The 115,343-nt window shown below is 64.2% G+C and carries 110 protein-coding genes and 1 riboswitch (2 of these 111 only partly in view); of the genes, 59 read left to right on the top strand and 51 right to left on the bottom strand.

The window, feature by feature from the left end; translation table 11 throughout:
• From BBA01S_RS25190 to BBA01S_RS25175, 4 genes are all read left to right on the top strand, one after another.
• Positions 1-60, top strand: the final stretch of a protein-coding gene (locus BBA01S_RS25190; protein WP_042297858.1) for an AAA family ATPase. It extends 585 nt beyond the left edge of the window; 60 of the gene's 645 nt are visible here — the last part of the coding sequence; its start codon lies beyond the left edge, outside the window; its stop codon occupies positions 58-60.
• 79 nt (positions 61-139) lie between these two features.
• Positions 140-382 (top strand): hypothetical protein, encoded by a 243-nt coding sequence (locus BBA01S_RS25185; protein WP_027818862.1) that lies wholly within the window; start codon positions 140-142, stop codon positions 380-382.
• Between the two features lie 129 nt (positions 383-511).
• On the top strand, positions 512-1,102 hold the full coding sequence (locus tag BBA01S_RS42710) for a class I SAM-dependent methyltransferase (RefSeq protein ID WP_084162527.1): 591 nt from the start codon (positions 512-514) through the stop codon (positions 1,100-1,102).
• A gap of 135 nt (positions 1,103-1,237) precedes the next feature.
• A complete protein-coding gene (locus BBA01S_RS25175; RefSeq protein ID WP_027818861.1) occupies positions 1,238-1,897 on the top strand; it encodes a hypothetical protein in 660 nt (219 codons plus the stop codon).
• A gap of 104 nt (positions 1,898-2,001) precedes the next feature.
• Here BBA01S_RS25175 and BBA01S_RS25170 read toward each other — a convergent pair whose 3' ends face one another.
• The 3 genes from BBA01S_RS25170 to BBA01S_RS25160 form a co-directional block, all read right to left on the bottom strand.
• Positions 2,002-2,361: a type II toxin-antitoxin system HicB family antitoxin gene (locus tag BBA01S_RS25170; protein WP_027818860.1), complete on the bottom strand. Its 360-nt coding sequence runs from the start codon at positions 2,359-2,361 to the stop codon at positions 2,002-2,004.
• A complete protein-coding gene (locus tag BBA01S_RS25165) occupies positions 2,358-2,612 on the bottom strand; it encodes a type II toxin-antitoxin system HicA family toxin (RefSeq protein ID WP_027818859.1) in 255 nt (84 codons plus the stop codon). Before BBA01S_RS25165 ends, BBA01S_RS25170 begins: the two co-directional genes overlap by 4 nt.
• A 63-nt stretch (positions 2,613-2,675) precedes the next feature.
• The gene (locus BBA01S_RS25160; RefSeq protein WP_027818858.1) at positions 2,676-2,909 is read right to left on the bottom strand and encodes a hypothetical protein; all 234 of its coding nucleotides are present in this window, start codon (positions 2,907-2,909) and stop codon (positions 2,676-2,678) included.
• 531 nt (positions 2,910-3,440) lie between these two features.
• Between BBA01S_RS25160 and BBA01S_RS47020 the strand changes: the two genes are divergently transcribed.
• Positions 3,441-4,154: a DUF6680 family protein gene (locus BBA01S_RS47020; RefSeq protein ID WP_156966071.1), complete on the top strand. Its 714-nt coding sequence runs from the start codon at positions 3,441-3,443 to the stop codon at positions 4,152-4,154.
• A gap of 47 nt (positions 4,155-4,201) precedes the next feature.
• Positions 4,202-5,881: an ApeA N-terminal domain 1-containing protein gene (locus BBA01S_RS47015; protein WP_156966070.1), complete on the top strand. Its 1,680-nt coding sequence runs from the start codon at positions 4,202-4,204 to the stop codon at positions 5,879-5,881.
• A 103-nt stretch (positions 5,882-5,984) separates the two neighbouring features.
• Here the strand turns inward: BBA01S_RS47015 and BBA01S_RS25150 are convergent, their stop codons facing one another.
• On the bottom strand, positions 5,985-7,037 hold the full coding sequence (locus BBA01S_RS25150) for a phage portal protein (RefSeq protein WP_027818856.1): 1,053 nt from the start codon (positions 7,035-7,037) through the stop codon (positions 5,985-5,987).
• On the bottom strand, positions 7,034-8,800 hold the full coding sequence (locus BBA01S_RS25145) for a terminase ATPase subunit family protein (RefSeq protein WP_027818855.1): 1,767 nt from the start codon (positions 8,798-8,800) through the stop codon (positions 7,034-7,036). The genes BBA01S_RS25150 and BBA01S_RS25145 overlap by 4 nt, the downstream gene beginning before the upstream one ends.
• Positions 8,801-8,960: 160 nt before the next feature.
• Between BBA01S_RS25145 and BBA01S_RS25140 the strand changes: the two genes are divergently transcribed.
• The 26 genes from BBA01S_RS25140 to BBA01S_RS25015 all read left to right on the top strand — a co-directional run bounded on the left by BBA01S_RS25140 (position 8,961) and on the right by BBA01S_RS25015 (position 29,186).
• Positions 8,961-10,046, top strand: a complete 1,086-nt coding sequence (locus tag BBA01S_RS25140; RefSeq protein ID WP_245641579.1) for a GPO family capsid scaffolding protein — start codon at positions 8,961-8,963, stop codon at positions 10,044-10,046.
• A gap of 45 nt (positions 10,047-10,091) precedes the next feature.
• Positions 10,092-11,108 carry a phage major capsid protein, P2 family gene (locus BBA01S_RS25135; RefSeq protein WP_027818853.1) on the top strand — a complete coding sequence of 339 codons (1,017 nt, stop codon included), beginning with the start codon at positions 10,092-10,094 and terminating at the stop codon, positions 11,106-11,108.
• Entirely contained in the window at positions 11,105-11,824 is a 720-nt protein-coding gene (gene gpM / locus BBA01S_RS25130; RefSeq protein ID WP_027818852.1) for a phage terminase small subunit, read from the top strand. Before BBA01S_RS25135 ends, gpM begins: the two co-directional genes overlap by 4 nt.
• Positions 11,825-11,923: 99 nt before the next feature.
• Positions 11,924-12,403, top strand: a complete 480-nt coding sequence (locus BBA01S_RS25125; protein WP_027818851.1) for a head completion/stabilization protein — start codon at positions 11,924-11,926, stop codon at positions 12,401-12,403.
• The gene (locus BBA01S_RS25120) at positions 12,403-12,609 is read left to right on the top strand and encodes a tail protein X (RefSeq protein WP_027818850.1); all 207 of its coding nucleotides are present in this window, start codon (positions 12,403-12,405) and stop codon (positions 12,607-12,609) included. Before BBA01S_RS25125 ends, BBA01S_RS25120 begins: the two co-directional genes overlap by 1 nt.
• Before the next feature lie 16 nt (positions 12,610-12,625).
• A complete protein-coding gene (locus BBA01S_RS25115) occupies positions 12,626-12,970 on the top strand; it encodes a putative holin (protein WP_027818849.1) in 345 nt (114 codons plus the stop codon).
• A 2-nt stretch (positions 12,971-12,972) separates the two neighbouring features.
• Entirely contained in the window at positions 12,973-13,245 is a 273-nt protein-coding gene (locus BBA01S_RS25110) for a phage holin family protein (RefSeq protein ID WP_027818848.1), read from the top strand.
• Complete coding sequence (locus tag BBA01S_RS25105) at positions 13,242-14,045, top strand: N-acetylmuramidase domain-containing protein (protein WP_027818847.1); 804 nt, start codon at positions 13,242-13,244, stop codon at positions 14,043-14,045. The genes BBA01S_RS25110 and BBA01S_RS25105 overlap by 4 nt, the downstream gene beginning before the upstream one ends.
• A complete protein-coding gene (gene lysB, locus BBA01S_RS48165; RefSeq protein WP_027818846.1) occupies positions 14,042-14,476 on the top strand; it encodes an Rz-like lysis system protein LysB in 435 nt (144 codons plus the stop codon). Before BBA01S_RS25105 ends, lysB begins: the two co-directional genes overlap by 4 nt.
• Positions 14,370-14,618: an Rz1-like lysis system protein LysC gene (gene lysC, locus BBA01S_RS47895; protein WP_245641578.1), complete on the top strand. Its 249-nt coding sequence runs from the start codon at positions 14,370-14,372 to the stop codon at positions 14,616-14,618. Before lysB ends, lysC begins: the two co-directional genes overlap by 107 nt.
• On the top strand, positions 14,615-15,121 hold the full coding sequence (locus tag BBA01S_RS42705; RefSeq protein WP_063750567.1) for a phage tail protein: 507 nt from the start codon (positions 14,615-14,617) through the stop codon (positions 15,119-15,121). The genes lysC and BBA01S_RS42705 overlap by 4 nt, the downstream gene beginning before the upstream one ends.
• Positions 15,118-15,597, top strand: coding sequence for a phage virion morphogenesis protein (locus BBA01S_RS25085; RefSeq protein ID WP_027818844.1), 480 nt, complete (start codon positions 15,118-15,120; stop codon positions 15,595-15,597). The genes BBA01S_RS42705 and BBA01S_RS25085 overlap by 4 nt, the downstream gene beginning before the upstream one ends.
• An 80-nt stretch (positions 15,598-15,677) precedes the next feature.
• The gene (locus tag BBA01S_RS25080) at positions 15,678-16,364 is read left to right on the top strand and encodes a phage baseplate assembly protein V (protein ID WP_027818843.1); all 687 of its coding nucleotides are present in this window, start codon (positions 15,678-15,680) and stop codon (positions 16,362-16,364) included.
• Positions 16,361-16,723, top strand: coding sequence for a GPW/gp25 family protein (locus BBA01S_RS25075; protein WP_027818842.1), 363 nt, complete (start codon positions 16,361-16,363; stop codon positions 16,721-16,723). The genes BBA01S_RS25080 and BBA01S_RS25075 overlap by 4 nt, the downstream gene beginning before the upstream one ends.
• Positions 16,720-17,640: a baseplate J/gp47 family protein gene (locus BBA01S_RS25070; protein ID WP_027818841.1), complete on the top strand. Its 921-nt coding sequence runs from the start codon at positions 16,720-16,722 to the stop codon at positions 17,638-17,640. The genes BBA01S_RS25075 and BBA01S_RS25070 overlap by 4 nt, the downstream gene beginning before the upstream one ends.
• Entirely contained in the window at positions 17,633-18,175 is a 543-nt protein-coding gene (locus tag BBA01S_RS25065) for a phage tail protein I (RefSeq protein WP_027818840.1), read from the top strand. Before BBA01S_RS25070 ends, BBA01S_RS25065 begins: the two co-directional genes overlap by 8 nt.
• Position 18,176: 1 nt before the next feature.
• Positions 18,177-21,338, top strand: coding sequence for a phage tail protein (locus BBA01S_RS45285; protein ID WP_052391880.1), 3,162 nt, complete (start codon positions 18,177-18,179; stop codon positions 21,336-21,338).
• A gap of 11 nt (positions 21,339-21,349) precedes the next feature.
• Positions 21,350-22,030, top strand: a complete 681-nt coding sequence (locus BBA01S_RS42690; RefSeq protein WP_042297856.1) for a tail fiber assembly protein — start codon at positions 21,350-21,352, stop codon at positions 22,028-22,030.
• A gap of 38 nt (positions 22,031-22,068) precedes the next feature.
• The gene (locus BBA01S_RS25050; protein ID WP_027818839.1) at positions 22,069-22,401 is read left to right on the top strand and encodes a hypothetical protein; all 333 of its coding nucleotides are present in this window, start codon (positions 22,069-22,071) and stop codon (positions 22,399-22,401) included.
• 85 nt (positions 22,402-22,486) lie between these two features.
• Positions 22,487-23,659 carry a phage tail sheath protein gene (locus BBA01S_RS25045; RefSeq protein ID WP_027818838.1) on the top strand — a complete coding sequence of 391 codons (1,173 nt, stop codon included), beginning with the start codon at positions 22,487-22,489 and terminating at the stop codon, positions 23,657-23,659.
• Between the two features lie 27 nt (positions 23,660-23,686).
• Positions 23,687-24,196, top strand: coding sequence for a phage major tail tube protein (locus BBA01S_RS25040; RefSeq protein ID WP_027818837.1), 510 nt, complete (start codon positions 23,687-23,689; stop codon positions 24,194-24,196).
• A gap of 185 nt (positions 24,197-24,381) precedes the next feature.
• Entirely contained in the window at positions 24,382-24,741 is a 360-nt protein-coding gene (locus BBA01S_RS25035) for a phage tail assembly protein (protein ID WP_027818836.1), read from the top strand.
• A gap of 8 nt (positions 24,742-24,749) precedes the next feature.
• Positions 24,750-24,890 carry a GpE family phage tail protein gene (locus BBA01S_RS46090; protein ID WP_042297855.1) on the top strand — a complete coding sequence of 47 codons (141 nt, stop codon included), beginning with the start codon at positions 24,750-24,752 and terminating at the stop codon, positions 24,888-24,890.
• On the top strand, positions 24,883-27,672 hold the full coding sequence (locus tag BBA01S_RS25025) for a phage tail tape measure protein (protein WP_027818835.1): 2,790 nt from the start codon (positions 24,883-24,885) through the stop codon (positions 27,670-27,672). The genes BBA01S_RS46090 and BBA01S_RS25025 overlap by 8 nt, the downstream gene beginning before the upstream one ends.
• Positions 27,673-27,687: 15 nt before the next feature.
• Complete coding sequence (locus BBA01S_RS25020) at positions 27,688-28,116, top strand: phage tail protein (protein WP_027818834.1); 429 nt, start codon at positions 27,688-27,690, stop codon at positions 28,114-28,116.
• Positions 28,113-29,186 carry a phage late control D family protein gene (locus tag BBA01S_RS25015; RefSeq protein ID WP_027818833.1) on the top strand — a complete coding sequence of 358 codons (1,074 nt, stop codon included), beginning with the start codon at positions 28,113-28,115 and terminating at the stop codon, positions 29,184-29,186. Before BBA01S_RS25020 ends, BBA01S_RS25015 begins: the two co-directional genes overlap by 4 nt.
• Positions 29,187-29,273: 87 nt before the next feature.
• Here the strand turns inward: BBA01S_RS25015 and BBA01S_RS25010 are convergent, their stop codons facing one another.
• The 10 genes from BBA01S_RS25010 to BBA01S_RS24965 form a co-directional block, all read right to left on the bottom strand.
• Positions 29,274-29,786, bottom strand: a complete 513-nt coding sequence (locus BBA01S_RS25010; protein WP_027818832.1) for a hypothetical protein — start codon at positions 29,784-29,786, stop codon at positions 29,274-29,276.
• Between the two features lie 179 nt (positions 29,787-29,965).
• Complete coding sequence (locus tag BBA01S_RS25005; protein ID WP_245641577.1) at positions 29,966-30,190, bottom strand: helix-turn-helix domain-containing protein; 225 nt, start codon at positions 30,188-30,190, stop codon at positions 29,966-29,968.
• A 52-nt stretch (positions 30,191-30,242) separates the two neighbouring features.
• Complete coding sequence (locus BBA01S_RS42680) at positions 30,243-31,568, bottom strand: type II toxin-antitoxin system HipA family toxin (RefSeq protein WP_245641576.1); 1,326 nt, start codon at positions 31,566-31,568, stop codon at positions 30,243-30,245.
• A 191-nt stretch (positions 31,569-31,759) separates the two neighbouring features.
• Entirely contained in the window at positions 31,760-33,118 is a 1,359-nt protein-coding gene (locus BBA01S_RS42675) for a c-type cytochrome (protein ID WP_218004254.1), read from the bottom strand.
• On the bottom strand, positions 33,111-34,715 hold the full coding sequence (locus BBA01S_RS24990) for a GMC family oxidoreductase (RefSeq protein ID WP_027818830.1): 1,605 nt from the start codon (positions 34,713-34,715) through the stop codon (positions 33,111-33,113). Before BBA01S_RS24990 ends, BBA01S_RS42675 begins: the two co-directional genes overlap by 8 nt.
• Positions 34,716-34,728: 13 nt before the next feature.
• On the bottom strand, positions 34,729-35,277 hold the full coding sequence (locus BBA01S_RS24985; RefSeq protein ID WP_027818829.1) for a sugar dehydrogenase complex small subunit: 549 nt from the start codon (positions 35,275-35,277) through the stop codon (positions 34,729-34,731).
• 183 nt (positions 35,278-35,460) lie between these two features.
• On the bottom strand, positions 35,461-36,294 hold the full coding sequence (locus BBA01S_RS24980) for an amidohydrolase family protein (protein WP_027818828.1): 834 nt from the start codon (positions 36,292-36,294) through the stop codon (positions 35,461-35,463).
• Between the two features lie 16 nt (positions 36,295-36,310).
• Positions 36,311-37,156 carry a sugar phosphate isomerase/epimerase family protein gene (locus BBA01S_RS42670; RefSeq protein ID WP_042297854.1) on the bottom strand — a complete coding sequence of 282 codons (846 nt, stop codon included), beginning with the start codon at positions 37,154-37,156 and terminating at the stop codon, positions 36,311-36,313.
• Positions 37,150-37,890: an SDR family NAD(P)-dependent oxidoreductase gene (locus tag BBA01S_RS24970; RefSeq protein ID WP_027818827.1), complete on the bottom strand. Its 741-nt coding sequence runs from the start codon at positions 37,888-37,890 to the stop codon at positions 37,150-37,152. Before BBA01S_RS24970 ends, BBA01S_RS42670 begins: the two co-directional genes overlap by 7 nt.
• 30 nt (positions 37,891-37,920) lie before the next feature.
• Positions 37,921-39,306, bottom strand: coding sequence for an MFS transporter (locus tag BBA01S_RS24965; protein WP_084162524.1), 1,386 nt, complete (start codon positions 39,304-39,306; stop codon positions 37,921-37,923).
• A 172-nt stretch (positions 39,307-39,478) separates the two neighbouring features.
• Here BBA01S_RS24965 and BBA01S_RS42665 point away from each other — a divergent pair, with 172 nt between their 5' ends.
• The 9 genes from BBA01S_RS42665 (at position 39,479) to speB (ending at position 47,396) form a co-directional block, all read left to right on the top strand.
• Positions 39,479-40,423, top strand: a complete 945-nt coding sequence (locus tag BBA01S_RS42665; RefSeq protein ID WP_052391879.1) for a LysR family transcriptional regulator — start codon at positions 39,479-39,481, stop codon at positions 40,421-40,423.
• Between the two features lie 241 nt (positions 40,424-40,664).
• Entirely contained in the window at positions 40,665-41,522 is an 858-nt protein-coding gene (locus BBA01S_RS24955; protein WP_027818825.1) for a transporter substrate-binding domain-containing protein, read from the top strand.
• Positions 41,523-41,536: 14 nt separating this feature from the next.
• Entirely contained in the window at positions 41,537-42,199 is a 663-nt protein-coding gene (locus BBA01S_RS24950) for an amino acid ABC transporter permease (RefSeq protein ID WP_027818824.1), read from the top strand.
• Positions 42,200-42,221: 22 nt separating this feature from the next.
• Positions 42,222-42,884, top strand: coding sequence for an amino acid ABC transporter permease (locus BBA01S_RS24945; RefSeq protein WP_027818823.1), 663 nt, complete (start codon positions 42,222-42,224; stop codon positions 42,882-42,884).
• Complete coding sequence (locus BBA01S_RS24940) at positions 42,881-43,711, top strand: amino acid ABC transporter ATP-binding protein (RefSeq protein WP_027818822.1); 831 nt, start codon at positions 42,881-42,883, stop codon at positions 43,709-43,711. The genes BBA01S_RS24945 and BBA01S_RS24940 overlap by 4 nt, the downstream gene beginning before the upstream one ends.
• A complete protein-coding gene (locus BBA01S_RS24935) occupies positions 43,708-44,979 on the top strand; it encodes a M20 family metallo-hydrolase (protein ID WP_027818821.1) in 1,272 nt (423 codons plus the stop codon). The genes BBA01S_RS24940 and BBA01S_RS24935 overlap by 4 nt, the downstream gene beginning before the upstream one ends.
• A gap of 13 nt (positions 44,980-44,992) precedes the next feature.
• Positions 44,993-45,718: a DUF1989 domain-containing protein gene (locus BBA01S_RS24930; protein ID WP_027818820.1), complete on the top strand. Its 726-nt coding sequence runs from the start codon at positions 44,993-44,995 to the stop codon at positions 45,716-45,718.
• Between the two features lie 40 nt (positions 45,719-45,758).
• Entirely contained in the window at positions 45,759-46,415 is a 657-nt protein-coding gene (locus BBA01S_RS24925; RefSeq protein ID WP_245641575.1) for a cupin domain-containing protein, read from the top strand.
• A 33-nt stretch (positions 46,416-46,448) separates the two neighbouring features.
• Entirely contained in the window at positions 46,449-47,396 is a 948-nt protein-coding gene (gene speB / locus BBA01S_RS24920; RefSeq protein WP_407668336.1) for an agmatinase, read from the top strand.
• Here the strand turns inward: speB and BBA01S_RS42660 are convergent.
• The 4 genes from BBA01S_RS42660 to BBA01S_RS24900 all read right to left on the bottom strand — a co-directional run bounded on the left by BBA01S_RS42660 (position 47,378) and on the right by BBA01S_RS24900 (position 52,563).
• Positions 47,378-48,325, bottom strand: a complete 948-nt coding sequence (locus BBA01S_RS42660; protein ID WP_027818817.1) for a LysR family transcriptional regulator — start codon at positions 48,323-48,325, stop codon at positions 47,378-47,380. The two genes, speB and BBA01S_RS42660, sit on opposite strands and share 19 nt — an antisense overlap.
• A 60-nt stretch (positions 48,326-48,385) precedes the next feature.
• Positions 48,386-49,810 (bottom strand): M20 family metallopeptidase, encoded by a 1,425-nt coding sequence (locus BBA01S_RS24910; protein WP_027818816.1) that lies wholly within the window; start codon positions 49,808-49,810, stop codon positions 48,386-48,388.
• A gap of 50 nt (positions 49,811-49,860) precedes the next feature.
• Positions 49,861-51,078 (bottom strand): porin, encoded by a 1,218-nt coding sequence (locus BBA01S_RS24905; RefSeq protein ID WP_027818815.1) that lies wholly within the window; start codon positions 51,076-51,078, stop codon positions 49,861-49,863.
• A gap of 183 nt (positions 51,079-51,261) precedes the next feature.
• On the bottom strand, positions 51,262-52,563 hold the full coding sequence (locus tag BBA01S_RS24900) for an MFS transporter (RefSeq protein WP_027818814.1): 1,302 nt from the start codon (positions 52,561-52,563) through the stop codon (positions 51,262-51,264).
• Between the two features lie 267 nt (positions 52,564-52,830).
• Between BBA01S_RS24900 and BBA01S_RS24895 the strand changes: the two genes are divergently transcribed.
• From BBA01S_RS24895 to arsH, 9 genes are all read left to right on the top strand, one after another.
• A complete protein-coding gene (locus BBA01S_RS24895; protein ID WP_027818813.1) occupies positions 52,831-53,748 on the top strand; it encodes a LysR family transcriptional regulator in 918 nt (305 codons plus the stop codon).
• 199 nt (positions 53,749-53,947) lie between these two features.
• Positions 53,948-55,087 (top strand): porin, encoded by a 1,140-nt coding sequence (locus tag BBA01S_RS24890; protein WP_156966069.1) that lies wholly within the window; start codon positions 53,948-53,950, stop codon positions 55,085-55,087.
• A 36-nt stretch (positions 55,088-55,123) separates the two neighbouring features.
• Entirely contained in the window at positions 55,124-56,518 is a 1,395-nt protein-coding gene (locus BBA01S_RS24885) for an MFS transporter (RefSeq protein ID WP_245641574.1), read from the top strand.
• 28 nt (positions 56,519-56,546) lie between these two features.
• Entirely contained in the window at positions 56,547-57,281 is a 735-nt protein-coding gene (locus tag BBA01S_RS45280; RefSeq protein ID WP_052391878.1) for a DUF4286 family protein, read from the top strand.
• A gap of 2 nt (positions 57,282-57,283) precedes the next feature.
• Positions 57,284-58,312, top strand: coding sequence for a zinc-dependent alcohol dehydrogenase (locus BBA01S_RS24875; protein ID WP_027818810.1), 1,029 nt, complete (start codon positions 57,284-57,286; stop codon positions 58,310-58,312).
• A gap of 113 nt (positions 58,313-58,425) precedes the next feature.
• On the top strand, positions 58,426-58,749 hold the full coding sequence (locus tag BBA01S_RS24870) for an ArsR/SmtB family transcription factor (RefSeq protein ID WP_027818809.1): 324 nt from the start codon (positions 58,426-58,428) through the stop codon (positions 58,747-58,749).
• Positions 58,750-58,808: 59 nt separating this feature from the next.
• Positions 58,809-59,303: an arsenate reductase ArsC gene (locus BBA01S_RS24865; RefSeq protein WP_027818808.1), complete on the top strand. Its 495-nt coding sequence runs from the start codon at positions 58,809-58,811 to the stop codon at positions 59,301-59,303.
• A gap of 21 nt (positions 59,304-59,324) precedes the next feature.
• Positions 59,325-60,395: an ACR3 family arsenite efflux transporter gene (gene arsB, locus BBA01S_RS24860; protein ID WP_027818807.1), complete on the top strand. Its 1,071-nt coding sequence runs from the start codon at positions 59,325-59,327 to the stop codon at positions 60,393-60,395.
• A 109-nt stretch (positions 60,396-60,504) separates the two neighbouring features.
• Positions 60,505-61,239: an arsenical resistance protein ArsH gene (gene arsH, locus BBA01S_RS24855; protein ID WP_407668335.1), complete on the top strand. Its 735-nt coding sequence runs from the start codon at positions 60,505-60,507 to the stop codon at positions 61,237-61,239.
• A 20-nt stretch (positions 61,240-61,259) separates the two neighbouring features.
• Here the strand turns inward: arsH and glmS are convergent, their stop codons facing one another.
• The 6 genes from glmS to BBA01S_RS42640 all read right to left on the bottom strand — a co-directional run bounded on the left by glmS (position 61,260) and on the right by BBA01S_RS42640 (position 71,050).
• The gene (gene glmS, locus BBA01S_RS24850) at positions 61,260-63,077 is read right to left on the bottom strand and encodes a glutamine--fructose-6-phosphate transaminase (isomerizing) (protein ID WP_027818805.1); all 1,818 of its coding nucleotides are present in this window, start codon (positions 63,075-63,077) and stop codon (positions 61,260-61,262) included.
• Between the two features lie 100 nt (positions 63,078-63,177).
• Positions 63,178-64,500: a hypothetical protein gene (locus tag BBA01S_RS24845; protein WP_027818804.1), complete on the bottom strand. Its 1,323-nt coding sequence runs from the start codon at positions 64,498-64,500 to the stop codon at positions 63,178-63,180.
• Positions 64,501-64,546: 46 nt separating this feature from the next.
• Entirely contained in the window at positions 64,547-65,131 is a 585-nt protein-coding gene (locus tag BBA01S_RS42645) for a hypothetical protein (RefSeq protein WP_052391877.1), read from the bottom strand.
• Positions 65,106-66,377 (bottom strand): poly-beta-1,6-N-acetyl-D-glucosamine synthase, encoded by a 1,272-nt coding sequence (pgaC, locus tag BBA01S_RS24835; RefSeq protein WP_027818803.1) that lies wholly within the window; start codon positions 66,375-66,377, stop codon positions 65,106-65,108. Before pgaC ends, BBA01S_RS42645 begins: the two co-directional genes overlap by 26 nt.
• Positions 66,374-68,461, bottom strand: coding sequence for a poly-beta-1,6-N-acetyl-D-glucosamine N-deacetylase PgaB (gene pgaB / locus BBA01S_RS24830; RefSeq protein WP_027818802.1), 2,088 nt, complete (start codon positions 68,459-68,461; stop codon positions 66,374-66,376). The genes pgaC and pgaB overlap by 4 nt, the downstream gene beginning before the upstream one ends.
• A 27-nt stretch (positions 68,462-68,488) precedes the next feature.
• A complete protein-coding gene (locus tag BBA01S_RS42640) occupies positions 68,489-71,050 on the bottom strand; it encodes a tetratricopeptide repeat protein (protein ID WP_052391876.1) in 2,562 nt (853 codons plus the stop codon).
• An 854-nt stretch (positions 71,051-71,904) separates the two neighbouring features.
• Between BBA01S_RS42640 and BBA01S_RS48160 the strand changes: the two genes are divergently transcribed.
• Both BBA01S_RS48160 and BBA01S_RS24815 read left to right on the top strand, forming a co-directional pair.
• Positions 71,905-72,375, top strand: a complete 471-nt coding sequence (locus tag BBA01S_RS48160; protein ID WP_245641573.1) for a hypothetical protein — start codon at positions 71,905-71,907, stop codon at positions 72,373-72,375.
• A gap of 55 nt (positions 72,376-72,430) precedes the next feature.
• Positions 72,431-73,075: a hypothetical protein gene (locus BBA01S_RS24815; protein WP_027818800.1), complete on the top strand. Its 645-nt coding sequence runs from the start codon at positions 72,431-72,433 to the stop codon at positions 73,073-73,075.
• 47 nt (positions 73,076-73,122) lie between these two features.
• Here BBA01S_RS24815 and BBA01S_RS24810 read toward each other — a convergent pair whose 3' ends face one another.
• The 16 genes from BBA01S_RS24810 to BBA01S_RS24735 all read right to left on the bottom strand — a co-directional run bounded on the left by BBA01S_RS24810 (position 73,123) and on the right by BBA01S_RS24735 (position 94,772).
• Positions 73,123-73,461 carry a hypothetical protein gene (locus BBA01S_RS24810; RefSeq protein WP_027818799.1) on the bottom strand — a complete coding sequence of 113 codons (339 nt, stop codon included), beginning with the start codon at positions 73,459-73,461 and terminating at the stop codon, positions 73,123-73,125.
• A gap of 168 nt (positions 73,462-73,629) precedes the next feature.
• Positions 73,630-74,868, bottom strand: a complete 1,239-nt coding sequence (locus tag BBA01S_RS24805) for a PDZ domain-containing protein (RefSeq protein ID WP_027818798.1) — start codon at positions 74,866-74,868, stop codon at positions 73,630-73,632.
• A gap of 194 nt (positions 74,869-75,062) precedes the next feature.
• Positions 75,063-75,872, bottom strand: a complete 810-nt coding sequence (locus BBA01S_RS24800) for a class I SAM-dependent methyltransferase (protein ID WP_027818797.1) — start codon at positions 75,870-75,872, stop codon at positions 75,063-75,065.
• Positions 75,873-75,924: 52 nt separating this feature from the next.
• A complete protein-coding gene (locus BBA01S_RS42635; RefSeq protein WP_042297848.1) occupies positions 75,925-77,076 on the bottom strand; it encodes an alginate O-acetyltransferase AlgX-related protein in 1,152 nt (383 codons plus the stop codon).
• A gap of 4 nt (positions 77,077-77,080) precedes the next feature.
• Complete coding sequence (locus BBA01S_RS24790; RefSeq protein ID WP_027818796.1) at positions 77,081-78,490, bottom strand: MBOAT family O-acyltransferase; 1,410 nt, start codon at positions 78,488-78,490, stop codon at positions 77,081-77,083.
• 107 nt (positions 78,491-78,597) lie between these two features.
• On the bottom strand, positions 78,598-79,272 hold the full coding sequence (locus tag BBA01S_RS24785; RefSeq protein ID WP_084162520.1) for an alginate O-acetyltransferase AlgF: 675 nt from the start codon (positions 79,270-79,272) through the stop codon (positions 78,598-78,600).
• Positions 79,269-79,934, bottom strand: a complete 666-nt coding sequence (locus tag BBA01S_RS24780; RefSeq protein WP_027818794.1) for an SGNH/GDSL hydrolase family protein — start codon at positions 79,932-79,934, stop codon at positions 79,269-79,271. Before BBA01S_RS24780 ends, BBA01S_RS24785 begins: the two co-directional genes overlap by 4 nt.
• A gap of 81 nt (positions 79,935-80,015) precedes the next feature.
• A complete protein-coding gene (locus tag BBA01S_RS24775) occupies positions 80,016-80,669 on the bottom strand; it encodes an SGNH/GDSL hydrolase family protein (protein WP_027818793.1) in 654 nt (217 codons plus the stop codon).
• A gap of 51 nt (positions 80,670-80,720) precedes the next feature.
• Positions 80,721-84,764 carry a cellulose synthase subunit BcsC-related outer membrane protein gene (locus BBA01S_RS24770; protein ID WP_042297847.1) on the bottom strand — a complete coding sequence of 1,348 codons (4,044 nt, stop codon included), beginning with the start codon at positions 84,762-84,764 and terminating at the stop codon, positions 80,721-80,723.
• 27 nt (positions 84,765-84,791) lie between these two features.
• A complete protein-coding gene (gene bcsB, locus BBA01S_RS42630; RefSeq protein ID WP_042297846.1) occupies positions 84,792-87,215 on the bottom strand; it encodes a cellulose biosynthesis cyclic di-GMP-binding regulatory protein BcsB in 2,424 nt (807 codons plus the stop codon).
• A gap of 40 nt (positions 87,216-87,255) precedes the next feature.
• Positions 87,256-89,706 carry a cellulose biosynthesis cyclic di-GMP-binding regulatory protein BcsB gene (locus BBA01S_RS42625; RefSeq protein WP_052391874.1) on the bottom strand — a complete coding sequence of 817 codons (2,451 nt, stop codon included), beginning with the start codon at positions 89,704-89,706 and terminating at the stop codon, positions 87,256-87,258.
• Positions 89,703-91,973: a UDP-forming cellulose synthase catalytic subunit gene (gene bcsA / locus BBA01S_RS42620; protein ID WP_245641572.1), complete on the bottom strand. Its 2,271-nt coding sequence runs from the start codon at positions 91,971-91,973 to the stop codon at positions 89,703-89,705. Before bcsA ends, BBA01S_RS42625 begins: the two co-directional genes overlap by 4 nt.
• A gap of 11 nt (positions 91,974-91,984) precedes the next feature.
• Positions 91,985-92,962, bottom strand: coding sequence for a cellulose biosynthesis protein BcsQ (gene bcsQ / locus BBA01S_RS42615; RefSeq protein WP_063750566.1), 978 nt, complete (start codon positions 92,960-92,962; stop codon positions 91,985-91,987).
• A complete protein-coding gene (gene bcsR, locus BBA01S_RS24745; RefSeq protein WP_027818791.1) occupies positions 92,959-93,438 on the bottom strand; it encodes a BcsR/BcsP family cellulose biosynthesis protein in 480 nt (159 codons plus the stop codon). Before bcsR ends, bcsQ begins: the two co-directional genes overlap by 4 nt.
• Positions 93,439-93,522: 84 nt before the next feature.
• Complete coding sequence (gene bcsD, locus BBA01S_RS24740) at positions 93,523-93,951, bottom strand: cellulose biosynthesis protein BcsD (RefSeq protein ID WP_042297844.1); 429 nt, start codon at positions 93,949-93,951, stop codon at positions 93,523-93,525.
• A 371-nt stretch (positions 93,952-94,322) separates the two neighbouring features.
• Positions 94,323-94,772: a hypothetical protein gene (locus tag BBA01S_RS24735; protein ID WP_027818789.1), complete on the bottom strand. Its 450-nt coding sequence runs from the start codon at positions 94,770-94,772 to the stop codon at positions 94,323-94,325.
• Between the two features lie 684 nt (positions 94,773-95,456).
• Between BBA01S_RS24735 and BBA01S_RS42610 the strand changes: the two genes are divergently transcribed.
• Together BBA01S_RS42610 and BBA01S_RS24725 are read left to right on the top strand one after the other, a co-directional pair.
• Entirely contained in the window at positions 95,457-96,485 is a 1,029-nt protein-coding gene (locus BBA01S_RS42610; RefSeq protein WP_156966067.1) for a zinc ribbon domain-containing protein, read from the top strand.
• Positions 96,486-96,543: 58 nt separating this feature from the next.
• The gene (locus tag BBA01S_RS24725; RefSeq protein ID WP_027818787.1) at positions 96,544-97,647 is read left to right on the top strand and encodes a TAXI family TRAP transporter solute-binding subunit; all 1,104 of its coding nucleotides are present in this window, start codon (positions 96,544-96,546) and stop codon (positions 97,645-97,647) included.
• Here the strand turns inward: BBA01S_RS24725 and BBA01S_RS24720 are convergent.
• Both BBA01S_RS24720 and BBA01S_RS42605 read right to left on the bottom strand, forming a co-directional pair.
• The gene (locus BBA01S_RS24720) at positions 97,624-98,049 is read right to left on the bottom strand and encodes a surface-adhesin E family protein (protein WP_156966066.1); all 426 of its coding nucleotides are present in this window, start codon (positions 98,047-98,049) and stop codon (positions 97,624-97,626) included. The two genes, BBA01S_RS24725 and BBA01S_RS24720, sit on opposite strands and share 24 nt — an antisense overlap.
• Positions 98,042-98,683 carry a trimeric intracellular cation channel family protein gene (locus BBA01S_RS42605; protein ID WP_042297841.1) on the bottom strand — a complete coding sequence of 214 codons (642 nt, stop codon included), beginning with the start codon at positions 98,681-98,683 and terminating at the stop codon, positions 98,042-98,044. Before BBA01S_RS42605 ends, BBA01S_RS24720 begins: the two co-directional genes overlap by 8 nt.
• A 243-nt stretch (positions 98,684-98,926) precedes the next feature.
• Positions 98,927-99,015: riboswitch (glycine riboswitch) on the bottom strand.
• 193 nt (positions 99,016-99,208) lie between these two features.
• On the opposite strand from BBA01S_RS42605, the gene BBA01S_RS24710 reads away from it, so the two are divergent.
• The gene (locus BBA01S_RS24710) at positions 99,209-100,993 is read left to right on the top strand and encodes an ABC transporter transmembrane domain-containing protein (RefSeq protein ID WP_027818785.1); all 1,785 of its coding nucleotides are present in this window, start codon (positions 99,209-99,211) and stop codon (positions 100,991-100,993) included.
• Positions 100,994-101,046: 53 nt separating this feature from the next.
• Here BBA01S_RS24710 and BBA01S_RS24705 read toward each other — a convergent pair whose 3' ends face one another.
• Positions 101,047-102,078, bottom strand: a complete 1,032-nt coding sequence (locus BBA01S_RS24705) for a sensor domain-containing diguanylate cyclase (protein WP_245641571.1) — start codon at positions 102,076-102,078, stop codon at positions 101,047-101,049.
• Between the two features lie 177 nt (positions 102,079-102,255).
• On the bottom strand, positions 102,256-102,378 hold the full coding sequence (locus tag BBA01S_RS46085; protein WP_281176990.1) for a nuclear transport factor 2 family protein: 123 nt from the start codon (positions 102,376-102,378) through the stop codon (positions 102,256-102,258).
• A 182-nt stretch (positions 102,379-102,560) separates the two neighbouring features.
• Between BBA01S_RS46085 and BBA01S_RS24700 the strand changes: the two genes are divergently transcribed.
• Positions 102,561-103,949, top strand: a complete 1,389-nt coding sequence (locus BBA01S_RS24700; protein WP_027818783.1) for a uracil-xanthine permease family protein — start codon at positions 102,561-102,563, stop codon at positions 103,947-103,949.
• 49 nt (positions 103,950-103,998) lie between these two features.
• Here the strand turns inward: BBA01S_RS24700 and BBA01S_RS42600 are convergent, their stop codons facing one another.
• The 3 genes from BBA01S_RS42600 to BBA01S_RS42595 all read right to left on the bottom strand — a co-directional run bounded on the left by BBA01S_RS42600 (position 103,999) and on the right by BBA01S_RS42595 (position 107,108).
• A complete protein-coding gene (locus tag BBA01S_RS42600; RefSeq protein WP_084162518.1) occupies positions 103,999-105,402 on the bottom strand; it encodes a sensor domain-containing diguanylate cyclase in 1,404 nt (467 codons plus the stop codon).
• A 151-nt stretch (positions 105,403-105,553) separates the two neighbouring features.
• A complete protein-coding gene (locus BBA01S_RS24690) occupies positions 105,554-106,576 on the bottom strand; it encodes an alcohol dehydrogenase (RefSeq protein ID WP_027818782.1) in 1,023 nt (340 codons plus the stop codon).
• 193 nt (positions 106,577-106,769) lie between these two features.
• Positions 106,770-107,108: a hypothetical protein gene (locus BBA01S_RS42595; RefSeq protein WP_042297840.1), complete on the bottom strand. Its 339-nt coding sequence runs from the start codon at positions 107,106-107,108 to the stop codon at positions 106,770-106,772.
• A gap of 130 nt (positions 107,109-107,238) precedes the next feature.
• On the opposite strand from BBA01S_RS42595, the gene BBA01S_RS24675 reads away from it, so the two are divergent.
• Positions 107,239-107,799: a cytochrome b gene (locus tag BBA01S_RS24675; protein ID WP_027818781.1), complete on the top strand. Its 561-nt coding sequence runs from the start codon at positions 107,239-107,241 to the stop codon at positions 107,797-107,799.
• Positions 107,800-107,803: 4 nt separating this feature from the next.
• On the opposite strand, the gene BBA01S_RS42590 is transcribed toward BBA01S_RS24675, so the two are convergent.
• Positions 107,804-109,042, bottom strand: a complete 1,239-nt coding sequence (locus tag BBA01S_RS42590) for an ROK family transcriptional regulator (protein ID WP_042297839.1) — start codon at positions 109,040-109,042, stop codon at positions 107,804-107,806.
• 280 nt (positions 109,043-109,322) lie between these two features.
• On the opposite strand from BBA01S_RS42590, the gene BBA01S_RS42585 reads away from it, so the two are divergent.
• Positions 109,323-110,786, top strand: a complete 1,464-nt coding sequence (locus tag BBA01S_RS42585; RefSeq protein ID WP_042297838.1) for an APC family permease — start codon at positions 109,323-109,325, stop codon at positions 110,784-110,786.
• A gap of 21 nt (positions 110,787-110,807) precedes the next feature.
• Positions 110,808-111,743 (top strand): ROK family protein, encoded by a 936-nt coding sequence (locus tag BBA01S_RS24660; RefSeq protein WP_042297837.1) that lies wholly within the window; start codon positions 110,808-110,810, stop codon positions 111,741-111,743.
• A 55-nt stretch (positions 111,744-111,798) separates the two neighbouring features.
• Here BBA01S_RS24660 and BBA01S_RS24655 read toward each other — a convergent pair whose 3' ends face one another.
• Positions 111,799-113,124 carry a cytochrome c gene (locus BBA01S_RS24655; RefSeq protein WP_027818779.1) on the bottom strand — a complete coding sequence of 442 codons (1,326 nt, stop codon included), beginning with the start codon at positions 113,122-113,124 and terminating at the stop codon, positions 111,799-111,801.
• A gap of 45 nt (positions 113,125-113,169) precedes the next feature.
• Positions 113,170-115,343, bottom strand: partial view of a xanthine dehydrogenase family protein molybdopterin-binding subunit gene (locus BBA01S_RS24650; protein ID WP_027818778.1) — the 3' portion only. Its footprint extends 64 nt past the window's final position; 2,174 of the gene's 2,238 nt are visible here — the last part of the coding sequence; the start codon falls outside the window, past its right edge; its stop codon occupies positions 113,170-113,172.

The raw sequence follows: 115,343 nt of genomic DNA, 5'->3' as shown, positions 1-115,343 counted from the left end.
CGAGACCTGATCGCATGTGCGGAAATGGATCGTCTGACGGCGGCGATTTTCGGCGTTTAAGGGCATATCAATTTGCCATCGAAACGATATCGAACAGATGGCAAGTTGATATCAAACTGATATCAACCTGGGGGAAAGTATGGCAATCACGAAACGGCCCGGTGCCTCGAAACAGGCGAGCGACGCAGAGAAATTCATCGCTGGCGCGCCTGACGCCGCGCACGCGCCGGCCGCGTCACCAGCCCGCCGGCGGAAAGAGGTGATAAGCCCGAGCATCGACGTGGATCTGTTAAAGCGATTCGACGTGCGCGCCGCCCAGCTTGGTCTATCCCGTGCTGCTGCAATCAACCTCGCGATGGCGAGGTTCATCGCCTCGGAGTGAGTCAACTGCCCGCGTCATGCGGGCATGCCGACATTTGTCTGATGTTTACGTTACGATTCGCTTCCAAATCTTTCTGCGCATTACAAGGTGCCAGATCAAACAAGAATCGTGACGTTAGACCGGGGTTAGATGATCGTGAAAGAGGGGCGACACTTGGATTTGGGTTGCGGGATGCAACCTCGCAATCCGTACGGGTTTACGGGGCTGGCCGGCATCGACGTGCACGGCGGCTTTATGGACGAAAGCCCGTTCGAATACCGAAGGGCAAATCTCGCGCTGGAGTCGATTCCGTTTGAAGCGGATTCATTCGACTCCGTTTCGGCATTCGATTTCATTGAACACGTTCCGCGCCAGCTCGCGGTTGACGGGCAGATTCGTTTGCCGTTTGTGGAGCTGATGAATGAGGTTCATCGCGTACTGAAGCCGGGTGGCAAGTTCTATGCGATGACGCCAGCTTTCCCGTCTCCGAAAGCGCTCGTCGATCCGACGCATGTGAACATCATCACTGACGAGACGCACCAATACTTTTGCGGCGCCACTGCGTACGGTCGAAACTACGGCTTTCGCGGGGACTTTAAACCACTGCGCATTGAGTGGGTTGCGGAGAAGAACGCACACATCGCCGACCGTTCATTCCGAAAGACCATGCGGAATCTGCACCGCCGTTTTCTAAAAGGTGGCCTTTCTCATCTTCTGTGGGAACTGGAAGCAGTCAAGTAGCAGGCAAGAGGCGAAGAAACGGGGCCGCCGCGTGAGGACACGCAGCGGCCCCGTTTCATCTTCCACGCCCTGAGAACAATACACAGCGTAACCGCGCCAGGCTAAAGTGCTGCCAAAGACCACGGGGAACCAACAATGAAATTAGACCAATGGCAAGCGCCGCTCTTTGCACTGTTCGTAGTGATCTGCGGCGCTGCGTTCTTCCACTGGCCCATAGAGCATTCGTCCGATGTCGCCGCATGGGTTCAAGCAGTCGGCTCTGTCGGGGCCATCATCATCGCTGTCTGGGTTTTTCACCGTCAGTATCTCGACGCTGAACGACGCAGCCAGGACGAAGTTCACGCATTCGTTCAGGCTATCCGAGAGGAAGTTAGCGCCGTTTGGGAGGGGTACAGCACTGGCGCGCGGAACAGGTTATTGGCCGTGCAAGAGAACCAATTTTTCAATGCTCTGTTTCCGGTTACCACGGAGGCATTCACGGTCTACAACCGAACTTCTTCGCAAGTCGGAAAGGTTGACGATGAGGAGCTTCGCCGCCTAATTATCGTTACCTACGCCAAGGCCAAAGGCCTGATTTATTCCTTTCAATTGAACAATCACCTCGTAACGGATTTGATAAATTTCGAGGCGAGCTACCATGGCCAAGATCGAGAGATTCGCTTTCAACATAAGGTGAATGAACTAGTTCGATATGCCGGTGAGTTGAAGAACCGCGATACGCTTGTTCATGAATCTCTCAATGCGCTGTTGCATCGGGCCGATGAATGGCTACGGGCGAATCGAACGCACAGATAAGACCGCAGGGGGCAATATCGACGCCCATTTCGACATATGCTATCTCGCAAAAGAGCCGCCCACATGGATACACGAGGCGGCGTTTTTCTTTTGCAAACGCGATATCAGGCGTGAGCTGCGCGCTCCAACACTTCGCGCGCCGCGCGGCCCAACACTTCCTCTGACCACTGATTCACGCTCTCGCCCAACACCGCAGCAGCGATGCCGACGCGTGCATGAATGTCGGGGTCAATGCGGAGCATCAGCTTGCCCGAAGCCGGCTTCTGCGGCTTGCGACCGCTTTCCTCGCAGTCAGAAAGGTAGTGATCGACGGCCGCATGAAAATCGGTCATCAGTTCGTCGACGGTCGAACCGTGGAAACTGATCTTGTCGTCAACGCCGAGCACATGCCCGACGAAAATGTTGTCGCGCCCGTCGAAGTCAATGCGGGCGAAATATCCCTTGTAGGTCATGGCGTTGCTCATGGCTTGATTCCCATATCGTTGAACCAGTCGCGCATGTCTTCGACCTGATAGCGCTTTGCTTCCTTGCCCGGATGCGGACGATGAAGGTAGCGGCGCTGGCCGTTCAGCTCGAAGGCGATGCGCGACCCGGCGCCTTCGTGGATTTCGCCGCCCAGGGCGACGACGAGCGATTCGATATCCGAAAACACGATGCCTCCCAAAGTCGGTTTCGTGTAGATCGCGGCGAGGGTGCGGGCGTGTTTCGTTTTCATGCAAGAATGATAGCAAAAAGTGCTATCAACGTGCAATCAAAAAATGATATCACCTAGCCGATTCTAGGCTTTTTTCTTCCTCTCGGCCTCACGTCTCGCAACCATTCCGTCGACGATCGCACGCTGCCTCGGCGTCGGCGGGTCGGTCAAGCAAGGCTCGGCGGCAAGCTCGCGCTCGAAACATTCCCAAACCGAATAGGGCACTCCACCGTGATGCTCGCCAATGAAGTGCCGCACCTGATTGGCGCGCCTGATCGTCGAGCGCAGCCGGTGAATCTCCCAAAGCAGTTCAAGCACGAGCGGTGTCGGGCTTTCGTCCCAAATTTCGGCAAGGCGAGAGGCGGGTAGAGGTGGCCGGTGAGGCATGCTAGATTCAGAAAACACTGTATGGATATACAGTATAACTACCGTTGGTGAAACCAGTAAAGCTGGATGCGAACCGATAGGAGGCGCTAGGAGCCGATGCGCCGTGCGATATGGGCGCACGACCTCTGACCGCTGGCAGGCGCGTGGCGAGCCGGGGAAGCGACGAGGCGGGGCGTTTGAGCGTGACTTTCGCAGTTTCGGACGGGATAGGGCGCGATCACCCCACCCTGAACGCCAAAAAACGCAGTCCCCCTCCCCGCCTGCGGTCTTCTAAACACGCGAGATCTGTTGCGGCAACGAATCGTTGATGACGGCCGTGGGTGCTATTGCGAAAAGTCCTCTGACCATCGTGTCGGTTAACGCAATTTGATGCAAAATTCAGACGATTGCACTGATCTTGTTAGCGCTATAAAAAATGATCATCAGTAGTTAACGTTAATCAATCGCCATGGGGAAGCGACAATGATTCAATTAGCATCAACCGACTACGTAATGGTCGGAGCGACATTGCTCGGGCCAGTTCTTGCCGTTCAAGCGCAGAAGTGGGTGGAAAGGGCGCGCGAAGCCACAAACCGTCGGCAAACCGTCTTCACCGTTTTGATGGCAACGCGGCAGACTCGCGTATCCGTCGATCATGTGCGTGCCTTGAATTCGATCGACTTAGCGTTCTACGGGCGGCGGATACTCGGAGTTCCCTTGCGTAGCGCAAAGCTACAGGCAGTGCTCGATGCTTGGCACAATTACCACGCTCATCTTTCAGTGCCGCTCGAACAGCGCCCCAAAACGGACAATGAACAAAAAGTTTGGAATGGGAAAGGCGACGAATTATTTACAAGCTTGCTAGAGCGCATGGCGATCGCGACAAACTACAAGTTTGAACGGCAGCAACTTAAGTCTGGCAGTTACTCCCCAGAAGCGCATGGAACAGTCGAACTTGAACAGAACATGCTTCGGCGCTTGTCGCTTGAACTATTAGCCGGTGATCGAAGCTTGCCGTTAGATGTTCGTGCCATCCACTTCCCAGCGGATGCCGCGGCGCAACAGAGGGACTTACAAGAACGGTTAATTTCGAATCAGGCAGAGCTATCAACCAGATTAACCGAAATCTTGGATCGTCTTGTGCCAGCCAACAACAACAGTACAGCGCGACTCCATCGAAATAATGAAATTGGGTGACGCGGGTTAATCGAACACCATCCTACATTTCCTTAAATTTTACAGCAATGAAATACATAGATTTCGATACAAACTATAATTCGACGGTCGATGTTAGTCACAAGGATCTTGGGGAGTTAGGTAAGGCAAATTTAGATTTTGGCCCATCAAAACTCATATCTTTGAAATTCGGGTTTAATGTAACAAAAAAACTCGTTGATGGCGGAAAATGCGACAAGATAATTGCTCGCGCGGATGATAATTTAATATTTACACTTTTTGACTGCGAGTTTTCATCCAATGCAATATATGCAAAATTTATTGTTTTGGGCGAAACGGACAATGAGTTCGATTGCGCAGAAATTGAGTTTTCAGATATCTCAAGCTGGTATTTCCAAAATAGATTTATAAAAGGGGAACCAGGAAAAAATCTCAACTGGTTGCATCATCCTGATTCTGTTCGCGCAGACGTAAAACATGATGCACTGGAGTTTTCTATTGAAATTGAACCTCGAACTGAAACAGAGGAAACGGAAAACGGTGTCTTACTCAAGGAATCAACACGTTTTGTGATTGAAAAAAAACTCGAATATCTGAAAATAGGCGATATTTTTGATATTGCTTTCGGTGTGGGCGTGCTTTTCACAATTTTACTTGCGCACCCAATTTCGTTGAAAAATGTATACGTACGAAATAAGCAACGTCAGACTCGTTCTGTATTTTTCCAATATTACTCAAAACCCGAGGTTGTAGACTCGAAGTCAAAAAAATTCGGGTTGAATTACTTCATAAAACCTGATTTATTGATTGGGAAATGGCAAACGGTAGTTCAGCGATATTTCTCGTCCGCGCTGAAAGATCCAGGCTGGGTGCGTCTGGCAGCAATGAAACGATATCGAGATTTCTGGGAATATAAGGTTCTTGCGTACATGACATTGCTTGACTCCTATGTCGACCTTCACTCCTCCGATTTAAAGAAGTCAATTAAAACAACTACCAAAAAAATTCAACGTTTCACGCGAGATGTTAAGCGAATTTCCGGAATTCCGTCGAGCAAGCAAACTAAATTGATTGAACTCGCAACCGCCATTTTTGGGACGGACGATAAAAACTTTAAGGATAAATTCAATCACGTAACATCCAAAATGAATGCGGATATTCTTAAAATAATAGACATCGATGAAGATGACTTTCTTATTTTGAAGAAATTTCGAGATGCAATGGCGCACGGGAACTCGATAGATCATGAAAAAACTGTGGAAGACGAAATTCCCGCCCTCACGGAAAAGATCGCGTTGCTCTTAACGTATTTTGCATTTTATGATTTTGGTTTCGATGAAAAAGATTTCATTTCTTGCGTCGATCGTACGCATTGCAATTTAGTTTGGAGTGCAAAAATAAATCGGACGCATCTAGAGCGCGTAACTGGAGCGGCTAAATTCATCTCTTTAGGAAAGGAGAATTTCGATAAAATTCGAAATGAGGCGAAGCCAAAAATGAAGATGTTTGCCTGTTTTGATATCGAAAAAGATGGAGCGATTAAATATCTTTCCGACTTTACTGAAAAATATCAAGAAAATCTTTTCAAAGAAAAGAAGCAATCCTCCGAAAGTCAAGACTTGGCCAAATTTTTCGATGTTACTGACAGAACAGTCAAAATGATTTCGAGAATGTATATTGAGAGTGGGAGCGAGATAATTGATTTTATAAATCCCATTCTGTTCGAGGCCCACACCTCATCTGACTGATTCGGATATAAAGTGGGTCGAGTTACATTAACTCAGCCTTCCGCATTGATGCTGGCGAGCCTAGTATTTGGAGCGCCAGCACTCCATTGCCGACGGGCGGGTGTTAAGACAAAGGATCAATACTGTATGGCATGAATTTCACGACTTCATCACCAACCCATTCGTTAAACGCTAGAAATTGTGACTGTAGCGGCGTGATCTCATTGCGCCCGAATACCTTCGCCGCCGTATCGGCCGCACCGAAGCCACCCGTATTGCTCGGCACGATGCCGAGCAATTGGGGCGGCACACGATGCGCCGCGAGCAGGTCGTCGCGCGTGATGTTCTTGATGTTGAAAAACTCGTCCTTCGCCGCGACCTCGGAAACCGGGATAAGCTGAAGCCCGTCCTTTTTGCCGTTCGGAGCGTAGTAGAACAGGTTCCGGAAGTTACCCGGCCCCTTGGCGCTTTTGAGGGCGTCGCGCAGTGCGTCGACATCATCCTGACTTTGCGCGGCGTCCGTCAAATACAGGATGAAGCCCGCATGGCTGCCGTTCTCGTAGTAGCGCCGGCGGAAAAGCGTCGATGACTCGTTCAGCCAGGCAGCGTGCAGGGCACCCAGGTATTCGGGCATCCCGTAGACCTCCTGATTAACGTCGGGCTCAATCAGGTGATGGACAGTGCCAGCCTCGAATTCGTGCACCACTTTCCAGCCGTCGGTTTGCGCGTAGCTCACCATATCGACCCGGCGGCGCATGTACTTGCCGGGTGCCGCCTCAAATCGCAACGTGCCGCCAAGCCGGTTTTTCTGGCGCTCCATGTAGCCATTGCCGAACATCAGGAAGTCGAGCGCCCAACGCCGGAACGTATCGCGCGAGAGCAGTGGGTGCGGGATAAACGTCGACGCGAGCACGTTTCGCTTGAAGTAGAGCGCTGACGCGTGGTGTGTGCCCGCCCTGAACGACTTCGCGAGACCTGCAAGACTGATCGGCGGTTCATACCAGCCGTTGTAGCTCACCAGCTCGGCGTAATCGAGCAGCTCGGCGCGGTTCATGACCGGCATCGGATCGCCGAACGTGAACGCGCTGGCGCCCGCCGGGGCACTACTTGCGGTAAGTGGGGCTGCTACCTGTTCAGTCTGTGCGCGCTGCTGCGCGCGTCGGTTTCTCGCTTTCATGAGGAAATCTCCATAAATCCAGATGTGCGGGCCGCCATGCCTTCCAGCGGCTCGTTTGAAATTGCGTGCAGGACGGCCCAGGCAAGGTCGGCGTGGCCGACTTCTTCGCTCCGGCCAGCCTCGTAGGTGACATGCCGGCCGCTCGCGGTGACGGTCTTTTTGATCGCCATGAAAGCAGCGGCCATATCCGTCCAGCCAGCATCGAACTGAAGGCGCGCGCCGTTCACCACCGACAAGCCTTTGAGCACAAGACGGCCTTTGACCTCGGGCGAGTAGTTGAACGCCACGGCGGCCGGGTAGAACTGGCGCACGAGCTGATAGACGCCCTGGCCAATGCCGGTCGTGTCGATCGCCATGTAGGCGACGTTGTAGCGCTGCGTGATTTCCTTAATTCTCTCGGCCTGCGCCTCGAAATCCATGCCGCGAAATTGATGCTTTTCCAGCACGCGCAGCGGGCCACCGGGAACCACGGGCGGCGCGATGACGACGAGTGCCGCGGAGTCGCCCGTTAGCGCCGGGTCATAGCCGACCCACACTGAACGGAAACCAAACGGGCGAAGCATCAGCGGCTCAACGTCGTCCCACACCTCCCACGAATCGACCATGCAGCGCTGTAGGTTCGCCAGCGTGAAAATCGACGCCGTGTCGTCGATAAACTGGCACATCAGCAGATTGGCGAAATCCTCTGGGCTGTACTTGCGCCGCAACTCCTCAAGGTCGAACAACGTGCAGCCGCCGCGCACGGCATCCTCAACCGTGACGATCTGGCGCCACTGGCCGTCCTCGCAAAGCCGACCGCGCGCAAGCGCTTCGTGCGTTATGTCGAAGTGAACGTGGTCGGCCTTCGCACGGCCGCGATTGATGTGCTCGCCGTTCCAGAACGTGTAGGCCTGATGCGCAAGGCTCGATGGCGTCGAAAAATACGTTTCGCGCCATTTCTTGTGCATCGCCATGCCAGAAGCGACTTTCTGAAGCTCCTTGAAACGGCCGATCCAGAAATATTCGTCGACGTACAGATTGCCGTGATAGCTCTGCGCCGTACGGGCATTCGTGCCGAGAAAATAAAGCGTCGCCTCGTTCGGTAAAACGATTGGATCGCCCGTCAAATCTACGTCGGCGGCCTCGCGCGCAAACTGCGCAATGTACTGCTTGAAAACGTGCGCCTGCGCCTTGCTCGCAGATAGAAAAATCTGGTTCCGGCCGGTTTGCAAGGCGTCGTCGAGCGCTTCGCGCGCGAAATAGAACGTCGCACCGATCTGCCGCGATTTAAGGATATTTCGTGTGCGTTGATGGCCGTTCCGATACCAGACTTTCTGGTAGTCAAACTGGCAATCAAGAAATGCCTCGTGCAAGCGTGCAACCTGCTCGTCGCTGAATTCGTTGCGCGTCTGCTTTTTCTTCGGCGCTGCGTTGCGCGCCTCAATGTTCGGGTTGAGATCCGATTCCTTGCCCGTTTCGCTGTACTTGCGCACGCGTGCGACGCGTTCGAGCTGGCGCATCAGCAGGTCGATTTCCTTGTAATCGCCTGGATCTTTCTTCTCTTTCGCGATCAACGCATTGACGCGCATTTCTGTCGTCAGCTCGATCGTGTCAATGGGCGACGTCTTATCCCAATTTTCGCGCTGCTTCCACGTCTCGACGGTCGAGCGGTTCAGGTTCAGATGACGCGCGATCGACGACACGCGCCACCCTTGCCAGTAGAGCGCGCGTGCAGCCTTTCGCGGGTCTGCGGTCGTAGTTGGGTTGTCCGTGATGTCGAGCATGGCAGAAGCGTACCCGCCCAACGCGCGCGCGCGCAGCAGTTCAATTTGTACCCGGCCGCGCCACGTTTTCAACTGATTGCCGTCGCCCGTCATCACCGGCAACATTCACTTACACGATTTACGAACCCAACACATAAGCCCCTTGTTCGGAGTGCAAACGATGCAAAAGCGAAGCCTGTCGATGCGAAAGCGCAACCTGTCTTTCATCGCTGCCGCCATCGGTTCGATCGCTGCGGTGTTCGCAGTCGACGCACATGCGGCGTCGAGCATGATTGCGACCGGCGCGCACAGTGCCGACGTGCTCGGCGTCGCTGGCTCCGCTGCGGCTGGCGTGCTCGGCGTTGGACAGATTGCGGCGGCGAGCGGTAACCACGCGATCACATCGAAAAAATTCCGCGTCGCAGTCGAAGGCGCGACGACGGACGGCCGTAGCATTGAGCGCGACTGGATTCAGCAGATGGCTGGCCAGTACGACCCTGAACTCTACGGCGCACGCGTCAACTGCGAGCACATTCGCGGCATGGCGCCCATGACGGGCGACGCGAATTCGAGTCCTTTCGGCGCCTATGGCGACGTGATCGGACTTTCGGCCGAGCAAATCGCTGACGGCCCGCTCAAGGGCAAGCTCGCACTGTTCGCGCAGGTGGCGCCGACGCAGGAGCTGATCGACCTATCGAACGCCCGCCAAAAGGTGTACACGTCGATCGAGATTAATCCCTCATTCGCGGACACCAAGCAGGCATATCTGATCGGTCTGGCAATCACCGACAGCCCCGCAAGTCTCGGCACCCAAATGCTGACCTTTGCCGCGACGCAGGGCGAAAACAATCCGCTCGCACACCGCAAGCAATCGCCCGGCAACCTGTTCACTGCCTGCGAAGAAACTACGCTCGAATTCGAAGCCACGACCCAGACGCCAATCGCCGCCGGCGCGGCACTCTTCAAGCGCGTGGGCGAAATCCTTGGCTTCGTGAAAGAGAAGGGCGCCAACGACGACAAGCGATTCAGCGACATGACGCAGGCCGTCGAAATGCTCGCTACCTTTTCCCGCGAGCAGGCCACGCGCGCCGACACCTTCGCCGACCAGCTCACGAAGCTGGAAGTCGAATTGAAGACCGAACGCGAGGCGCACACCGCGACGGCGAAGAAGCTCGCCGAGCTGACGCAGACGCTATCGACGCAACCGGCGGGCGCAGTGCGGCCGACTGCAACCGGCACGCACGACGGCCACAAGACCGACTGCTAAGCGAATCCCGTCCGCAACCCCTCAACGAATCGGAGATTTACCCTTATGCGCAACGAAACCCGCGCGAAGTTCGACGCCTACCTTGGCGATATCGCGAAGCTCAACGGCGTGCCGAATGCCGCCGTGAAGTTCACGGTCGACCCGTCCGTGCAGCAAACGCTCGAAGGTCGCATTCAGGCGTCGAGCGAATTCCTGAAGCGCATCAACATGATCGGCGTCGACGCACAGGCCGGCCAGAAAATCGGCCTCGGTATCGGCGGCCCGATCGCCAGCACGACCGACACGAGCGCGAAAGATCGCACGCCCGTTGATCCGGCAACGCTCGACGACAGCGGCTATTTCTGCACGCAGACGAATTTCGACACGGCGCTGTCGTATGGCCGTCTCGACGCCTGGGCGCACAAGCCGGAATTCCAGACGCTGATTCGCGATGCGATCCTGACGCGTACCGCGCTCGATCGCATCTGCATCGGCTTCAACGGCACGAGCCGCGCTGCGACGTCCGACCGCACGAAAAACCCGCTCTTGCAGGACGTGAACAAGGGCTGGCTCCAGAAGTTCCGCGACAACGCGGGCGATCGTGTGCTGCACGAAGTCGTCAAGGATTCGGGCAAGGTCAAGATCGGCAAGGGCGCCGATTATGAAAATCTCGATGCGCTCGTGCTCGACGCGCTGCAACTGCTCGACGAGTGGTATCGCGACGATCCGTCCGTCGTCGTGGTGCTCGGCAGCGCGCTGCTGCACGACAAGTATTTCCCGATCGTGAGCAACGCCAACGTCGCGACCGAACAGGCTGCGCTCGATCTGGTTGTGAGTAGCAAGCGCATCGGCGGCAAGCAGGCTGTGAGCGCGCCGTTCATCCCGGCCGACAAGATGCTCATTACGCGCCTCGACAACCTGTCGATCTACTACCAGAACGGCGGCCGCCGTCGCTCGGTCATCGACAACCCGCGCCGCGATCAGGTGGAGAACTTCGAATCGAGCAACGAGGCGTACGTCGTCGAAGACTACGGTTGCGGCGCAGTGGTGGAAAACATCGAAATCGAGAAGGCAGCGGCCTGACCATGACCACACCCGCACGTCGACATCAGGCACGCGTGCGCGCCGAGCGCGCGGCCGCCTCCGCGGCCGCTGGCGAATCGCTCGCTGGCGCCAGTCATTACGAGCTGATGCTTGCGAAGCTGCTCACCGACATTCGTCGCTTGCACGAGATTCAGTCTGTTGCGCGCAAGATCGAAGTCAAGCGCGAAGTGCTGCCGGAGTACGCCGACTATGTGTCAGGCGCACTCAAGGGCGGGCGCGGCGCACAAGACGACGTTCTCACCACGGTCATGATCTGGCGCATCGACGCGGGCGAATTCACTGGCGCGCTCGAAATCGCGCGCTACGCGCTGCGGCATGGCCTCACGCTGCCCGCACGATACGAGCGATCGACGGCCGCTGCTGTCGCCGAAGAATTCGCCGACGCCGCGCTCACGGCGCTGCGCGATGGCGGTATGTTCGACGCCGACCAGCTAAACGAAGTGCGCGAGCTGACTGAGCGCACCGACATGCACGACCAGATTCGCGCGAAGCTGAACAAGGCGATCGGCCTCGCGTACATCGGCCGGCTAGACAGCGACGGTCTTGTCGGTCTTGATCTCGGTTACGCGCGATCGGCGCTGCACTACCTTCAAGCGGCGCTCCAGCTCGACGCGCGCGCCGGCGTGAAACAGAACATTACTCGGCTCGAAAAGATGCTGAGTGATGCGGTCGGCCACCAGGCCGCCCGCACGTAAAGAGCCCCCCCGGCAATGGCGGCACCGGCGTTCACTCCCAACACCTGACGGCAACGGGATTCGAACGCCGGTTCACCGCCACCTATTCCACGCCCTGACATGAGTAGCTTTCTCGCCACCGCTGAGCCGACGCAAGCGACTTCCGTAACGACCGCGAAGCTCACCAATGACGGATGGTTTCCGGATATTGGCCTTGTAGAGCTGCGCGAAGAAACGCGCCTTGACGGCACGGTAACGGACACGCGCCTGCGCTCGGCGGCGCTCGATGCAATGGCGAGCTGCAATGCAGAGCTGCAAACGTGGCAGGGCGGCCAGCTCGCGCGCGGCTATGCAGACCTTGCGAGTGTGCCCGCACCACAGCTCGGCGGCGTCAGTACGCATGTGCTGCGCTATCGCCGCGCCATCTACAACCATGTTCGCGCCGATCTGACGGAGCAATATCGCGGCCTCGACACCACAAAGACCGGCGGCCAGAAGGCTGAAGCGCTCGACGAAACGATTTGCGAGGCGCGGCGCAATGTCCGCATCGCGCTCGCGGACATTCGCGGGCTTAGGCATTCAACGATCGAGCTGATCTGATGAAAGTCATCGCGCAGCAGGGCGAAACCGTCGATGCGCTGTGCTGGCGTTACTACGGCCGCACCGATGGCACGGTTGAAGCAGTACTGGAAGCGAATAACGGCCTGGCCGATCACGGCCCCGTGCTGCCCCTCGGCCTCTCTGTTGAGATGCCCGACCTCGGCACCGTGCAGACCACCAAGCCGCTGATTCAACTGTTTGATTGACACAGGAGCCGCACGTATGGCCGAACCGAACACCACTAGCGCAGTCGTGATTTCCGCCGCGCTCGGCGCCGCCGGCGCCGTGCCAGGAATCGACGGTAACGCGCTGATCGGCGCATTCACGGGCGCTGCGCTCGTCGTTGTCACATCGAAGAACATCGGCATTTTCACGCGCTTTGCGTACCTGCTGATTTCGCTCGTGATGGGCTATCTCGCGGCCCCTGAAATCGTGCGCGAAACTCCGATCCAGTCGACCGGCCTCGCTGCGTTCTTCGCGGCCTCGCTCGTGATTACCGTCACGCTGCAACTGATCGAGCGCGTGAAAAACACCGATCTGCTCGCTTTCCTCAAGAAAGGGGAGTGACCATGCACACGACCCTTGCCATCCTCGCGATCGCTGCGCAGCTCGCGGCCGTGCTGCGCCTGCTGACTTACCAGCGCAACGGCGCGCGCCATCGCCACCACGTTTCATGGGTCGCATGGCTGCTCGTCGTAACTCTCGGCTGCTCGTCGATCGAGCTGGCGATGCACGCGCAGCGCACCGGCCTTTTCGAAGCCGGCAAATCGTTCCTGCTGGCTTTTTTCGTGTTCGCTACGCGCGGCAATGTCGCGCGTCTGCTTCGGAGTGAACCCCAATGAAAACTCACCGCCTCGGCGATCGCGGCAACGATATCGGCGTGTTTCAAACGCGCCTGAAACGCGCCGGCTACACCGTCGACGTGACGAACGCATTCGACGCCGCGACCGAAGCGGCCGTGATGGCGCTCCAGACGAAAACCGGCCTCGTCGTCGACGGCATCGCCGGCCCGAAAACGTACTCTGCGCTGATGACGGGCCGCCGCGATCCGAAGCACCTCGCCGACGCCGACCTCGTGCGCGCGGCCGAAACGCTCGACGTGCCGCTCGCCAGCGTGCGCGCCGTGAACGAAGTCGAATCGCACGGCTCGGGCTATCTGCTCGACGGCCGCCCCGTGATCCTTTTCGAGCGCCATGTTTTCTATCGCCGCCTGAAGGCCATCGGCATCGACCCCGACCCGATCGCGCAGAAAACCCCGAACATCGTCTATCCGACCTATGGCGGGTATTCAGGCGGCGCGGCCGAATACACGCGCCTGGGCTCGGCCGAGCTGATCGACCCCACGGCCGCCTATGAATCGGCGAGCTGGGGCGCGTTTCAGGTGATGGGCGAAAACTGGAAGCGCCTTGGCTATTCAAGCATCGTCGATTTCGTGAGCCGGATGGAAAACAGCGAAGCCGACCAGCTCGACGCGTTTGTGCGCTACGTGGCGGCAGATAGCGCCCTCGTGGCGGCGCTCAAGGCCCGGAAGTGGGCGGCATTCGCCAAGGGCTACAACGGACCGGATTTCGCGCGCAACCTGTACGACGTGAAGCTCGCCCGCGCGTATGACAAATACGCACCTGCGAAGGCGGCCGCATGAACGCGATCGCCGCGAAGCTGATCGCCGGCGCAATCGCACTCGCGCTGCTCGTCGCCGGCGTGCTGTACGTTCGCGCGCTGCGCGCCGAGCTGGCCGACGCGAATCACCAGCTCGAAGGCGCGCGCGCCGATATCGAAGGGCGCGACAAGACAATCGACGGCCTGCGCGCGAATGCGCACGAGAAGGTCGACCAGCAAAAGCAACTCGACGCGTCGACGGACAAGGTATCGACCAAGCTCGCCGCCGCGCGTGAGGACATTCGAAAGGTCATTCATGAAAATCCGATCGTGCGCTCGTGGGCTGACACTGCTTTGCCTGACGACGTTGTGCGCCTGTCAAACACGCCCGCCGCAACCGGCGCCGACGCTTACCGTCCAGGAATGCCAAGTGATATCACGCTGCACGCTGCCGGCAATGGCGCCGACGACTAACGGCGAGCTGCACGACGCGTTCGAAAACGCCAAGGGCGCATGGGCTATGTGTGCGGCTAGGGTCGACATGATCGTCGACTGTCAGGCGAAGGCACAGGCGAAGATCGACGCCGAGACAGCAGCCGCGAAAGCCTTGCCATGAAAAAGCCCGCAAGCCTGCGCGCGGCGATCACCGCCGCGCTGCCCGAGCTGGCCACCGACCCCGACAAGCTCAGCGTGCATATCGACGCGGGCGTGATTGAGGCATCCGGCGGCCTGTCGGCATCGTTCGAATACCGGTACACCTGCAATGTGATCCTGCTCGATTTCGCGGGCGACGCCGATCTGCTTTTCATCGCCATCAATGAATGGGCTCGTCGCTATCAGGTGGATTTGCTCAACGATCCCGAAGCGCGCGCCAACGGCATTACGTTCGAAGTTGACATCCTCGCAAACGAACTCGCGGACGTGTCGATCAAGCTCCAGCTCACCGAATGCGTTGTCGTAGGCGTCGACGCAGACGGCGGACGCACGATCACCCACATCGACGATTCGTTCGAACCGCCGTACACGATCACGAACGTTGCCGAGCCGAATCCCGACCCCGAATCAATATTCGTGCGCAGCGAGCGCGATGGCATGGAGTCGCAGGTATGGCCGAAGTGAGCGACGATCTGCGCGCCGTAGAGCGCTGGGCGTCGACGCTGCTCGCGCAGCTCACGCCAGCCGGCCAGCGCAAGGCCTTGCTCGATGTGTCGCGCGATCTGCGCCGCAGCCAGCAATCACGCATCGCGGCACAGAAGAACCCGGACGGCTCGCGCTACAAGCCACGCAAACCGAAAACCCAGCGCGGCGCGAAGAACCTGCGCGGCAAGGCCGGCCGCATCAAGCGGCAAAAGATGTTCGCGAAGCTGCGCACGTCGCGATACATGCAGGTCGAAGCGACGGGCGAAGGCCTCGCGATCGGATTCGCCGGCCGCGTCGCGCGCATCGCTCGGATTCACCAGCTCGGCGAGCTGGCGCCCGTGGCACCGAAAGGGCCGATGGCGCTTTATCCTGCCCGCGTGCTGCTCGGATTTTCCGACGCCGATCGCGAACTGATACGTGATCGACTGTTGCATCACATCACAAAAGACCCCTGAAAGCAGGGGCTTTTTTGTATCCAGACGCGTCACACGCGCATCTACTCGCCTCGCGCGAGCGGCGTCGGCAACATGGCTGCATGGACGCCAACGAATCCCGCCGCCAACTCGTGAACATGATCCGCAAAGGATCTGTTTTCGACATCAACCTCGAAAGCGTACCGCCGACGTGTCGCGTTTCCGTGGGCGATCCTGACGACGCCGACAATCCCGGCCTCACGACCAACTGGATTCCCTTTTTCACCGTTCGCGCCGGCACCACCCGCGAATGGAACCCGATCACGAAGGGCGAAAAGGTTGTTCTTTTCTGCCCGATGGGCGACCCCGCGCAGGGCGTCGCGCTGGCCGGCCTGAACGACGAGAACACGCCGCAGCCGAGCACCAGCCCCGACAAGCACATGCGCGTCTATCCCGACGGCGCCGCGATCGAGTATGACCACGCCAAGCACGCGCTGGCCGTGACGCTGCCCGCCGGCGCAACCGTGCTGATCGTCGCACCGGGCGCCGTGAACGTGCAGACCAAAACCGCAACCGTGCAGGCCGACACCATCACGCTCGATGGCGATGCAACCGTCACGAAATCGCTCACCGTGAAAGGCCCGCTTTCTTTCGAAGCCGGCATGACAGGGAAGGGCGGCACCGGCGCCGTCATGAAGATCGACGGCTCGGCCGAACTCACCGGCGACGTGAAGGCCGGAAACATCAGCCTGATCGGCCACACGCACCGCGAACAGGGCGACGGCAATCTCGTGAGCAAGCCGCAATGAAAGGCATGAACGCCATCACGGGCCGCACCATCAGCGGGCTCGATCACCTCTATCAGTCAATCGGGCAAATCCTCTCGACCGCGCTCGCGTCGCGCCTCAAGCGCCGCACGTTCGGTTCGGATATTCCCGACCTCATCGACGCTCCGACGAACAATGAAACGCGCACGCGTCTCTATGCCGCGACTGCGACCGCACTCATGCGCTGGGAACCGCGGCTAACGCTCACGCGCGTCCAGTTTGCGATGGACACGAACGACGCCGGCCAACCCGTGCAATACCTCGATATCGAAGGCTATACGACGGAAGCCGGCGAGCCGGTCAACACGAGCATTAATCTTTCCACGGGGGCCGCATCGTGAGCGCCACGCCGATCGACCTTTCCCAGCTCGCCGCGCCCGATATCGTCGAAACCATCGACTATGAAACGATCCTGGCCACCCGCAAGGCGCGCTTTGTGTCGCTCTATCCGGCCGACGACCAGGCCGAAGTCGCTGCAACGCTAGAACTCGAATCCGAGCCCATTACCAAGACGTTGCAGGAAAACGCCTATCGTGAAGTCGTGCTGCGCCAGCGCGTGAACGACGCGGCGCGCGCGGTCATGCTCGCGTATGCCGGCGGCGGCGATCTGGAACAGCTCGCGGCTTTCTTCGAAATCGAACGCCTGACGATCACGCCGGCCAACCCGGCGACCAACACGCCGGCCGTAATGGAAGAAGACACCGATCTGCGCTATCGCACGCAGCTCGCGCCGCAAAGTATGTCCGTCGCCGGCCCCGAAGGCGCCTACGTCTCGCACGCCCGCAACGCGCACGGCCTCGTGCTCGATGCGTCGGCGACGAGCCCCACGCCGTGTCAGGTTGTCGTGACCGTGCTTTCGCGCAGCGGCAACGGGTCGATCCAGAACGGCGACGGCATTCTCGACGCCGTGCGCGCCGCCCTGACGGCCGACGATGTTCGCCCGCTCACCGACGAAGTGATCGTGCAGGGCGCCCAAATCAACGAATGGAAGGTAGACGCCACGCTCATTTTCTTCGCCGGCCCCGATCGCTCCGTCGCACTCGCGGCCGCACAGAAAGCGATGGCCAAGTACGCGGCCGACATGCACCGGCTCGGCATGGAAATTACGCTTGATGGCGTTTATGCGGCCGCGCGTCAGGCGGGCGTGCAGAAGGTCATTCTTCGCAGTCCGCTCGCGAATATGCCGTCGACGAAGCTCCAGGCGCCGTACTGCACGAGCGTCAACCTGATCGACGGCGGGGTATACACGAATGAGTGACCTTCTCCCGCCGAACGCGACCACGCTAGAGCGCAACCTCGCGACGACGAACGCGGCCATCAGCGATATCGACGTGCCCCTGCGCACGCTCATGAACCCGGACACGATCCGCGCCGATCTGCTGCCGTGGCTCGCATGGCACCTCGGCGTCGATACGTGGAAAGACTACTGGCCCGAGAGCGTCAAGCGTGCCCGCGTCAAGCAGGCCATTCCGATCGCTCGCAAGAAGGGCACAGCGGCGGCCGTGCGTGAAGTCGTCGCGACGTTCGGCGCCAATCTCGTGCTTCGCACATGGTTCGAAAAGACGCCTCGCGGCACGCCTGGCACGTTCGACGTTGTGATGACCGTATCGGGCCGCGACGGCGAGCCGGCGACGGCCGAATACGTCGCCGACATCATCGCGGAAATCGAGCGCACGAAGTCCGTGCGCGATCACTACACATTCACGCAGGGCTATGCCATGCAGGCCCGCGTCGGCGTCGCCTGCGCGGCGCAACCGGCGATCTATCGCCGCCTGACCCTCTCGGATATCTGACATGGCCGGAACCCTCATTACCATATCGGACGCGTTTCGCGCGGCGCTCGTCGCCGCCGGCAACACCGGCACGAACGCGCACAAGGTTGTTTCGATCGGCCTCGCGACGGCCGCTTTCGACGCGACAAACAAGAAGCTCACGAAACTGCCGAACGAGCTGAAGCGCATCACCACGTTCGGCGGCCAGAACATCGCCGCCGATACGATTCATGTGACGCTGCTCGACGACTCGGCCGACCAGTTCAGTCTGTTCGGTTTCGGCTTCTATCTGGAAGACGGCACGCTTGCCGCGTATTACAGCCAGGCGGCCGCGATCATGGAAAAGTCGCCGGCGGCGCAACTGCTGCTGTCCGTCGACACGCAATTCGCCTCGATCGACGCCGCCACGCTTTCTTTCCCGGCCGCCTCTTTCCTCAACCCGCCGGCCAGTGAAACCGTGCAGGGCGTGATCGAGCTGGCCACGCAGGCGGAAACCAACGCTGGCACCGATGACGCTCGCGCCATCACGCCGAAAAAGGCGGCCGCGCGTTTCGCGCCGCAAGTCGCGCCCACGTTTTCCGGCCCCGTGATCGTCAACGGCGATACGACCATCACCGGCATCGCGAAGATCGGCACCCGCGCCCTGTTCGGGCCGATCGCTGACGATAGTTCAACGCGTGTGCAGGTTGATGGAAGCGTGCGCGCGGCGAACTATTTCATCAACGGCCAGGCGGCCGCCGATGCTGGCGTGTTCGGGTTCGGCAACGCGAACGGCCCCGCTGTCGCCGCGTATGGCTCCGCGACGTCAGGCGCTGGCGCGCTCGTGTTGAGGACGGCGGGCAATGAACGCGCTCGCATAAGCGGCGCCGGCCGCGCGCTCTTTGGCACCACCAATGACGATGGTGTAAATCAGGTTCAAATCGCGGGCAACTCCCGAACGTATGGCACACACGTTGCCGGCGCCGCCGGCACAGCGACCGCGTGGGTGTCGTCCGATTCGTCTTTCGGATATTTCCGCACGGCAGGACACGCGACGATCGGCTCGGAAAACGTGAACGGTTTCACCGACATCCTTGCGGGCGGCGCCGCACGCGTGCGCGTGCTGCCCTCGGGGCGCGTGGCGATGGGGCAAACGGCAAACGACGACGGATCAAGCACGCTCCAGGTTGCGGGCAACGGCCGCTTTTCCGGCGAAGTGCAATCCACGGCATCTGTCGCCCAGTTCCGCGCCGTGTTCGGCAACTACGGCACCATGCTGCGCAACGACGGCACGAACGTCTATCTGCTGCAAACAGCAAGCGGCGACCCTTACGGAACATGGAACGCTTACCGGCCGCTCTCGTGGGGGCTGTCGGATGGGGCTGTACGGATTGACCAGACTGGCGCCAGCACGACGTTCGGCGGCGCGGTCATTTTGAGTAATGTCGACGGCTCGGCCAAGCCGCTCGCGATTCGGGCCAATGCGGGGCAACAACGCAACCTCCAATTCCAGACTGGCGACAAGAACCGCTGGCAGCTTATGACCGATTCGCTCGCTGAATCGGGGTCTAACAACGGGTCGGATTTTTATATTCAGGCGTTCACCGATGCCGGCGCATGGTCGTTTAATCCGTTCGTCATCAAGCGCAGCAATGGCCGCGTGATTATCAATAACGGCGTGGACGTCATTGATAAGCTCTCGATCAACCGTTCGAATGGCGAAGGCGAAATTCTGCTCGGCCAGAACGACGGCTATTTCTTCGGCAACGCTAACGAAGCTGGCTGGTACTCGCCCACGAAAGGCAAATGGGCGTGGAATTTCGCTCAAAGCAATCTCATCGTCGGCACCTATCCGGTTTGGCATTCGGGCAACCTGCCGAGCCCGGTACAGACCTCGGGCGCAAATTTCACCGGCAACATTAAAGCCCCGGTCGTCACTGTCGACAATGCCGCAGCCTGGGGCACGCTCTGGTTCAATAACAACGGTAAAGGCCGCTGGACAATCAGCAAGAACGGCGATACCGAACAGGGCGGCAACGCAGGCAGCAACCTGGAAATAAGGGCAATCGCTGACGACGGCACCGGTCAAACGACCGCGCTGTCGATCAACCGTTCGAACGCTATTACGACGTTCGCCAAGCGCCCGATTTTCGGCACCGCGACGCCGTGGGATACCGCGAACCTGTCGCCGCTCGATGTGAACAACGGCGGCACGATGAAGGGCGATGTCTGGTTCGACCCTGGCAAACGGATTTTGCTGAGCGAAGGCAGCCAGGGCGCACCCTCTCTGACGTTCACGAACGACGGCGCACCCGATACCGGCATTTATCACATCGGCGACGGCTCGTTCGGCATTACCTGCAACTCGAATGGGCAAGTGCGGTTCACGCCCGGTCAGACGTATTTCGACACTGCTGTAGCGGGGCCGACGCCGAACGCTGGCGACAATTCGAGCCAGCTTTCGACGACGGCTTTCGTCACGGCCGCGATGCTGAATGCGACTGTCGGGCAAATCGTGTTTGAGCCGCGCACGGCGGCCCGAGCTGGCTATCTGAAGCTGAATGGCGCGGTCGTGAAGCGAACCGATTACCCGGCCTTGTGGGCGTATGCACAGGCAAGCGGCGCACTCGTATCTGATGCGACCTGGGGCAGTGGCAGCCAGGGCTGCTTCTCAAGTGGGGACGGCGCAACCACGTTTCGCATTCCCGAGCTGCGCGGCGAGTTTCTGCGTTGCTGGGATGACAGCCGAGGCGTTGACGGCGGCCGCACGCTTGGATCGTTTCAGGACAGCCAGAACCGTTCTCATGCACACGGCGCCTCGTCGGCAGCCGTGGGCGATCACGCGCACAGCGCATGGACGGACGCGCAGGGCGCGCACGGCCACGGCGGCGGAACCGGCGGCGTCGGCGATCACCAGCACGGCAGCCCATACGCGCAAAACACAGGGATTGGCTCGCCGTGGGGTTTCTGGGATACGTCCAACAACCACGTCGGCATGAAAGACACCGACGGCGACAACTCCTATTACCTCACCAGCCCGGCGGGCGGCCATAACCACTCGATCGCGACTGACGGCTCGCACGGCCATAACGTCGGCGTCGGCAACGCGGGCAGCCACGCCCACACGATCACCGTCAACGCAGACGGCGGCAACGAAACCCGCGTGCGTAACGTCGCCATGCTGGCGATGATCCGCGCGTTCTAAAAGGAAGCACCGTGTATATCCATAACTACGACAACACGACGGGCCAGTACATCAGCACCAATCTGGCCGACGCTGATCCGAAAAATCAGGATCGCTGGCTAGTTCCGGCTTTCTGTACGGATATCCAGCCGCCCGAGCGTGTGCGCAACGAATGGCCGTTCTTTGTCGACGGCGCATGGACGCTCAAGCCCGACTATCGCGGCCAGATGCTTTACCGCACCGAGAACGGCGAACCGGCCGAAATCCTGATGGCTGGCATTGCGCCGGCCGACGCAGGCCTCACCACCATGCCGCGCCCGTCCGATCAATACGTCTGGAGCAATGACGCCTGGGCGCTCGATCCGGTCATTGTCGCAGCGCAGAAGCGTGCGGCGGCCATGAAGGAATTCGAAGCGCTGATCGAAGCGGCACGCGCGGCGAACACGGGCAAATCCGACGCCTACCTCGCTGGGCTGCTCTCGCCGGCGCAAGTCGCTCTATTCAAGGCCTGGGCGAAATACCAGACCGATCTGGTCGACGTGATCGCCTCGGCCAGTTTTCCCGACGATTTCGCCTGGCCGGCGAAGCCTGACGCCGACGCAATCGCGGCACAGGTCGAAGCCGATGCCCGCGCGAAGGCACAGGCAGACGCAGACGCACAGGCAGCGCTGGAAGCCGCGCGCGCACCGCAAGACACCGCCGCCGGCGAGTGATCGAACCAACAAACCAACCTCTGTAAAGGATCTGAAAAATGGCACTGAAAAAAGAAGTCCTCATCGCAGCATGTGGCGCACCGGCAACGATTCACCGCGTCGATTCCGTCACGCTCAACAAGCAGGCCAATAGCACCGTCGCAACCGTTTCGAGCTTCTACAACACGGCCGCGCTATCGCAAGGCCTGCAACCGCTCGCGCAGATGGCGATTCAGCTCGACGGCCTGCCGGCCAAGGGGCAGGACGCCTGGGAATTCGCCGAGACGGCGCTCGTCGCAGCCGCACCGGATGGCACGACCGTTGATGCAGTGATCCAGCAGTACGGCGTCGACCGTCACGTATTCGCCGGCGCCGAAATCCTCGACGTGTAATCGCACGCGCCGGCGCACTGCCGGCGCACCACACAAACACTGATCGGGCGCACTCCCGATTTAACTCACCACTGGAGTTCACCACATGGCGCAGGACTATCACCACGGGGTACGCGTTGACGAAATCAACGAAGGCACGCGCCCGATCCGTTCGGTTTCGACCGCCATCATCGGCGTGGTTTGCACGGCCGAAGATGCCGACGCGGCAACCTTCCCGCTCGACACGCCCGTGCTCATCACGAACGTTGTCGCCGCGCTCGGCAAGGCCGGCACCAAGGGCACGCTTTACAAGACGCTCGACGCCATCGGCAAGCAGACGAAGCCGATCACCGTAGTCGTGCGCGTCGCCGAAGGCGCCGACGCGGCCGCGACCTCGACGAATGTAATCGGCACTGTCACGGTTGATGGCAAATACACCGGCATGAAAGCGCTGCTTACGGCGCAGGCGAAGCTGTCCGTTAAGCCGCGAATCATCGGCGCCCCGTTCCTCGATACGCAGGCCGTCGCCGTGGAGCTGGCCGCGCTCGCGCAATCGCTGCGCGGCTTTACCTATGTGTACGCGAACGGCTGCAAGACGAAGGAAGAAGCGACCACGTACCGCAAGCAATTCAGCCAGCGCGAAGTCATGGTGATCTGGCCGAATTTCCTCGCGTGGGACGAAACGAAGAATGCGAATGTCGAAGTCCCGGCCACGGCCTATGCGCTTGGCCTGCGCGCGAAGATCGACAACGATACGGGCTGGCACAAGACGCTTTCGAACGTCGCCGTGAATGGCGTTGTCGGCATCAGCCAGGACGTTTTCTGGGATTTGCAGAACCCGGCAACCGATGCGGGCTATCTGAATGAAAACGACGTGACGACGCTCATCAACCGCAATGGCTATCGTTTCTGGGGCTCGCGCACCTGCTCGGATGATCCTTTGTTCGCGTTCGAGAACTACACGCGCACCGCGCAGGTGATCGCGGATTCGATCGCCGAGGCGCAAATGCCCGTCGTCGACGGCCCGCTCAATCCGTCGCTGCCGAAAGACATCATCGAAAGCATTAACGGATGGTTCCGCTCGATGACCTCGCAGGGCTATCTGATCGGCGGCGGCTCGTGGTTCGACCCGGAACCCAACGACACCGACACGCTGAAGTCGGGCGAGGCCTATATCGACTATGACTATACGCCCGTGCCCCCGCTCGAAAATCTGATGCTGCGCCAGCGCATCACCGATCGTTACCTGGCTGATTTCGCGTCGCGCGTGAACGCGTAACGCCGGCCATCACAGGAGATAGAACGCATGGCACTGCCGCGCAAACTCAAGAATTTCAACCTGTTCAACAACGGCGAAAGCTATGCCGGCGTCGTTCCCGAACTCACGCTGCCGAAGCTCTCGCGCAAGATGGAGGACTATCAAGCCGGCGGCATGAGTGGCCCGGTCAAGATCGACCAGGGGCAGGAGGCTATCCAGTTCGAATGGACGGCCGGCGGCTTTCTCAAGACGGCGCTCCAGCAGTACGGCGCACTGAAGCATGACGCCGTGATGCTGCGTTTCGCCGGCGCCTATCGCGCCGAAGATGCGACGACGCACGACTCAATCGAAGTCATCGTGCGCGGCCGCCATCAGGAAATTGACATGGGCTCGGCGAAGCTGAAAGACGACACCGCGCACAAGTTCACGACCGTCGCGAGCTATTACAAGCTGTCCGTGAACAACTCGGCGATTATCGAACTCGATTTCGTGAACATGATCGAGATTGTGAACGGCGTCGACCTGCTGCAAGACCTTCGCACGGCCATCGGCCTGTAACCCGGATGCGGCCCCATAGCGGGCCGCCAACGGGCTCGCCCATCCTCACCTATATCCAGACCATGAAAACGAACAACCAAGCCAGCAGCGCCCCGCAATCCGGCTCGCACGCACACAGCATCACCGAAGACGGCGGCCACCGCCACACCGCATGGACGGAAGTGCAGGGCACGCACAGCCACGGCATCACCGACTCCGGCCACGCTCACCAGCTCGAAGCCGCCGGCGCAGCGCAGACCGAAGCGCCGAAAGACCCGAACACGCACACGCTCGATACCCCGATCACGCGCGGCGGCCAGACGATCGACAAGCTCACGCTGCGCAAGCCAAGCGCCGGCGAGCTGCGCGGCGTGTCGCTCGCCGACCTCGTGAATCTCGACGTTTCCGCGCTCTCGAAAGTGCTGCCGCGCATCACCACGCCGACGCTTACCGAATTCGATGTCGCGCAGCTCGACCCTGCCGACCTCGTGCAGCTCGGGGGGATGTTCGCGGGTTTTTTGATGCCGAAGGCCGCGAAAGCGCGCATGGAATCCCTGACCGCGTAGAAGACGCAATGGCCGATATCGCGACTGTTTTCGGGGGATGGACACCCGAACTCATGGGCGAATGGGGCCTGGCTGAATTGATGGACTGGCGCGAGCGGGCGCGCGTGCGCTCGCCATACAGCAACGGAAGCGATAACGACGATGGATAACGCCCTGAAACTTCGCGTGATGTTCGACATGATCGACAACATCACGAAGCCCCTGAAAACAATTCTCGCGGGTAACAAGGGGCTTGCCAGCTCGCTCAAGGAAACGCGGGCCGAGCTGGCCGATATGGGCAAGTCGCAGAAGACCGTCGCCATGTTCCGCGAGCTGCGCGCCGGCGCAGAAACCACCTCGACCAAACTCACCGCGGCGACCGCGCGCGTGCGCGAGCTTACCGGCTCGCTGCGCGCGTTCGGGCCGCCGTCGCAGCAGATGACCGCCGAGCTGGCGAAGGCGAAACAGGCCGCGTCAAACCTGCGAGCCGAACAGAAGCAGCAAAACACCACGCTCGACGAGCTGCGCACGCGCCTGTCGGCCGCCGGCATCGACACGCGCAACCTGTCGCAGCACGAACGCGAGCTGCGCACCAACATCGCCGCCACCACGGCAACGATGAACGCTCAGATGCAACGCCTCGATGCGATCGCCGATCGCGAGAAGCGCGTCGCGAGCGCGCGCAAGAGTATGCAGACCATGCAGGGCGTCGCCGGTAGCATGGCCGTGGCGGGCTATGCCGCGAAATCAACCGGCCAGCATGTTTTTGCTGATCTGCACGAATCCATCGACCAGGCGAAGAAAGTACAGAACGAGCGCGGCCGCATCGGCGCGCTCGGCCTCGGCGACGAAGCCACCAAGGACGCCGAGAAATACGCACGCGCCATGAAGATGATGGGCGTCAGTACGTCCGACAACATGACGTTGATGCGCGATTCAATGTCGATCTTTGCCGACGAGCATCACGCACAAATGGCGATGCCCGTACTCGCAAAAATGAAGTTCGCCAACGAAGCGATGTTCGGCGCCGAGGAAGGGCACGAGAACGAAGAAAAGTTCATGAACATGCTCAAGGTGATCGAGCTGCGCGGCGGCACCAAGGACGAAGGCACGTTCAAGAGCGAAGCGGACAAGGTTCAAAAAGTGCTGTCGGCCACCGGCGGCCGGGTCGGCGGAGACGAGTGGAAAAACTTTATCCAGACCGGCAAGACGGCCGCGAAGCAGATGCGGCAAGACGCGTTCTATTACCAGATGGAACCGCTCATTCAGGAAATGGGCGGCCACGCGGCCGGCACCGGCGTTGCTGCCGCATACAGCAATCTCATGCAGGGCAAGACAACCGTGCGAGCTGCAAAGCGCATGGTCGAACTCGGCCTTGTCGACAAAAAGAACGTGGAGTTCAACAAGATCGGCAACGTGAGCCGCATCAAACCGGGCGCGCTCATCGAAGGCGATCTGTACAAGGCCTCACCGTTCGAATGGATGGAAAAGGTTTTGCTTCCCAAGCTCAAGGCGAAGGGCATCACCGACCAGAGCAAGATTCTCGACGAGTTCGGCACCATCATGACGAACGGCAACGGGGCTAACCTGTTCGCCACCATGTACATGCAGCGCGCCCAGATTCACAAGAGCGAAAAGCTCAATCAGGGCGCGTATGGTATCGACCAGTTGCACTCACTCGCGAGCAAGCAGACCGAAGGCCGCGAGCTGGATGCGATGGCGAAGATGCGCGACTTGCAGCTCGAAATCGGCGAACACGTCGCGCCGCTCTATAACGCCGCGCTCGACAAAATCCGCCTGACGCTCGGCGCGATTATCGACCTCGCGCACAAGCACAGCACGACCGCGAAAATCGTGCTGTCGTTCGTCGCCGCGATCGCCGCCGTGCTCGTGATTCTCGGCACGCTGACGATCGTACTGGCTGGCGTTCTAGGCCCGATGGCCGTCGTCAAATTCAGTATGCAAACGCTCGGGATGAAGGGCGGCTATCTCGCGCGCGGGCTCGGGCTGGCGTCCAGTGCAATGCGCCTGTTCGGCACGGCCGCCATGTGGGCGGGCCGCGCGCTGCTCACTACGCCGATCGGCTGGATCACGCTCGGCATTGCGGCGATCGCGGGCGCGGCTTACCTGATCTATCAGAACTGGCAACCCATCAGCGCTTTCTTTATCGGCGTCTGGAACGAAGTTCGAAGCGCGTTCGATAGTGGCATCAGCGCGATCGGCGCGCTCTTTGTGAACTGGAGCCCGTTCGGGCTGCTGTATCGCGGCGTCGTCGCGGGCCTTGGAATGCTCGGCATCGACCTGCCGGCGCAATTCTCCGACCTCGGCGGCCACCTGATTTCGGGCCTCGTGAACGGCATCACAACCGGCCTGGGCGCCGTGAAGGATGCGATCACGAACGTGGCCAGCTCAACGGTTGGATGGTTCAAGGAAAAGCTCGGCATTCACAGCCCGAGCCGCGTATTCGCCGAGCTGGGCGGGTTCGTTGCGCAAGGCGCAGCGCTAGGCATGGAAGGGGAACAGGGCCGAATCTCGAAAGCGGCCGTCGCAATGGCCACTGTCGCGACGACGGCTTTCGGCGCACCCGACTTCGCGAAGGGCGCGAGCGCGGCAACCGTGCCGCTCATGGCCCCGCGCGCGGCCGCGCCGATGCTCGACCGTTCGGCCCTGCCGCAGAACGAGCGGCCGGCCGTCGTTCCGTTCGTGGGCGATGCGACCAGGGCGCCGGCGCCGCTCGTGCGCCCCAGCACGCCGATCGACACGCGGCCGCCGATCGCCGCAGCGCCAGGCGCCGGCGTGAGCGCGGCCCCGGCCGGCCCGTCGCCAATCATCATCAACATTTACCCGCAGGCCGGCGACGATCCGAAGGCGATCGGCCGCGCCGTCGCCGCCGAGCTGGATCGCCGCGAGCGCTCGAAGCGGGCGCGCGCCGGTTCAAACCTGTCCGACTAAGGAGGAACGCAGATCATGATGATGGCGCTCGATCAATTCGTTTTCAGTCTCCAGACCGCGCCGTATCGCGAGCTGCAACGGCGTCTGAGCTGGAAGCACCGCAAGACCTCGCGCGTCGGCGCGCGCGACGCGAGCCAGTACACCGGCCCCGGCGACGACACGATCACGCTCACGGGGGCGCTCGCGCCCGCCGAGTCGTTCGGCAAAATCTCCGCGATGAAACAGCTATCGGATATGGGCGACCAGGGCGACGCGTACGTACTCGTCGACGGGCTGGGCCAGGTGTACGGCGCCTATGTGATTGAAGGCCTCGACGAGACGCGCCGCAATTTCACGAGCGCGCTGGGCCTGCCGCGTAGCATCGAATTCACGTTGACGCTTTCCCGTGTCGAAGATTCAGCACTGCAAACGCAGGCCTCGAATGAAAAGGTCGTGAAACGATGACCGCATCAGCACTCAACGCCTCGCGGCTCCAGCGCCTGCAACCGCAGGCCGACTATCGTGTGACGCTCGACGGGCGCGACCTCTCGCGCACGATCGCGCCCGACCTCATCAGCATGACGCTTTCGGAGTCGCGCGCCGACCAGGCCGACCAGCTCGACATTACGATCGACGACACGAAGGGCACCTATGCGATACCGAAGCGCGGCGCGCAAATCAAGGTTGCGCTCGGATGGGTCGGCGAAACACTCGTCGACAAGGGGACATTTACCGTTGACGAAGTGGAACACAGCGGGGCGCCTGACATCATCACGATCCGCGCGCGATCGGCCTCGATGACGGAAGCCATGCACGAGCGGCGTGAAGTGAGCTGGCACGCGCAAACCATCGGCGCGATCGTTCGCACCATCGCCGGCCGCCACTCGCTCAAGCCGGCGATCGGCGCCGCGCTGGAAGCTGTCGCGATCGCCCACATCGACCAGACGCACGAAAGCGATATGTCGTTTCTCACGCGGCTCGCGAAGCGATACGACGCCGTGATGAACGTCAAGGATCTGAACCTGCTATTCATGCCAATCGGCACCGGCAAGAGCGCGAGCGGCAAGAACCTTGCGTCGCTCTCGATCACGCGCAGCGATGGCGACCAGCACCGCTACCACGTATCGCAGCGCGAGAGCTATGCGGCCGTGCGCGCGCACTATCATTCGAACGGCAAAGGCAAGCGCAAGTCGATCATCGTGGGCGGCGAGAACAATCACAACGTCAAGGTCTTACCAGAGGACTACGCGACCGAAGCCGAGGCGCGCGCGGCGGCCGAAGCGGAATTCGCGCGCACGCAGCGCAGCCAGGCGACGATGGATTACACACTGGCGCGCGGCCGTGCCGAGATTTTCCCCGAGCTGCCCGTTACGTTTTCCGGCTTCAAACCGGACATTGACGAAATGTCGTGGATCGTCAAAACCGCGAAACATACGCTTGCCGATGGTGGATTCGAAACCGTGCTGGAACTGGAAGTGTTCGACGATCCGACGACCGACAAGCACCGATCACATTTCCGAAAGGGCGGTCAGTAGCGAATCGCGGGTGTTCAGACGAGTTCCCCCAAAAGGCCGCCAATCGCGGCCTTTTTTATTTTCGAATCTAGGAAGCGTTGCGAACGGCTAGTAGTATGCGGGCGGCCCGGTATCGCTCCAGATTCGGCCGGAGCGCCAAGATTTTGGCAGCTCGACGGCCAGCTCGCGCCAGCGAGCCAGCACGGCGGCAAACGTGCCTTCCGTTTTGGCACGGCGAATTTTGTCGACTACGTTCCAGCCGCGAACGTAGTGCGCAAAGCTGCGCTGGCTCGAAAGAAAGTGAGGAGCATGGACGCCGACCCACGCCAGCATTTCAGCTGGAGGAACGTCAGGAGCGTTCGGGTCGGGGTCGATGTTCGCCGTCACAGCCGCGGCGCCAGAATCAGCCTGTTGGATAACCGGCACCGGCTCGGCCGGCGGCTTGGTGAGTAGCCGAAGCAGCTCAATGCGATGCCAGGGGATCGGCGTGCGACCGGCGGCGTAGTTACGGACGGTTCGGGTGCAACAACGAAGAATATCGGCGATACGCGCAATGGAAAGCCCGTCGGAAAGCGCGAGGAAGTCGGAAAGCTCGCCGTGACGGGTTGAAACAGAAGGCATGGGGATTACGGCATGTAAGGCGATGTAAGGAATTGTAATTAATATTACAATTCGTCATACCAATGGCCGGCAACCCAGCTTCAACTAGCTTTTCCGATTTTACATAAGATAAATTATCGCAGTTTTGAAACTGTGCTAAATAGAGATGTCGTACCTGGGCAAAGTACAGATGTCGCGTTTCAGACCTCTGGCACGCTGGTCGGCTCACTGCGCCGCAACCTCACAAACCCAACCTGCAAACCAAACAGCTTCCCAATACTATTCAGCGATTCCACCGTCGGATTACCCGTGCCGCGCTCGATGTCCTGGATCACGCGGCGGCTCACGCCACGATGCGCCGCGAACTCCGCCTGCGTCAGCCCAGTCATTTTGCGCATCGCCTTCATCGCTTCGGCAATGCTCATGTCGCCGCGTTCGATGCGCTCGTAGAATTCCCGGCGTCGGGCATTCTGTTCGTCACGGCTTAGGGGTGCGCGTCGCGGCATGATGAGTCTCAGTATCTTGCGGGAAACCGGTATGCAAAGCCCTAAGCTGCCGGACTTGCGTATCGATGGAAGGCATGAGGAACTGCACGATATCGTGATCGACGCCCTGTGCCGCCATGATGTCGGGCAGGCGTTCGACCTGCGTGGCGAACCTGCCCAGCGCCTCGCCAAGCTGTTGCCGCTCGCCCGCGTTCACCGGCAGCGCGGCCAGCACATCGCCCCATTCGGTCAATTCGACCCGCGTCGCGTCCGGCCGATACCACCTGAGCGTGCGCGGCACCAGTTCAGGATCGAGATACATCGGCGCGAAATCGAACAGCGGCGTGAGCTGCACCCGGCCATCGACCAGCTGCACCGCCGTGTTGCGCGCGTGATTGTCGGTGTTGCGCATGGCCAGGTTGAGCACGTCGCGTTTGATGAATTCGAGCGTTTCGGCGGCCGGGTCGCTCGCCACGCTGCGAATCGCCGCCACGACCTCGAATAGACTCGGGCGCTGATCGAAGCCGCTGAGTCCAAGCAGCGATGCCACGCTTTCCTGATGGAGCCGCTCGATGCGCCCGTCCCGCACGCGCCGGTCAAAGCGCGGAATTAGCAGCACGTCGCCATGCAGGCTGGGCAGTTGCTCGTGAGTGCGAATGCCGATCGCGTCCGCCACCCGCATATAGGCCGCTTCGTTGTGCAGCACCTTGAGATCGGCGGCAGCGCTCCCGCGCGGCAGTTTCGCGATCAGGTGCAGGGTCGCCTGCGCATCCGGCAAGACCGCATCGCCGTGCAGCAATCCGGCGTGGTCGCGCGTGAGCAGATATTTCGGCGCTGCGCCCTGCACGCCTGTCGTGCCGGTGCCCAGCATGCCGTGCAGGTACATCCGCTCCTTGAAATCGACGCTGCGCTCGACCACATCGTCGATCGACATGCCTGGCAGGCCGCGCGCGTCCGGATGCCGACGCACGTGGGCTTCAAAGTAATCGACGGCGTGCGCGACACGGATGCGCCCGATGGGATTGAACGCGCCTGCGCAGAGCAGCGGAAAATCCGCGTCCGGGCCGTCCTGCAGCTTGAGTTCGCCGAGCAGGAAGCGCCGGCCGGCGCCCTGCGGCACGAGGTCGTAGAGGAACGCTGGGAGCGTACGCCCTACCCGGAACTCCGTGTCCACGGGCTCGACGAGCGACAGCGGGTCGTTCGTGTGCTCGACTGCGTACATGACCTGGAAGTCCCACTGGCAGCGACCGTCGCGCACGTCGATCTGGGCGCAGTCGATCCATCGGTCATGCAGGAATATCTGTAGGGTGCATTCCACCGCTCACCTCCTATATGCTTCATAAATGTAGCACATAGAAAGCAACCTTGTCCTATTTGCCTCTTATAAGAGGCATTTCGACATCAAGCGCCAACAATCGTCACTGGCTATCGAAGCCCTTCAAGCCGGCCCAGGAAGCAAAAAAGGGGGCTTTCGCCCCCCTGCTTTAGCCCTTCGCAAACTTGCGGCAATCACCGCATTTTCGCGACCTTTTCCGGCGTGACCGTCGCCGACGGATTACCAAATTGCGTCGTGACAAAATTGACGAGCGTCGCAACTTCGCTGTCGCTCAACTCGCCGGCAAAAGCGGGCATCGACATATGACCGTTGTTGGTCTGGCGGCTCACGCCGTGCAGCACGACCATGGTGAGATTGTCGGCGTTCGATGCGCCCACGCTGGTGTTATGCAGCAGCGAAGGATACGCACCCGCGTCCTTGCCGCCTACGCCATTGCCCTGCCAGCCGTGGCAGCTTGCGCAATTGGCGTTGAACAGCGTGCGGCCATCGGCGGCCCCGCCTGCCCCCAGCACGGTCAGCGGCTGGTTGCGCAGCGCCGTGACCGTTTCGATCGGCGAACCCCAACCGAAGCGCGGCTTGTCCGCGCCGTTCGCACCATTGTCCTGGGCAGGCACCGTGCGCAGGTACGTCGCCATCGCCCTCAGGTCTTGATCCGAGAGAAAGCGCGTGCTGTTCTCCACCACTTCGGCCATCGGGCCTGCCGCGTTCGCCACACCCGGCGCGGCGCCGTCGCGCAGGTAGGCAATCAGTTCGGCCTCGCTCCAGCCGCCGATGCCCGCGACCGGATCGGGCGTGATGTTATAGGCACTCCAGTTGCCGAGTTGCGCGCCCGCGAGCGACTTGCTCGACAGGCCCTGCATGAAGTTACGCGGCGTATGGCACTCCTGGCAGTGCGCGAGCGCACCGACGAGATACGCGCCGCGATTCCATTCCGCGCTTTTCGCCGGATCAGGCTGGAAGCGGCCCGAATCGAAATTGAAGAGATTCCAGAACACCATCGCCCAGCGCTGGTTGAACGGGAAACCCAGCGTATTCGCAGGCGCCGCCTTCGCCACCGGCGCAATCGTGCGCAGGTACGCTCGAATCGCGAGGATGTCGTCGTCGGTGAGTTGCGTATAGGACGTATAGGGCATGGCCGGATAAAGACGCTTGCCGTCCTTCGACTTGCCTTCACGCACCGCGCCGATAAAGTCCGCGTCGCTCAGGTTGCCGATGCCATAGGTTTTATCGGGCGTAATGTTGGTCGAATAGATCGTGCCGAAAGGCAGGTTGAACGGCACGCCGCCCGCGTAAGGCTGTGCTTTATTCGACGTATGGCAGGCAATGCAGTCCGCCGCGCGCGCGAGATATTCGCCGCGTTTGACGAGCGCGGCTGCGTCGGCGGATTGGGTCACGTTGGCAGCATGTGCGAACGTGCCGGAGAAAATCGCGCTCAACACCAGCGCGCTTGCAGGCAGCCATTTTCGCAGCGCGCCCAGACGCTGATGGGTGGTGTTCTTGTTTGCAGGGATCATCGCGGCTGCCTCAAGCATGTTTCATTTCGTCGATCAGCTTGTCGGCAAGACGCATCGACAGCGCGCACAGCGTGAGCGTGCAATTGACCGTGCCCGCACTCGCCATCGTGCCGCTCGACGCGATGAAGAGGTTCTCGTGATCGTGCGAACGCAAGTCCTTGTCGACGACCGAATCGCGCGGGTCGTCGCCCATGATGAGCGTGCCCATGATGTGATTGTTATTGAAGTACGAATCGTCGAAACGCACTTCGGTGCCGCCAAACAGGTTCGCGATATGGGCGTAATGGCCGCGCGCGACCTTCGCCGCCCGGTTGATGTAATCGTCGATGCGGTAATGCACTTCGGGACGCGCGATGCCCAGTTTGTCCTTGAATTCCGTGCTCGCCGTAATGCGGTTTTCCGGGTCGGGCAGGATATCGAAGAAGCTGTTCACCACGACCCAGCGCGACGCGTATTCACGAATCTTTTCGTCGAGTTCCGCGCCGTACACGCCCTTCGAAATCAGGTAATCGGTCACGGCGCGCATCGGCGAATAATTGCCGACGTTGAGTTTCATCGCCGAATATTCCGAGCGGAATGCGCCGTCGCGCAGGTTGTTGATGCACGAAAGACGCATCGGGCCACGGCCCGGCCACATCGGTTCGGCGGACAGGAACGTGACCGTCGTGCCCGGATGATCCATCAGGTTGCGGCCCACCTGGTCCGAGCTGTTGCCAATCCCGTTCTGGAACTTGTCGCTCTTCGAGATCAGCATGAGCTTGGGCGTCTCGATGGCGTTCGAGGCCAGCACGAAGATCTTGCCGGTCACGCGATGCGAGTTGCCGTCTGGATCCTTGTAGTGAACGGCGACGATGCGTGCGTGCTCGTCATGCTCGATGCGATAGACCACGGCGTTGGGCAGCAGCCGCGCCTTCGCGGCCTCGGCTTTGCGGATCGCGGTTTCGCCCGTGTATTGCGCTTCGATCGGGCAGATCGGCATGCAATTACTGTTGCCGCAGCACGCCGGGCGGCCATCGAACGGCGCGGTATTGCGCGCGGCCGGTTCGGTCACGTGCTTGTAGCCCGCTTTTTCCACGACGTCCTTGAACTTCTGGTCGAAGTCCGAGAGCGGCAGCGGCGGATGCGGATAAGGTTTCGAGCGCGGCGAGCCGAGGTCTTCGGGGCCACCCACGCCCATTTCGACTTCGGCCTCGTAGTAGTAAGGCTCAAGATCGTCATAGCTGATGGGCCAGTCGCGGCCCACGCCATACAGCGTCTTCAGCTTCATGTCGTTGGGCAGCAGGCGCCACGATTGCGCAGACCAGTGCCACGTCGTGCCGCCCACCATGCGCAGATAACCCGCCTTGTACTGCTCCGGCCCGCGCTGCACGAGATAGTCGTTGCTGGTGGGCGAATACTGCGGATGCGGCGCGTGCTCCGTGGGCGGATACGGCGACTGGAAATCCGACTTAAATGGACTATTCCGGTAATTTTCGACGATGCGCCAGCGCTCGATGCGCGGGCCTGCTTCGAGCATGAGGACGTCGATGCCCGCCTTGGCGAGCTTCTGCGCGATCTGGCCGGACGCGATACCGGCGCCGACGATCACGACGTCGGCGGATTGATTCGTTGCCATGGAAATACGGGGATCAGGAGTGGGACAGCACTGGGGGCTTGGCCCAGTAACCAGGCACGCCGCGCGCGTAGCTCGGCATCACGATGACGTCCGAGATCGGCGGATACATGAGCGCCTGTTCGTATGCGACGGTGCGGGCGTTCTTGCCCGTGCCGACCACGCCCAGGTACCACGCCGTCACGACTTTCTTCGGGAGCTTCGCCAGCGCCGGCTGCGAGGCGTCCAGCACCGATTGCAGCGTATTTACAGGGGTATTCGTGCGCGCGACGAAGTCATTGAGCTGCGCGACCGTGGCGACTGCGCTGGCGTCGTCGCCGCGCAGCCCGGCAAGAATCGCCCGGCCGATTTCGACGTCGAGCGACGTCTTTCCGGTCAGGTACTGCGAAAGCTTCATGAAAGCGGAGAAGTCCGCATCGGCACTCGCGGCCGCGGCCTGCGCATGCGCGCGACCGAGTGCGCCGAGGCCCGTCACGCTGAGCGTCGCGAGCACCGAAGTACCGATGAGGAACTGCCGCCGCGAGGGCGCGAACGGCGAAGACGGTGGTTGTTGTGAGGACGTCATGTCGTTTCCAGTTTCGTCCCACCGGGCGCGCTGCGAGACGGCCGCCGGATCGGCAAACTGTGTACTAACTGGTTAAAAACCACGCGAGTGTACTCGATGCGACGAATCGGCGCAGCACCGCGCTCAAGAAGAGATTAGTTCACAACTGGAAAAGTGCCAAAGCACGTCCCGCGACGTGTCACATCACGCCGGATCGAAGCCGAACAGCCGGCGCGGCGTGTCCCATTGAATCTGCCGCCGAATAGCCGGATCCGGCACGATCGCTTCGAACAGCGTCAGCAGTGGGCCGTAGTCGAGCCGCTCCGGTGCGCGCAGGAACGGCCAGTCCGAACCCCAGACGCACTGCTGCGGCCCAAATGCCCGCAGCAGCGCGTGCGCGTAAGGCCAGGTGTCCTCATAAGGATGCGCGTTACGCGAATACTTCTGCCAGCCCGACAGCTTCACGCTCGCCCGGCCACTTTCCGCGAGCCGCAGCAGCGCGTCGAAACCGGCCTGGCCGATCCCGGCCTCGCTGTGCGGACGCCCGCAATGGTCGATCACAAGTTGCCCCGGCTGCTGCGCGAGCCACGGCCCCAGCGCGCCCATCTGGTCGCCCTCCACCTGCACCTGGGCGATCATGCCCAGATCGGCCAGCAAGGCAAACAGCGGCGCGGCGCGCGTCACGAGATCGAGGCCCTCCATCGCGGGATTGAACGCGACGCCGACCACACCCGCGCGGCGCAACGCAGCGAGTTCGCCGCGCGAGATATCGCTTTCCACCACGGCGATGCCGCGAAAGCGCCCCTCCCACGATTCGAGCGTGTCGATCAGGCAGCGATTGTCGGTGCGGTAGCCGCTCGTCGGGCCAACGAGCAGCGCGTGGCGCACGCCATAGGCGTCCATGACGCGCACGAATTGCGCCGGTGTGCCGACCTCCTGTTGCGCGGGCCGATACGCCGTATCGTCGCGATACGGGAAGCGCACGGGATCGAACACATGGCAATGGCAGTCGATCTTGTCGTCGTCGAATACGGACATGTTGCGGGGTTCCTTTTCAGACATGTGCAGTGGCTGCAGTGAGGCATGCGCGCTCCACGACGCGTCGCGCGCCGCGATACGCGAGTTCCATACGCGCCTGCACCGGCAGCGATGGCATCGGCATCTCCACGCTCAGCGCAGCTTCGCGCGGCAACGCCCGCAGCAGCGCGTCAAGCGGCAACGCGCCGTCGCCTGGCGCGAGCCGCGCCGTACGCGCTTCGTGAATTGCTTCCTCGTCACTGACGGGCAAGCACGCAGGCGCGTCGCAAAGCTGGACGAGACCAATCGCGCCCGGCGGCAACGCGGCGACATCGTCGGGCGTACTGCCCGCGCGCGACAGATGCAACGCATCGATCACCAGCGCAAGATTCAGCTGCGCCGCGCGCCCGATCGCCGCGCGCGCCTGCGCGAGCGTGCCCACGTGCCGCCAGCGCATGAACTCCAGGTCGATGCGCAGGCCGAACGGAGTAGCGAGCATAGCGAGCGCGGCGAGGTTGGCGGCGAGCCGCGCTTCGTCGGGATCGTCACCCGACACGCTCACGCTCGCGGCCCCCAGCGCCGCCGCCGTTTCGAACAGCGGCAACACGCTATGCGGGTCGAGATCGGGCACGATGGGCACGAATTCGACGTCGAGCAGCGCAACGCCTTCTCCGCCGAGCACGTCGCGCAACTCCCGTTGCGCCGCGCTGCCCGCAGCGACCGGATAAGCGACGCCGCCGGGCGTGGCCGGATGCAGCCGCAGCCCCACACCGTTGAAACCGGCCTTCGCCGCAAGCCGCACCCACTCCACGGGCGCACATTCGAGCGCAGTCAGATGCGCAACGGCAAGCGAACGCGCAACGCCATCATGTGGCTTTACCACGTGGCTCTCCCGCCCGTGAGGTCGAAGGTAAAGCCGGTGGTGAAGCTGCATGCGGGACTCACGACCCAGCTCACCATGCGCCCTACTTCCTCGATCTGCAGGAATCGGCCCATCGGAATCTTGGCCTTGCTCGCCACGATGTGCTCGTCCGACATTTCTCGAAACAGTTCGGTTTCGACCATCGCGGGCGCGACGCAATTGATCAGCACGTTGTCCTTCGCAAGCTCCTTCGCTGCGGACTTCGTGAACGCGATCACCCCCGCCTTCGCCGCCGAATAGGCGGAAATGAACTGCACGCCTTCCTTGCCCGCAATCGACGCCACGTTCAGGATGCGTCCGCCGCCGCGCTCGCGCATATGCGGGACGGCCACGCGGCAGGTATAGAACACGCTGTTCAGGTCGACCGCCAGCACCTGCTGCCAGGTGTCGACGGGATATTCCCAGCTCGGCATGACCGGCCCGTTGATGCCGGCATTGTTGACGAGAATATCGACGTGCCCCAGCGCTGCGATGGTCGATTCGAAGGCGCGTTCAACTGCCTGGTAGTTCGAAACATCGACGGATTCCAGGTGGTCGGGCTTGAATCCCAGATGCTTCTCATCGCAGGCGGCGGTGTCGAGATCCCAGACCACGACGCGTGCGCCGTCCGCTTTGAGCTGCCGTGCGATGCCGAGGCCAATGCCGCGTGCGGCGCCGGTGACAATGGCGATCTGGCCGTCGAGAGTGTGGCTCATGACAAACTTTTCCTTTGAATTTCAGGGGTTTCAGCTAAGGGAAGAATCGGCATTCGCGAGGACGATGCGCCTGATATCGCCGACCACGAACAGATAAGAGAGCGCGCCCATCAGCGTGACCGCCGAAATGAAGGCCAGCGCATACACGAACGAACCGGTCGCGTTGACGATCAGCCCGATCACGAGCGGCGTAACGATCCCGGCGGCGTTCGCGAACAGGTTGAAGATGCCGCCGCTCAAGCCGAGCAGGCCCTTGGGCGCGATATCGGAAACAATCCCCCACGCCAGCGCCGACATGCCTTGTGCGAAGTACGCGACACACAGAATGGCGATCACGGCGGCAATCGAATCGACATAGTTCGCGAGCGCAATGGTCGCCGCCATCAGCAGCCCGGCAATCACTGGCAGCTTGCGCGCCCAGTTCAGCGAGACGCCGCGGCGCAGCATGGCGTCGGAGATCCAGCCGCCCGAGAGCGTGCCCACGGATGCCGCGATAAACGGCAGCACAGCGACGATGCCCACCTTGAGCCACGGCATATGGCGCTCGGTCACGAGATAGGTCGGGAACCACGTCAGGAAAAACACGTTGGTCGAATTGCAGGCGAACTGGCCGATGCAGATGCCGAACATGCTGCGGTGACGCAGCAGCGCGCCGACATCCGACCAGCGAAAGCGCGTGGCCTGCTGGCTGCCGTCGACCACGCCGCCACCGCTCGCGATATGGTCGAGCTCGGCGCGATTGGCGCGCTTCGACTCGTGCGGCTCGTGAAAGCGCATCAGCCACACGACGCCGAAGGCCACGCCCACGGCGCCCACCATGCCGAACAGCGCGCGCCATCCGTAGCGCTGCTCCAGCCAGAACAGCAACGGGCTGAGGAACGCCAGGCCTACGTATTCGGCGAAGGTGTAGACGCCCGTGGCGCGCGCACGCTCGCTCTGCGGGAACCAGATCGCCACGACGCGGCTGTTGGTCGGGAAGCACGGCGCTTCGGCCGCGCCGATCAGCAGGCGCATGACGAGCAACGAAACAAAGCCCGTCGCCAGTCCTTGCAGTCCTGTGAAGAACGACCACAAGGTCAGCGCGAAGAAATACGTCCAGCGCGTGCCCACGCGGTCGAGCAGCAGGCCGCCCGGAATCTGCGAAGCGGTGTACGTCCACGAAAAGGCCGAGAAAATCACGCCCATCAGCGCGGGCGTCAGCCCCAGGTCGTGGCTCATCGCAGGCGCGGCGATGCCGGCGACGCTGCGGTCGAGATAGTTGATCATGGTGCCGCCCGCGAGCAGCGCGAGAATGCCGAATCGCGCGCGGGTGCGTGCCGTGGCCGTTGCGCCCGCATCGATAGGGCCAATGCCGTGGCCGACACTTTGGCCGGCACTTTGGGCAACTGCCGCCCGGGAAGTCTGGACTGGGTTCATCGCGTCTCCATCGTTGTTTTGCGCGCGCCGCCGGGTTCAAAGCCCCTTTATGACTGGCGCATGCCTCGATGGAAATACTAGGGAAGTGCCGCAAGGCTGTCGTATGCCGAGTTTCAGCTATCCTATAACTTTTGGTTAATCGCCCGGCCAGCGGGCGCTCCAGGGGGAAAACGTGCGTTTCAAGCTTCGGCAAATGGAGGTGTTTCGCGCAGTCATGCTCACGGGCTCGATCAACGCAGCGGCGAAAATGCTCTACGTTTCGCAGCCCGCCGTCAGCAAGCTCGTTTCGCATACGGAAACCACGCTGGGGCTGCGCCTGTTCGAGCGCACCAAAGGACGCCTCGTGCCCACGGCGGAAGGCCAGGCGCTGTTTCGCGAAGTCGAACAGGTCTATCAGTCGGCGTTGCGCGTCGACGAATTTGCCCGTGCGCTGGCGCTCGGCCCGGCCAGCCTGCTGCGCGTGGCGTGCAGCCCGTCGCTTGCGACCACGATCGTTGCGCCCGCAATCGTCGAACTCAAGCGCAGGCTGCCGGGACTGCGGGTCGACTGGCACACGACGCTCATGGCCGAAATGCCCATGGAGGTCTTGAGCAAGACCGTAGACGTCGCGGTGACGTCCATGCCGATCGAGCATGAACATCTCGAAGTCGTGCCGTTCATGCGCGGGCGCATGGTCTGCGTGCTGCCGCCCGGTCATTCGCTCGCGGCGCAGGCAAGCATTGCGCTGGCCGACCTCCAGTCGGAGCCCATGATCCTGTTCCGGCGCGACATTCCTTTTGGCACGGTGATCGTGCAGGCCTGCCAGCAGGCCGACGTCGAACTCACATCGGTCGTCGACGTCACGCACGCCGACCAGGCGCTCGCGCTGGTGCGAGGCGGCCTGGGCCTTGCCATCGTTGACGAATTCGCTGCGGTCGGCGTCGATGGCACCGGCCGCAGCGAACGTGCGGACTGCATCGTCCGTCCGCTGGTCGAGTCGCTGGAGATGACCTCGACTTTCGTCTATTCGAAGTTTTCGGCCCCGCCCGCGAGCGCCAGCTTGCTGATGGAAGCGATTCACCGACGCGCCGCGCAGTTGGGACGGGAGGTAGGCAACCCTCCCAGCGGCATAGCCTGACCCGTAGTTTTCCGCTTCTCCCCTCTTACACTCCCCCATCTCTGTGCGCGCGGCACCACCCGGGTGCGCCGCACATCCCAAGTCCCATCGACGGTGCAAGACGGTGCACTCGCGCGCCGCGTCTCCCACGAAAAACCGGCCCTCAGCGGCTGGCATGCTTCATGCATAGTGAACACCATTCAAGTCACTTGAATTTTGTTCATGGTCATTTCACAACTGCATCGAACCGCACGGGAGCCACATGAATAAGCCTTTTCGCACTCTGGTACTGTCGTTGACGGGCGCGCTCGCATTCTGCGCGTCGGTTTCGGGCTGGGCGCAGGACACCGACCTCCTGAATCGCATCAAGAGCAACAAGGAAATCACGATCGCCACCGAGGCGCGTTACGCGCCGTTCGAATACGTCGACAACGGCAAGATCGTCGGCTATGACGCCGACCTGATGCAGTACGTGCTGAAGTCGCTGCCCGACGTCAAGGTCAAGCAACTCGACCTGCCGTTTCAAGGCTTGCTGCCGGGCCTCGACGCCAAGCGCTTCGACATCGTCGTGACCGCCGTGACGGTCAACAAGGATCGCGCCAGCCACTTCGCCTTCACGCTGCCCGTTGCGGACGCAACCACCGGCGTCCTGCTGCGCACCAATGAGACCGCCATCAAGACGCCCGAAGACCTGAACGGCAAGATCGTCGGCTCGCAGACCGGCTCGGCGCAGCTCCAGGCGCTCATCGCGCTCGACAAGAAGCTCAAGGACGCAGGCGGCCCGGGCATCAAGCAGATCAAGCAATACGTCGCATTCGACGAGGCGTATGCCGATCTCGCGGTGGGCCGTCTCGACGCTGTCGCGCAATCGGTGGCCAATCTCGGGCCGCTCATGAAGGCGCGTCCCGGCGTATTCATGGTGATGCCGCAGACCATTGGCCCGAAGAGCTATTTCGCCTGGGTGGCGCGCAAGGACGCGGACAGCGCCGCGCTCGTCAAGCTGTTCAGCGACGGCATTGCCCGCGCCCAGCAGGACGGCACGATGAAGAAGCTCCAGCAGAAGTGGTTCGGCACCACGATGGACGTCCCCGCCGACGCGCTGCCCCAGCCGACGATCTAAGCCATCGAGACGCCATGAACACGCCTGACCTCCTGACCCGCTGCCTCGGCTACCTGCCGCAGTTGCTGGACGGTGCGCTCACCACGCTGTGGCTGTCCGCGGTGGCCGTGCTGTGCGGTTTCTTCGCCGGTATTTTCATCTACATGATGTCGGCGAGCGACAGCCGCCTGTTGTCGCGCGCCGCGCGGGTCTACGTCAGCGTGTTCCGCGGCACGCCGGTGCTCGCGCAGTTGCTGGTGTTTTATTACGTGCCCTCGGCGTTCGGCCTGACGCTGCCCGGCGTGGTTGCGGCGGCGATTGGCCTGTCGCTGAACACGGCCGCGTATCAGTCGCAGGTTCTGGGCGCGGGTTTTCGCGCCATTCCGCGCGGCCAGATCGAAGCGGCGCGCACCTTCAATCTCACGCGACGGCAGACGCTGTGGCACATCGAAGTCCCGCAGGTGGTGGCCATCACGCTGCCCGCGCTGGTGTCCGAAATGATCGACATCGTGAAGGCGTCAGCGGTGATTTCGGTGATTGCCGTGACGGACTTGATGCGCGTGGGCCAGCAACTCGCGTCGTCGACCTATCGCCCGCTCGAAGTCTATACGCTCGCCGCCGTCTTCTATCTGGCGATCACCTCGTTGCTGTCGCTCGCCGCACACGGCTACGAGCGACGCCTCGCCAGGCGCACCTGATGCCGCTACCGGGCCGATATTCATGAACGCGCTACTTTCACTCTTCACGCTTTTCCCGCGCTTCTTCGACGCCATGCTGGTGACGCTCGAAGTGAGCCTGCTTGCCGCCTTGCTCGGCATGATCGGCGGATTTGCGCTCAACACCGTGCGCCTGTGCTTTCCTAAAGCGCTGGCCGTGCCATACAAGATCTACGTATGGCTCGTGCGCGGCATGCCATACCTGTCGCAACTGGTGATCGTCTATTTTGGCCTGCCGGTGCTGGGCCTCACGTTGACCGCGGTGCAAGCCACCATCGTGTCGCTGTCGATCTACGCGGCTGCGTATTTCGCGGAGATCTTTCGTGCGGGCTGGGCCAGCATCCCGCGTGGCCAGATCGAAGCCGCGCGCGCATTCGGCATCGGCCGCTGGGCGGCGTTTCGTGCCATCGAGCTGCCCCAGGTGCTGGCGTTCGCGGTGCCGCTGCTCGCCAACCAGGTCATCCTGGTCATCAAGGAAAGCGCCGTTGCATCGATCATTACGGTGCCCGAACTCACCATGACGGCGAGCGACATCGTCGCCTCGACTTATACGTACATCGGCCCCTACGCAATGCTGATTGTCTGCTACTGGCTGCTGACCCAGGCCGTCGCGCTGGTCGCCTCGCGCGCCGCCGCATCGATTCCCTTTTTGCAGAAGACGTCATGAGCGCACTCCCTATTCTCCAACTCAAGGCGGTCGGCAAGTCCTACGGCCCGACGCGCGTGCTCAAGGGCATCGACCTCGACGTGATGCGCGGCGAGATCGTTTCGCTGATCGGGCCGTCCGGTTCCGGCAAGACGACGGCGCTGCGCTGCATGAACTTTCTCGAAGCCTACGACGAGGGCGAGGTCTGGATCAAAGGCCAGTTGCTCGGCTATCGCTCGGCGGGCCGCAGCGAACGCGATCGCGACAGCGACGCGAGCATCGCCGAAGTCCGCCGCCCGGTGGCGATGGTGTTCCAGCAGTTCAACCTGTGGCCGCATATGACGGTGCTCGCGAACGTCGCCGCGCCGCTCGTGCTGTCCAAGAAGATCGGCAAGGCCGAGGCGCAGCGCAAGGCCCTGGCCGCGCTCCAGCGCGTAGGCCTCGAACACAAGGCCGACGTCTATCCCGCGCGCCTGAGCGGCGGCCAGCAGCAGCGCGTGGGCATTGCGCGCGCGCTCGCCATCGAGCCTGAAGTGATGCTGCTCGACGAGCCGACTTCGGCGCTCGACCCGGAACTCGTCGAAGAAGTGCTCAGCGTGATCCGCTCGCTCGCGCAGGACGGCATGACGATGGTGATGGTCACGCACGAGATGAGCTTCGCCGCGAAGATCTCCGACAAGGTGGTGTTCATGGAGGCGGGCCAGATCGTCGAATCCGGGGCGCCCGCGCAGTTGTTCGGCAATACGCGCACGCCGCGTCTGCAACAGTTCCTGAAGCCGTGGTTCGATCGCAGCCTGTCGCCTTCGCCTGCGCAACTCACCCCTGAAGCCGATCGGAGCCACGCATGATGACGACCGATCTTTACAGCGACAACGCCCGCGCCGTCGCCGCGCATGTCGATGCCGAACGCCTGCTGGAAGCGGTGAAAGCCCTCGCAAGCTTTGGCGCACGCGACGACGGCGGCGTCGACCGCCCTGCGCTTTCGCAGCGCGACCTCGACGCGCGGCGCTATCTGATCGAGCGCGCCACGGCGCTCGGCTGCACCGTCACCACCGATCATTGCGCGAACCTGTTTATCCGGCGTCCGGGCACGGAGCCTCTCGCGCCCGTGATGACCGGCAGCCACGCCGATACGCAACCGAGCGGCGGCAAGCTCGACGGCTGCTACGGCGTGCTAGCGGGTCTCGAATGTATCGAAGCGATGAACGCCGCCGGCATCCAGACGCGCCGGCCGCTGGACGTCGCGATCTGGACAAACGAAGAAGGCACGCGCTTCCAGCCAGGCGCGATGGGATCGAGCGCGTTCGTCGATCCGGCCTTGATGCAGCGCTACCTTAAGGTTGCGGACGCAACCGGTACGACGCTCGCGCAGGCGCTGGAACAGCACGCGCAGACCTTCCCTGCGCTGCCAGCCCGCAGCGAAGCGCAAGCCGCACACGCCTTCATCGAATTGCATATCGAACAAGGCCCGCAGCTCGAAAACGCCGCGTTGCCGCTGGGCATCGTCAGCGGCATCCAGGGCGTGCGCTGGTATGCGGTGACGTGCACGGGCGTGGCCGCTCATGCGGGCACCACGCCCATGCCGGTGCGGCGCGATGCGATGACACTCGCCATCGACGTGCGCGCGCAGATCGATGCGTTCGCGCGCGAACTGGGTCAGGCCGATACCCGCGTGACATTCGGGCGCTGGAGCGTCGCGCCGAATTCGATCAATACGATTCCCGCGTCGGTCACGTTCACGGTCGATTTCCGCCATCCCGACGCGGCCGTCCTCGCGGCATTCGACCAGCGCATTGCGCAATGCACTCAAGGCATGCAACACAGCGACATCACGCTCGAAGCCCTGTTCTCGCACGCGCCCGTCGCTTTCGACAGCGCATTGCTCAAGCGCCTGGGCGAAGCCGCCGCCGCGCTCGAAGCGCCGACGATGACGCTGACCTCGGGCGCATTCCACGACGCCATGTATCTGGCGCGGCACTGTCCGACTGCGATGCTGTTCGTGCCTAGCCGCGACGGTATCAGCCACAACCCGCTCGAACACACCGACGACGATCACCTCGTGCTGGGCACGCGCGCGCTTGCGCACTGCCTGGCCACGCTTTGCAACGAACCTTGACGAAGGAGTCACGATGAGCACCACCCTGATCCACGAACACGCACACGAACACGACCATAGCCACGGCGCGACGCAGGACAACGGCGCCGAAACCGGCATCAACGCCACGCTGACCGAGCCGATCTCCGCCGACGGCACGCCCGAACTGGGCAAGACCTACACGGTGCCCGCGCGCTGCGGCCGCGCCGTGCGCGTGAAGGCCGGCCAGACGATCCGCATTGCGAATCCGCACGGCACCCAGGTCTGCGACACGTGGATTTTCAATGCCGCGCATCTGAACGAATTCCTGTCGTTCGAGCACACGCGCGCGTTCATCGACAAGGTGATTCCGCAGCCGGGCGACCCGCTCGTGACCAATCATCGCCGCCCGATTGCGGAACTGGTCGTCGATACCTCGCCGGGCGTGCACGACACGCTGATCGCCGCCTGCGACCTGTATCGCTACAAGAACCTTGGCGTCGAGGGCTACCACGACAATTGCGCGGACAACATGCGCCTCGCGCTGAAGGCCATCGGCCTGCGCGCGCGCGAAGTGCCGCAACCGTTCAACCTGTGGATGAACATTCCCGTCAAGCCCGATTACACGATCGACTGGCTGCCGCCGGTGTCGAAGGCCGGCGATCACGTCGATATCAAGGCCGTCATGGATTGCGTCGTGGTGATGTCCGCGTGCCCGCAAGATATCATTCCGATCAACGCACTGAACCCGCTCGAAGTCGAGTTCACCGTGCTGGCGTAACTGCCTGACCTTTCCCTTCAACCTGACCGAACGCGCTCCGGTGGCAACCAGAAAAACGTCCTCCTCCACGGGCAGCGGCAAGAGCCGCGCCCCTTCCGGCCCTGCCGCCGCAGCCGCCCAGGCCGCGCCGGGCGCGCCGGCCGATTCGCTCGGCGTGCGCCTGAAGCACGCGCGCATGGTGCACCAGTTGACGCTCAAGGCGCTCGCCGAACAGGCGGGCTGCTCCGAAAGCCTGCTCTCGAAAGTCGAGAGCGGCCGCGCCACGCCGTCGCTCGCGACCTTGCACCGGCTGGCGCTGGCGCTCTCGACCAATATCGCCGCGCTGGTCTCCGGGCCGGACGTCAATACGTCCGCCATCCAGCGCGCCAACGAACGTCCTTCCGTGAGTTTTCCGACCGCGGGCAAGCGCGGCTCGATCAAGCTCGAACGCGTGGTCGTGCCCGCGCCCGGCCAGCTGTTGCAAGGCGATATCCATGTGATCGAGCCGCATACCAGCAGCGACGAGCAGATTTCGCACCTCGGCGAGGAACTGGGCTATGTGATCGAAGGCGAGCTGGAACTGACGCTCGACCAGGAGCGCCACCTGTTGCAGCCCGGCGACTCGTTCTACTTTCCCAGCAACGTGCCGCACAGTTACCGCAATCCGGGCAAGGTCGTCACGCGGGTGTTCTGGGTCAACACGCCGCCCACATTCTAGGAATCCAACGTGTCAGGCACCGACGTCACACAGATGCAGTTGCCGCGCTTTAGCGGCATCCCGACTTTCATGCGCGTGCCTTTCTCCAGCAATCTTGACGCGCTCGACATCGTGCTGGCGGGCGTGCCGTTCGACGGCGGCGTCACCGCGCGTCCCGGCGCGCGCTTTGGCCCGCGCGAGATCCGCAACATGTCGACGATGACGCGCACGACGCATCACGTGACGCGTTTCAATCCCTTCGAAGCGTGCCGGATCGGCGATATCGGCGATGTGCCGTTCACCGACCTCTATCACCTGGAGCGCGCGCACGACGATATCCGGCGCTTCTTCGAGCCGGTCTTCGCGGCGGGCAAGATCGCGTTGAGCGCGGGCGGCGATCACTCGATCACCTATCCGATCTTTCAGGCGCTCGCGCCAAAAGAACCCATCGCGCTGGTGCATATCGACGCGCACACGGATACGTGGGACAGCTTCAAGGGCTCGAAATTCACGCATGGCGCGCCGTTCAGGCGTGCGGTGGAAGCAGGCCTGCTCGACCCGAAGCGCACGATCCAGATTGGCATTCGCGGCGCGCAGAATTCCGACGAAGGCTGGCGCTATTCGATCGAGAGCGGCATGCGCGTGGTGTTCATCGAGGAATTCGATGAGCGCGGCGCGGCGGCGATTGCCGAAGAAGCGCGGCGCGTCGTGGGCGATGCGCCGGTCTATCTGTCGCTCGACGTCGATGGGCTCGATCCCGTTTTCACGCCGGGCACGGGCACGCCGGAAATCGGCGGCCTGTCCACGCGCGAAACGCTTGCGCTGCTACGCGGGCTCGACGGCCTGAACTGGATCGGCGGCGATGTCGTGGAAGTCTCGCCGCCCTACGATCCGAGCGGCAACACGGCGCTCGTCGCCGCCACACTGATGTATGAAATGCTGTGCCTGTTCGCGAAGCGCGCCGGTCATGGCACGCCTGGCGCTCATTCCACGTCGCTATAAACCAGTCCCGCAGGCGCACGTTCGCGTGCGCCATTCGCCAGCTTCTCGCTCAGGCGGCCGATAAAGTCCTGCGCCGTCGCCGTCAACAGGTCTTCGCTGGCGTACGCCAGATACATGCCCGCACGCGGCAGCGCCTCGTCCACCTCAAGCAATCGCACGCGCCCCGCGCGCTCGCGCTCCAGCAGGAATGGCCGCGCGAGCGACGTCCACACGGCGACCGCCTCCATGCGCATGGCCAGGTCGAGATACAGGTTCATCGACGTGCAACGCAGCACCTGTTTCGGCAGCGGCAGGCCGTGGCTCGCGAAAAAGGTCGCGACGAATCCCGCGTCGTCGTCGGGCGCGTCGAGCACGATCCAGGGCAGCGCATGGATTTCGGCGACGCTTAACGTGGTCTTGCCGCCGTACGTGGCGGGAATCGACAGCACCACGTCCAGTTCGTAGAGCCGCACCCATTCAAACGCCGTGGTGCGCGGTTCGCGATACTGCGTGAAGAGGCCGACGTCGATCGTGCCGTCGGCCAGACCATCGGCGATATTTTCCGCGCGCCACTCGATGATTTCAGGCCGCACGCCCGGACGCGCCGCCACCAGTTCCAGCAGCGAATCCGCCAGCGCCCGCGTCGCGGCGGGCGGCGTGACGGCCACGGCCAGGCGGCCCGCCAGCTCGCCACGCGCGGCAGCGGCGTCTTCCAGGATGCGCCCGACTTCGCGCTGTACGACCTGCGTGCGCTTGAGCACCTGATGCGCAAACGGCGTGAGACTCGCGCCGCGCGCCGAGCGCGTCAGCAACGGCACGCCCAGTTCGATCTCCAGCTCGCGAATCGACCGGCTGATGGCGGGCTGGGTCAGGAACAGGCGGCGCGCCGCTTCGTGCACGCTCTTCGCCTCGGCGATGGCGCGCAATGCTTCGAGTTGTCTCAGCTTCACCCGATACCCCGCTCGATGTTCGCTCACGGGGCAGCATAGCAAGCCATAAAACGCGTGAGTTCAGCTATGGCCCGGCAGCGGCGGCTCGACGCCGTCTGGAATCGGGCACACGTACGGCTCCTGCGCGAGACGCTCGTGCAATTCCGTGCGTGCGGCCGCCAGCAGCAGCGGATTCGTGAACAGTTCGAGCGCCGTCGCGGCCATGGTCTTCGACGCGAGCACCATGCCCTTGTGCGCAACTTCGCTCTTGCCCTGCGAGACCCACTGCCACGAATGCGGCGACGTGCCGAATGCAAAGCACGCAGTCATGCACTGCACCGTCGGCGTCACCCAGCTCACGTCGCCCACGTCCGTCGAACCATGCATCTGCGAGGGCCGGTCGTTGTCGAGACCATCGACGCGATCGAACAGCGCCTTCGGCTCGCGCCACGCGGACTGCAACATGCGGCCCGCCATTTCGATCTCTTCGGGGCGCGTGGTGCGATGCATCGCCTCCGCGAACTCCAGTTCGTCGCGCGTATAGGACGGCGCGCCCATTTCGACGAGCTTCGCCTGCATCAACTCGTTGAGCGTGTGATTGCGCAGCAGGTTCGAACAGGCGGAGTGCACCTCGATTTCCAGCTGGCAATCGGTCATCAACGCCGCGCCGCGCGCGATGTTGCAGACGCGCTCGTACAGCTCCTTGACATCGCGGTTGCGCGGCGCGCGGATCATATAGAGCGCGCTCGCATTGGGCTGCACGACGTTGGGCGCGACGCCGCCCGTATCGGTGATCGCATAGTGCACGCGCGCGTCGGGAATCATGTGCTCGCGCAGGAAGTTCGTGCCGATGTTCATGAGTTCGAGCGCATCGAGCGCACTGCGCCCGAGATGCGGCGACGCCCCCGCGTGCGCCGCGACGCCCTTGAAGCGGAAATACGCCTGCTTCACCGCGAGGCTTTCAAGATTCATGACCGTATTGGCGACGCCCGGATGCCACGTGATCGCCGCCGACACATCGTCGAACAGGCCCGCGCGCGTCATGTACGTCTTGCCCCAGCCGCCTTCTTCCGCAGGACAGCCGTAGAAGCGCACGGTGCCTTCGATGCCCGCGCGCTCCAGCGCGTCCTTGACCGCGACCGCCGCGAAATGCGCGGCAGTGCCCAGCAAATGATGGCCGCAGCCGTGGCCGTTGCCGTTGGCGATTTCGCTCGACGGACAGCACGACAGCGCGAGACTCTCCTGGCTCAGCCCGGAGAGCGCGTCGAACTCGCCGAGAATGGCAATCACCGGGCCGCCCGATCCCGCCTCGGCGACAAATGCGGTCGGGATACCGGCCACGCCTTCGCGCACCGAGAAGCCTTCCGATTTGAGCAGCGCAATATGCGCGGCCGCCGACTGCTTCTCGGTATAACCGAGTTCCGCGTATTGCCAGATCGCGTCGGACAGCGTGACGTAACGTTGCTTGCTGCTTTCGATGAAATCGTCGACAAGCTCGATCGACATGGTGTGCTCCTGATTGGAATGACCAGCGTGGTTTTGATGGAATCCGGGCTTCAGAACGTGTGCGTGATGCCCAGCGTGATGCTCGTGAACGTGCGGCCTGGCGCCGTGGAAGGCGAGCCGCTGTCGTAGTTGTAAGTGACGCTCGAATGCGGCCCGTTGCGCATCACGCCCAGACGGCCGTAAAGCGAGGTGCGCTTCGACAGGAAATGGTCGATGCCGAGCGTGCCGCCATAGGCGTAGTCGCCGGAAATCGTCGTATCGCGCATCGCCGCCGAGGCGCGCACGAGATCGACGCCCCACCATTTCTGGATGCCGACCAGATAGAGATTGGCGATTGCGCTGGTCGCGGCCTGCGGCACATAGCGGATATACGCACCCTGCGCGATGAAGGGGCCGACGTCGTAGAGCACGCTGGCGAGATACGTGTCGGTGCGCTTGCCGGGTGCGTCGTTGGCCGTGCTGCTACAGTCGCCGCTCATGCCCGGATCGCACCAGCCCTGCCCGAACGCCGCCGAAATCACGACGCGCCGTCCCGCATACGAAATCATCGCCGAGCGCTGATGCACCGCGGGCCCCGTGTCCTGGTTCTGCTTGAACGAGTAGCTCAGGTCGATGCCGAAGTGGCCAAAGCGCGGCGAGATATAGCGGATCGTGTTGGGCAGTCGGCCGAGCGCGTCGCTGTTCGCGCCAGTGCCCAGATCGGAGGTGCTGAGCAGATAGGTGTACGCCGACTCGTGCGCCGGGCCCAGGAACGGATCGGCGCCAAGCGCCGCCGCACCGCCCGAGGTGTACTGGCGTCCGAACGTCATCTGCCCATAAAACGGATTCTGGACGCCGACATACGACGCGCGGTTGAACATCGACGTCGAATCCTGCATCGATCCCGTGTTGCCCATGAAGCCGCTTTCGAGGCGAAACAGCGTCGTCCAGTTGTCGCCCAGATATTCCTGCCCGTAGAGCCCAAACTTCGACGTCAGCGCGCCGCCCGATTGCAGCCGTGTCACGCCTTGAGAGCCGCCGCGCGTGTAGTTCAGGCCTTCGTCGACGGTGCCGTAGAGCGTGACGAAGGTGCGCTGCGCAGCGACGCCCAACGTCTGCGGGCCAAGCCCCGCGCCCCAGAAAGCGAAGGTCGATTGCATCTGCGAGGCGCTGGCGAAGGCGGTCGTGGACGCGGCGTCGGAAGGTGCGCCCGGTGAGACTTCGGCGAACGCGTGCAGGCAGGTGCCCGTGGAAAGCGCGGCAAACAGCGCGCGCAAAGTGCATTTCATTCAGGAACTCCGCTGGCGTGTGGTCGAAAAGGAAATGCAGATGAACAAAAAGCAGGACGAGCAGCGCCCCGCCGCTCGATTGAGCGAGCGCGCGACAGGACTACGTGTCTGGATTCGACGAGTGAGCCGGGACTGCGGGTTTCAGCGCCCCATCAGGGCCCCATCAGCGCCCGGCGCGCAATGTCATGAGATGCGCCGCCGTTGCTCGGGCAGGCTGGAGATCGCGCAGACGGTGACGACGCCGCACACCATCATGTAAAGCGCGAGCGACATGGGATTGCCGGTTTTCGCGAGCAGCCAGGTGACGACAAGCTGCGCCGTGCCGCCGAACAAGGCCACGCCGATGCTGTAGATCACCGAGAGGCCGCTTGCACGCACGCGCGCCGGAAACATCTCCATGAGCAACAGCAGCAGATGCGCGCCGCCCAGGCTGCTGATCGCCGTGAGCGCGGCGACGATGGCCAGCGCCAGCGGCACGCCCGGATGCGACGTCATGAGCGCAATCGCGGGATAGATCAGCAAGGTCGTGAGCACGACCGACGTCAGCGCGAGCGGCTTGCGCGAGGCCATGCGATCCGCGAGCAGGCCCGAGACAATGCACATCACCGTCATCGTCGCGCCCGACACGCAACCCGCCATCAGCGACAGCGAAGCGGGCAGATGCAGCACGCGCACGAGGAAGGTCGGCATGAAGAACACGATGAGGTACATGCCCACCGTCGCCGCGACGATCGACAGCACGCCGCGCACGATCTTGCTCTTGTGCTCGCCGAAGAGTTCGCCGAGCGGTGCCTGCGCGCCTTGCTCAGGCTCCAGCGTTTCATCCAGATGCGCGCGGATATACAAGCCGACCGGCGCGATCAGCAGCCCCAGCAGGAACGGGATACGCCAGCCCCACGATTCGAGCGACGCCGTATCGAGCGTCGCGTACAGCACGGCCCCGCTGAGCGCGCCCAGCACCGCCGCGCAGCCCTGGCTCGCGCCTTGCCAGCCGATGCGAAAGCCCCGGCTGCCGATGCCGCCCGACTCCATGAGCATGGAGGTCGATGCGCCAATCTCGCCGCCCAGCGAAAAGCCCTGCACCATGCGTGCCCCGACCACCACGAGCGTGCCCCAGGTGCCCGCGCTCGCATAGGTCGGCGCGAACGCGAGACCGAGCGTGCCCACCACCATCAGCGCGATGGTGAGCGTCATCGCCGCCTTGCGGCCGCGCCGGTCGGCAAAGCTGCCGATCACGAGCGCGCCAAGCGGGCGCATGACGAAGCCGATCCCGAAGGTGCCCACCGCCAGCAGCAACGACCCATAGGCGCTATCGGCGGGAAAGAAGAGCTTGCCGATCAGCATGGCGAAGAAGCTGTAGACCGTGAAGTCGTACATCTCCAGCGCATTGCCGATCGAACAGGCAGCGATGGTGCGCACATGCCGGGGTGCCGGCGTCGCGAGTGGGGTGGCGTTCGTCGTAGCCGGCAGGATCAAAGGATTCATAAGAGCGCTCGGGCGTAGGCGTGGGATGAATGAATGTGAGATCGAGTATTCGGTCGTCAAAAACTTCCGCCAAATCACTTTTTATTAGCTCGATAACTTTTATGCATCACTCTGGAAAACGCGCATTGCGCGAGCGCTGGTACGAGACCCTCACCGGGATGGGCTATGCCGTATGGGAAAATAGCCGCCTGACAGCGCTGGACTCGCAGGCCGAATCCGATCGGCAAGCGCGGCTCAGTGCATCAGCAACACAGGAAGGGAGACAGGATGGATAGCGTCGAAAACGCCCGCGCGTTCCTCGCGGTGGCGGAGGTCGGCAGTTTCGCGGGCGCGGCGTTGCGCCTCAATCTCGCGCCGTCGGCGGTGACCAAGCGCGTGAGCGCGCTCGAAAAGGAACTCGGCCTGCTGCTGTTCCAGCGCACCACGCGCAGCCTGCACTTGACCGCTGGCGGGCGCGAGACGATCGTGCGCGCGCGCGAGTTTCTCGCCGCTTACGAGCGCATGATGCGCGGCCCCGACGAAGACGACGGCTCGCGCCTGACCGGGCGTCTGCGCATCAAGGCGCCCTCGTCGTTCACGAATCATTTCCTGGGCGCGATGTTCAACGATTTTTTCCGCGAGCATCCCAAGGTCGATGTCGAGTTGCAGCTGACCAACCGGCCCGTCGATCCCGTGGTCGAGGGCTTCGACTTCGTGATTTCCGGCCTGCCGGTCGCGTACGACGGCGTCGAGGACTTTCCGCTGTTCCCCTTCAAGCGCCTCGTCTACGCGTCGCCCGCGTACCTGGCCCGCCACGGCGAGCCCGCGCATCCGTCCGAACTCGCCACGCACCGCTGCCTGCGCTATTCGTATCTGAATCCGGCCGGCACCTGGAGCTTCGTCGAACCGGGCTCGGGCGGCGTGATCGACGTGGCCGTCAACGGCGCGTTCGCGACCAACGATATCGATGCGATGCACCGCGCGGGCGTCGATGGCCTGGGCATCGCCGTGCTGCCGCGTTACCGTGCGCGCGCCAGCGTCCAGGCGGGCGACCTCGTGCAGATCCTCACGGGCTTCGAGCTGCCGGACTTCTGGGTCAAGGTGCTGCGCCCCGCCGGGCACAGCAATCCGAAGGTGTTCCACGCCCTGCTCGACCATCTGAAGCGCGGCCTGGCCACGCTCGTCGAAGGCGACGGCTACCTGTAGATCCGAGGCATTCCCACGCCTTGCGCCCCCACAGCCCGCGATCCTTTCCGAAAAACACGTTCTGAAGTTCCCGATCGCGGCTGTTTCCGTTTCGCCATTTCACCGACCATCTCGCCGACGGACGCGTTTGGGGCCATGCCCCGCGCGCCGGACACAAAACGGGCGCGCGCCGCGCGACCTGGAACGAGAGGAGACAGCCTTGAGACAGTGGATGGCCTATGTGCCGCTGGCCGTGTGCGCCGCGGCAGCGCACGCGCAGAGCAGCGTGACCTTGTACGGCGCGGTGGACAGCGCGCTCACGTACAGCAGCAACCAGGGCGGCAAGGCCGCGTGGCAGACCTATAGCGGCGGGCGCGCGGGCGACAAGTGGGGCCTGCGCGGCGTCGAGGATCTGGGCGACGACCTCAAGGCGATCTTCGTGCTCGAATCGGGTTTCAGCATCGAAACGGGCGCCGCGCAGCCGGCCAACACGCTGTTCGGACGGCAGGCCTACGTGGGCCTGAGCGGCAGGCTCGGCAATATCTGGCTGGGCCGCCAGTATTCGATGACGAACGATTATTTCGTGCCGCTGAGCACCAGCGTGATGTTCGCGGGCGGGCTGGGCGCGCCGCTCGGCGACATCGACGGCTCGTGGAACTACAACAAGATCAGCAACGTCATCAAGTACGAAACGCCGGTGTGGCACGGCTTGAACGGCAGCGCGATGTTCAGCCTGGGCGGCACGCCCGGCGATTTTTCGCAGAACCGCGTGTACGGCTTTGGCGCACAGTATGCCAACGCGGGCCTGACGATCGCGGCGGCGTACATGAACATGCGCACGCCCGCCACGTCGATCTACGGCGCGACCTCGGCTCCGGTCGCTGGCGCGGCGTTCTCGAACCCGGTGTCCAACCCGATCTTCTCGAACTACGTGAGCGCGGCCAGCCAGCAGGTTGCGGGCGGCGGCGCGCGCTATGTGTGGGGCCGTTCGCAGATCGCGTTTTTGTACGACAACATCCGCTTTCTCGACATCGCGCGCACCGCGTCGAACCCGCACGCGCCCGCCAACGCCGCCTTCAACGACTATCAGCTGACCTACGGCTTCAACCTCACGCCCGCCGTGATGCTGGGTGCGGCGTACCAGTACAGCGTCGCGCCGGGCAGCCGCTATCGCACGGCATCGGTCGGCGGCGCGTACCTGCTGTCGAAAGCGACCTACCTTTATGGCATGGGGATCTGGCAGCACGCTAGCGGCGTCGATTCGACCGGCAAACAGGCAGTCGCCGACCTGTTCGGCCTCTCGCCGTCGAGCACCGCGAACCAGAGCGCGGTGCGCATCGGTTTGCGGCACCTGTTCTAGACAACAAATATCGACCCTGAATCGAGGAGACATTCTGTGAATCCCACCCAGTTCGCGGGCGGCGCACGTCAGATCGGCCAGATCGGCCAGATCGACGTGCAGACCTTCATCGACGAGCGGCCGCTGAGCCGCTTCCAGATCCTCGTGATCGTGCTGTGCTTCCTGACGGTCGCCATCGACGGCATCGATATCGGCCTCGCCGCCTATATCGCGCCCTCGGTGCGCGCCGAATGGGGCCTCACCGTCACGCAGCTCGCGCCGATCTTTCTCTCCGGCCTGGTCGGCATGATGGTCGGCTCGCTGGTGTTTGGCCCGCTCGCCGACCGCTATGGCCGCCGTCCGGTCATGCTGGCTTCGGTGGCGTGCTTCGGCGTGGCGACGCTGGCGAGCCTCGTGGCGACCAACGTCGCGGAGCTATCGGCGCTGCGCGTGCTCGCGGGCATCGGCATTGGCGGCGCGACGCCCACGGCCGTCACGCTGACCGCCGAATTCGTACCCGCGCGCCGCCGCCTCACGCTCATCACGGTGATGCTGTGCGGCAACTCGCTAGGCTCGGCGTTCGGCGGCGTGATCGCGTCGCAGGTGATTCCGCGCTTTGGCTGGCACGCGATGCTGGTGATCGGCGGCGGCGTGCCCTTGCTGCTGCTCGTGGCGCTGTGGGCGCTGCTGCCCGAGTCGATGCGCTACCTCGCGCTGCGCCGCCCCGAGCGTGCAGACGCGCTGTTCGCCCTCGGACAGCGCATCGCGGGCAGTGCGGGCATCGCGGGGGGCGCGCTCGACGCCGCCACGCGCTTCGTCGCGCTCGAATCGCGGCCAGGCCGCGCAGCCGTGCGCGAGTTGCTCGCGCTGCCGTACCGGCGCGGCACGCTGCTCGTCTGGACGACGTTTTTCATGGGCCTTTCCGTGCTGTTCCTGATGGCCAGCTGGTTGCCGACGATCATCACGCACTCGGGCGGATCGATGCGCGCGGCCGCGCTCACCACGGCGCTGTGGTCGGTCGGCGGCACGACGGGCGGCCTGATCATCGGCCGCATCATGGACGGCAGCCAGCCCAGCCGCGTGCTTGGCACGGCGTATCTGTTTGCGTGCGTGGCCATCTGCGTCGTCGGCCAGGCGTATGCCACGCCGCTGGTGGCCGCGCCGTTCGTGTTCGCCGCGGGCATGTGCATCAGCGGCACCCAGGTCGGCATAAACGGCCTCGCCGCGACGCTCTATCCGACGGCGATGCGCGCCACCGGCGTCGCATGGGCGACCGGGATCGGGCGCTTCGGGTCGATGCTGGGGTCGGCCGTGGGCGGCTATCTGCTGTCGTCAGGCTTGAGCTACAGCGTGCTCTTTGCGATTGTCGCGATGCCCGCCGTAGTCGCCGCCGCCTGCATGTTCGCGATGCCGCGCCGCGCGGCGCCTGCGCTCGCCGCACCCGCCGTGTAAAGATTTTTCGATAAACGGAGTGACTCTTATGCCCCTTTCCAGCACCGCGTTCCTTGCGCTCTGGAATGACGTCGATGCCGATGTCGAGGCCGAATACGACCGCTGGCACACGGTCGAGCACGTGCCGGAGCGCGTCGGCATTCCCGGCTTTCTCGCGGGCCGTCGATACCGCTCCGATGCAGCAGAACAGCCGCGCTATTTCACGCTGTATGAAGTGAAGGACGCCGCAGTGTTCGAGTCGGCCGCGTATCGGGACGTGATCGAGCATCCAACGCCGTGGTCGGCCACCATGCGCCCGCGTCTGCGCAATGTGGTGCGCGCGACCTGCGAGACGGTGCAGTCGATGAGCGGCGCGGCGGCGACAGCCGCGATTGCCGCGATTGCGGCGATTGCCTGTGCGCGTTTCTCTTGCGCAGCGGATACGCCGCCGGACGACGCAGCGCTCATCGATGCCTGCCAGCGTATAGCGGGCGTGCGCGCCGTCCATCTGGGCCGCGCGCTGGACTCCGTTCCGCAGGCGTTCCAGCAATGGTCGCAGCACGCCGCGCCCAGCCATGTGCTGCTGATCGAAGGCGACGACGAAGTTTCGTTGCGCGCCTCATTCGCAGCGCTTGAAGCCGCAATCGAGGCGCACGGCCACGCAAGCGAAGCCGCGACGCTCGACGCCTACACGCTCGCCTTCCAGGTCGCCCACGCGCAGGTCGACGACGCGCTGCGGCGCGCGAGCGCCCCACTTTCTCTCGACGCACATTCAGGACATTGAAGATGCAGGCACTGCAAAAAACCACCGCTGCGTTCGGACTCGAACTGCGCGACGTCCCGGCGCCACACGCGCCCGCCAACGGCGAAGTCATCGTCGAAGTCGCCGCCGCGGGCATCTGCGGCAGCGACGTGCATATCTACGACTGGTCGGGTGGCTACGACTTCCTGAAGTCGGCGTTTCCGGTCACCATCGGCCATGAATTTGCGGGCCGCGTGGTCGAGACCGGCGACGGCGTCGGCGCGCTGGCCATCGGCCAGCCGGTGGTCGTGATTCCGTCCGTCGAATGCGGCGTGTGCGAGGCGTGCCGCTCAGGCAGCGTGGACGCCTGCCGCGACCGGCGCGGTATTGGCATGCTGCGCGACGGCGGCTTCGCGCGCACGGTGCGGGTGCCCGCCGCAAACTGCCTGACGCTGCCCGACGACATCGACCTGGGCATTGCGGCCCTGGGCGAGCCGCTCTCGATTGCGATGAGCGCCGTCAAGACCGCCGAAGTCGCAGCGGGCGACCGCGTGCTGGTGATGGGGCCCGGCACGATTGGCCAGGGCATCGCGCTGCTGGCGAGCGTGCGCGGCGCAAACGTCGTGGTGGTGGGTTACGACGATGCGGGCCGCCTCGAAACCGTGCGTGCGCTGGGCATCGAGCACACGTTCGATCTGCGCGAGCACGCACTCGCGGACGTGAAGACGCGCACTGGCATCGACGAATTCGACATCGTCATCGAGGCGACGGGCGTGCCGTCCACGGTGCAGGCCGGACTCGACTGCCTGAAGCCTTCGGGCGTGTTCGTGATATGCGGGATTCACGGCAAGCCGGTCAGCTTCGACGCGGCCAGGCTCGTGCGCAATCGTCACCAGATTCGCGGCACGTATCGCGCGACCCGCGCAACGTGGGCCGAGGTGCGCGACTTCGTGGTCGCGCAACAAGCCCGGTTAGCGCCGATGGTGACGCACCGCCTGCCGCTTGCCGATGCCATCGACGGCTTTGAAATGGCGCGCAACAAGATTGGGTCGAAGATCCTGTTGTTGCCGTAACGGCGGTTTAAAGCCGTTTTAAAGTCGATTTAAACGCACTTCAACACGCTGGCGGTGGAAGGACTTTCCCCGCCAGCCTTGCTTCTCTTCCATATTTCGAATATATTGGAAATATGGAAGAGAAAGATATCGTTCGCGCCCTGGCGGCGCTTGCCCACGAAATGCGCCTGCGCGTGTTCCGCATGCTGGTTGTGGCGGGCCCGGAAGGCCTGACGCCCGGCACGATCGCGGCGCAGCTCGACGTGCCCAACGCCACGCTCTCGTTTCACCTGAAGGAACTGATGGCCGCTGGGCTGGTATCGCAGGAGCGCGACGGGCGAAGCTTGATCTATCGGGCGGCGTACGACCAGATGAACGCGGTGCTCGGTTTCCTGACCGAGAACTGTTGCCAGGGACAGGCTTGCCTTCCACCTGGTACGGACTCCTGCCAATGCTGATCGGGAAGATCGCCTAAGTGCACCAAGTGCACGAGGCGCACCCAGTGAAACTGCCAACCATGACCACCAACGTACTCATTCTCTGCACCCACAATTCGGCGCGCAGCGTACTCGCCGAAGGCATGCTGAACCACTGGGCGAAGAAACTGGGCAAGGACGTGCGCGCGTTCAGCGCAGGCAGCGCGCCGAGTGGCCGCCTCAATCCGTTCGCACTCGAAGCGCTGACCAATGCCGGCGTCGATACGCAAGGTTATGCGAGCAAGAGCTGGGACGCATTCGCCCAGGACGGCGCACCGCCCATGCGCATCGTCATTACGGTGTGCGACAGCGCGGCCGCCGAAGCGTGTCCGTTCTGGCCCGGCAGCCCGGTCAAGGTGCACTGGGGCTACGCCGATCCGTCGAACGCCCCGGGCGGCGACGCAGGCAAGCGCCAGGTATTCGAACTCACTCGCCAGGCCATCGGCTATCGCATGCTGCAACTGCTTGCGCTGCCGCTCGACCGGCTAGAGAACGCTGAGCTTCAGCAGGCGCTCGACGGCATCCTGCAAAGCTGATTTCATTCATCGAGTCGCCGCATGAACACCCCCAACATGGCTGCTGCACGCAAGGCAGCGTCGAAACCGGCCATGAGCTTCTTCGAGCGTTACCTGAGCGTCTGGGTCGCGCTGTGCATCGTCGTCGGCATCGTGCTCGGCCAGTTGCTGCCTGGCGTCTTTCAGGCGATCGGCCGCATGGAGTACGCCCAGGTCAACCTGCCGGTCGGGCTGCTGATCTGGGTGATGATCGTCCCCATGCTGGTCAAGGTCGATTTCCGCGCGTTGCATGAAGTGCGCCGGCACGTCAGGGGAATCGGCGTCACGCTGTTCGTCAACTGGCTCGTCAAGCCCTTCACGATGGCGTTGCTGGCGTGGCTCTTCGTCAAGCACCTGTTTGCGCCGATGCTGCCCGCCGCGCAGCTCGACAGCTATGTGGCCGGGCTGATCCTGCTGGCCGCCGCGCCCTGCACGGCGATGGTGTTCGTCTGGAGCCGCCTGACCGGTGGCGACCCGCTCTTCACGCTCTCGCAGGTCGCGCTCAACGACAGCATCATGATCATTGCGTTCGCGCCGCTCGTCGGCCTGCTGCTCGGCATGTCCGCGATCAGCGTGCCGTGGGCGACGCTGCTCACTTCGGTCGCGCTCTACATCGTGATTCCGGTCGTGCTCGCCCAGCTCCTGCGCAAGGCGCTGCTCGCACGCGGCGAGGCGGCGTTCGAAGCCGCGATGGCAAAGACCGGCCCGTGGTCGATCGCCGCGCTGCTCGCAACCCTGGTGCTCCTGTTCGCCTTCCAGGGCGAGGCCATCCTGAAGCAGCCGCTGGTCATCGCGCTCCTTGCGGTGCCCATCCTGATCCAGGTGTTCTTCAATTCGGCGCTGGCGTACTGGCTCAATCGCGCGGTCGGCGAAAAGCACAGCATTGCCTGCCCCTCTGCGCTGATCGGCGCGTCGAACTTCTTCGAGCTGGCCGTCGCCACGGCCATCGGCCTGTTCGGTTTCAACTCGGGGGCGGCGCTGGCCACGGTCGTCGGCGTGCTGGTCGAAGTGCCGGTCATGCTGCTCGTGGTGCGTCTCGTGAACCGGTCGAAGGACTGGTACGAATGCACCTGAACGTTACGGAAGCCATGCAATGAGCGAAGCCATCAGCCGCCCCCATCCTCACCATCATCACCGTCCGGACGACGCAACGTCGCGCGATACCCATCTCATGCCCGATCCCATGGCCAACCTCATACCCGACCTCATGGCCGACCTTCCGCAGGTCGATCCGGCGCTGTTCGATGTGCCCGCCCAGCAACGCCTGCAGGCAACGCCCGCCTCGTCGCATCCGGTCAGGATCCTGCTGCTCTATGGTTCGCTGCGCGAGCGTTCGTTCAGCCGCCTGCTGAGCGAAGAGGCCGCGCGCCTGCTCACGGCGATGGGCGCCGAGGTTCGCACCTTCAACCCGAGCGGCCTGCCCTTGCCCGACGACGCGCCCGACACGCACCCCAAGGTCGCCGAGCTGCGCGAACTGGTGCTGTGGTCGGAAGGCATGGTCTGGTGCTCGCCGGAGCGCCACGGCGCGATGACCGGCATCATGAAGGCGCAGATCGACTGGATTCCGCTGTCCGTGGGCGCGGTGCGGCCGACTCAGGGCAAGACGCTCGCGGTGATGCAGGTCAGCGGCGGCTCGCAATCGTTCAATGCGGTCAACCAGATGCGCGTGCTCGGACGATGGATGAGGATGCTGACCATCCCGAACCAGTCGTCGGTGGCCAAGGCGTTCATGGAGTTCGACGACGCCGGGCGCATGAAGCCATCGGCGTATTTCGACCGGGTCGTGGACGTGATGGAAGAACTGGTGAAGTTCACGTTGCTCACGCGCGACATCGGCCCCTATCTCGTCGATCGCTACAGCGAACGCAAGGAAAGCGCCGAGGCACTGATGAAGCGCGTGAACCAGGCCAGCATCTGATACCTGGCCGCGTCGGCGGCCTATTCCACCGTCACCGACTTGGCGAGATTGCGCGGTTTGTCGATATCGGTGCCGCGCAGGCAGGCCACGTGATACGCGAGCATCTGCATGACCAGCACATGCAGCAACGGCGAAAGCACGCCATACCACCGCGGAAGATGGATCACGCGCATCCCTTGCGCACCCATTAGTTCGGTATCCAAATCAGCCAGCACATATAGCTGTCCGCCGCGCGCGCGCACTTCTTCCATGTTCGATTTCAGCTTGTGCAACAGCGCGTCGTTCGGCGCGGTCACGATGACCGGCATGGCGCGCGTCACGAGCGCGAGCGGGCCGTGCTTGAGTTCGCCTGCCGGGTAGCCTTCCGCGTGGATGTACGAGATTTCCTTGAGCTTGAGCGCGCCTTCGAGCGCAATCGGATAGTGCGTGCCGCGCCCCAGATACAGCACGTGTTCCGATTTGCGCAGCGCTTCGGCCCAGGCCATGACCTCGGGTTCGCGCGCGAGCACGTCGCGCATTGCGTCGGGCAGCGCATCGAGCTTGCGCATCTGCGTGGCGGCCTCGGCGTCGCTGATATGGCCGCGCTGCCTGCCGATCTGGATGGCCAGCGCGAACAGCGCGACAAGCTGCGTGGTGAACGCCTTGGTCGAGGCGACGCCCACTTCCACGCCCGCTTCGGTGATGAACGACCAGCGGCTTTGCCGCACCATCGCACTGCCCGCGACGTTGCAGATCGTCAGCGTGCGGTCTTCACCCGCCGCCTGCGCGTAGCGCAGCGCGGCCAGCGTGTCGGCGGTTTCGCCCGACTGCGAGACCGGCACCACGAGCGTCCCGCCGCGCCGCACGTGATCGCGGTAACGGTATTCGCTGGCGATTTCGGCGCGCGCCGTGACGCCCGCGAAATGCTCGAACCAGCCGCAGGCCGTGAGCGCCGCGTAGTGGCTCGTGCCGCAGCCCAGCAACAGCACGTGTTCGATATCGGCCAGTTCTGCGGGCTCGGGCATGGCGGCCTGTTGCTCGCCGCGCCCAAGGAGCGTCGCGACCGTGCGCGCCACGGCCACCGGCTGCTCGAAAATCTCCTTCTGCATGAAATGGCGATAGGCGCCCAGTTCCGCGTCCCACGCGGCGCGCTGCATGGCGATCTCGCGCCGCTCGACCGGCTGGCCCTCGCGGTCGATCACCTGCACGCGGCGGCCCTCGATATCGACGAGATCGCCTTCCTCCAGGTACACGAAGCGCTCGGCGCAGCCCGATAGCGCGAACGTATCCGACGCGAGGAACGCGCCCTGCGCCCCCATGCCAATCACGAGCGGCGAACCCTGACGCGCGCCGATCACGCGTTCCGGTTCGTCGCGGCACATCACCGCGATCGCGTAAGCGCCTTGCAGCAGGCGCGCGGCGTTCTGCACGGCGGCAAGGATGTCGCCGCGATAGTGTTCGTGGATCAGGTGCGCGATGACCTCGGTGTCGGTCTGGCTGCTGAACGTATAGCCCTTGTTTCGCAGCGCCTGGCGCAACTGCTCGTGATTTTCGATGATGCCGTTATGGACGACGGCAATCTGTTCGCCGGAAAAGATCGGATGCGCGTTGTCGATCACGGGCATGCCGTGCGTCGCCCAGCGCGTGTGGGCAATGCCGGTCGGGCCGTCCAGCGCTTCGGCGCGCGCATCTTCCGCGAGCGCGCAGACACGCGCGAGCGTGCGTACGCGCCGCGCTTCGCCACGTTGCAGCACGGCGACGCCGCATGAGTCATAACCGCGATATTCGAGTCGCCTGAGGCCCTCCAGCAACGCAGGAACGATATTCTGTCGCGCAACGCCCGCTACGATTCCGCACATGACTGCCTCCGCTTGCCTGGTCGTTTACCGGGGATGTCCGGCACTCAATCCGCACTGCAATTCGTCACCCAAAGATCTCTGACTCCATTCCAGAACCGGCTCACGAACGCGCGTCCTCGCTCGTGCAGCGATCCGCTGACGTGGGCGCGACGGCGTCGTGCAGGTTGAATTCCGCTTCGCGCAATCCGGTCGGCGAAAGCGAAATGAAGTGCTGCAGGCCCTGTCCGTGCGCAATGCCGATCGCGCCGGTATTGCCCCACGCGAAGGGCGCGCGTATCAGGCCGCGCAGCGTGATCGAATCGCCGCTCAGTTCGAGCGCCATCAATCGTCCGTCGCGCGTGGGCACGAATGCGGTATTGCCGTCCACGCCGATCCCCGCTTCGCGCACCGTGGCGGGCAGGCACGTGAGCCGCGCCGTGACGCGGCCCGTCTCGTCAATCGCCATCACGGCGGAGCGGCCATCGGAGCGCGACGCCTCCACGAGGAATCGGTTCGCGCCGGGCACCCACGCCGTCGCGTACGTGTAGTACTCGACGCGCAGGTCGTCGAGCGCATCGGGCGCACGCACGAACTCTCCGGTCGACGGATCGAGCACGGCGTAGCGCAGCCGCGCAATGGTGTCGCCCGGAATGAACTTTTGCCAGAGCAGCAGCGCCCGCGTGGGAGAACCGGCGAGCATCGGCCACCATTCGCGCACATGCGCCGCCACGTCCACGCGCCTTTCCAGCTTGCCCACGCCGTTATAGACCTTGACGTAGACGCCGCCGCCCGTGCCGAGGTTATCGACGCCGCCGCCATCGACCCAGTCCTGCGAATAGAACACGACGAACCGGCTGCCCACCGCGGCCACGTGGCCCGAATGGCCACCCGACTCGACATCGTTCGGATACGGCATGACGGGCTTCAGATCCTGCCGGTAAACGCCAAAACGCTGGCTCACTTCACGCGGGGCATTCCAGCCGTCCTCGAAGGTCATGAAGATCGTGCCCCCCGGAATCTGCGCAACCGACACCGGCTCCTGCGCTTCAGGCCTGCTGATGAAAATGTGCACGCCAGACAACCGTTTCTGGCCCGGCTTCCACTCGCCCACGTAGACATCGTGGGGCCAGCTGCCGTCGCGATTCGCACCGCGCGGCGGCAGGCCCGAACTGCTGAAAAACACCCACGTGCCCCCGCCCGGCGCGCTGGCCGATGCAATGCCATGCATGAAGCGCCGCTCGTCACCCAGCCCCGGTGCGGGCACCGCTACGACGGCGCCGGCAGGCGCGCGATGCGCGTTGACGACTTGCGCGGACGCGTCGTGACCGGCGGCGGGCAAGGTCGCGACAGGCAGCGCGGCGGCGCAGGCCAGCAACGCCCTCGCCGCGCGCCTGAGCGCAGCGGCACGCAGCAGCGTTCGCATTGAGGAGAGCTTGCGTCTCATGAGCGCACCGGCTTCGATCCACGCCGCTATCGACGATTCCTGGCGCTTATTGACGCGGCGGCCGCGATGCGCGCGGCGCGGGATACATCGCACGCATGCTGTAATCGACGTGCGCCTCAGCGGGACGATCGGGCGGAGCCGTTGGCACCATGGTTTGCACCACCGTCTGCCCCAGCGACTGCGCTTCCAGCCCGGCGATCATGCCTCGCGGATCGTGCGAGGCGACGAACACGCGCGCCTGCGGATCCCAGTCGCGCGACGCGCCTTCGGTAAACGGCCCCGGTTCGACCGTGATTCTGGCCTTGCGCCGTAGCAGCCGCTGTGTGCGCGACTTCGACGTGAACGGGTGAGCGACGTGCGAAAGGATCAGCCACACCGTCAACGCCACGCCGATGATGCCGATGGCGCCCACATAAGAAACCAGTTCAGTCCACGAAAGATCGCCCTGATCGAACGGCAACAGGTAACGATAGGCGTAAATGGTAATCGCGGCCCACATCGCGCCGACGCAGCTCGGCCTCAATAGCCGGAACCACAGGACGAGCACAATGCCGCGCGCGAGGCCCTTGTCGGCGATGATCAATTGCGGCGCGCGCAGGGAGAGGTCAATCACGGGCGTGTCGTTGTTCATGCTGTATACCTCGATCAGGGCTAGTCCAGACTGCGCGCTTGCCGCGGCGTCCAAAGACGACCATCGGCAGCGCCACGACGGTGGTAACCATGTTGATGAGCCAGAACGCCAGCGGATACCAGACGCTGTCCAGCAGGTAAAGCAGCAGCTTTTCGTCGTAGCACCGGTCGATCATGCAGCCGACGAAGATCTGCAATACGCAGGTCGCCACCAGCAACATGCCGTGCCAGTGCGGCACCAGCGAAACGTGCCAGTCGGGCGGCAAGGTGTAGAACGCGTTGATGACGGCCAGCAGCAGGATGAACGACATCGAATACGCCCACGCAATCCCCAGCGCGTATTCGACGAATAGCGGCCACATCATCAATTGCGAGCCGCTCAGCAACCTGCGCGAATACTTCAGCAACACCTGAATGCCGCCTTTGGCCCAGCGCAGGCGCTGCTTATAGAGGCCCTTCACGGTTTCGGGCATCAGGATCCAGCTGAGCGCATGCGGCTCGTAGGCCACGCGCCAGTCGTTGCACTGGAGCTTCCAGCTGATGTCGATGTCCTCGGTGAGCATGTCCGAACTCCAGTAGCCCACGTCGGCCAGCGCACTCTTGCGAAACATCGTGATGACGCCCGACACCGTGAAAATGCGCCCGTAGACCTGCTGCGTGCGCTTGATGAGGCCGACGATCGACGAGAACTCGCCCACCTGCATGCGCCCAAGCAGCGACGTGCGCGTGCGGATGCGCGGATTGCCCGTCACCGCGCCGACGTTCGGGTCGGAGATGAAATGTTCCAGCATCCAGTTGATCGCATCGCGTCCGAGCAGCGAATCGCCGTCGATACACATGAGATACGGCGCGTCGGTCACGACGGTCGCCGTGGTCAGGCCAATCGCCTTGCCCTCGTTCTTCGAATGATGCACGACGGTCAGGCGCGCAATTTCCGCCGATAGCGCGTTGAGCACTTCGCCCGTGCGGTCGCGGCTGCCGTCGTTGATCGCGATGATCTCGTAGTTGGGGTAGTCGAGCGTCGCCAGGTGGCTCAGGACACGGCGCGCGTTCGATTCCTCGTTGTAGCAAGGTACGATCACGGCCACCTTCGGCATGCCCGCGCGGATCAGCGCGGTCTGCGAGCGCGTGCGCCCCTGCTCCAGCACGAGAAAGTGCACGACGCCCCCGATCATCCATAGATACGACATGAAGAACGGGTAGAAGAAAACAAAATCCTGTAGTCGATTGATGAGGGCATGCATCATCGCCGCGCTCCCGAAGCGCTATTGGCGCTGAGCAACGCATTGATCGAGCTTGGGTCGAGCCGCGAGCGCATCGACATCACATCGCGCAGCGCCACGGCGTCCGGCACGTTGTGCGCGAAATCGTCGGGATAATAGCCGTAGCTCACCATGCCCGTCTGGCGCAGGTGGCGCATCTGCTCGGCGATGCGCTCGGTCGGAACGGCAGTCGTTGTGCGCGCATCGGTCGCCTCCAGCAGGAACACCGTGCGGCGCGCACCGTCCGGCACCTCGCGCGCCCGCGTGCTGAGCTTGTCGAGCCAGCTGTCCACGGACGTAATGCCCTGGCGCGACGGCATCGCCAGCAGGCCGACGAAGTCGTACGCGTGCACGAAATCGGCGTAGTTCTGCGCGTAGCGACGCCCGGTCTCGGGATCGAGGACGACATCGGGAAAGATCGTGCGCACCGTGAGCACTTCTCCGCTGTTCTGGCTATCGAGGACGATTCTTTCCAGTTCCTTGGTGAAGTCGATCAGGTAGCGCGTCTTCATGTCGCCCCAGTGTTTGGCGAGCGCCGGATCGGCGCGGATCTGCTCGATATTGCGCGGCAGGTTCCAGCGCGCGTAGGTGTCGAGCGCGTGATGGCCTGCGTCCTCGAAATCGCTGAGCGTGGCGTCCTCGCCAAACAGCACGCCGGTAAAGGACGCATGCTTGCCAAGATCCTCGTAAAGGTTGCGCACCAGTTCGCGCGCGGCCGGATCGAATGGACTGAGCCGCCGCACCGCGGACGCGCCTGGCGGCAAGGTTGCGCCGCCTGCCGCCGTGACGGACTCCACGCGTGCGTTCAGGTTATCGGGCGCTGCGAACGCCAGCACCGGCATCCAGGCGTACACGGCCACATCGGCGCGCGTATTCAGTTGCCACGCGGCGCGGCTGAAGAGATCGGCGCGAACCGGCAAATGGCGGTTAGGAAAATACACGGCCTGCGCGAAACCCGAACGCGTCGGATCGGAGAAAGCCTGTAAATAAACGGAGCTGGGGCGCAGGTGATAAATCCGCTCGATCAGGTCGCCAAGTTTCTTTTCCTGCAAATCGGGTGAAGCATCGTAGACATCGTCGAGCGAGACCACGACGGCGCGCTCGACCGGATGCACCTCGCCGCGATTTTCGGCAGGCTCGCGCATCGAGCGTTCGAGGCCGCCCACGTCGATGTCATAGGTTGCGAGAATGCGGCGCATGCGATCGAGCGGCACGTCGCGCGTATTGGGCCCGGATTCCAGCGTGAATTGCGTCTGCATGCCGAGTCCCGTCGACACCGAGCGCACCGCTTTGTTCTGCGCACCGTATGGCCATACCATCGCGCGAACCGGGAAGCCGGTGCGGTCTTTCACCTGCCGGATGCAACTGCCCAGGTCGGCCTGCACCCGCGACTGAAATTCGGCATCGGTTTCGTAGCGGCCCTGGTCCGCCAGGTAGAGGTGCGAGGTGGCGGCAGGCAGTTCGTTGCCCTGAGGATTGGCGACCGCGCCGTGATGCAGGTCGTGCGTATGGCACGCAAGCTCGACCAGGCCCGATTGCGCCACGTCGTGCACTTCGTCCCATGACATGAAGGTGTCGCGCGGCACCACGAGCGTGTCGGAAAGGCGCACGCCCTGATCGGCGGGCGTATCGACCCACGACGTGACGATACCCATGACCGCGGGATACCTGAACTGCTTGAGCAACGGCAGCACCTTTTCGTGGTGGCTGCGAAAGCCGTCGTCGAAGGTCAGCAGCACGGCGCGCGGCGGCAACGGCTTGCCGCCCGTGCGCGAAGCCAGCACCGCACTAAACGGAACGCAATGGTACTGGTTCGTCTCCAGCCAGGAAAAAATGGAAGTGAGCGTGCCCGTGTCGATCGCATACGGATCGATCACATTGTTGGTATTGAATTCGGCGCGCAGATTGTCGCGCACGTCGTGAAAGCAGATCGCCCGAAACGTCAGACCGTCGGCAGGATCTGCCGGCGGCAGGATGTCGATGAGTTTTGCCGGTGCAAGCGACGGAAACAGCGAACAGCCCGCCAAAGCCCCCATGCACCCGCAAATGAATTGTCGACGCGATGGCATCGCGTTCCTCCATTTCCAGACCCTGGTTCAGAAAGGCACCGTGAGCGTGGCATAGGCCGTTTCGGAGAACTCGCGCGAACCGTCATAGGCATGGCTCAGGACGCCAATGCCGTAAGTGAGCGCGATGTCGTGACTGAATGTCCACGCATGCTCGATGCGGGCGCCGAACTCCGGACTCGTGCCGAAGCCGCGCTCGTTATAGGCGCCTGCCGTGACGTAGAAACGCTGCACCAGCGCCTTTTCGCCGCTGCGCCAGATCGCCCATTGATGCATGGCGACGACCTCGGCGGTATAGTCGCGGCCCGGTGCGTAATACGTTGCGTTCGAAATCGTGTTGCTGCCCGTGCTCAGGTTCAGCGACACATTGATGAACTGGTTGGCCGTGGTAAAGACGCGCTGCGTGCCGCTCAACGCGATTTCCTGGTTGAAATTGGAGTCGCTGTAACGCGAGGCGGCATAGGACAGCGAGGCCGAACGCTGGTCGCCGTCCACGAAATTCAGGCTGGCCTGCGCGGACTTGCCCCAGAGGTGCTCGACATAGGCTTTCCACGGCAGCGCATTGGAGTCGCTGTCCACGCCCGCGCTGGCAGAAAGATAATCGTTGAACTGGTAAGAGACTTCGCCATTGCCGCCGGTGCGGCCGTAACCGCCCATCGAACGCGTCGCCTCGGCGGTGAGCGTGAGCGCGCCGTTGCGGTAATCGCCGCCTACGCCTGTGCGCGTACGGGACGTATTGCCGATGTCCGTATTCGCATAGCCAAAGAAGGTATGCGAAAAGACCCGCCAGTAATCGTAGATCGGCGGCGAATAGATCGTGGTGTCGGAGGAAAACTCATTGTCCGCCAGCACCGAATTGCCGTGTTCGCCATTCACTTCGACAGTGACGACCGGCGCGCGATAGGCCGCGTAATCGCGCTTGAAACTGCGCACGGAACCGTTTTCCGGGAAGGTATCGTCGAACGCACCGTCGATCTGGCGTGCGTTGGCGTAGTCGCCCAGTGCAAGCGAAGCGCGGCCCAGGCCCGCCAGCGCCTCGATGTTGTCGGGGTGATCGGTCAAGGACGCCGAATACATATCGCGCGCCTTGCGCGTTCTCCCCATGCCGAGGGTGGCATCGGCCTGGGCGTTACGCACCTCCGAGCTGAACGGCACCTGCTCTTCCAGCTTCTGCAATCCGGCCAGGCCCGTCGACGTCTGGCCGACATAGATCTGGTACTGCGCGAGCAGGCGGTAGTAGCGCAGGTAGTCGTCGTTGGCCACGTCCCACGGATGCACTTCCGCTGCGGGCGGCAGCGCCGCGTGGATATCGTCGAGCACCTGCCTGGCCTGCGTATATTTATTCTGGTCGGTCAGCGAATAGAACAGTCCTTCGCGCACATCGATCAGGCGCGTATGCGTGCCGTACTGATAGCCGAGCGTGGCCGTATCCGGCGTCGCCGCCGTCTCCTGATCCTGCGCGCGGCGGAACACCTGTTCGGCCTTGGCGGGTTCCTGCAGATAGGAATAGGCGTCGCCTACGCCGGTCAGCGCTTCGACGGAAATGGCCGAATGCGGCGGGATGGTCTCGAACGCGGCCACGGCGTCTTCCATGCGGCCGCGCGCGGCGTACGCCACCGTGCGGTCGCCCGCAAGCGCCGCGCGCACTTCCGAATATTCAGGGGTACTCGGCAACTGCTTGTCGAACTCCTCGGCCTCGTGGATCGCGCTGTCCAGTGCGTCGAAGCGGTCGGCGCTCGTCATCGCGCGCACCTTCGCGCGTCCGCCACGCACCTGCTGGCGAATATCGAGTTCCTGGATCGACGCAACATCGACCGGCGTGAAGACATCGGGGCGCGCCTTCGCTTCGTCGAGTGCGCGCACGGCCCCGCCACTCGTTGCGAGCGCAAACACCCGGCGGCGCACATCGTCGTTGGGCTCCGGCACGTCGCTCGCCGATGCGGACGGCGTCAATGGATTGATCGGCGACGGTTGCGGCGCGCCGCCCGGCGGCGGTGCAGCGGGCGTGGAAACCGTGGCGGGCTCGTTGCCCGGCGTGGCTGGCGAGTCTCCGGGCATTGCGCTGTCCGGCGTGCTGTTTGAGGTGCTGCCCGAAGTGCTACCCGGCGTGCTGCCCGAAGCGCTTTCCGGCGTGCTCTGCGGTGCGCTCTGCGCGGTGGGCTGGGGTTCGAGTTCCGATGGCGACGGCGCAGCGGCCTGCGCGACGGTTTCGGTATGCGCGGGGGTACGCACGGGGGGTTGCGAAGCGGTATGCGCGGGGGCGGCTTCGCCGGTATCGGTCACGCTGGGTTGCGGGACGTCCTGCATCGCCACCACGGCGTAGATCGTGGGCGCTGCGTCGGGCCGGGCGGACGTGGACGCGTCGCTGCTTTGCACCGGGCGGCCTGGCGGCACGGGCGCGCCGGGATCGTCGGCCATCGCCACCATGAACACCACGGGCTTGCCGGTGTCCGTTCCTTGCGCAACAGCCGCTTTGCTTACCAGCCCTGCATAAGCCGAAAAGAGCACGACCGCGGCGGGCGCGCAGGCGCTCGCACAGGCACTTAGCGGCCGCCGGTTCGGCAACGCGCACATACGCTTGAACTCGACCATTGTTGCATGCCCCTTTCTGTATGTTCTTGCGGACAACGCACGCGCGCCAAGCGCCACTTCCGTACCGTTTTCGAATGACGCGTATTTACCTGGTTTCCAGACGCCTTTCAGTGAACTTTGCAAATGATGTTGAATTGCATTTAAGAAGGTCGCATGGAGACCTGTCACAACGGCCATGCCACAGCGGCTCGACTCGCTGAAAGTCAAGCTTCCAGGCATTAATCTGATATTTACAGATCGAAACTGTCCCGCAAAAAAATTCGATAATGATTAGATAATTTACTTTTAAAAGTATCGGCAGGATTTTAAGAAAATTCTTTCAATCGGCGAGACGGGGATTACCCGGTGCGCCATAGCGTAAACAACGTAAACATGGGTGCCGCGGCATTGCACACGCGAACGCGTCGAAGCCATGACCGAACGCCGACAAAGAGCGTTCGATCATGACGAAAGCATTTCACAGCTTGTTTTACAGTACTTTTTGTGTGCTCCCTGTATACCGGCAGGGCCTCCCAGCACACGACCGAATTCTAGGTCGCGTCGATGCCGCCCTATCGAAACGTTTCATCCGGTTACGATCGTTACAAGTGAAATGTCGCGAATCAATCCATCATATTAATTAAATTCAGTCCCGATCATTAATTCCCGGAGTGCAAAATAGACACGGAATAACTTACTCATTGGCATGAGAGGATTGCTTTTCCAACGTGGCGTTTCTATGCTGAGTGCACAGTGAGAATTGAGCGCATGGATCGCAGGCACCCATTCCGGATGTAGATTGCCGACAACCAGGGAGAGGAGACATGGTGGCCGTGAAAACACGTGATCCAGCTATGTGGTCAGGAGTCCTGGCAATGGCAGTTGCCCTCGCGGCGGCCTGCATTTCACCGGCCGGCGCGCAGATCGCCCACCCTATGCAGACGCAGGCTACCTTGCCCGCGGCCCCGCCCACCACGATCCCCACCGCGCCGCCTGCCGCTGCACCGCCTGCCGCCGCGCCGACGAATACCTCAGCCGCGCCGCAGCAGATGCTCTATTACGTCTGCGGAAATAGCGGCATGGAAAGCCACGTGACGTCGCCCGATCCGCAGCACCCCTTCAACCTTGGCGTGACGTTCGTATCGTCTGCGGATAGCGGGCCGCTGAACCAGGTCGCCGTCAAGTTGCGGCGGCACGGACGCGTGCTGATGGATTTCGTGGCGGCAGGCCCGTACTGCCTGTTTTCCGTACCTGACGCCGATTACCGCATCGAAGGGACGTATCGCGGCGAAATGAAGTTCGAAATCGTGCAGACAGGCAACCTCAACGCGCAGATCAAGTGGTGACGCGAACCGGCGCCCGACCCGCAGCGTGAACGGAATTCAGCTAAAAGTGCGAATCATGCCGAAACTCGACCCACCCTACGATCCAGCGAACCCGCTCCCGCTGGGCGACGACAAGGCAGAAGGCGCGCAGGCCAACCGGGACTTTGGATTTCCGCGCCTGTCCGGGCCGGGGGCCAGCGTCTCTCTGAGCGTCGCGGTCTTTCTGGTCGTACTGGCGGCCGGTGTGAGCTACGACCACGCACACAGGTTGCGCACGCAACAAACCGGCGCGCTGGATATGGCAGACGGCGGCGCAGTCCTGAACGGCGTTCACGCGCCGTCGCCTTCGATCATGGCGGGCCTCGCCAGTAGCACGTCGCGCGTGCTGCTCGCGCAGGCACGCGATTGTGCGCGCGCCGGTCGCTGGGACTGTGTCGATGAAGCGACGCATGCGGCGCTTGCGCTCGACGAGGGCGAGCAGCTCGCGCCCGCGATGCAGCCACCAGGCGGGCGCAACGTGACGCCAGCGCCGTTGCTGGCAGCCGGGCCAGCAAACAGCGCGAAAAACGCTTATCGAAACGGCACGACGAAGGTGGCTGTGCATTCGCACGGCAAGCACCACAACAACCATCGTCTCTACGCATCGCGCAATGGCCGGGGCTCGGCGGCGAACACGCAGCGCGCGTCACCGGAGTTCCTGGCGGATCTTTACCGGCATTGAATGCCGAGATCAACATCGATCCACGAGGCGCCTTCGGGCGCCTCATTTTATTGCTGCACGTTCAGCCCGAGCAGGTGCTGGCAATCGCCGCTGCTTTGGGCAGCGTCACGTTGCTGGGCGGCGTCGAGCCTGGCGAACCGCTTCAGCGCATCGTTCGCGGCGGCGGCGTTGAATTCGAGCTTCTGCAACGCGTAATCGGCGTTGCCGTTCTCGATCACGTCCTGCATGTCCTTGCGCGGGTCGTGACTGCCATTGGCGACGACGTGGCACAGGAGCGCGGTGTACTGGTCGCGCTCGGCAGGGGTAAAGCGCGGACGTAAAAAGTGGGCCACTGCGGCTGCCGAAAGAACCAGTAGCAGCAGCGCAATCCAGCGTTTTTTCTTCATGGAAATTAGATCAAGGCGGGGCGCGCACGGGCTCATTGAGCTGAACCCGTGGCCAGAACGAGAGACACTTCACGCTCCCCGAAGCGCGGCGCAATTATAAGGGCATTGGGGAAAACCCGGGGCCCAGGCGGGCAACGGGTGCCTTACAGGTTTGCGTACAAGGGTGCCTTACAAGCCCGCCGCATCGGTCGCAACATTGACCTGACGACGCACGATGTCCACCGTGAAGCGCTGCTCGCCGCGCTCCACGTCGAGCTTGACGGAGCTGCCCGCCACGCCGCGAATTACGTCGGAGGTCTGGGCAAGCGACAGCGCCTCGATCGATTTGCCGTCCACCTTCGTCACTTTGTCGCCCGCCAGCAGTTTTGCCTGCGCGGCCGGGCTATTCGGCAGCACGCCCATGATGGTCGCGGCGCTGTCATGCGGCTTCTTCTGCAACGCCACGCCAATGCCAACCAGCGATTGCGTCACCGCAGGCAATGCCACCCACTTCGCGGGCAGCCCATCCGGGCAAGCCACGCAGCGCAACGCGCCGCTGCTGTCGCGCTGGAAGCGCACGCGCGGCTCGGCCTTCGAGGCGCAACCGCCCGCCTGATCCTGGTCGCGCAAGACAAGGTTCGCGCCGCTCTGGCACGCGCGCAGCGTGTTCGGCATGAGCGGCAGGTCGCGGGCGAATTCGCCGAACGAAACATAGGCAATGTCGCCGCGCACGACGACGGCGGGCTGGCCGGGCTCACGCAGTTCGCCGCGTTTCCAGCCCTCCCAGGCGGTCTTCAGGTCGGGATAGCCCGTGGGCACATAGACGCCATTGAGCGGGCCATCGGGTTTGCCAGGCGCCTGGCGCAACTCGGGCGGCAGGATCACGAGCGGAAGATACTTCGGCGCGGCGGTCTCGCTCTGAAAACGTCCCTGATTCAAGGTCACGAAGTAAAGGCTGCCGTCGCGCTCGGCAAGCGCGTGCCAGTCCTTTTGACGCCCCTCCGAAAAGTCGCCGACCGCCGTGTAACTGGGCACGTCCGTGGCTTTGCCGTCGACGGTGACAAAGTCGATGGTCTTGTCCTTGCGCACCTCGATCAAGCCGATGCTCGACAGCGTATCGAGCACGATGCCGCGATTCTCGACCGGCACCACGACCTTGCCCGTGGCCGCGTCGAGCACGCCATGCAGGTCGTTCTGCGTAGCGATCACGAGGTCGGGCGCGCCGTCCGTCTGCTCGATCGAGAGCGCGTCGTAGCCCTGCGAGAGCGGCTTGCCGTCGCGATAGAGCCAGGCCTTGCCGTCGCGCTCGACCACGTTCGACGCGCTGTCCGCGTGGGCAGGCGCGCACAGCATGGCAGCGAGTGTCAGCACGGCGGCGCGGATCAGGGTGGCGACGGGCGGGGTCAAGCCGTTGGCGAGTTCGGTCATCGAGCGTTTCGTTAGAGGTTGCGTCGCGGGACGATGAATAGGTGCATGGCAGCGTGTGCTGCCGCGCACGATTCTACTCAAGTGACGAAAGCGCCTCTCGTTGCGTGCGAAACGAAATGCTCCTGGCATCGGCGGAAACCGGAAACCAGAAACCGCTGCGATCATCGCGCCCGGCACTCCCGATGCGCGATGACTCACCGCGCCGCGACGATCACATGCGCCCGAAGCTGGCCCGCGACCGGGCCTTCGCCGTGACGCGCGGCAATCGCGGCCGCTGCATGGTCGGTTGCCATCGCGAGCCCAGCGCCGTCGCGCGCCTCGATTTCAGTGCGCAGCGGCGTGCCGTGACAAAACGCGGTTGCCGCGTCGCGGGCCGAGGCCGCGCGGCTCACCTTCTCGCGCGTGTCGATTGCAATGTCGGTGAATCCCGCGCGGCGCAGATCGTCGCGAATCGCGGCGACATCGTGATAACCATGCGGCACGCGCGCGAGAAAGTCCGGCGGATCGTGGGGGAAGACGCTCGCGACGGCGCGGGCGACGGCATCGGCAAAGGCGTTTTCCTCGATCCGATCCCAGACAGTGAAGACAAAGCGGCCGCCGGGTTTGAGCACCCGGCGCGCTTCGGCATAGCCCCCCGCACGGTCGGGGAAAAACATCGCGCCGAACTGGCAGAGAACCACGTCGAACGCCGCATCGTCGAAGGGCAATTGCAGCGCGTCGGCCTGGCGCCATTCGACGCGCGCATCGGCGGGCTGCTGCGTGGCCGCGAAGTCGAGCATCGGCTGGTTGAGATCGGTGGCGACATAGCGCGCGGCAGCGCCGAGTTCCGGCGCAAGCACGCGTGTCACCGCGCCGCTGCCAGCCGCCGTTTCCAGCACCGAACCCGGCGCATAGCCCGCGACGAGCGTGGCCGTGTCGGCGGCATAACCGTCGAAGATCAGCGGCACCATGAGGCGGTCGTAGAGCGCGGGAATCGAGCCCGCGAACATGCCTTCCTGCTCCATCGTGGCCTCCCTGGGTGCGCCGCGCGTGCGGCTTGCGCACCCAGTATAGGCGCTACTTCGCGGCGTCCTTGGCGCGACCCTGAGGCACGACGACCGCATCGTCCGCCTCGATCGGCGACTGCAGGTCGCGCTCGTCCAGCTCCCAGACGATGAGCTTGGGCGGCGTCTGCGCGTAGGCCGCGCTCGCGAAATACGCCTTCGCCGAGCCGCCGAACTTCGCGCCTTCGTGCGCGAAGTTGCCCACGCCCGTGCCCAGCGCGAGCGCCAGTTGCGGCACAAAATCGGAGGTCGTCGAATACGACGTGCCGACCACGGCGATATCCGGCAGGTCGGCGTCGCCGAACAGATCGTCGGCGGACGCAGCGGCTTGCGCCTCGTGCACGTAGGCGCGGCTGGCCACGATCTCCGGCGTGGGCTGCCACGACGGCGGCAAGGTTTCCAGGCCTGCAAGACGCACGAGATCGCCGGGACGGCGCGCGGCTGGCCGGTTCTCGACGCGATAGCCAGGCTGGCTCGATCCCAGCGGCACGTTCATCGCGCGAATGCGCTGCGCCACCGCCTGCGCCGCCGCGCCCGCGCCGTCTTGCGTCCAGTGCGTATCGGTGCGGAAGAACGCGTCGCCGGGGACGCTGCGCAGCGCCGCGTCCAGCGTCACGACCGGCACCTGCGCGGCGGCCAGACGCGCGCTCCAGTCGCCCAGACGCGCGTCAAGCGATGCAGGCCGGTACAGGCTGCACAGATGCTGCGGCTCGATGCGCGACTTGTCCGGCACCACGGCGACGACGAGCGCAATCCCCTGCTTCGCCAGTTCGCGCTGCACGGCGGCGACGGTCGCGGCGCGTGTGGCGAGATGGCGCTCGCCATCGGCGTACACATTCAGTTCGTCACGCAGGAACAGCCAGCCGGGACAGCCCTCGCGCACGCGTGGCCCCAGGTCGCCGAGCGTCAGCCAGCCGAGCGCTCGCTGCGCGCGCGCGGCGTCGGCGGCGATGGGCGTATCGGCCATGCGGTTCGCGAGTTCCTTCGACACGGTGCCGTCGAGCAGGCCCGCGCGCGTCACGGCATGCGGCAGGAGCGATTCGGCGGTCGCCGCGAAACGGAGGTTGCAGGCCAGGCCCGCGAACAGGAACACCATCAGCGCGACGGCGGCGATCTTCCCGGCGCGCGTGGCGGGCAATTGCGGGAGCGGCTTGGGGTCTTCCATGGCGTCAGAACTGGAAGTAGAGGAAAGGCACCGCGCCGCGCGCGACGATCAGGCCAAACGACAGCAGGAAACCCGCGAGCGGCCACGCGGCCTCCCACACGCGGCGCGCGGCCGTGCCGGGCAGGCTGTCCCAACGCGCCTGCCAGAGCGGCAGCAGCACGCACACGACGCCGAGCGCCGCCGACAACGCATGCACGGGCCGCAGCAGCACGCGCATCGTATCGCTCAGGCCGATGCCGTTCAGGCCGAACTGCCCGCCATACATCGCGAGCGCCGCATGAAAACCCTGCGCGCGAAACAGCGTCCACGCGAGCATCACGAACGCGAGCGTCAGCACATGCGAAAGCGCGCGCGGCACATCCGGCATGCCAGAGCGCCGCCACAGCCGCGCCACGATCAGCGCCACGCCGTGCGCAAGGCCCCACAGCAGGAAGTTCCAGCTATCGCCGCCATGCCAGAGCCCGGCAATGCCCATCGTGAGCAACAGGTTGCGGCAGGTGTTGAACTCGCCATGCCGGTTGCCGCCGAACGGGATGTACAGATAATCGCGAATCCAGCTCGACAGCGACAAATGCCAGCGCCGCCAGAAGTCCTGGATGCTGCTCGCCAGATAGGGATGATTGAAGTTCTCGGGAAAACGAAAGCCCAGTATCTGGCCGAGACCGATCGCCATCGCGCTATAACCGGCGAAATCGAAGAACAGTTGCAGCGTGTAGAAACCACAGCCTAGCCACGCGTCAGCCAGCGTGGGCGCATGCAGCGCGAAGGCCGCATCGACGATGGGCGACAGCGAATCGGCCACCAGCACCTTCATGCTCATACCGATCATGAGCCGCCGCGCGCCCGCCGTGAAACCGTCCCAGTCCACCGTGCGCGAGACCAGCTCGCGCTTGACCCACGCGTAACGGATGATCGGCCCGGCGATCAGGTGAACGAACATGCCCTGGTACGCGCCGTAGCGGATCGCGCTGCGATCGGCGGGCACCGTGCCGCGCTGCACGTCGACCAGATAGGAAATCGATTGCAGCACGATAAACGACAGGCCGATGGGCAGCACCACGTGCTTCCACGGAAGCGGCCCGACGTGGCCCAGCGACAGGACGCTGTCCAGGCTATCGACCACGATGTTCGCGTACTTGTACCAGCACAGCGTCGCCACGTTCACGGCGATGAACACCGCCAGCCACCACCCGCGCGCACGCGCATTCGGCGCGCGGTCGATGACCATGCCGCCCAGCCAGCCCCAGAACGTCAGCCCGATGAACAGCAGCAGGAACACCGGGCTCCACCAGCCATAGAAAAACCAGCTGCAAAACAGCAGCACGCCGTTGCGCCAGCGCGCAGGCGACGCGACGTAAAGCGCGAGAAAAGCCGGTAAAAAAAGCGTCAGGAATTCGAGGGACGCGAAAACCATGCAACGTTCTCAGTCGAAGGAGAGGTCTGGGCCGACGCACGCAGGCGCCGCGTCGCGCTCCCCGAAAGAGCGGCGACGCGCAGTGTCAATGAAACAAACGCGGGTGCCTAGTGGCTCACCGCATCGTTGGCGAAGAAGATGCGCGACTGCGCGCCCGCGGGCACGAGGAACACCGTGTAGCGCTGGCCCGCCACGAGCGTGCCCAGGCTCAGCGCCTGGCCCACCGGCTGGCCGCCGCACGACAGTTGCACCGAGAGCGTCACCGGATTCACCTGGCGGCGCTTCGTCTGGCCCGCCGCCACGCCGTCGAGCAGCACGACGTCGCGGCCCGCCACCTTGAGCGTGGGCGCGGTGCAGCGCGCGTCGAGGTTATAGAGCGCCACCGACGCCTTGAGCGCATTGAAGTCGTCCGGCTTCTCGCGCACCGTCACGGCGCGCGCGCCGTCGAGCGCCACGATGCTCACGAACTCGCCGGGCTGCACGGTCGCGCTCACGTCCTGGTGCGCGCCGCCGCTCGTGAGCGTGCCCGCCACCGGCTTGCCTGCCGCAACCGGCAGGAAGTGGCTGGCCGGGTTCGCGGCGTCGAGCGACAAACGCGCCTTCGATCCCGCCGCCGTCACTTCCACCGCATGCGTGCCGCCATCGACGAAACGCACGAACGACGAGTCCTGTGCGGGGCCCGTGGGATACAGCGGGATATCGGCCGCCGATGCCACACCCGATGCGGCCAATGCAACGCCGCCCAACAGACCACCCACCGCAACGCTAATCAGTTTTTTCATTTCTTCAGCCCTTGAACCGCCGGCGTATGCGCCATGGCGTTGGCGATCGCCTTGCTCCAGGCGACATAGCCCATCTGCGTGTAGTGCTCGCCGTCCAGCGTCTGCCACTGGCCAGGCTTCGCAAAGGTCGTGGAATCGACATACGAGCAAGGCGCGACGTTGTTCGCGAGGAACGCGTTCAGCTCGCGCACGCGGTCGTCGCTCTTGGCGAACTGGCCGCTGTTGTTGCCCCAGCCCGGCCCGACCCAGACGCAGGCCGTGTGGGTATCGGCGATGGCCTTGGTCAGGCTCGTGACTTCCTGCCACGCCCAGGCCTTCGGGAAGGCGGGCTTGTCGTACGAGCCCATGGTGTCGCCTTCGATCACCAGCACGACGTCGGGCTTGTCCTTGCGGATCAGGTCGGCGATGGGCGTCGTGCGCGCTTCCTTGCCGAGCACCGTGGCCGGGCCCTTGTCGCGCTGGTCGGCGCCGCAGTCCACCGGCGTGCTCGTGAGCCAGCGCGCCGGGCTTGCGCCGCACGCGCCGATCACGTGCACGTGCGCGGCGCCCTGCGCCTGCAGGCTCTGCACCAGCGGCTCGCGCAGGTGGTTATTCAAGGTCAGGTGGCTTTCGCCGATGACCAGCACGGAAAGACCCAACAAGACCGATGCTGCTGCGGGCACGCGACACTCCTGTTCCGGCGCTGCCGGTTATCTAGTGATTCGAATGGTTCGAATGTTTCGGATTCAGAACGATAAAGACGCTTACTTGTGCTGCTGCACGACCGGCAGCTTCACCAGCGCCTTCATGATGTCGCCGCCCCAGTACTTGTAGCCGGTGGTCGTCAAATGCTGGCCGTCCACCGTGGCCCATTCGCCCGGCTTCGAGAACGTCAGCGAGTCGATGTACGAGCACGGCGCGACATTGGTCGCGAGGAACGACGAAAGCTGCTTCACGCGCGTGAAGGTCTTCTGGTACTTGCCGCCTTCCGTGCCCCACACCGGGCCGACCCACACGCACGCCGTCTTGCTGGCGGCCAGGTCCTGGGTGAGCGCCGTGACCTGCTGCCAGGCCCAGGTCTTCGGGAAGTCGTCCTTGCCGTAGCCGCCGATCGTGTCGCCTTCGACGACGATCACGAGGTTGGCCTTGTTCGCCGCGACCAGCTGGTCGATGGGCTGCGTCTTCGCGTTGTGATCGATGACGAGCGGCGCTTTACCCACGCGCGTCGCGCCGCCGCAGGTGCCGGGCACCGACTTCACCCAGTCGCCCGGCGTGCTGCCGCACACGCCATAGGTGTGCACCTGGGCGCCCGCGGCCACCAGTTGATCCTGCAAGGTGTCGATGAGATAGCCCGGCTCGCTCAGGTGGCTGTCGCCGACGATGAGAATGCTGAGACCCGCAAGTACGGAAGCAAGCATGAATCTATAACTCCTGAAAACGATCGATAGCAGCGATTCGCGCGACTGCGCTTACTGATCGCTGTAATGCGACTGATACGGCATGACCGGCATGTCGAGCGACTTCGTCTGCGGCGCGAAGCTGAAGCGCAGGTACAGGCCCGCGACCCACTGGCGGTAGCTCGACGAATTGTTCGCGCCTACCGACGCGCCGCCGGTCAGATGATTGCTGAAGCGGTACTCGGCCGTCGCCAGCAGGTTGTAGCCGATGCCGGTCGAGGACTGCGCGGGATGAATCGCGCCGTCGGTCAGGCCGAGCGTCGAAGCCGCCGTGACCGCGGCCGACTGCAACGCGCTGTCGGTCGGGAAATACGGCGCTGCCGACTGCCGGAAATACTGCAGGCCCGCCGACCCTTGCAGCTTGTACGTCCAGCGATCCGAGCGCTGCGCCCACGTAATCGGCACGGTGAACGCGTAGTAGCGCTGCGGGCTGAAATAGCCGCCGTTGCCGTACGTGAAGTTGTTCTCGTTGTGACGATAGAACTCGCCGCTCAGGTTCATGCCCGCCGTCAGCATGCTGTTGGTGTTGCGGATCAGGTACCAGTAGGTGCCCGCGCCGACTTCCGCGCCCTCGTTCGACTGCACGTTGTGGCCGTCCAGGTACTTCACCGAGCCGTAGCCGTAGAAGCCGTATTGCTGGTTGTCCACGCCCAGCGCGCCATGCACGCCGGTGGCCGTCACGCCGCCCCAGCTCAGGCCCGAGCGCGCGTCGCTCGTGCCCGCAAACGACGTGATGCTGTCGGTCACGGCGCGGCGCGACACGCCCACGTTGAACCAGCTGCCCTGCTTCGCGCTGATGGCGCTCTTGAACGACACGCCGCCGACGATATTGGTGTACTGGAAGCCCAGCGGCGTCGTGCCGATATCGGCGGCCCAGTTGCGCGTCTCGTAGCCAAGTCCGAGGCCGACGCCGCGCGCCGTCTGCGAAGCCGGCGCGGAGACCTTGCCGTCCTGCTGCGCGAGCGCCGCCGACGGGCCGCCGCCGAACTGGCTGCTGCTGTAGATATCGGTGCCGAGCGTGCCGCTCTGGAGCTCCACCGGCGTCACGCGCACGGAGAGCTTGCCGTCGCCCGCGGGCAGGATGACTTCGGTGGGCATCTGCACGCCGGTCAGTTGCGACGTGCCGCCCGCGCTGTTGTTGGTCGTGACGAACAAGCCGCTGCGCACTTCCGGCGAGCGTTCGGCGCGAATGTCGTCGAGCTGCTGGCGCATGTCGTCGAGCGAAGTGCCGCCGTCATCGGGCTGGTTCGCGGCGATATCGTCCTGCGATGCCGGTGCGCCGATCGGCGTGCCCGCCACCGAGGGCAGCGACGTGGAACGCGCCGACGAGCGATCGCGCGCGGGTGCCGACGACGCCACGGCCAGCGACGATGCGGCAGCGCCGCTCCCCACATCGGTGGACGACGTCGCGTTCGCGGCAAGCGTATCGCCAGAGGTTGCCGCACTCCCGGCACTCGCACCCGCCGCCAGACGCGTTTCACGCACGCGCTTGCGACGCTCCTCGTCCTCGTGCACGAACGGATTGCCCGCGACGTGGCCGCCCTGCGCCTGCACACCCATGCGCTTTTCTTTCTCTGCGATCGCCGTTTCCAGCAGCGACTGCGCCTCGCGCGTCTTGCCCTGCATCACGTAGATGCGCGCGGCCGAGGCCAGCACGTCGGGATCGTTCGGCGCCCTGGCGATGGCCTGCTTCAACGCGGCATCAGCGACCTTGCCGTTGCCCGCCTGCACCGCCGCCATCGCCACGCCCAGTTGCAGGCCCGGGTTGTCCGGATCGTTCGACAGCGCCTTCTGGTAGAGCGCGAGCGCCTTGTCGTACTGCCCGTCGGCGGCATACATGCGCGCGAGCGCGGCGTTCGCGAGGCTGTCGTTCGGGCGCTTCGCCAGCACCGGCGCGAGCGTGTCGTAAGCCTGCGCGAGATCGCCCTGCTGGCGCTGCTGCTCGGCGAGGCGCACGGCGTAGAGATAGCTCAGGTCGTCGAGCTGGCGGCGTTGATCGGCGGTCAGCGTCTGCGTCTGCAGTTCTCGCATCACGTCCTGCGCTTGCACGTTCTGGCCGGTCTTGAGCAACAGGCCCGCGTAGGCCAGCTGGATGTCGGGGCCCGCGCCCTTCACGCCGCCGGGCATCAGCGCGTGCATCAGGCTCATCGCGCGCGGCAGGTTGCCCGCATCGACATACGCAGAGGCCAGCGCGCTCACGCGCGCCGGATCCTTGCCCGCCGACGACTCCAGACGCGCGAGCATGTTGCGCGCGTCGTCCAGGTTGCCGTCGTGCGCCAGTTGCGAGGCCTGCGCGGTCGCGGCCTGGAAGTCGATCTGCTGGGCCGTCGCGACCATGTTGGGCGTGCGCGCGGCCGTGGGAATGCGCGCCATCGTGTCCTGCGCGCGCGTCCACTCGCCCATCTGCATCGCCAGCAAGGCGCTGGCGTACAGCGCATCGGGGTTGTCCGGGTTCGATTCGAGCAGGCCGTCAACAAGCTCGCGCGCCTGGTCGGCGTGGCCTTGCTTCAGCTCGTAGCGCGCCAGTTCCAGGCGCAGCCACGGATTGTCGGGATCGGCGCGCTGGGCGTCTTCGAGGATGCGCTGCGCCGCCGCCAGGTCGCCGCGCTGCTCGGCGGCGTCGGCGCGGCCCGAGGCCACGGCGGCGCGCAGGCGATCCAGCCCGCCGATGCCGGCTTGCTGCTCGGGCGTCATGCTGTCGACCCACTTCTGGGCCTCATCGGCGCGGCCCGTTTCGGCGAGGATATCGACGAGGCCGCTCACGGCTTCGCGGTTGTTCGGGTGACCCGCAAGCACCTCGCGATAGCCCTGCTCGGCGCGCTTGAGGTCGCCTTGCTGCGCGTACAGACGCGCCGATGCGTTGCGCCCGCCCGGCTCCGCCGGATCCATGCGCATCGCCTGATCGAGGTCGCGCCGCGCGGCGGTGTAGTCGCCCACGCTTTGCGCGCCTTCGGCCTGGTTCACCAGCAGCCAGTAACGCGCCGACGCCAGCGCGCGGCTCCAGTTCGCGCCCGCCCCGGGGCGCGACGCCGCGCGCGACAGCAGCGTCTGCGCCTGCGCGAGATCGCCCTGTTGCATGCGCACCAGACCCAGGCCGCCGAGCGCATCGGTGTCGTTGGGCTTGTCGCGCAGCACGGCGCTGAACTGCTGTTCGGCGGTGGTGACGTCGCCCGCCTTGAAGGCCGCGAAGCCGCGCGTCAGGCGCGGATCCATGACCGGCACGGGCGGCGCGTTGCCGTTGGCCGTCGCAGAACGCGGCGAGAGCATCTGATGGCGGATTTCATCGTCATCGGGATGCAGCTTCAGGTAGTCCTCGAACCACGACCTGTTCTTTGCCGTGGGCGTCACCCACGTCAGCACCGAGCGCCACGCTTCCGTGGCCGCGCCGCCAATATCCGCCCGCGTGGCGAGCTTTTCCAGCAGGGCCACGCCCGCCGCGCGGTCGCGCTCGTCGCGCACCTGATGCTGCGCGAGCGCCAGCATCGTGTACGGATCGTTGGGCGTTTCGGTGTTCAGGCGCTCCAGGCCCTGAATGCCCTGGTCGGTGCCGCCTTCGGTGTAGCCCAGGTAGGTGTAGTACTCGCGCGCCACCGCGCCTTGCGGCGGCTTGCCGCCCAGCGCCTTGTTGTATTGCGCGATGGCCGCGCCCAGCGCCTTCATGTCGTTCTGGTTGACGGCGTCCTGCGCCATCTGCCGCGCCTTGGCGAGCGTGGACTTGCCCGGCTCGACGGCGAGCCGCAGATCCTGTTCGAGCAGCGGCACGAAACGGCTGTCCGGCGCGGCGGCGCGCAACCGCGCCAGATAGTCGTTGGCGACCGAAAACTGCTTCTTGCCGATGGCGACCGCCGCCATCCCGTAGAGTCCTTCGGGCTGCTTCGGATCGGTCAGCAGCAGCTTCTGCCACGACTGCGCGGCGAGATCGGGCTTGTCGTGCGCCTGCCAATAGCGGCCCTGTTCCAGCAGCATTCTGGAAGTGGCGTCCTGCGCCCACACGGGATGGCTCGCCGTGGTGAGCAACAATCCCAGAAGGCAGGCGTGGCTGCGGCTGACTGACATGGACTTTCCCGATCCCTGATTGGTTAGTTAGTTTTGTTCGTGATGCGCCTGGGCCTGCTGCGCGGCTTCTTGCTGCGCCTTCTCGCGCTGGGCAAGCGCTGCTGCGCGCAGGCGAGCCTGGGCCTGCTCGTCGCGGCGCGCCTGGCGGCGGCGCAGGAAGCTGAAGCCGCCCGCCGCGATCGCCACGAGCGCCATCACGCCCAGCACCTTGAGCAGCCACGCGAGCGACAGCCCGAACGACGACAGCCACCAGTCGAGCCCGCGCCAGATGCCCAGGCTGCCGACGTAGTAGGTGTGCTCGCCCACGAGCGAATCGACTTCCTGGCCGCGGATCGACACGAGGCTGCCCTGGATCGGCTGCTTGTCGTAGTTCGGCACGCCCAGCAGCGCGGAGACCGCATCCTTGAGGCCTTCAGGCTGGTTGCTGACCATCATGACGACGCTGCGGCCCTTCTCCATCGGCGACTCGAAACCCGCCAGCACGGCGCTCACGCCAGGCCCCGTCCAGGCCAGCGACAGGCGGCCCGGCTCGGCGTCCAGGCGCGGGTTCGAATGGAACCAGCCGCGCACGCGGCCCGGCAGATCCGAAATCGAGAACTGCGCGCTCTGGTCGTAGGCCGCGGGCATGTACTGCGCCCAGCCCTTGAGCCACGCCTGGTCGGCGCCCGAGGCGATCACCAGCAGATCCTTGCCCGCAGGCATCGCGTCGATGCGCTGGCCGCGCAGCACCGTCACGCCGCTCGCCGGATAGCCGGTGGAGTCGCCCATGCGGCCCATCACGGACAGGTAGGTGCTGTACTCCTGCACGCCTGCGTTCGCGCCCAGCACGACGTCGGTGCCGGACAGGTCGGCCATGCGCGTGAACGGGAAACCGGCCTGCGCAAAGGCGGCGAGGTTCGGCATCGCCATGTAGTGCGGATACCCCGACAGGTCGATCGTCGATTCCGGATCGATCGCGCCGCGCACGTTGTCGATGATGATGTCGCGGCACTCGCCCTGCTTGATGTAGTCGTACATGTAGCGGAACTGGAGCTGCGTGTTGGGCTGAAGCAGCGTCTCCAGCGGCACTTCCAGCTTCGCCTGACGCGGCAGGCTGCTATCGGGCAGCACTTCGGCGCGCAGCTTTTCGGAGCCTTCCAGGCGCTCCAGCGGCAGCAGCGCAATCGACTTCATGAACTGGTCGCTCACGCTGAACAGCAGCGACGAATTCACCATGTACGGCTGCGGCGTGTAGCGGTAATGCAGGTCGATCGGCACGTTGCGCGCATGCCAGCCGAACAGGTCGGGCGGCACGCGCGTGTTGATGCGGATGAGGTCGGGGCTGTAGCCCGACACGCCCAGTTGCTTCGCATCGACGAGTTCGCCGAACGACACCGGACGGTCGGTGCGCAGCCAGCGCGGCGCATCGTAAGGCTTGCGCGGCGCGAGATCGGCGAAATGCGTGATGAGCGCGCTCGGGCCCGACAGCGTCTGGCTGCCCGCGACCAGCGCGTCGGCGGCCTGCTTGAGTTCCTTGCCGTCGCGGCCCATGACGAGCAGCAGCTTGCCGTTGGGATCGTTAGGATTGGCGACGATGGCCAGCGTCGGGCCTTGCAGCGGCGCACCGGCGAGCGTCGCCTGATCCGCGCTTTCGACCATCACGATGGCGTTGCCCTGCGCGGGCACGGTCGACAGCGACACCGGGAAGTCCGCGCCGCGATAGTTAGCGAGCGCGCCGAACCACGACGACACCGCGCCCGCCGCTTCCAGCGCGGCTGCGTCGGGGTTGCCCGCGAACACGAACGGCAGGTTCAGGCGACGGATATCGTGGGTGTCGAAGAACGGCTGCGGCAGGCGCGCGAGGTCGTTGCCCTGGGGCAGCGGCTGGGTGTCGATGCTCAGCGTGCTTTCGTTGCTGATGTTGGCCCACAGGCTCGAATGCAGCGGGTCTTCGCACTGCGTCGTGTAGTGGCCAATCAGTTGCAGACGCAACTTGCTGTTCGAGGTGAACAGATACGGCGGCAGCGCGATCGTGCGTTGCAGGCTCTGGCCACCGGTTTCCTTGGGCACCGCAATCGACGCCGCGACCTGGTCGTTGACCAGCACGTTGATGTGCGAGAGATCGGCCAGCAGCGCGGGCGAATAGGCGTAGCGCAGGTTCAGGCGCGCACCGCTCACGACCTGGTCGTCGCGCACGCCCACCGGCAGCGTGTTGCTGCCATCGACGCCGCGCAGGTTGAGCGCGTATTGCGCGCCCAGTTGCTGCAACGTGTAGGTGACGGTCGTGACGGGGCCGGTCGGGGCCGGGGCCGCTGCGGGCGCGTTCGCGTCGGGCTGCGCCGCAGCCGGGCTCGCCGCGGTATTCGCAGCGGCGGGCTTTGCGCTCGCCGCTGCCTGAGCGGCCTGCGCCAAAGGCGTCGCGACAAAAACACAGCCCAGCAGCAGCGCCGGCCATACGGGCTGCACGGTCATGCGACGCGCGAGGCGTGCCCGGGAGATGTCAGGCCGTCTTTTAAACATGAGAACCTCGTCGTCCTTCTTCACGTTGCGATGTCTGGGGAATGTCCAGGTCCAGCCGGTTCAGCGCGCGCCGATGCAGCAGCACCCCGCCGAGCAGGCCGATGAGCACGACGCTGCCAAGCGTCGCCACGAGCAGCAGCACGATGTGGCTCGCGAAGAACCACTGCACCGAAAGCCGCAACGGCAAATTGCCGATGAAATAACTTTGATCCGTATTCAGCGTGGTCAGCACGCCGCCGTGCGCGATCACGAGCGAGCCGTTGATGGTGTCGCCCACGCGATAACGGCGCGCCTGCAGCACGCTCACGACCGCGTCGAGACCGCCTGGCGTATTGCCCGCGACCACGACCACGCTGCGCCCGCGCGCAAGCGGCGACTGAAAGCCGGCCACCATGCCGTCGTGATCGTCGCTGCGATAGAGCGCGGCGATCTGCGCGTCGTGGCGCGCCTGCGCCTGGCCGCCGGTCAGCTTGTCCCACCACGCGGCCAAGCCGTGGCCCGTGTGCGTATCCGGCCCGAAGAAGCCGCGCGGCAGGTCGTCGTGCCAGGCCTTGAGCAAGGGCTGGTTGTCGCCCGAGGCCAGCACGAGCAGATCCTTGCGGCGCAGCGCATCGACCTGGTCAGGACTTGCCACCGTCACGCCCAGCACCGGATAACCGGTCGCCTGGCCCATGCTGGCCATCAGCGTCAGGTACGCGGAGTAATCGTCGGCGACCGGCTGCGCGGGCAGGATCACCGCGCTTTGCGCCAGGTCGGCCAGGCGCGTGAACGGGAAGCCCGCGTCGCTGAAGGCGCGCAGGTCTGGCATCGCGGCGTAATGCGGCAGGTGCGAAATATCGATCGTCGAAGTCGGGTCGATCGCGCTCATGAGCGGGCCGCCCGGCAAGTCCTGCCAGTTGTCCTTCGACTTGACCGCTTCGTACTGGTAGTCGAATTGCAGCGTCGTCAGCGGCGGCAGCAGGTACGGCGGAATGTGCATGACGGCGTGGCCGTCGGAAGCGTCGCCGGGCAGCCCCAGCGTCGCGACCGGCGTGTTGCCCGCCAGCACGCGCAGCGCCGACTGCGTCGATTCCGGACGCCCCGTATAGCGATAGTGCAGATCGAGCACCGCGCCGTCGCTGTCGAAGCCGAACAGGCCTGGCGGCAGGCGCAGGTCGACGTCGATGGCGCCGGGGCGGAAGCCCTGCACCGTAAAACGGTCGGCGGGCAACAGTTCGCCCAGCTCCACCGGACGGTCGCTGGGCAGCCAGTTCGGCGCGTCGAAGGGCTTGCGCGGCGCGACGTTGACCGGCCCGTCGATGCGCACCTGCGCGCCGGACAGCGTCTTCGCGCCAACCACCAGCGCCTTCGCGGCCACGCGAATCTGCGCGTCGTCGCGCCCCGCGATCAGCAGCAGCTTGCCGCTGGGATCGTTGGGATTGGCGACGATGGCGAGGGTCGGGCCATCGGTTGCGGGCGCGGATGCGGACAGGCCCAGACCCGGCAACTCGTCGCGCGCCGCCAGCACGACGCCATTGCCGTGCGCGGGCAGCGCGCCCAGGCTCGCGCCGAAATGCGAGCCGCGATAGCCCGCCTGCGCGCCGAGCCACGACGTCACAATGCCCGCCGATTCCAGGCGGTCGGCGCGCGGCGCGCGCGGCAGCACCACGGGCAGGTCGACGCGGCGCACGTCGCGCGCATCGAAAAACGGCGCGGGCAGGCGCGAGAGGTCGCTCGCGGTGCTGGTCGGCGCAACGGTCAGTTCGAGCGCGCTGTTTGGCCCGGCGTTGAGCCACAAGTCGGGGCTCTGCGGGTCGTTGCCCTGGTCGCTCGCCTTGCTATGGGCGATCAACTCCAGGTTCAGGTGATTGAATTCCTTGAGCACCGAGACCGGCAGGTCGACCGTCGTCGTGATCGACGCGTTGGGCGCGGGTTCGGGCAGCGCAATCGTTGCGCCCACCACGCTGTTGAGCAGCACGTTCAGGTGCGAGAGCGCGGGCAGCAGCTTCGGCGAATAACGGTAGTCGAGCACAAGACGCGCGCTGACCACGCGCTCGTCCTGGCGCAAGCCGAAATCCATGCCGCCATAGGCGTCCACGCCCTGCAAGGTCAGGCTCTGGCCAGCGTTGTCGCGCAGCAGCGGAATGCGGTAGGTGTAGGCGTTCGCTGCATCGGGTTGGGCCGGCGCGGTGGCGGCGACCGCCTGCGAAGCGGACTGAGAAGCAGGCTGAGAAGCAGGCTGAGAAACAGGCTGAGAAACAGGCTGAGAAACAGGCTGAGAAACAGGCTGAGAAACAGGCTGAGAAACAGGCAGAGCAGCGGCCGAAGGCGCGTCCTCAGCCAGCGCCACATTCGCCCCGAGCGCGAACACGGCCAGCACGGCGCCCAGTACCGGCGCCAGCACGGGCGCGAACCGGCGCGTGCGCGTCAAGGCGCGCAAAGTCGACAGATGGACGGGACTCACGATTGCTTCGATCCCATCTCGCTGGAAGGCGTCCCGGCTGCACGGTTCAGGCGCTCGCGCCCGCCCAGCAGCATGTGCTTGAACAGATCCTTCAGGCCGCGCATGCCCACGCCCAGCACCTCGAACAGGCTGCGCAGCGGCCGGTCTGGACGATAGCGGCCCCACGACGCGATCCAGCTGTCGGCGCGCGAGAACGTCACGCGCATGAGATCGCGCTCCTGGTCGATGGTCAGCGCCGGGAAGCTCACGCCCACGGTGCGGCCACGCACGACCTGGACTTCGGCGGGAAACTTGCCTTCGTAGTCGTCGCGGAACACCGACACCAGGATGCGCTCGCCGCGCTGGGGCATGGCCGCATCCTCGGGCAGCAACAGGCCCAGGCCGCCCTGCGAATAGTCGCTGGTATGACAGGCAATCTGGCGGCCGTCGGCCAGGCGCACGGCGGCGGGCAACTCGATCTGTACGCGCGGCGTGAGGCGCAACTGGCGCGACTCGGTCGCGACACCCGCGGCGGCGCTGAGGTTCATGACGTTGTAGATCACCCAGACCAGGTTGAACACGATACTCATGGCTTCCGGCCAGCCCGGGCTGCGCACGAGACCAACGATGCCGACCACGAAGCCCGCCAGGTTGATGAGCAGCAGGCCGATATACGGCCGCGCCATCGCCCAGTCGAGGAACGACTGGCGGATCACGCCGCCCTTGGACGTCACGTTGAAGCCCTTGCTGCCGGGGAAAAACACCGCCTGGAGCGCGGGCACGACGACGTACCACGCGAGCACCGTTTCGTAGACCTCGCTCCAGAAGGAATGGCGAAAGCGCCCCTGGATGCGCGACGCGCCCACGCTCGAAATCACGAGGTGAGGCACCGCATAGGCGAGCACCATCAGCGCCGAGGCGTGAAAGACGTGCGCGCCGAAGAACAGGTACGCCATCGGCGTAATCAGGAACACGAGGCGCGGCAAGCCGAAGAAGAAGTGCATCATCGCGCTCAGGTAGCAGAGCCGCTGCGGCACCGACAGCCCCTTGATCAGGAGCGGATTGAACTGGCGGAAAATCTCGGCCATGCCGCGCGCCCAGCGGATGCGCTGGCCGACGTGGCGGCCCAGGCTTTCGGTGGCGAGGCCCGCGGCCTGCGGAATCGCCAGGTACGCGGTGTTGTAGCCCTTCATGCTCATCTTGAGCGCGGTCAGCGCGTCTTCCGTGACGCTCTCGGTGGCGACGCCGCCGACTTCGTCGAGCGCCGAACGGCGCAGCACCGCACACGAGCCGCAGAAGAACGCGGCGTTCCAGAGGTCGTTGCCGTTTTGCAGGACGCCATAGAACAGGTCGCCTTCGTTGGGCACCTTGCGGAAGGTTTCGAGGTTGCGCTCGAACGGATCCGGCGAATAGAACACGTGCGGCGTCTGCACCATCGCCATCTTCGGATCTTTCAGGAACCAGCCCATGCAGATCTGCAGGAACGAGCGCGTGGTGACGTGGTCGCAGTCGAACACCGCGACGAATTCGCCGTCGGTCTTCGCGAGCGCCGCGTTGAGGTTGCCCGCCTTGGCGTGCTTGTTGTCGGGGCGCGTCAGGTACTCCACGCCCGCCTGCTCGCAGAACTCGCGGAACTCGGGACGGCGGCCGTCGTCGAGCAGGTAGACGCGCAGCTTGTCGGCGGGCCAGTCGAGCAGCGTCGCGGCCAGCACCGACTGGCGCACCACGTCGAGCGGCTCGTTATAGGTGGGAATGAACACGTCGACCGTGGGCCATGCCGAACTATCGGCAGGCAACGGCGCGGGACGGCGATGCAGCGGCCAGAGCGTCTGGAAGTAGCTGCACAGCAGCATCAGCACGGCGTAGCACTCGGCGGCCAGCAGCAGGTAGCCGAACACGCGGTCGAGCGGGCTGGTGAAATCGAGTGTCTGCGTCACGCGCCAGTAGAGATAGCGCATCGACATGAACACCGACAGCGCCACCAGCGACACCGTGAGCACGCGCCCCTGGATGCGGCTCAGGAGCAGCGCCACGCCCATGCACAGGATCGCGAACACCCATTGCTGCGAGAGCGCCAGGTGAACGGTCAGCGTGGAGACGAACAGCGCCACGGCCGCCAGCGTCACGACGAGGCGCACCCAGCCCTGCGCCAGCAGCGCCGTGCCCGTGTTCAACAGCGTGTCGTCCCAGTCGCCCGCATCGTCGGTCTGGCCCGTTGCGTTGGGGAGCCGTGGCGCGTTCTGCGGCTGCGGCTGCGTCGATTGCGACTTGCGTTTCATGAATGCCATAGCGGTTTCCCTTAGCGCGTCCTGATCCAGAGCACGATCAGCAGCACCAGCACCGCAAACAGCAGCACGGCCATCAACCGATACACGCCAGCTTTGCGCGATCGCTGCGCGGTTTGTCGATCCGGGCGGCGGTCTTCGTCGCCGAGCACCACGGTCGTTGGGGTTTGCGGTTCTTGCCGCTCTTGCGTCGTTTGCGCTTGCGGCTCTGCTTGCTGCTCTGCTTGCGGGCGGCGCGACGGCAAAAGCTGCAGCACCCGGTCGGCGCACTCCATGAGATCCTGGTGGCCCGCGCTGTCCTGCGACGACTCGACGACGGTCTGCCCGTGCGCCAGCGCTTCGCTCACCGCGCGGTCGGCGCGCACGCGGCCCAGCACACGCTGGCCGAGCACGCCTTCGATCAACTGCAACGCTTCGCGCGACAGGCGGCTGGCCACATCGACCTGATTGACGATGCAAACGGGTTCGACACTGCCGGGACGCGCGCGGTGATGACGGCGGATCAGGTTGTCGATCTGCGGCAAGGTCGCGTAAGACGCGGCATCGGCAAGCACGACGGAGATCACCAGATCGGCTGCGGCCAGCACCTGGCGCAACGTGTTCGACACGCCAGGCGGCGTGTCCAGAATCACCACGGCGTCGTCGGGCAGGTTCAGGCTGTGCAGTTGCGTCGCGAGCCAGTGCGGATCGTCGGCGATGCGGCGCTCCAGCGTCGGCAGGTCGGTTTCATTGATCTGACCAAATGGCAATACACGTACGCCCGAAGCGGCGCGCGTGCAGGCATCGCTCCACGCCGTGCCGGCCACGCTCGCGCGCGACAGGCCGCCGATGTCCTGCGGCGTGCCGCCCAGATGCAGATGCAGCGCGTTTTGCGGATCGAGGTCGACGGCCAGCACCGTGCGCGCGTGACGGCTCAGCGCGACGGCCAGATTGGCGGCTATCGTGCTTTTGCCCACGCCGCCCTTGGCGGAAACAATGGCGACGACGATCATGACTTCCCGCGCGGCGCAGCGTCGGCGCGCGGCTCGTTGCGCTCCATCAGGCGCGCAAACACGCTGCTGAGCGCGGCGGCCTGCGGCGCGGCAACGGGTGCCGGAGCGGTTTCAATCGCGGGCGTCGTGAGCGCTTCAGCAGCGACGGCGGGCTGAGCCACGGGCTGAGCCTCGGGTTCTACCTGGGCTTCTGCCGCGACTTCAACAGTGTCTTCAATCGCGCAAGCGGGCGGCTCTTGAGCAGCAGGCAAGACCGGCGGCGGCTCGTCCGTCACGGCGGCAATCGACCATGCGATCAGCGGCTGCGCGTTGTCGGCTTCGACGTCCTGCTGGTCGGGATCGGGCTGAGCATCGGCGTGCGCAGACCAACGCCCACGCGCTCCTTGCATTTGTTCCGCCCTCTCCACCTCCTGGTACTGCGCTGGACTTCCGCCTGCTACCTCGAAAAGTTTCGCAATATCCGAAGCACCGCTCATGCGCTAACCCCGTCGAATTCGTTGTGCTGTCCACCAATGCGCGTCATGCGCATATGCACAAGTCGCTGCTCGCTATCTGCCTGATTACTTGCCGAAAAGAAAAACCATCGTTCCCGATGCATCGGCGGGCCCTGCCGTGGTCATCCGCAACTGCGAATCGGCGCCAAGCTGGTACATCCAGGTCTCGTAGGCCCCTTCGAGAAACGCCCCGGCCCACGCCAGCCGCTCCTGCCCGAACGCCGCCTTGAGCGGCGCGTGGTAGTGCGTGAGCACGAGCCAGTCCTGCGCTTCGCGGATCTCCACCACACCCCAGTCCATGCCGCTCCAGACCCGGTTCATCGCGTCCTGCATGCCGGCGACGGTGCCCGCGTCCGCCAGCGCGTATTGACGGGCGAACTCGCCGCCCGCGCTACGCGTGAGCTGGGTGAGAAGCCTGGGCGTCAGGTGTTGCGTCAGCTCCTGCGAAAAGAACGACAGGAACGGTTGCCATTGCGGCGCTGGCATGGAATTCATGGGTTTATCGATGCGCCCTTGCGGGCGGCGCACTTTGCGACTGCGGAACTTGGAAAACGGCCTGGAGCACCACTTGGGCAGTGACCGGCGGCGTGCGCAATGATCACAAACGTGGCGCGCGCCGGATTATACTTTTTATTCATCCGGTTTTTATTTTTAAATTTGTACGGAAGCGAACAATCTGTCACTCGTACGCGACAAATTAATCAGGGAAAACGTTTGCGAGTTAAAGGGGGCATGTCGAAAGTATCGACGCCGTAACGCATTGTCATATTCATCAGACGAGTAACCGGGTTTGTGCGGGTTGTGTGTCCCTCTTGCGCCGCTCTTGCGTCCCTATTGCGCCCGCCCTTGGCCCGGCGAAGACTCCGTCAAGGCGCAGCAGCCGTGGCGGCAAAGTCCACGTCGAAGATCGTGCTGCCAGACTCTGCGTGACGCGGGACGACGGGCGGCGCAGCAGGGGTCTGCGCCACGGCGGGCGCGGCTTCCAGCACCGGTTCAGCCGTGTCGTGCTGCCATTGCCCGGCGTCCAGTTCGCCGTCCCAGAGTGGGCCGTGAACGTCCAGGTCGAGCGCGTGCGCCACGTCGGCCTCCAGCAGTTCAGCGCAGATCGCCTGCGCGATGGCCAGTCTTGCAAGATCTTCCGCACGTACGTGCGCAAACGTTGCGTCGTGCGCTCTCGGCACCAGCAGCGAAAACGGCTTCTGCGCAGAGCCGATTCGAATAAACGTCACACTGACACCCTGCAGCACGATCACGCTGTAACGCGACGGTTCGTTTCCACACCCCGGGAAACGAAACATGTATTCGGTCGCTTTCATTTTTTATTGTGGCCTTCTCTACCCGCGACGCGCGCGGGCATGAGGCCAATCTGATTTATGTTTTATGAGCATTGCGCCTGCGCGCACAAAAAAGGCCGCCGCATGTGGTGACGCGGCAGCCCTCGTACGCGCAGTTTTCCGGCACCGGACGCATGGCCGATTGCCGCCGGAACCAGCACTGGAACCTGTTAAAACACTGAAACTTCAATAAAAAATCCTAGCATAGGATGGACTGCTTATCACAGCACGCAAATATGAATTTTCGGATCATTTGTTTATATATTGGGAGCAAACGTTTGCAGATTTAATTGCGTGGATGGCAAAACGGATCAGCGGAAAATTACTGGATTGGGCACGCGGCTTCAGGACAGCGGGGAAGCATCGCAACGCAGGCCGATTCCTATGAGCAATGCCGTGCGCCCCTGATTTCCTGCACCGTATGTCGCTGTGCTTCAAGCCGCCACCCCGCATTGGTGCAACGCTTATGTGCGGTAGGTAACAACGGCGATTGACGCAATGTGGGAAACCACCCATATTTTCTTCAAGCGGCTGTGCCCGGTGCGGCCCCGCCGCTTTCAGGCTTTCCTGCGCATGTAGATCGTGTTCCGCGAATCGCTCGCCGGTCGCATCAACGACGATCCTGAGCATGCCGAAATGGCATCGCCATCACGGTGGGGCTACAGCATGTCTGCTCAGACTATTCGTGACCAGCATTTCCCCGCAGCGTGCAAGCACTGTGGCGGCGTGCTCAAGGAGTACGTCGATACCTGCCCGTACTGCGGCGCGAAGCGTCCACTCGAAAGAGCCGCACTGCGCGTGCGCTCGCGCTCCGGGGCGCTCGCTCAAGGCCCGTCCACAGCGCCTGCCGCACCGGCCTTCGATCACCCCGCGGTAAAGCCCGAATTCCAGCAACACCCGATGATCGAGCACGAAACCTCGCCGGGCCAGATCGAGCGACGCAGCTTTCCCAAGGTGGTGATGCTGGTGCTGCTGTTCCTCGCGCTCGCCTATGCCGCGTACCTGATGCTGGGCGGCAACCGCAAGGCCGACGATGCGAGCGACGCGCCCGGCATTCACTCGCTGGTCGGCTCGATCCTGCCGTACCTTCCGCGCCAGCTCACGAAGAACGCAGCGCAATCGGGCAACAGCGCCAACACCGGCGCCGCCGACACCACGCAACAAGCCGATATCCCCAGGCCGGTCGCCGTGCCCCAATTCAAGGACGTGCCCGACAGCTTGCGGGCCGCGCATGCGAGCCTCGCGACCCACAATTTGTCTGACGCAAAGGCCGCGGACGAAGCCGCCCTCTCACGCGACGCGGGCAATGACGACGCGCGCGCAATCCAGCGCGATATCGCAACACGCGAACAGCAACGCGACAGCGTCCTGCAAAACGCGGATCGCTGCGCGACCCAGCACGACTGGGCCTGCGTGCAGCAACAGGCGTCCGAAGCCCTTGCGATCGATTCGAGCAGCCAGCAGGCGCAATCGCTGATGGAGCGCGCGATCCTCTCGACAGCCTGGGCGCCGCGCGCTTCAGCCGCTGCGGCCACGACGACGAACGCAACGAACCCGGCCACGAATCCAGCTACCAATCCGGTCACGAATCCGGCCACGAATTCTGCCAACAACGACAACGCCGTCGATGCGCGCCAGCGCGCCATCCTGCAAAACGGCTGGAAGCCCGCCACGCCATCCGGCGCCGGGCATTGACGCGGTTTTCTCGGTTCTCGAAGTCTGCCTTCCATCACATCCCCAGCGGGAGAGAGACATGCTGAAGACGACTCTAGCGGCACTGGCGGGCCTGGTCGCCCTGCTTTCCTCGACGCTCGCCGTCGCCGCCGCCCCGGACGCGCACTACAAGATCACCACCGGGCCCGAGCGCGGCACCTACATCCAGATCGGCCAGGATCTCTCGAAATGGGTCGCGCAGCCCGCGGGCATCGACCTGGAAGTGCTGCCCTCGAAAGGCTCGGCGGAAAACGTGCAGCGCATGCGCTTCGAACCGGGCGTGAAGCTCGCGCTCGTGCAGTCCGATGTCTACCAGGCCTATGTCGACATGGCCAATTCCGGCAACCAGGACGCGGGCACGACAATCCGCCCGCTGCGTCTCATCATGCCGCTCTACGACGAGGAAATTTATTTCGTCGTACGTAACGACTCGCCGATGAAGACGATCAACGAGATCAAGGACAAGACGATCAGCGTCGGCCTGATCGGCAGCGGCACGGCGCAATCGGCCTCGACGCTGTATCGCCTGATGTTCGGCCAGACGATTCCCGAGCAGAACGCGCAGCACCTGAGCAATGAAGATGCGCTGGCCGCGCTGATCGTCAAGAAGATCGACGTGGCGATCATCGTCGCCGGGCAGCCCGCCAAGCTCTTCACCGACATGGATCCCAACCTGCTGCAACAGATCCGCTTCCTGCGCGTCGATCCGAATGCGCCTGAAACGGCGCGCGCAAAGCAGACGTATTTCCCGGCGACGATCCACACATCGAGCTACCCGAACTGGTTGAAGGAAGACGTGCCGACCTGGACGGTCAAGGCGTTTCTCGTCACCTACGACTACAACCTGCGCGATACCGTCGGCAACCTGAAGCGCTTCGCCGATTCGCTGTGCGCGAACTTCGACAACCTCCAGGAGCACGGCCATCCGAAGTGGAAACAGGTGAAGCTCGAATTGCCCGGACTCGGCAAGGGCTGGCAATACTATCGGCCCGTCGAGCGGCAATTGAAGGCGTGTTTCGCGCATCGCGCCGCGGTGCAGGCGGCGGCAGGCACGGGCGCCCCGCGCGCCGCCACGACGCAGTCCAGCAACGGGCGGCCCTGTACGGATCAGGAACGCGTGCTATTGCTGTGCGGAAAACAGTGAGCCGCACGCGATTTTCATGAGCGCCCTGGCGGGCCCGAGCGGCTCGACCTGCTCGAAGCGGATCGTCGATTCGTTGGCGCGCGCAATTTCGTTGCCGTCGATATCGTAGGCCAGCAGGCTCGCCAGTCCGACCTCGCGCGCGCGGCAGCGGAATGCGAATAGCGCGCGGTCGTCGGTTTCCTTTTTTGCGCCGATGAGATTGGGCGGGTCGAAGTCCGTGCGTGTCCACACTTTCACGACGCCGCGATCGGTGGAAATGGACGCGGCATCGTAATAGATGGTTGCGCCTTGATCGTGTGACAGCAGATGCCATTGCCTGGCCTCGGCCGCCGCCGCGTGAAAGAGCAACACGGCGCAAGCAGCCGCGGTTGCACCAAGGCCCCTGAATACGGGCTTATTCATGATGTGCGCCACGCGGATTCGCTCCGGGCCCGTCTTCCGCTTCGAATACGGGCAGGTGCCAGCCCCGCCATATAGCGAGTAGACGCAAGCCCAGACCCAGCGCGAAACTGATCGCGGTATTCATGTCCTGGTCGACACCAGCGGCGCGCAGCAGCAGAAAGAGACCGCCAGCTAGCAGCGACACGCTCGCATAGAGTTCGCGCTGGAATACGACGGGCACGCGATTGCACAGCACATCGCGCAGCACGCCGCCGAAGACGCCCGTCACCATGCCCGCGATCATCACGACCGGCACGGAATACCCCATCGTCAGCGCCACATTGCAGCCGATCAGCGTGAACGCCATCAGCCCCATGGCGTCGAGAACCAGAAAAATCTCGCGCAAGTGCCGCAGATAAGGCGCGATGAGCGTCGTCAGCAAGCCCGCGGACAGCACGAGGTAGAGATAACCGGGATGCTGTGTCCACGCGACCGGGAAATGGCCGAGAAAAATATCGCGTACGGTTCCGCCGCCCAGCGCCGTCACAAAGGCGATCACAAGCACGCCAAACACATCGAGGTTGCGGCGGCGCGCGGCGAGCGCACCTGTCATCGCTTCGGCGGCAATGGCGACGAGATAGATGAGATTCAGCATGCTGCGCACCTCGACGAATCGAACGGCAGCAAAGAACCCAAGATGGGGAAAAACGTGCGGAAAAACGGGGGAAATTGCATAAGGAACGGAGAAAGAACAAGGCGGATTTCGGGCCTGCCTTGTACGCCTCTCCCTCTGTCCTTTTACCTGAGAGTTTCAGCTCGCGCGCGAGCCTGCCCCTTCGGTGGGCCACGATCAGGTGCGCAAACAGCGCATGAATCGCGACCTCTCTCCAGTCGGCGAAATTCTTTCGTGGTACGTGTGCCTGAGCGATTCCGGGAGCTTGCGCCTTCGGCGGAGGCCTTGTTGCCTCTCTCTCCCACGAAAGATTCGGCGCAATTATGGGTGTCGCGGCACGTTCATGTCAAATTGCTAACGACAAGCTAACAGCAACCAAACTGCATGTTGACTGAAAGCTGTCCGCGCGCGCATTGAACGATAATCACCGCTGCCGCGCCCGCTGCTGCACCCATACCGTACGTCCAGCCTCTATTCGACCTCCCTTTGCCACGGCAAGGACTCTTCATGCCCGATGCTGCTCCCCGCTCCAGACGTATTGCCCCGCTGTTCGCACTTGCCCCTTTTCTGCGGCCTTATGCCGGACGCTGGGCGCTCGCTTTTCTCGCGCTCCTGACCTCGGCGGGCGCGACGCTGGCGTTGCCCGTCGCGTTCAAGTACCTGATCGACCGGGGCTTTGCCAGCGGCGAGCGCACGCATATCGATCGCTATTTCATTGCGCTTTTTATCGTCTCGCTGGTTCTCGCGGCGGCGACCGCGCTGCGGTTCTACTGGGTGTCGTGGCTGGGCGAGCGCGTCACCGCCGATCTGCGCCGCACGGTCTACGACCACGTCATGCGCATGAGCCCCGAGTTCTTCGAAACCACCCAGACCGGCGAAGTCCTTTCGCGCCTGACCACCGACACGACGCTGATCCAGGCCGTGGTGGGCACGAGCCTGTCGCTCGGCTTGCGCAATGCGTTGCTGACGATCGGCGGCGTAACGATGCTGGTCACGACGAGTCCCGTGCTGTCCGGCTACATCATTGCGACGCTGGTGGTCGTGGTCGCGCCCATCGTCATTTTCGGCAGGCGGGTGCGCAAGCTTTCGCGCGCGAGCCAGGACAAGGTCGCCAATGCCAGCGCACTCGCGGGCGAAGTGCTCAACGCCATGCCGACCGTGCAGTCGTACACGCAGGAAGGCTACGAAACGCGCCGCTTTGGCGGCGCGGTCGAAACAGCGTTTGAAACTGCACTCACGCGGATTCGCGCACGGGCCGGCCTGACTGCCGTGGTCATCGTGTTCGTGTTCGCCGCCATCGTGTTCGTGCTGTGGCTGGGCGCGCAGTCGGTGCTGGCCGGGCGCATGACGGCGGGCCAGTTGTCCCAGTTCATCCTCTACGCGGTGTTCACGGCGGGCGCCGTCGGCGCGGTTGCCGAAGTCTGGGGCGACCTGCAACGCGCCGCCGGCGCCACCGAACGCCTGTTGCAATTGCTGGGCGCGCGCTCGCCGGTCGTTGAAGCCGCAACGACCGTGCCGCTGCCCGCACAGGGCGAAGGGATCCGCTTCGACAACGTGAGCTTTTCTTATCCGTCGCGACCCGGCGTCGCCGCGCTGGCTGGCTTCACGCTCGATGTGCGGCCAGGCGAGCATGTGGCGCTGGTCGGGCCTTCGGGCGCGGGCAAAACCACGCTGTTTCAATTGCTGCTGCGCTTTTACGACCCGCAAGCCGGCCAGATCCTGATTAATGGCGTGCCCACGCAGCAGGTATCGCTCAACGCGCTGCGTCAATCGATTGGCGTGGTGCTGCAGGAGTCGGTGATCTTTTCGGGCAGCGTGCTCGACAACATTCGTTACGGCATGCCGGATGCGAGTCTCGCCGAAGTCCAGCGCGCCGCCGGGATGGCCGCTGCGGCAGAGTTCATCGAGGCCTTGCCGCAAGGCTACGATACCTTCCTTGGCGAACGCGGCGTGCGCCTCTCGGGTGGCCAGCGCCAGCGCCTGGCGATTGCACGCGCGATCCTGAAGAACCCGCCGATCCTGCTGCTCGACGAGGCCACCAGCGCGCTCGACGCGGCCAGCGAGCGGCTCGTGCAAACGGCGCTCGACAACGCCGCGCTGAACCGCACGACGCTCGTGATCGCGCATCGTCTGGCCACTGTGCAGCAGGCCGATCGCATCGTCGTGATGGAGCATGGCCGCATCGTCGCGCAAGGCCGGCACGCGGAGCTGCTGCATAGCTCGCCGCTCTATGCGCAGCTTGCTGCGCTCCAGTTCGAGATGACGTCGGGAGAATTGCCCGCGCGCGCCTGAGTCGTTTGGTTTGAGCTGTTTGGCGCGACCGGTTTGCCGGGCGCGCCGTTTTTTCAGGCGAACCGCACGCAGTTGCGCCCGTCTTTCTTGGCCTCATAGAGCGCGTCGTCGGCCACGCAGAACGCATCGCGATAGCCATGATCGGACGGCGCATTGCGCCACGTGTGCGTCGCGCCCATGCTCAGCGTGACGACGCCAAGCGGCGAGCCGCGATGCTCGATGCCCAGCCGCTCCACGCCCGCGCGCACGCGCTCCAGCGCAAAGCCCAGCTCCGCGCGTTCGACGCCCGTCAGCAGCAGCGCGAACTCTTCGCCGCCCACGCGGCCCGCGATCATGTTGTGTTCTTCGGCGGCCTCGCGCAGCACTTCCGCGACCGCGCGCAGGCAGCCATCGCCCGCCGGATGGCCATAGGTGTCGTTGTACTGCTTGAACCAGTCGATATCGACCATCACTGAGCCGACGCCCTCGCCGTCCGGCGTGTCCTGCCAGCGGTGATGTACGCTCTCCAGCGTGCTGCGGCGGTTGAACAGCTGCGTGAGCGGATCGACGGCGGACGCCATGCGCAGGCGCAGATCGTTCTCGATCATTTCGCCCAGGTGGCGCAGCACGCCGCGCGCATTCGCATCCATGCGGCGCGGCGCGGGATCCATGGCGCAGAGCGCGCCAATCGGCTCGCCGTCCGGCAAGCGGATCGGCACGCCCGCGAAAAAGCGCACGTGCGGCGGATACTGCACGAGATCGCAGCCCTGCACGTCGGCGCGCTCGCGCGTGTCCTCGACGACAAACACGCCGCCGTTACGCAACGCGTGCTCGCTCAGCGAGCTGTCGCGCGGCGTGTTCGCGACCAGCGTGTCCAGGTCGCCGCAAAAGTGCTGATGCGCGGCGTCGAGCAGCGTCACCGTCGTGAATGCCGCGCCCGTGACGAACTTGAGGATGCCGGTGGCGTGGCCAAAGCACTCGCGCATGACCTGATCGTCATGCAAAAGCCACTCGACGACTGAGGGCTCCGCATGGGTAGGCTGGAAGCCGGCCATGAAGATCTGCGGGCGCGTAGCGGGACGATCGGAGCCGATGAGCAAGGACACGGTAGCTTCAGGTGAGTGTGATGCCTTCTTAACGGCCCCAGGCGGGCAAAGTTTAGTGAAATCCGTGCCCGATCTTTTTTACCGATTTTGTCCGATGAATGGATATTGTCAGGTGAATATCGCGCGGCGCGGTGCGGGCGTGGCGCATTTAATAAGGATTCCGTATGGACTGGATTTTCAGACCGGCGGCGCAAGCGGCGGCACTGAAAAATGGTGCTGCCGGATCTTCCACGTCCCCTCATGCCGGGCGATCACCAGCGTCGTACGCATGCGCGCACGCGACGTGCGTCGGGGGTTCAGGTGCCAGTTCGACGCGCGCCGGAGCGCCGTTCTGACTCGTCTCTTCTCTCATGAACGGCCCCCGAAACGCCCTGCATGCATAGGCCCAGACCGTCATTTCGCTTGAGTTACGCGTGAGTTTCGTTTGTGCCCCGAATGCGAACCGTTAAAATCCCGGGTTTTCTTCCAACCGGCCTTTCCCGATGCAACCCGCTTCGCCCACGCAACCCGCCTCTCACGTCATCGACGACGCCCCCTCCGGCCGCGACCTGGTCTACGGCCCCGACGACAAACCCGCCCCCACCATCGCCTTCGTGGCCGCGCTCCAGCACCTGCTGGCCATCCTCGTGCCGATCGTCACGCCCGGCCTGCTGATCTGCCAGTCGCTCGGCGTCTCCAGCCGCGACACCACGCTGATCGTGTCGATGTCGCTCGTGATTTCGGGCATCGCCACCTTCCTGCAATGCCGCCGCTTCGGCCCGCTTGGCGCGGGGCTGCTGATCGTGCAGGGCACGAGCTTCAACTTCGTCGGCCCGCTGATCGCCGGCGGCAGCCTGATGGTCAAGCAGGGCACGCCGGTCGAGACCGTGATGGCCGCGATCTTCGGCGTGGTCATTGCGGGTTCGTTCGTCGAAATGGCGGTCTCGCGCATCCTGCCGTTCGTCAAGCGCCTGATCACGCCGCTCGTGACCGGCATCGTGGTGCTGCTGATCGGCCTCACGCTCATCAAGGTGGGCCTCATCAGCATGGGCGGCGGCTATGGCGCCATCGCCAAGGGCAATTTCGCAAGCGTAGAGAACCTCACGCTCTCGGGCGTCGTGCTGGGCACCATCATCGTGCTCAACCGCGTGCCCATCGTCTGGGTGCGCAGCACGGCGCTGGTGATCGCGCTGGTGGTCGGCTACCTGGTGGCCGCCGCGCTCGGTCGTCTCGACTTTACGGGCGCGCGCGAGGCCGCGCTGTTCCAGATCCCGACGCCGCTGCACTTCGGCATCGGCTTCTCGTGGTCGCTGTTCGTGCCGATGCTGATTATCTATCTCGTCACCTCGCTCGAAGCGATTGGCGACGTCACGGCCACCAGCAAGATCTCGCGCCAGCCCGTCGAGGGCCCGTTGTGGATGCAACGGATCAAGGGCGGCGTGCTGGTCAACGGCGCGAATTCGCTGCTGGCTGGCGTGTTCAATACGTTCCCGAGCTCGGTGTTCGCGCAGAACAACGGCGTGATCCAGCTGACCGGCATTGCCAGCCGTCACGTGGGCGTGTGGATCGCGGGCATGCTGGTGGTGCTCGGCCTGTTCCCGCCCGTCGCGGGCGTCCTGCAGGCCGTGCCCGAGCCGGTGCTGGGCGGCGCGGCGATGGTGATGTTCGGCGCGGTGGCCGCGTCGGGCATCAATATTCTCTCGGGCATCAAGCTCGACCGCCGCGCGCTGCTGATCATCGCGGTGTCGCTGGCGCTGGGCCTGGGCGTCTCGCAGGTGCCGGAGATTCTCACCAGCCTGCCGCACGCGCTCAAGAACGTGCTGGAGTCGGGCGTCGCCACGGGCGGCATCTGCGCCCTCGTGATGAACTGGTTCCTGCCGGAACGCAACTAGGCAAGACCATGAAGCGCGCGATCGACCGCGCGCTTCCATCAAACATTGGTCATCGCGCCAGCGCGCCCTGGCCGATACTCCCGGCGCCCCGGCCCTTCGCCGAGCGCCCGGCCACCACCCTGTCCCGTCCCGCCGCCTTCGCACGATACAGATTCGCGTCCGCGCATTGCAGCGGGTCGTCGGCCTGCGCCTTGCCCGCTTCGCAGGTGAACACGCCCAGCGAGATCGTCACGCGCCCCGCTGGACTCTTCGCGGGAATGTCGAGCTTGCGCACGGCGCTGCGCATGGCCTCCGCAATCGATACCGCCGACGACGTCGCGCAGCCCGGCAGCAGCACCACGAACTCCTCGCCGCCATAACGGCTCACGGCGTCGCCCTGGCGCCGCAAGCAGCACTGCAACGCGTTCGCGACAAGGCGCAGGCAATCGTCGCCCGCGGCATGGCCGTAGGTATCGTTGAACAGCTTGAAGCAATCGACGTCGACCATCAGCACCGACAAAGGCTGCTCCTGATGGCGCGCGACGAGGCATTCGCGCGCGTACGCCATGTCGAACCAGCCACGGTTGTAGAGGCCCGTGAGCGCATCGCGGTTGGCCTTTTCTTCGAGATCCTCGTTGATGCGCGCGAGCCGCGAATACAGCATCGAAATCTCGACGAGCAGCGCCGCCAGCAGCGCCGACGACGCGATCACCGACGCCACCCGCGCCCCATACCAGCCGAGCGTAAAGCGCGCCGATCCGGCGAGCGTCAACGTCACATCGGCGAGAAAGGCCAGCAGTGCAATCGTGAACCAGACGTCGAGCACGGTGCGCAGGCGCCCGTTCGCGAGTTGCGCGGCCAGCGCCGCCACGCTCACGATCACGACATAGAACGCGAAGGGGCTGTGGCGCAGCAGGCTATAGGAGCCGTCCTTGATGAGCATGGGCAGCGCGTCGCTGAAACGCACCGCGATCACGCAGCCGGTCAGACTGCCCGCCAGCGCCAGCAGGCTCAGCAAACGCGCGTGCTTCAGGCGGAACAGGAAGCGCGACTGCGCGAGCCAGTTCGCCGCGAAGCCGAGCAGCACGAGCGTCGGGAAGCCGCCGTGCCAGAGCACCCAGATCCAGACGGCGCTCTGCTTGCCCGCGCCGAGCAGACCGGTGGGCGAAAACACGCCCGGAAAGATCAGCAACTGAATCGCGCACGTCAGGCTGCTGAACGCATAAGCCGCCGACAGCGCCGCATCGATCGGCGACTTGCCCATGCGGAAACGCACCCACATGAGCAGCGACGTGATCGCCTCGGTGAGCACGACCGCCGTGCAGAAGATCGGCACGAACGCCGTGCAGGCGGGCAGCATTTCGCCCGCATAGGGCAACACCGCCGCCACCAGCATGCCGATGCCCAATGCCAGACCGAACGCGATCCAGCGATGCAAGCGGGTGGGACGCCGTGAGGTGATCTGCTTGTTCATTCGGTGCAGGCGGCCCGAAGGCTAAACGAAGGCTAAAACGAAGGCGAGGCCTAAAAATCCACGGCGGCAGGCGCGGGCCGGCCGCCGGGTTCAACACCTCTATATCGGCTGCCCGCGATTGCACCTTTAGCGTTGCCGCCGCGCGTCGGGCCTAGTGCTTACCCGGCGTCAGCACCACGCGAAAACGCGCCTTGCCGCTCATCATGCGGTCGTAGGCTTCGGCGGCGCGCTCAAGCGGATATTCCTCGATCATCGGCTTCACGTCCGAGAGCGCGCTGAACGCCAGGGTCTCCTGCGAATCCGCCGCCGTGCCGGACGGCCAGCCCTGCACCGACTGCCGCCCCATGATGAACTGCGTCACCGGCACTTCGACCGGCTCCTGCGCCACGCCCACCATGATGAGCTTGCCGTTCACGCCCAGGCCCGCGAGCGCCGCGCTCATCGCCTCGCCATTGGTGACGGTCGCCAGGATCACGCGCGCGCCGCCCAGCGCCTGCAAGCTTGCGCCGACGTCCTGCGCCGAGCTGTCGATGTAGTGATGCGCGCCCAGTTGCTTCGCAAGCGGCGCCTTGTCCTGCCCGCGCGCGATCGCCACCGTCACGAAACCCATCTTGCGCGCGAACTGCACGCCCAGATGCCCCAGCCCGCCGATGCCGAGGATCGCCGCCACGTCGCCCGCGCGCGCGCCGCTGTGGCGCAGCGCGTTGAAGGTGGTAATGCCCGCGCAGAGCAACGGCGCCGCATCGACATCGGAGAGATCGTCGGGCATGCGCGCGAGCGCCTCCTGCGGCGCGACCATGTACTGCGCGTAGCCGCCGTCGTAGCTGATGCCGGGAACCTGCGCGTTCTGGCAAAGCACGAAGTCGCCGTGGCGGCAGCGCTCGCAATGGCCGCAGTGTCCGCCGTGCCAGCCCACGCCGACGCGCTGGCCCACGCTCCAGCCCTCGACGCCCGCGCCCATGCGCTCGATCACGCCCGCGATCTCGTGACCCGGCACGCGCGGAAACTGCAGGCCAGGCCACTGGCCTTCCTTCGTCAGCGAATCGCTATGGCAAATGCCGCACGCCTGCACCTTGATCAGCACGTGGCCCGTGGCCGGTTCTGGGATGTCGCGTTCGACGAGTTCCAGCGGTCCGCCTGCTTTCGCTACCTGCACTGCCTGCATGGTTGGCATCGTCTGCTCCTTGATCCTTGAAGGGGGAAGCGCGGCGTGCTTTGCACGCCGCCGGGGGGATGTGGGTCGCTTGTGAGGGGTGTGAGTAACGCGCTAGCAGGGTACTCCAGCGAAAAAAATCGCCGCACATGGGCGGCGATTGTCGGATTGTCGTTTCGGGCGCGGGCGGTCATTCGCCCTGTCACGCGGCCGTTCAAGGCGTCAGCGACTTTTTCTCGGGCAACGGCTGGTCGAGCCCGGGCTCGGTCGGCGCGGGCACGGCGTCGCCAATCGGCACGTTGATGTCTTCCGGCGGCAGATCGGGCGGTTCATCCGGGCGCGCCTGGGGTGCAGGCGGTTCCGCATCGGCAGGCTGCGTCTTGGGCGGCAGCGGCTGATCGAGACCCGGCTCTTTCGGTGCGGGCACGGCGTCGCCAAACGGGCGCGATTGTTCCGATGGCAGGATCGGCGGCGCATCGTCCGGCGACGGGCGCTCGTGCCGCCTGGGCGGGTCTTCAGCAGGGTCGACGTCGGGCAGTTCGATTGTGCTCATCGCTACGCTCCTCCCATGAAATGGGGCTGACTTGCGAAAGGAGCCAGCATTCGGCGTGCCGCGCGATTGAGGGCGTAATCAAATTGTCAATGCAGTTGATTATCATTTGCGTTTTTTCGGCGTGCGGAAGATGGAAACGGTCGAACGCGTGTTGGCGCAAGGCGTAGTTGAAACGGCGGCGCAAGCGGATCGCTACGACGGTCTCGCCCGCCTGCTGCACTGGATTTTCGCGGCGGCGATCCTGTACGCCACGCTCGCGGGCTATGCGCTCGCGCGGCTTCCCGATGGCCCGCTGCGCGAGTTTCTCTCGCACCTGAACATGTCGATTGCGACCGTGCTGATCGTGCTGTTTCCGCTGCGGGTCTGGTGGGCGTCGGTGCGCGCGGCGCCGCGTGCCTTGCCCGGCGTGTCCGCCACGCAGCGCGCGATTGCGCACGGCGTGCATCGGCTGCTGTATCTGACGATCTTCGCCGTGCTGGCGAGCGGCTACCTGATGGTGCCCAATGGCTATGCGTTCTTCGGCCTGATCGAGATTCCGACGCCGTTCGGGCCAGGCGCGCTCACCGCACAGCTCTTCGCGTTCCATCGCGCGAGTTGCGCAGTCCTGGCCGCGCTGGTCGTGCTGCATGTGCTGGCCGTCGTCAAGCATCAGTGGATCGCGCGCAATGGCGTGCTGCAACGGATGCTTTAAGGCGCTAAAGCGGCAACTCCCTCACCTCATGGCCGATGCGCTCGAACGCCTTCACGCGCGCGAGCACCACGCCCTGCACGATTGCGCCGAGCAACACCGCATCGGTGCCCGTGGTCGAGATCGCCAGTTCGGGCACGGGGATCGGCAGCCACGCCGCCAGCTGCGCGCGGATCGCAGGCAGCAGCAGCGTGCCGCTATGGCCGATGCCGCCGCCCAGCACGACCAGCGCCGGATCGAGCACCGGAATGATCGCCGCAAGGCCCCACGCAAGCTGGCGCGCTTCCTCTGCAACACAGGCCAGCGCACGGTCATCGCCTTGCTGCGCGGCGACGAACACGGCCTCGGCGTTCGACACGGCGAGGCCAAGACGGCGTGCGTGCGCCACCACGCCTTTCGCGGCGGCAAACGATTCGAAGTTCGCTTCGTCCTGCCCCGGCTCGACTGACGGCGCGCCTTGTAGAGACAGCAGCGGCGCGGGCCGCAACACCGCGATCTCGCCCGCGAAGCCATGCGCGCCGCGATGCAGCTTGCCGTTGGCGATGATCCCGAGACCCACGCCCGTGCCGATCGACATGAACACGAAGTTCTCGACGCCGCGCCCGATCCCATGCGCCTGCTCGCCTAGCGCCGCGAGGTTGATGTCGTTCTCGAACACCGTGTCCGCGCCCAGCGCTTCGCGCAATGCGGGCACGAGATCGGCGCGCTCCCAGTCGGGCAGATTGGGCGCGAGATGCAGGCGGCCATCCTTGGCGTCGAACACGCCCGGCGAGCCGAACACGGTCGCCAGCACGTCGTCGGCCTCGATGCCCTGCTCGGCCAGCAACGCACGCTGCACCGCGACGATCTCGCCGACGAGCTTCGACGGATCGGCAGGCGTGGGCAACTGCACGCGTGCGCTCACGCTGCCCGTGAGATCGGCGAGCGCGCCGCGCACCCAGGCCGCGCCCACGTCGATGGCCAGCACGAATCCCGCCCGCGCGCGCGGCATATAGAGCCGGGGCGCGCGGCCCGCGCTGCCCTCGCGCACGCCGCTCTGCTCGACAAGGCCAAGCCGTTCCAGGTTCGCCAGCGCGGCGTTGACCGTCACCTTCGACAAGCCGGTGCTGTCCGCCAGTTGCGGACTGGACGCCGGCGCAAGCGACAAAAGATGCTGATAGATCGCCCACTCGTTGTCCTGGCGCACGAAGGCCGGGCCGCGCGTGACGGGTGCGGACGAGGAAGGGCTGCGGTGAGGCTGGTTCATGCGTGTTCCGCTGCGTGGTGCGCGCAGCGCTCGATTGGATGCCTGATTGGATGCCTGATGGGGTGCCCGATCCTATCAACGCGCACGGCTGCGCGGCAAGGTTCGACGTTGCGGGACAAACTCGGGTTCTCCCCGATTTTGACGCAATTGATTTCGTAAAGAAACTTTCCTATCATTCGCCCATCAAGCCGTCAAAGCACTCAAAAGACGCGGCGACGCTGTCCCGACAGAGCCTTTCCCCTCGACGAGAACGCGGCGCGCGCCGCATGGAGACACAGTAATGGGCGATTCCACCTGGCAGGCCGAAGCCGACAGCCGCGGCGCCGACGCGGCCCGCGCATCGACGGGCCCCGCCGCCGATACCCCGCACTTCCGCCGCTCGGTTGGCCTCTTTCCGGCCATCGCGGTCAACATGATCCAGATTTGCGGCGTCGGGCCGTTCCTCACGATCCCGGCCATCGTGGCGGTGATGAACGGGCCGCTCGCCGTGATCGGCTGGATCTGCGGCGCGCTGCTGGCGATGGCCGACGGCCTCGTCTGGGCCGAACTGGGCGCGGCCATGCCGGGCGCGGGCGGCACTTATCTCTACGTGCGCGAGGCGTTCCAGTACCGCACCGGCAAGCTCATGCCCTTCCTGTTCGTCTGGACGGCCATGCTGTCGATCCCGCTCATCATGAGCACGGGCATCATCGGCTTCGTGCAGTACCTGGGCTTTTTCCTGCCGAATCTCGCGCCGTGGCAGGCGCACGCGCTGGGCATTGTCGTGGTCGCGCTCGTGGTGCTGGCGCTGTATCGCCGCATCGAGTCGATCCGCACGCTCAGCTCGATCCTGTGGATCATCATGGTGCTCGCGGTCGGCCTCACGACGGCGGCGGCCTACTCCGATTTCCACCTGCACATGGCGATGGCGCTGCCGCCCGACGCCGGCAACATCGGCAAGTTCTTCACCGGGCTGGGCGCGGGGCTGATCATCGCGATCTACGATTACGCGGGCTACAACACCACGGCCTACATGGGCGACGAACTCAAGAATCCGGGCCGCACGATGCCCGCGTCGATCATCGTGTCGATCCTCGCGATGATGGTGTTCTACCTGGCCATGAACATCGGCGTGATCGGCACGGTGCCGTGGCAGGAGGTGGCCAAGTCGACCTCGGTTGCCTCGCTCGTGGTCGAGCGCAACTGGGGCCATGCCGCAGCGGCCATCGTCACGGTGCTGATCCTGATTGCCGCGTTCGCATCCGTGTTCGCCGGTCTGCTGGGCGGCTCGCGCGTGCCGTTTCACGCCGCACGTGACGGCGTTTTTCTGGCCGCGTTCGGCAAGCTCCATGCAAAGCACGACTTCCCGCATGTGGCGCTGCTCGTGATGGGTGTGGTGACCGCCGCGGGCACGTTCTTCGACCTCACCACCGTCATCAACATGCTGGTGGCCGTGGCGGTACTGCTCCAGTCGGTCGCGCAGATTGCCGCGCTCACCGTGCTGCGCCGCCGCCAGCCGACGCTTCGCCGTCCTTATCGTCAGTGGCTCTACCCGCTGCCCAGCGTGCTCGCGCTGATCGGCTGGCTCTATGTGTTCTACGCGACCGACCGTCAGTCGCAACTGATGTCGACGGGCTGGATCGTGCTTGGGCTCATTGCCTTCCTGATCTGGGCGCGCTTCGCCCGCCAATGGCCGTTCGGGCCGAAGAACGTGCGCGAAGTGTTCCTCGAACGCCAGCGCGCCGAAGACGCAGCACAGCACTAACTACGCTTGAAGAATCGCACCATGAAAGACAACGACAGGTATGGCGCTTCGTCGCCATTCGCGCTCGCCATCGATTTCGGCGGCACCAAGATCGCGATGGCGACGGCGAGCGGCGCAGGCCGACGCCTCCAGACGCGCGAGATCGCGACGCTCGCCAGCGAAGGGGCCGAGCGCGTCATGCAGCGCACGTTCGCCGCGGCGCGCGAACTGGTCGAAGCCACCGCCGCGCAGACCGGCGCGCCGCTGCGCGCCATCGCCGCCGTCACGCCCGGCATCGTCGAGCCGGACGGCATTCGCCTCGCGCCCAACAATCCGGGCTGGGAACGGCTCGCGTTGAAGGACGTGCTGCGCGACGCCTTCGACGTGGCGAGCGTGAGCGTGGAAACCGACGTGAAGGCCGCCGCGCTCGCGGAAGCGCGTGACGGCGCGCTCGCGGGCGTCGATTGCGGGCTCTACGTGAACATGGGGACGGGACTGGCCGCCGCCGCTGTCGTGGGCGGGCGCGTGCTGCGCGGCGCGCACGGCGCGGCGGGCGAAATCGGCTACCTGCTGCGCGGCGTGCCCGGCGAGCGTCATTTCGCCGATGGCGCTGCGCCGCTCGAAGAGCATGTTTCGGGCGCGGGGATAGCCGCGCGGGCGTCGGCGCTGCTCGGCCGTGCGGTGAGCGCGCGCGAAGCGTTCGCGCTTGCGGCAACGCAGCCAGAAATGGCGGCGTTGATCGACGACGCACTCGATGCGCTCGCCTTGCATGTGGCCAACGTGGCGATCATGCTCGACCCCGCGCGCATCGCCATCGGCGGCGGCATGGCGCGCGTGCCCGCCGTGGCGGCGCGCATCGAGGCGCTCGTGCGCCGCGCCGTGCCTTGCCCGCCCGAAGTCTGCATCGCCGCGTTCGGCCACGACGCCGCGCTGCAAGGCGCCATCGTCGCGGCCGCCGATGCGTTGACGTCGCGCTAACGTATGTAACGGGCTCGACAGGCCAGGCGGCGAAGCGCCCGGCCTGCTCTTGCTTTTACTGCGCCGTGCGCAGCTTCGCGACCTGCTGCGCCGTCACCGTGCCTTCCTTCGAGCCGAAATGGCTCAGCACGAAATTAGCCACCGCCGCGATATCCGAGTCGCTGTACGCGCCGCCAAAGCCCGGCATCTGCTGCAAGCGGCCATTCACCGTCAGCGACGTGCCGTTGAGCAGCACCTGCACGAGCGCCGCGCCCGACGGATCGTTGACCGCGTGGCTGCCCACGAGCGAGGCATAGTCGCTCTGGCGGCCCGCGCCGTTCCACTGGTGACAGCCCACGCAATCGCCTGCAAAGAGCCGCTGGCCGCGTTCGAGCGCGGGCGTGCTGGCGCCTGCCCCCGGCAATACCGCATTCGAAGCACGCGCCGCCGACGGATCGAGCGTGATCGTCGCGGCCTCGCCCGCCTGCGCGCCGGTCGCGGGCGCGACGCTGCGCAGGTACGTGACGAGCGCCGAGATATCGCCGGGCGTCAGGTATTGCAGGCTATGTTCGACAACCTCGCCCATCGGGCCCGCCGCCGAACTGCGTCCCGGCGCATGACCAAGCGACAGGTACTGCGCGACCTGCTGGTCGCTCCACGCGCCAATGCCGTAGCTCTGGTCGGAGGTCGTGTTGTACGCCTTCCAGCCTTCGATTTCCGCGCCCGACAGATAGTCGCGCGACTTCATCGCGAAGCCCACGTTGCGCGGCGTATGGCACTCGCCGCAATGGCCCAGCGCCGTGGCCAGGTACGCGCCGCGGTTCCATTCGACGCTCTTCGCCGGATCGGTCGCGAAGCGCTGCTCGTGGAAGAACAGCACGTTCCACGCGGCCATGCCCCAGCGCTGGTTATACGGGAACGACAGGTCGTTGGCGGGCGGCGCCTGATGCACGGCGGGCAGCGTCAGCAGGTACTGCTTGATCGCCAGCACGTCGGCGCGGCTGAGCTGCGTGTACGAGGTATAGGGCATCGCCGGATAGAGATTGCCGTGCGAGCCTATGCCCGCGCGCACGGCCTTGACGAAGGCGTCGTCGCTCCAGTCGCCAATGCCGGTGTCCTTGTCCGGCGTGAGATTGGTGGCGTAGATCGTGCCGAAGGGCAGCTTGAACGCGCGGCCGCCCGCGTAGGGCGTGCCGCCTTGCGCGGTGTGGCAGGCGACGCAATCGGCCGCTTTGGCAAGGTACTCGCCGTGGGCGACGCTGGCCGCCAGGTCGGCGGGCGTGCCCGCCACGGGCGGCTGCGGCTCGCTGCCCGCCGGTGCGAGCCAGGCGCGGCCGCACAGGACGGCGGCGGCCACGGCAGCCGCGAGCGCCGTATAGCCGATGATTCTGCGAATTTTCACGATGTGTGGGTGCTTTTAATGTTGTCGGTTCAAGGCAAACGAGGCTCACGCCGGGCGCAGCGAATCGCCTAGCGGCAGCGCGCGGATCGTCGCGCCGGTCGCAGCGGCCAGCGCATTCGCCACGGCGGGTGCGGCGGGCGGCACGCCGGGCTCGCCAATGCCGGTCGGCGCTTCCTTCGACGGCACGATATGCACCTCGACCACCGGCATGCCGCTCATGCGCAGCACCGGGTAATCGTTGAAATTGCCCTGCCGGACATGCCCCTTGTCGAACGTGATGGCCGTGCGCAGGAACGTGAGGCCGAAGCCAATCCCGCCTTCCACCTGGGTCGCGACAATGTCCGGGTTCACGACCATGCCGCAATCGACCGCACACACCACGCGATCCACCGTGAACGCGCCATCGGGCTGCACCGTCACTTCCGCCACCTGCGCGACATAGGTGCCGAACGCCAGTTGCAGCGCGATCCCGCGCCCGCGCCGCGTGCCCTGCGGGCCAGCCTTAAGCGGCGTCGACCAGCCCGCCTTCTGCGCCACGAGTTCCAGCACGCCGCGATGGCGCGGCATGCTCGCGAGCAGCGCGTGACGGAATGCATAGGGATCCTGACCAGCCGCACGCGCGGCTTCGTCCATCATGGTCTCGCCGACAAACGCCGAATGCGTGTGACCGACCGAGCGCATCCACTGCGTCTGCACGGGCAGTTTCGCCTTGTGCTGCGCGACGCGGAAATTGGGAATCGCATAAGGGATATCGGCGGCGCCTTCGACCAGCACCGGATCGATCGAATCGGGCTTGGGCAACTGCATGAAGCTCTGCCCGACCACATCGTGGTTCCACGACACCAGCTTGCCCGCGTGGTCGACGGCCACACGCACCTTGTGCACCGTGAGCGGCCGGTAATAGCCCGCCCGCATGTCGTCCTCGCGCATCCACACGAGTTTCACGGGCGCATTCACGCCCTGCGCGTGCGCCGCGCGCACCACGCGGGCCGCCTCGCGCACGAAGTCCGAATGCGGATTGGCGCGGCGGCCGAAACTGCCGCCCGCATAGAGCTGATGAATCGTCACCTGCTCGGGCTTGAGGCCCAGCTCCTTCGCGGCCATCGCCTGGTCGGCGGTATGCCATTGCTCGCCGTTCCAGATCTCGCAGCGATCGCCCTGCCACTGGATCAGGCAGTTCATCGGCTCCATCGGCGCGTGCGCGAGATAGGGCTGCTCGTAGACGGCCTCGATATATTTGCCGCCTTCCGGCGCGGCCGTGAGCACCTTGCCGCGCTGCTCGGCCACGTTGCCGGGCTGGTCGGCGAGCGTGCGGAACTGGCTGAAGATATCCGTCGAGCTCAACGTGAACGCGTGGCTGTCGTCCCACGTAATGTCGAGCGCGTCGCGGCCCTGGCGCGCGATCCACGTGTTGTGCGCGAGCACGGCCACGCCGCCCTGCACTTCGTCGTCGCCGGGCACCTGCACGACCGCGACCACGCCGCGAATCGCCTTCGCCCTGCTCGCATCGACATGGCGCACCTTGCCGCCCAGACGCGGCGGATGCGCGATCACGGCCACCAGCATGCCGGGCACCTTCATGTCCTGCGTGTAGATGGCCGAGCCGTTCACCTTCGCCGGAATATCGACGCGCTTCGTATTGGGCTTGCCGATCAGCTTGAAATCGGCGGCCTGCTTGACGGCGACTTTCGCGGGCACCGGCTCGCGCGCGGCGGCGCTCACGAACTGGCCGTAACCCGCACGGCGTCCCGAGGCCGCGTGGACGATCACGCCGTCCTCGACCTGCAACGTGGCCGGATCGACCTTCCATTGCTTCGCGGCGGCGCTCACCAGCATCAGGCGCGCGGCGGCGGCGGCTTCGCGCATCTGCTTCCACGCGCCGGCCATCGCCGTGCTGCCGCCCGTGGCCTGGAGCGTCCAGCCGAACGCGGCGAACATGGGATTGGCGTACTTCTTGACGTCGGCGGGCGCGGCCTCGACGCTGACCTTGTCGAGCGACACGTCCAGTTCGTCGGCGGCCAGCGTCGCCAGGCCCGTGAAGGTGCCCTGGCCCATCTCCAGATACTCGGCGATGACCGTGACGTGGCCTTGCGCATCGACGCGGATAAAGGCGTTCGGCTCGAAGCTGAACTGCGTGGCGTTTTTGGCGGGATCGAGCGTGGCCGCAACCGCGAGGCCGCCGCGAAAGCCGACCGCCAGCGTCAGCGCCGACATGCCCG

Source organism: Paraburkholderia bannensis NBRC 103871 (assembly GCF_000685015.1).
GTDB classification, from domain to species: Bacteria; Pseudomonadota; Gammaproteobacteria; order Burkholderiales; family Burkholderiaceae; genus Paraburkholderia; species Paraburkholderia bannensis.
This window is presented reverse-complemented; position numbering and strand designations above follow the sequence as displayed.

Coding starts and splice junctions, on each gene's coding strand:
- BBA01S_RS25185 (WP_027818862.1), top strand. CDS start 140: ATGGCAATCACGAAACGGCCCGGTGCCTCGAAACAGGCGAGCGACGCA.
- BBA01S_RS42710 (WP_084162527.1), top strand. CDS start 512: ATGATCGTGAAAGAGGGGCGACACTTGGATTTGGGTTGCGGGATGCAA.
- BBA01S_RS25175 (WP_027818861.1), top strand. CDS start 1,238: ATGAAATTAGACCAATGGCAAGCGCCGCTCTTTGCACTGTTCGTAGTG.
- BBA01S_RS25170 (WP_027818860.1), bottom strand. CDS start 2,361: ATGAGCAACGCCATGACCTACAAGGGATATTTCGCCCGCATTGACTTC.
- BBA01S_RS25165 (WP_027818859.1), bottom strand. CDS start 2,612: ATGAAAACGAAACACGCCCGCACCCTCGCCGCGATCTACACGAAACCG.
- BBA01S_RS47020 (WP_156966071.1), top strand. CDS start 3,441: ATGATTCAATTAGCATCAACCGACTACGTAATGGTCGGAGCGACATTG.
- BBA01S_RS47015 (WP_156966070.1), top strand. CDS start 4,202: ATGAAATACATAGATTTCGATACAAACTATAATTCGACGGTCGATGTT.
- BBA01S_RS25150 (WP_027818856.1), bottom strand. CDS start 7,037: ATGAAAGCGAGAAACCGACGCGCGCAGCAGCGCGCACAGACTGAACAG.
- BBA01S_RS25145 (WP_027818855.1), bottom strand. CDS start 8,800: ATGCTCGACATCACGGACAACCCAACTACGACCGCAGACCCGCGAAAG.
- BBA01S_RS25140 (WP_245641579.1), top strand. CDS start 8,961: ATGCAAAAGCGAAGCCTGTCGATGCGAAAGCGCAACCTGTCTTTCATC.
- BBA01S_RS25135 (WP_027818853.1), top strand. CDS start 10,092: ATGCGCAACGAAACCCGCGCGAAGTTCGACGCCTACCTTGGCGATATC.
- BBA01S_RS25125 (WP_027818851.1), top strand. CDS start 11,924: ATGAGTAGCTTTCTCGCCACCGCTGAGCCGACGCAAGCGACTTCCGTA.
- BBA01S_RS25120 (WP_027818850.1), top strand. CDS start 12,403: ATGAAAGTCATCGCGCAGCAGGGCGAAACCGTCGATGCGCTGTGCTGG.
- BBA01S_RS25115 (WP_027818849.1), top strand. CDS start 12,626: ATGGCCGAACCGAACACCACTAGCGCAGTCGTGATTTCCGCCGCGCTC.
- BBA01S_RS25110 (WP_027818848.1), top strand. CDS start 12,973: ATGCACACGACCCTTGCCATCCTCGCGATCGCTGCGCAGCTCGCGGCC.
- BBA01S_RS25105 (WP_027818847.1), top strand. CDS start 13,242: ATGAAAACTCACCGCCTCGGCGATCGCGGCAACGATATCGGCGTGTTT.
- lysB (WP_027818846.1), top strand. CDS start 14,042: ATGAACGCGATCGCCGCGAAGCTGATCGCCGGCGCAATCGCACTCGCG.
- BBA01S_RS42705 (WP_063750567.1), top strand. CDS start 14,615: ATGAAAAAGCCCGCAAGCCTGCGCGCGGCGATCACCGCCGCGCTGCCC.
- BBA01S_RS25080 (WP_027818843.1), top strand. CDS start 15,678: ATGGACGCCAACGAATCCCGCCGCCAACTCGTGAACATGATCCGCAAA.
- BBA01S_RS25075 (WP_027818842.1), top strand. CDS start 16,361: ATGAAAGGCATGAACGCCATCACGGGCCGCACCATCAGCGGGCTCGAT.
- BBA01S_RS25065 (WP_027818840.1), top strand. CDS start 17,633: ATGAGTGACCTTCTCCCGCCGAACGCGACCACGCTAGAGCGCAACCTC.
- BBA01S_RS45285 (WP_052391880.1), top strand. CDS start 18,177: ATGGCCGGAACCCTCATTACCATATCGGACGCGTTTCGCGCGGCGCTC.
- BBA01S_RS25050 (WP_027818839.1), top strand. CDS start 22,069: ATGGCACTGAAAAAAGAAGTCCTCATCGCAGCATGTGGCGCACCGGCA.
- BBA01S_RS25045 (WP_027818838.1), top strand. CDS start 22,487: ATGGCGCAGGACTATCACCACGGGGTACGCGTTGACGAAATCAACGAA.
- BBA01S_RS25040 (WP_027818837.1), top strand. CDS start 23,687: ATGGCACTGCCGCGCAAACTCAAGAATTTCAACCTGTTCAACAACGGC.
- BBA01S_RS46090 (WP_042297855.1), top strand. CDS start 24,750: ATGGCCGATATCGCGACTGTTTTCGGGGGATGGACACCCGAACTCATG.
- BBA01S_RS25025 (WP_027818835.1), top strand. CDS start 24,883: ATGGATAACGCCCTGAAACTTCGCGTGATGTTCGACATGATCGACAAC.
- BBA01S_RS25020 (WP_027818834.1), top strand. CDS start 27,688: ATGATGATGGCGCTCGATCAATTCGTTTTCAGTCTCCAGACCGCGCCG.
- BBA01S_RS25015 (WP_027818833.1), top strand. CDS start 28,113: ATGACCGCATCAGCACTCAACGCCTCGCGGCTCCAGCGCCTGCAACCG.
- BBA01S_RS25010 (WP_027818832.1), bottom strand. CDS start 29,786: ATGCCTTCTGTTTCAACCCGTCACGGCGAGCTTTCCGACTTCCTCGCG.
- BBA01S_RS25005 (WP_245641577.1), bottom strand. CDS start 30,190: ATGAGCATTGCCGAAGCGATGAAGGCGATGCGCAAAATGACTGGGCTG.
- BBA01S_RS42675 (WP_218004254.1), bottom strand. CDS start 33,118: ATGCTTGAGGCAGCCGCGATGATCCCTGCAAACAAGAACACCACCCAT.
- BBA01S_RS24990 (WP_027818830.1), bottom strand. CDS start 34,715: ATGGCAACGAATCAATCCGCCGACGTCGTGATCGTCGGCGCCGGTATC.
- BBA01S_RS24985 (WP_027818829.1), bottom strand. CDS start 35,277: ATGACGTCCTCACAACAACCACCGTCTTCGCCGTTCGCGCCCTCGCGG.
- BBA01S_RS24980 (WP_027818828.1), bottom strand. CDS start 36,294: ATGTCCGTATTCGACGACGACAAGATCGACTGCCATTGCCATGTGTTC.
- BBA01S_RS24970 (WP_027818827.1), bottom strand. CDS start 37,890: ATGAGCCACACTCTCGACGGCCAGATCGCCATTGTCACCGGCGCCGCA.
- BBA01S_RS24965 (WP_084162524.1), bottom strand. CDS start 39,306: ATGAACCCAGTCCAGACTTCCCGGGCGGCAGTTGCCCAAAGTGCCGGC.
- BBA01S_RS24955 (WP_027818825.1), top strand. CDS start 40,665: ATGAATAAGCCTTTTCGCACTCTGGTACTGTCGTTGACGGGCGCGCTC.
- BBA01S_RS24950 (WP_027818824.1), top strand. CDS start 41,537: ATGAACACGCCTGACCTCCTGACCCGCTGCCTCGGCTACCTGCCGCAG.
- BBA01S_RS24945 (WP_027818823.1), top strand. CDS start 42,222: ATGAACGCGCTACTTTCACTCTTCACGCTTTTCCCGCGCTTCTTCGAC.
- BBA01S_RS24940 (WP_027818822.1), top strand. CDS start 42,881: ATGAGCGCACTCCCTATTCTCCAACTCAAGGCGGTCGGCAAGTCCTAC.
- BBA01S_RS24935 (WP_027818821.1), top strand. CDS start 43,708: ATGATGACGACCGATCTTTACAGCGACAACGCCCGCGCCGTCGCCGCG.
- BBA01S_RS24930 (WP_027818820.1), top strand. CDS start 44,993: ATGAGCACCACCCTGATCCACGAACACGCACACGAACACGACCATAGC.
- speB (WP_407668336.1), top strand. CDS start 46,449: ATGCAGTTGCCGCGCTTTAGCGGCATCCCGACTTTCATGCGCGTGCCT.
- BBA01S_RS24910 (WP_027818816.1), bottom strand. CDS start 49,810: ATGTCGATCGAGCTTGTCGACGATTTCATCGAAAGCAGCAAGCAACGT.
- BBA01S_RS24905 (WP_027818815.1), bottom strand. CDS start 51,078: ATGAAATGCACTTTGCGCGCGCTGTTTGCCGCGCTTTCCACGGGCACC.
- BBA01S_RS24900 (WP_027818814.1), bottom strand. CDS start 52,563: ATGAATCCTTTGATCCTGCCGGCTACGACGAACGCCACCCCACTCGCG.
- BBA01S_RS24895 (WP_027818813.1), top strand. CDS start 52,831: ATGGATAGCGTCGAAAACGCCCGCGCGTTCCTCGCGGTGGCGGAGGTC.
- BBA01S_RS45280 (WP_052391878.1), top strand. CDS start 56,547: ATGCCCCTTTCCAGCACCGCGTTCCTTGCGCTCTGGAATGACGTCGAT.
- BBA01S_RS24875 (WP_027818810.1), top strand. CDS start 57,284: ATGCAGGCACTGCAAAAAACCACCGCTGCGTTCGGACTCGAACTGCGC.
- BBA01S_RS24870 (WP_027818809.1), top strand. CDS start 58,426: ATGGAAGAGAAAGATATCGTTCGCGCCCTGGCGGCGCTTGCCCACGAA.
- BBA01S_RS24865 (WP_027818808.1), top strand. CDS start 58,809: ATGACCACCAACGTACTCATTCTCTGCACCCACAATTCGGCGCGCAGC.
- arsB (WP_027818807.1), top strand. CDS start 59,325: ATGAACACCCCCAACATGGCTGCTGCACGCAAGGCAGCGTCGAAACCG.
- arsH (WP_407668335.1), top strand. CDS start 60,505: ATGGCCAACCTCATACCCGACCTCATGGCCGACCTTCCGCAGGTCGAT.
- glmS (WP_027818805.1), bottom strand. CDS start 63,077: ATGTGCGGAATCGTAGCGGGCGTTGCGCGACAGAATATCGTTCCTGCG.
- BBA01S_RS24845 (WP_027818804.1), bottom strand. CDS start 64,500: ATGAGACGCAAGCTCTCCTCAATGCGAACGCTGCTGCGTGCCGCTGCG.
- BBA01S_RS42645 (WP_052391877.1), bottom strand. CDS start 65,131: ATGAACAACGACACGCCCGTGATTGACCTCTCCCTGCGCGCGCCGCAA.
- pgaC (WP_027818803.1), bottom strand. CDS start 66,377: ATGATGCATGCCCTCATCAATCGACTACAGGATTTTGTTTTCTTCTAC.
- pgaB (WP_027818802.1), bottom strand. CDS start 68,461: ATGCCATCGCGTCGACAATTCATTTGCGGGTGCATGGGGGCTTTGGCG.
- BBA01S_RS42640 (WP_052391876.1), bottom strand. CDS start 71,050: ATGGTCGAGTTCAAGCGTATGTGCGCGTTGCCGAACCGGCGGCCGCTA.
- BBA01S_RS48160 (WP_245641573.1), top strand. CDS start 71,905: ATGGCAGTTGCCCTCGCGGCGGCCTGCATTTCACCGGCCGGCGCGCAG.
- BBA01S_RS24815 (WP_027818800.1), top strand. CDS start 72,431: ATGCCGAAACTCGACCCACCCTACGATCCAGCGAACCCGCTCCCGCTG.
- BBA01S_RS24810 (WP_027818799.1), bottom strand. CDS start 73,461: ATGAAGAAAAAACGCTGGATTGCGCTGCTGCTACTGGTTCTTTCGGCA.
- BBA01S_RS24805 (WP_027818798.1), bottom strand. CDS start 74,868: ATGACCGAACTCGCCAACGGCTTGACCCCGCCCGTCGCCACCCTGATC.
- BBA01S_RS24800 (WP_027818797.1), bottom strand. CDS start 75,872: ATGGAGCAGGAAGGCATGTTCGCGGGCTCGATTCCCGCGCTCTACGAC.
- BBA01S_RS42635 (WP_042297848.1), bottom strand. CDS start 77,076: ATGGAAGACCCCAAGCCGCTCCCGCAATTGCCCGCCACGCGCGCCGGG.
- BBA01S_RS24790 (WP_027818796.1), bottom strand. CDS start 78,490: ATGGTTTTCGCGTCCCTCGAATTCCTGACGCTTTTTTTACCGGCTTTT.
- BBA01S_RS24785 (WP_084162520.1), bottom strand. CDS start 79,272: ATGAAAAAACTGATTAGCGTTGCGGTGGGTGGTCTGTTGGGCGGCGTT.
- BBA01S_RS24775 (WP_027818793.1), bottom strand. CDS start 80,669: ATGCTTGCTTCCGTACTTGCGGGTCTCAGCATTCTCATCGTCGGCGAC.
- BBA01S_RS24770 (WP_042297847.1), bottom strand. CDS start 84,764: ATGTCAGTCAGCCGCAGCCACGCCTGCCTTCTGGGATTGTTGCTCACC.
- bcsB (WP_042297846.1), bottom strand. CDS start 87,215: ATGACCGTGCAGCCCGTATGGCCGGCGCTGCTGCTGGGCTGTGTTTTT.
- bcsA (WP_245641572.1), bottom strand. CDS start 91,973: ATGGCATTCATGAAACGCAAGTCGCAATCGACGCAGCCGCAGCCGCAG.
- bcsQ (WP_063750566.1), bottom strand. CDS start 92,962: ATGATCGTCGTCGCCATTGTTTCCGCCAAGGGCGGCGTGGGCAAAAGC.
- bcsR (WP_027818791.1), bottom strand. CDS start 93,438: ATGAGCGGTGCTTCGGATATTGCGAAACTTTTCGAGGTAGCAGGCGGA.
- bcsD (WP_042297844.1), bottom strand. CDS start 93,951: ATGAATTCCATGCCAGCGCCGCAATGGCAACCGTTCCTGTCGTTCTTT.
- BBA01S_RS24735 (WP_027818789.1), bottom strand. CDS start 94,772: ATGAAAGCGACCGAATACATGTTTCGTTTCCCGGGGTGTGGAAACGAA.
- BBA01S_RS42610 (WP_156966067.1), top strand. CDS start 95,457: ATGTCTGCTCAGACTATTCGTGACCAGCATTTCCCCGCAGCGTGCAAG.
- BBA01S_RS24725 (WP_027818787.1), top strand. CDS start 96,544: ATGCTGAAGACGACTCTAGCGGCACTGGCGGGCCTGGTCGCCCTGCTT.
- BBA01S_RS24720 (WP_156966066.1), bottom strand. CDS start 98,049: ATGAATAAGCCCGTATTCAGGGGCCTTGGTGCAACCGCGGCTGCTTGC.
- BBA01S_RS42605 (WP_042297841.1), bottom strand. CDS start 98,683: ATGCTGAATCTCATCTATCTCGTCGCCATTGCCGCCGAAGCGATGACA.
- BBA01S_RS24710 (WP_027818785.1), top strand. CDS start 99,209: ATGCCCGATGCTGCTCCCCGCTCCAGACGTATTGCCCCGCTGTTCGCA.
- BBA01S_RS24700 (WP_027818783.1), top strand. CDS start 102,561: ATGCAACCCGCTTCGCCCACGCAACCCGCCTCTCACGTCATCGACGAC.
- BBA01S_RS42600 (WP_084162518.1), bottom strand. CDS start 105,402: ATGAACAAGCAGATCACCTCACGGCGTCCCACCCGCTTGCATCGCTGG.
- BBA01S_RS24690 (WP_027818782.1), bottom strand. CDS start 106,576: ATGCCAACCATGCAGGCAGTGCAGGTAGCGAAAGCAGGCGGACCGCTG.
- BBA01S_RS42595 (WP_042297840.1), bottom strand. CDS start 107,108: ATGAGCACAATCGAACTGCCCGACGTCGACCCTGCTGAAGACCCGCCC.
- BBA01S_RS24675 (WP_027818781.1), top strand. CDS start 107,239: ATGGAAACGGTCGAACGCGTGTTGGCGCAAGGCGTAGTTGAAACGGCG.
- BBA01S_RS42590 (WP_042297839.1), bottom strand. CDS start 109,042: ATGAACCAGCCTCACCGCAGCCCTTCCTCGTCCGCACCCGTCACGCGC.
- BBA01S_RS42585 (WP_042297838.1), top strand. CDS start 109,323: ATGGGCGATTCCACCTGGCAGGCCGAAGCCGACAGCCGCGGCGCCGAC.
- BBA01S_RS24660 (WP_042297837.1), top strand. CDS start 110,808: ATGAAAGACAACGACAGGTATGGCGCTTCGTCGCCATTCGCGCTCGCC.